The 115,343-nt window shown below is 63.8% G+C and carries 94 protein-coding genes, 1 tRNA gene and 1 pseudogene (1 of these 96 cut by a window edge); 44 read left to right on the top strand and 52 right to left on the bottom strand.

The window, feature by feature from the left end; genetic code table 11:
* Positions 1 to 314 precede the first annotated feature (314 nt).
* Positions 315 to 1,637 carry a CitMHS family transporter gene (locus tag CTP10_RS31060; RefSeq protein ID WP_116318539.1) on the top strand — a complete coding sequence of 441 codons (1,323 nt, stop codon included), beginning with the start codon at positions 315 to 317 and terminating at the stop codon, positions 1,635 to 1,637.
* 146 nt (positions 1,638 to 1,783) lie between these two features.
* Here the strand turns inward: CTP10_RS31060 and CTP10_RS31055 are convergent, their stop codons facing one another.
* From CTP10_RS31055 to CTP10_RS31040, 4 genes are all read right to left on the bottom strand, one after another.
* Positions 1,784 to 2,860, bottom strand: a complete 1,077-nt coding sequence (locus tag CTP10_RS31055) for an alpha-hydroxy acid oxidase (protein WP_271816094.1) — start codon at positions 2,858 to 2,860, stop codon at positions 1,784 to 1,786.
* Between the two features lie 119 nt (positions 2,861 to 2,979).
* Positions 2,980 to 3,978 (bottom strand): tripartite tricarboxylate transporter substrate binding protein, encoded by a 999-nt coding sequence (locus tag CTP10_RS31050; protein ID WP_233528021.1) that lies wholly within the window; start codon positions 3,976 to 3,978, stop codon positions 2,980 to 2,982.
* 58 nt (positions 3,979 to 4,036) lie between these two features.
* Positions 4,037 to 5,275 carry a CaiB/BaiF CoA transferase family protein gene (locus CTP10_RS31045; RefSeq protein WP_116318538.1) on the bottom strand — a complete coding sequence of 413 codons (1,239 nt, stop codon included), beginning with the start codon at positions 5,273 to 5,275 and terminating at the stop codon, positions 4,037 to 4,039.
* A gap of 6 nt (positions 5,276 to 5,281) precedes the next feature.
* Positions 5,282 to 6,061, bottom strand: coding sequence for an enoyl-CoA hydratase/isomerase family protein (locus CTP10_RS31040; RefSeq protein ID WP_116318537.1), 780 nt, complete (start codon positions 6,059 to 6,061; stop codon positions 5,282 to 5,284).
* 139 nt (positions 6,062 to 6,200) lie between these two features.
* Here CTP10_RS31040 and CTP10_RS31035 point away from each other — a divergent pair, with 139 nt between their 5' ends.
* On the top strand, positions 6,201 to 7,151 hold the full coding sequence (locus CTP10_RS31035) for a LysR family transcriptional regulator (protein ID WP_199414542.1): 951 nt from the start codon (positions 6,201 to 6,203) through the stop codon (positions 7,149 to 7,151).
* Positions 7,152 to 7,177: 26 nt separating this feature from the next.
* Here the strand turns inward: CTP10_RS31035 and CTP10_RS31030 are convergent, their stop codons facing one another.
* The 5 genes from CTP10_RS31030 to CTP10_RS31010 form a co-directional block, all read right to left on the bottom strand.
* Complete coding sequence (locus CTP10_RS31030) at positions 7,178 to 7,960, bottom strand: hypothetical protein (RefSeq protein WP_116318535.1); 783 nt, start codon at positions 7,958 to 7,960, stop codon at positions 7,178 to 7,180.
* Positions 7,961 to 8,093: 133 nt separating this feature from the next.
* Positions 8,094 to 8,618 (bottom strand): gamma carbonic anhydrase family protein, encoded by a 525-nt coding sequence (locus CTP10_RS31025; RefSeq protein WP_116318534.1) that lies wholly within the window; start codon positions 8,616 to 8,618, stop codon positions 8,094 to 8,096.
* Between the two features lie 128 nt (positions 8,619 to 8,746).
* Positions 8,747 to 9,670 (bottom strand): tripartite tricarboxylate transporter substrate binding protein, encoded by a 924-nt coding sequence (locus CTP10_RS31020; RefSeq protein ID WP_233528036.1) that lies wholly within the window; start codon positions 9,668 to 9,670, stop codon positions 8,747 to 8,749.
* Between the two features lie 123 nt (positions 9,671 to 9,793).
* On the bottom strand, positions 9,794 to 10,999 hold the full coding sequence (locus tag CTP10_RS31015; protein ID WP_116318628.1) for a CaiB/BaiF CoA transferase family protein: 1,206 nt from the start codon (positions 10,997 to 10,999) through the stop codon (positions 9,794 to 9,796).
* Between the two features lie 29 nt (positions 11,000 to 11,028).
* The gene (locus CTP10_RS31010; protein ID WP_116318532.1) at positions 11,029 to 11,976 is read right to left on the bottom strand and encodes a hydroxymethylglutaryl-CoA lyase; all 948 of its coding nucleotides are present in this window, start codon (positions 11,974 to 11,976) and stop codon (positions 11,029 to 11,031) included.
* A 204-nt stretch (positions 11,977 to 12,180) separates the two neighbouring features.
* Between CTP10_RS31010 and CTP10_RS31005 the strand changes: the two genes are divergently transcribed.
* The 12 genes from CTP10_RS31005 (at position 12,181) to CTP10_RS30950 (ending at position 25,259) form a co-directional block, all read left to right on the top strand.
* The gene (locus CTP10_RS31005) at positions 12,181 to 13,158 is read left to right on the top strand and encodes a LysR family transcriptional regulator (protein ID WP_116318531.1); all 978 of its coding nucleotides are present in this window, start codon (positions 12,181 to 12,183) and stop codon (positions 13,156 to 13,158) included.
* Between the two features lie 112 nt (positions 13,159 to 13,270).
* On the top strand, positions 13,271 to 13,729 hold the full coding sequence (locus tag CTP10_RS31000; RefSeq protein ID WP_116318530.1) for an antitoxin Xre/MbcA/ParS toxin-binding domain-containing protein: 459 nt from the start codon (positions 13,271 to 13,273) through the stop codon (positions 13,727 to 13,729).
* Positions 13,726 to 14,202, top strand: a complete 477-nt coding sequence (locus CTP10_RS30995; RefSeq protein WP_116318529.1) for an RES family NAD+ phosphorylase — start codon at positions 13,726 to 13,728, stop codon at positions 14,200 to 14,202. The genes CTP10_RS31000 and CTP10_RS30995 overlap by 4 nt, the downstream gene beginning before the upstream one ends.
* A 161-nt stretch (positions 14,203 to 14,363) precedes the next feature.
* Positions 14,364 to 15,326 carry a histone deacetylase family protein gene (locus CTP10_RS30990; RefSeq protein ID WP_116318528.1) on the top strand — a complete coding sequence of 321 codons (963 nt, stop codon included), beginning with the start codon at positions 14,364 to 14,366 and terminating at the stop codon, positions 15,324 to 15,326.
* A 771-nt stretch (positions 15,327 to 16,097) separates the two neighbouring features.
* Positions 16,098 to 17,282, top strand: a complete 1,185-nt coding sequence (wecB, locus tag CTP10_RS30985; protein ID WP_116318527.1) for a non-hydrolyzing UDP-N-acetylglucosamine 2-epimerase — start codon at positions 16,098 to 16,100, stop codon at positions 17,280 to 17,282.
* Positions 17,283 to 17,401: 119 nt separating this feature from the next.
* Complete coding sequence (locus CTP10_RS30980) at positions 17,402 to 17,722, top strand: hypothetical protein (RefSeq protein ID WP_233528020.1); 321 nt, start codon at positions 17,402 to 17,404, stop codon at positions 17,720 to 17,722.
* A 130-nt stretch (positions 17,723 to 17,852) separates the two neighbouring features.
* Positions 17,853 to 19,631, top strand: coding sequence for a hypothetical protein (locus tag CTP10_RS30975; RefSeq protein WP_442875261.1), 1,779 nt, complete (start codon positions 17,853 to 17,855; stop codon positions 19,629 to 19,631).
* A 297-nt stretch (positions 19,632 to 19,928) separates the two neighbouring features.
* The gene (locus CTP10_RS30970; protein ID WP_233528019.1) at positions 19,929 to 21,302 is read left to right on the top strand and encodes a glycosyltransferase; all 1,374 of its coding nucleotides are present in this window, start codon (positions 19,929 to 19,931) and stop codon (positions 21,300 to 21,302) included.
* A gap of 3 nt (positions 21,303 to 21,305) precedes the next feature.
* Positions 21,306 to 22,385: a polymer-forming cytoskeletal protein gene (locus tag CTP10_RS30965; protein WP_116318524.1), complete on the top strand. Its 1,080-nt coding sequence runs from the start codon at positions 21,306 to 21,308 to the stop codon at positions 22,383 to 22,385.
* 17 nt (positions 22,386 to 22,402) lie between these two features.
* Positions 22,403 to 23,407: a hypothetical protein gene (locus tag CTP10_RS30960; protein ID WP_233528018.1), complete on the top strand. Its 1,005-nt coding sequence runs from the start codon at positions 22,403 to 22,405 to the stop codon at positions 23,405 to 23,407.
* Positions 23,408 to 23,570: 163 nt separating this feature from the next.
* Positions 23,571 to 24,410, top strand: coding sequence for a YaiO family outer membrane beta-barrel protein (locus CTP10_RS30955; protein WP_116318523.1), 840 nt, complete (start codon positions 23,571 to 23,573; stop codon positions 24,408 to 24,410).
* A gap of 15 nt (positions 24,411 to 24,425) precedes the next feature.
* Entirely contained in the window at positions 24,426 to 25,259 is an 834-nt protein-coding gene (locus CTP10_RS30950) for a hypothetical protein (RefSeq protein WP_116318522.1), read from the top strand.
* A gap of 648 nt (positions 25,260 to 25,907) precedes the next feature.
* On the opposite strand, the gene CTP10_RS30945 is transcribed toward CTP10_RS30950, so the two are convergent.
* On the bottom strand, positions 25,908 to 27,935 hold the full coding sequence (locus CTP10_RS30945; RefSeq protein WP_116318521.1) for a kelch motif-containing protein: 2,028 nt from the start codon (positions 27,933 to 27,935) through the stop codon (positions 25,908 to 25,910).
* Between the two features lie 577 nt (positions 27,936 to 28,512).
* Positions 28,513 to 28,833, bottom strand: a complete 321-nt coding sequence (locus CTP10_RS30940; RefSeq protein WP_271816090.1) for a hypothetical protein — start codon at positions 28,831 to 28,833, stop codon at positions 28,513 to 28,515.
* Between the two features lie 222 nt (positions 28,834 to 29,055).
* On the opposite strand from CTP10_RS30940, the gene CTP10_RS30935 reads away from it, so the two are divergent.
* Positions 29,056 to 29,454: a hypothetical protein gene (locus CTP10_RS30935; RefSeq protein WP_317921520.1), complete on the top strand. Its 399-nt coding sequence runs from the start codon at positions 29,056 to 29,058 to the stop codon at positions 29,452 to 29,454.
* On the opposite strand, the gene CTP10_RS30930 is transcribed toward CTP10_RS30935, so the two are convergent.
* From CTP10_RS30930 to CTP10_RS30915, 4 genes are all read right to left on the bottom strand, one after another.
* Positions 29,433 to 30,413: a tripartite tricarboxylate transporter substrate binding protein gene (locus tag CTP10_RS30930; protein ID WP_116318520.1), complete on the bottom strand. Its 981-nt coding sequence runs from the start codon at positions 30,411 to 30,413 to the stop codon at positions 29,433 to 29,435. The two genes, CTP10_RS30935 and CTP10_RS30930, sit on opposite strands and share 22 nt — an antisense overlap.
* A 129-nt stretch (positions 30,414 to 30,542) precedes the next feature.
* A complete protein-coding gene (locus tag CTP10_RS30925; protein ID WP_116318519.1) occupies positions 30,543 to 31,514 on the bottom strand; it encodes a quinone oxidoreductase family protein in 972 nt (323 codons plus the stop codon).
* Between the two features lie 76 nt (positions 31,515 to 31,590).
* Positions 31,591 to 32,337, bottom strand: coding sequence for an SDR family NAD(P)-dependent oxidoreductase (locus tag CTP10_RS30920; protein WP_116318518.1), 747 nt, complete (start codon positions 32,335 to 32,337; stop codon positions 31,591 to 31,593).
* A gap of 107 nt (positions 32,338 to 32,444) precedes the next feature.
* The gene (locus tag CTP10_RS30915) at positions 32,445 to 33,503 is read right to left on the bottom strand and encodes a 3-keto-5-aminohexanoate cleavage protein (protein WP_116318517.1); all 1,059 of its coding nucleotides are present in this window, start codon (positions 33,501 to 33,503) and stop codon (positions 32,445 to 32,447) included.
* A 298-nt stretch (positions 33,504 to 33,801) separates the two neighbouring features.
* Here CTP10_RS30915 and CTP10_RS30910 point away from each other — a divergent pair, with 298 nt between their 5' ends.
* The gene (locus CTP10_RS30910) at positions 33,802 to 34,812 is read left to right on the top strand and encodes an AraC family transcriptional regulator (protein WP_116318516.1); all 1,011 of its coding nucleotides are present in this window, start codon (positions 33,802 to 33,804) and stop codon (positions 34,810 to 34,812) included.
* A gap of 175 nt (positions 34,813 to 34,987) precedes the next feature.
* On the opposite strand, the gene CTP10_RS30905 is transcribed toward CTP10_RS30910, so the two are convergent.
* On the bottom strand, positions 34,988 to 35,881 hold the full coding sequence (locus CTP10_RS30905) for a LysR substrate-binding domain-containing protein (protein ID WP_116318515.1): 894 nt from the start codon (positions 35,879 to 35,881) through the stop codon (positions 34,988 to 34,990).
* 207 nt (positions 35,882 to 36,088) lie between these two features.
* On the opposite strand from CTP10_RS30905, the gene ycaC reads away from it, so the two are divergent.
* Positions 36,089 to 36,715, top strand: a complete 627-nt coding sequence (ycaC, locus tag CTP10_RS30900) for an isochorismate family cysteine hydrolase YcaC (protein ID WP_116318514.1) — start codon at positions 36,089 to 36,091, stop codon at positions 36,713 to 36,715.
* A gap of 121 nt (positions 36,716 to 36,836) precedes the next feature.
* Here the strand turns inward: ycaC and CTP10_RS30895 are convergent, their stop codons facing one another.
* The 5 genes from CTP10_RS30895 to CTP10_RS30875 all read right to left on the bottom strand — a co-directional run bounded on the left by CTP10_RS30895 (position 36,837) and on the right by CTP10_RS30875 (position 41,212).
* Positions 36,837 to 37,793 carry a 2-hydroxyacid dehydrogenase gene (locus CTP10_RS30895; protein WP_116318513.1) on the bottom strand — a complete coding sequence of 319 codons (957 nt, stop codon included), beginning with the start codon at positions 37,791 to 37,793 and terminating at the stop codon, positions 36,837 to 36,839.
* Positions 37,794 to 37,872: 79 nt separating this feature from the next.
* Positions 37,873 to 38,334, bottom strand: a complete 462-nt coding sequence (locus tag CTP10_RS30890; RefSeq protein WP_116318512.1) for a type II 3-dehydroquinate dehydratase — start codon at positions 38,332 to 38,334, stop codon at positions 37,873 to 37,875.
* A gap of 17 nt (positions 38,335 to 38,351) precedes the next feature.
* Positions 38,352 to 38,972: a glutathione S-transferase gene (locus tag CTP10_RS30885; RefSeq protein ID WP_116318511.1), complete on the bottom strand. Its 621-nt coding sequence runs from the start codon at positions 38,970 to 38,972 to the stop codon at positions 38,352 to 38,354.
* Between the two features lie 20 nt (positions 38,973 to 38,992).
* Positions 38,993 to 39,970 carry an NAD(P)H-quinone oxidoreductase gene (locus CTP10_RS30880; RefSeq protein WP_116318625.1) on the bottom strand — a complete coding sequence of 326 codons (978 nt, stop codon included), beginning with the start codon at positions 39,968 to 39,970 and terminating at the stop codon, positions 38,993 to 38,995.
* A gap of 93 nt (positions 39,971 to 40,063) precedes the next feature.
* Positions 40,064 to 41,212: an ABC transporter ATP-binding protein gene (locus CTP10_RS30875; RefSeq protein ID WP_116318510.1), complete on the bottom strand. Its 1,149-nt coding sequence runs from the start codon at positions 41,210 to 41,212 to the stop codon at positions 40,064 to 40,066.
* A 423-nt stretch (positions 41,213 to 41,635) separates the two neighbouring features.
* Here CTP10_RS30875 and CTP10_RS30870 point away from each other — a divergent pair, with 423 nt between their 5' ends.
* Positions 41,636 to 42,889, top strand: coding sequence for a flavin-containing monooxygenase (locus CTP10_RS30870; RefSeq protein WP_116318509.1), 1,254 nt, complete (start codon positions 41,636 to 41,638; stop codon positions 42,887 to 42,889).
* A 95-nt stretch (positions 42,890 to 42,984) separates the two neighbouring features.
* Positions 42,985 to 44,127, top strand: a complete 1,143-nt coding sequence (locus CTP10_RS30865) for an alpha-hydroxy acid oxidase (RefSeq protein WP_116318508.1) — start codon at positions 42,985 to 42,987, stop codon at positions 44,125 to 44,127.
* A 105-nt stretch (positions 44,128 to 44,232) separates the two neighbouring features.
* On the opposite strand, the gene argE is transcribed toward CTP10_RS30865, so the two are convergent.
* The 4 genes from argE to CTP10_RS30845 form a co-directional block, all read right to left on the bottom strand.
* Complete coding sequence (argE, locus tag CTP10_RS30860) at positions 44,233 to 45,405, bottom strand: acetylornithine deacetylase (protein ID WP_116318507.1); 1,173 nt, start codon at positions 45,403 to 45,405, stop codon at positions 44,233 to 44,235.
* A gap of 69 nt (positions 45,406 to 45,474) precedes the next feature.
* Entirely contained in the window at positions 45,475 to 46,434 is a 960-nt protein-coding gene (locus tag CTP10_RS30855) for a LysR family transcriptional regulator (protein WP_116318506.1), read from the bottom strand.
* 110 nt (positions 46,435 to 46,544) lie between these two features.
* Positions 46,545 to 47,216, bottom strand: coding sequence for a DUF1028 domain-containing protein (locus tag CTP10_RS30850; protein ID WP_116318505.1), 672 nt, complete (start codon positions 47,214 to 47,216; stop codon positions 46,545 to 46,547).
* Positions 47,217 to 47,222: 6 nt separating this feature from the next.
* Positions 47,223 to 47,636 (bottom strand): RidA family protein, encoded by a 414-nt coding sequence (locus tag CTP10_RS30845; protein ID WP_116318504.1) that lies wholly within the window; start codon positions 47,634 to 47,636, stop codon positions 47,223 to 47,225.
* A gap of 375 nt (positions 47,637 to 48,011) precedes the next feature.
* Here CTP10_RS30845 and CTP10_RS30840 point away from each other — a divergent pair, with 375 nt between their 5' ends.
* The 3 genes from CTP10_RS30840 (at position 48,012) to CTP10_RS30830 (ending at position 50,802) form a co-directional block, all read left to right on the top strand.
* Positions 48,012 to 49,037 (top strand): ABC transporter substrate-binding protein, encoded by a 1,026-nt coding sequence (locus tag CTP10_RS30840; protein WP_116318503.1) that lies wholly within the window; start codon positions 48,012 to 48,014, stop codon positions 49,035 to 49,037.
* A 93-nt stretch (positions 49,038 to 49,130) separates the two neighbouring features.
* Entirely contained in the window at positions 49,131 to 49,979 is an 849-nt protein-coding gene (locus CTP10_RS30835; protein ID WP_116318502.1) for an ABC transporter permease, read from the top strand.
* Between the two features lies 1 nt (position 49,980).
* Complete coding sequence (locus tag CTP10_RS30830; protein WP_116318501.1) at positions 49,981 to 50,802, top strand: ABC transporter permease; 822 nt, start codon at positions 49,981 to 49,983, stop codon at positions 50,800 to 50,802.
* Positions 50,803 to 50,910: 108 nt separating this feature from the next.
* On the opposite strand, the gene CTP10_RS30825 is transcribed toward CTP10_RS30830, so the two are convergent.
* Positions 50,911 to 51,534 carry a CGNR zinc finger domain-containing protein gene (locus tag CTP10_RS30825; RefSeq protein WP_116318500.1) on the bottom strand — a complete coding sequence of 208 codons (624 nt, stop codon included), beginning with the start codon at positions 51,532 to 51,534 and terminating at the stop codon, positions 50,911 to 50,913.
* Between the two features lie 176 nt (positions 51,535 to 51,710).
* Between CTP10_RS30825 and CTP10_RS30820 the strand changes: the two genes are divergently transcribed.
* From CTP10_RS30820 to CTP10_RS30775, 10 genes are all read left to right on the top strand, one after another.
* Positions 51,711 to 52,565 (top strand): alpha/beta fold hydrolase, encoded by an 855-nt coding sequence (locus CTP10_RS30820; protein ID WP_116318499.1) that lies wholly within the window; start codon positions 51,711 to 51,713, stop codon positions 52,563 to 52,565.
* Positions 52,566 to 52,612: 47 nt separating this feature from the next.
* Entirely contained in the window at positions 52,613 to 53,842 is a 1,230-nt protein-coding gene (locus tag CTP10_RS30815) for an efflux RND transporter periplasmic adaptor subunit (protein WP_116318498.1), read from the top strand.
* Between the two features lie 4 nt (positions 53,843 to 53,846).
* The gene (locus CTP10_RS30810) at positions 53,847 to 57,020 is read left to right on the top strand and encodes an efflux RND transporter permease subunit (RefSeq protein WP_116318497.1); all 3,174 of its coding nucleotides are present in this window, start codon (positions 53,847 to 53,849) and stop codon (positions 57,018 to 57,020) included.
* The gene (locus CTP10_RS30805) at positions 57,017 to 58,480 is read left to right on the top strand and encodes an efflux transporter outer membrane subunit (protein WP_116318496.1); all 1,464 of its coding nucleotides are present in this window, start codon (positions 57,017 to 57,019) and stop codon (positions 58,478 to 58,480) included. Before CTP10_RS30810 ends, CTP10_RS30805 begins: the two co-directional genes overlap by 4 nt.
* A gap of 638 nt (positions 58,481 to 59,118) precedes the next feature.
* A complete protein-coding gene (locus CTP10_RS30800) occupies positions 59,119 to 59,439 on the top strand; it encodes a hypothetical protein (protein ID WP_116318495.1) in 321 nt (106 codons plus the stop codon).
* A gap of 282 nt (positions 59,440 to 59,721) precedes the next feature.
* Positions 59,722 to 59,988 (top strand): GreA/GreB family elongation factor, encoded by a 267-nt coding sequence (locus tag CTP10_RS30795; protein WP_158577644.1) that lies wholly within the window; start codon positions 59,722 to 59,724, stop codon positions 59,986 to 59,988.
* Between the two features lie 873 nt (positions 59,989 to 60,861).
* The gene (locus CTP10_RS30790; protein WP_116318493.1) at positions 60,862 to 61,803 is read left to right on the top strand and encodes a TauD/TfdA dioxygenase family protein; all 942 of its coding nucleotides are present in this window, start codon (positions 60,862 to 60,864) and stop codon (positions 61,801 to 61,803) included.
* Between the two features lie 24 nt (positions 61,804 to 61,827).
* A complete protein-coding gene (locus CTP10_RS30785; protein WP_116318492.1) occupies positions 61,828 to 62,889 on the top strand; it encodes a 3-keto-5-aminohexanoate cleavage protein in 1,062 nt (353 codons plus the stop codon).
* 175 nt (positions 62,890 to 63,064) lie between these two features.
* A complete protein-coding gene (locus tag CTP10_RS30780) occupies positions 63,065 to 64,342 on the top strand; it encodes a multidrug effflux MFS transporter (protein WP_116318624.1) in 1,278 nt (425 codons plus the stop codon).
* A 199-nt stretch (positions 64,343 to 64,541) separates the two neighbouring features.
* A complete protein-coding gene (locus tag CTP10_RS30775; protein WP_116318491.1) occupies positions 64,542 to 64,736 on the top strand; it encodes a hypothetical protein in 195 nt (64 codons plus the stop codon).
* A gap of 253 nt (positions 64,737 to 64,989) precedes the next feature.
* On the opposite strand, the gene pdxR is transcribed toward CTP10_RS30775, so the two are convergent.
* Positions 64,990 to 66,519, bottom strand: a complete 1,530-nt coding sequence (pdxR, locus tag CTP10_RS30770) for a MocR-like pyridoxine biosynthesis transcription factor PdxR (RefSeq protein WP_116318490.1) — start codon at positions 66,517 to 66,519, stop codon at positions 64,990 to 64,992.
* Positions 66,520 to 66,709: 190 nt separating this feature from the next.
* Here pdxR and CTP10_RS30765 point away from each other — a divergent pair, with 190 nt between their 5' ends.
* Together CTP10_RS30765 and CTP10_RS30760 are read left to right on the top strand one after the other, a co-directional pair.
* The gene (locus CTP10_RS30765) at positions 66,710 to 67,462 is read left to right on the top strand and encodes an SDR family oxidoreductase (protein ID WP_116318489.1); all 753 of its coding nucleotides are present in this window, start codon (positions 66,710 to 66,712) and stop codon (positions 67,460 to 67,462) included.
* Between the two features lie 80 nt (positions 67,463 to 67,542).
* Complete coding sequence (locus tag CTP10_RS30760; RefSeq protein WP_116318488.1) at positions 67,543 to 68,001, top strand: cupin domain-containing protein; 459 nt, start codon at positions 67,543 to 67,545, stop codon at positions 67,999 to 68,001.
* On the opposite strand, the gene CTP10_RS30755 is transcribed toward CTP10_RS30760, so the two are convergent.
* From CTP10_RS30755 to CTP10_RS41325, 6 genes and pseudogenes are all read right to left on the bottom strand, one after another.
* On the bottom strand, positions 67,978 to 68,925 hold the full coding sequence (locus CTP10_RS30755; protein WP_158577643.1) for a hypothetical protein: 948 nt from the start codon (positions 68,923 to 68,925) through the stop codon (positions 67,978 to 67,980). The two genes, CTP10_RS30760 and CTP10_RS30755, sit on opposite strands and share 24 nt — an antisense overlap.
* A gap of 117 nt (positions 68,926 to 69,042) precedes the next feature.
* A pseudogene (locus CTP10_RS30750) lies at positions 69,043 to 69,246 on the bottom strand (methyltransferase family protein); the annotation flags it as partial.
* 266 nt (positions 69,247 to 69,512) lie between these two features.
* Positions 69,513 to 69,866, bottom strand: a complete 354-nt coding sequence (locus tag CTP10_RS30745) for a hypothetical protein (RefSeq protein WP_116318487.1) — start codon at positions 69,864 to 69,866, stop codon at positions 69,513 to 69,515.
* Positions 69,867 to 70,091: 225 nt separating this feature from the next.
* Positions 70,092 to 71,477: an FAD-binding oxidoreductase gene (locus CTP10_RS30740; protein ID WP_116318486.1), complete on the bottom strand. Its 1,386-nt coding sequence runs from the start codon at positions 71,475 to 71,477 to the stop codon at positions 70,092 to 70,094.
* A 120-nt stretch (positions 71,478 to 71,597) separates the two neighbouring features.
* Entirely contained in the window at positions 71,598 to 74,861 is a 3,264-nt protein-coding gene (locus tag CTP10_RS30735; protein WP_116318623.1) for an AAA family ATPase, read from the bottom strand.
* A 288-nt stretch (positions 74,862 to 75,149) separates the two neighbouring features.
* A complete protein-coding gene (locus tag CTP10_RS41325; RefSeq protein ID WP_116318485.1) occupies positions 75,150 to 75,650 on the bottom strand; it encodes an IS1096 element passenger TnpR family protein in 501 nt (166 codons plus the stop codon).
* A gap of 215 nt (positions 75,651 to 75,865) precedes the next feature.
* On the opposite strand from CTP10_RS41325, the gene rpoD reads away from it, so the two are divergent.
* On the top strand, positions 75,866 to 77,854 hold the full coding sequence (gene rpoD, locus CTP10_RS30730) for an RNA polymerase sigma factor RpoD (RefSeq protein WP_199414541.1): 1,989 nt from the start codon (positions 75,866 to 75,868) through the stop codon (positions 77,852 to 77,854).
* Between the two features lie 221 nt (positions 77,855 to 78,075).
* Here rpoD and CTP10_RS30725 read toward each other — a convergent pair whose 3' ends face one another.
* Positions 78,076 to 78,288, bottom strand: coding sequence for a hypothetical protein (locus tag CTP10_RS30725; protein WP_116318484.1), 213 nt, complete (start codon positions 78,286 to 78,288; stop codon positions 78,076 to 78,078).
* 301 nt (positions 78,289 to 78,589) lie between these two features.
* On the opposite strand from CTP10_RS30725, the gene gstA reads away from it, so the two are divergent.
* Complete coding sequence (gene gstA, locus CTP10_RS30720) at positions 78,590 to 79,198, top strand: glutathione transferase GstA (protein ID WP_116318621.1); 609 nt, start codon at positions 78,590 to 78,592, stop codon at positions 79,196 to 79,198.
* Positions 79,199 to 79,273: 75 nt separating this feature from the next.
* Here the strand turns inward: gstA and CTP10_RS30715 are convergent, their stop codons facing one another.
* The 4 genes from CTP10_RS30715 to CTP10_RS30700 form a co-directional block, all read right to left on the bottom strand.
* Entirely contained in the window at positions 79,274 to 79,882 is a 609-nt protein-coding gene (locus tag CTP10_RS30715) for a 3'-5' exonuclease (protein ID WP_116318483.1), read from the bottom strand.
* A gap of 17 nt (positions 79,883 to 79,899) precedes the next feature.
* Positions 79,900 to 79,984 (bottom strand) — tRNA-Leu (locus CTP10_RS30710).
* Positions 79,985 to 80,330: 346 nt separating this feature from the next.
* Entirely contained in the window at positions 80,331 to 80,642 is a 312-nt protein-coding gene (locus CTP10_RS30705; protein WP_116318482.1) for an H-NS histone family protein, read from the bottom strand.
* Positions 80,643 to 80,857: 215 nt separating this feature from the next.
* A complete protein-coding gene (locus tag CTP10_RS30700) occupies positions 80,858 to 81,280 on the bottom strand; it encodes an NUDIX domain-containing protein (protein WP_116318481.1) in 423 nt (140 codons plus the stop codon).
* 342 nt (positions 81,281 to 81,622) lie between these two features.
* Here CTP10_RS30700 and CTP10_RS30695 point away from each other — a divergent pair, with 342 nt between their 5' ends.
* From CTP10_RS30695 to CTP10_RS30685, 3 genes are read left to right on the top strand one after another with little or no spacing between them, the layout of a single operon-like run.
* Complete coding sequence (locus CTP10_RS30695) at positions 81,623 to 82,180, top strand: (2Fe-2S)-binding protein (protein WP_116318620.1); 558 nt, start codon at positions 81,623 to 81,625, stop codon at positions 82,178 to 82,180.
* Positions 82,177 to 83,265 (top strand): FAD binding domain-containing protein, encoded by a 1,089-nt coding sequence (locus CTP10_RS30690; protein WP_116318480.1) that lies wholly within the window; start codon positions 82,177 to 82,179, stop codon positions 83,263 to 83,265. The genes CTP10_RS30695 and CTP10_RS30690 overlap by 4 nt, the downstream gene beginning before the upstream one ends.
* Positions 83,262 to 85,541, top strand: coding sequence for a xanthine dehydrogenase family protein molybdopterin-binding subunit (locus tag CTP10_RS30685; RefSeq protein ID WP_116318479.1), 2,280 nt, complete (start codon positions 83,262 to 83,264; stop codon positions 85,539 to 85,541). Before CTP10_RS30690 ends, CTP10_RS30685 begins: the two co-directional genes overlap by 4 nt.
* Before the next feature lie 111 nt (positions 85,542 to 85,652).
* Here the strand turns inward: CTP10_RS30685 and CTP10_RS30680 are convergent, their stop codons facing one another.
* Complete coding sequence (locus tag CTP10_RS30680; RefSeq protein WP_116318478.1) at positions 85,653 to 86,147, bottom strand: DUF883 family protein; 495 nt, start codon at positions 86,145 to 86,147, stop codon at positions 85,653 to 85,655.
* Between the two features lie 688 nt (positions 86,148 to 86,835).
* Between CTP10_RS30680 and CTP10_RS30675 the strand changes: the two genes are divergently transcribed.
* From CTP10_RS30675 to CTP10_RS30655, 5 genes are all read left to right on the top strand, one after another.
* Positions 86,836 to 87,780, top strand: a complete 945-nt coding sequence (locus CTP10_RS30675) for a DUF808 domain-containing protein (protein ID WP_116318477.1) — start codon at positions 86,836 to 86,838, stop codon at positions 87,778 to 87,780.
* Between the two features lie 357 nt (positions 87,781 to 88,137).
* A complete protein-coding gene (locus tag CTP10_RS30670; RefSeq protein WP_199414540.1) occupies positions 88,138 to 88,515 on the top strand; it encodes a hypothetical protein in 378 nt (125 codons plus the stop codon).
* A gap of 411 nt (positions 88,516 to 88,926) precedes the next feature.
* Positions 88,927 to 89,124 carry a hypothetical protein gene (locus CTP10_RS30665; RefSeq protein WP_116318476.1) on the top strand — a complete coding sequence of 66 codons (198 nt, stop codon included), beginning with the start codon at positions 88,927 to 88,929 and terminating at the stop codon, positions 89,122 to 89,124.
* 198 nt (positions 89,125 to 89,322) lie between these two features.
* Positions 89,323 to 90,552: a polyhydroxyalkanoate depolymerase gene (gene phaZ, locus CTP10_RS30660; RefSeq protein WP_116318475.1), complete on the top strand. Its 1,230-nt coding sequence runs from the start codon at positions 89,323 to 89,325 to the stop codon at positions 90,550 to 90,552.
* 810 nt (positions 90,553 to 91,362) lie between these two features.
* Complete coding sequence (locus CTP10_RS30655; RefSeq protein ID WP_116318473.1) at positions 91,363 to 92,301, top strand: FG-GAP repeat domain-containing protein; 939 nt, start codon at positions 91,363 to 91,365, stop codon at positions 92,299 to 92,301.
* 272 nt (positions 92,302 to 92,573) lie between these two features.
* On the opposite strand, the gene CTP10_RS30650 is transcribed toward CTP10_RS30655, so the two are convergent.
* From CTP10_RS30650 to CTP10_RS30590, 13 genes are all read right to left on the bottom strand, one after another.
* The gene (locus tag CTP10_RS30650; RefSeq protein ID WP_116318471.1) at positions 92,574 to 93,377 is read right to left on the bottom strand and encodes a carboxypeptidase regulatory-like domain-containing protein; all 804 of its coding nucleotides are present in this window, start codon (positions 93,375 to 93,377) and stop codon (positions 92,574 to 92,576) included.
* 23 nt (positions 93,378 to 93,400) lie between these two features.
* Positions 93,401 to 96,820, bottom strand: coding sequence for a DUF6519 domain-containing protein (locus tag CTP10_RS30645; RefSeq protein WP_116318470.1), 3,420 nt, complete (start codon positions 96,818 to 96,820; stop codon positions 93,401 to 93,403).
* Between the two features lie 2 nt (positions 96,821 to 96,822).
* On the bottom strand, positions 96,823 to 99,096 hold the full coding sequence (locus tag CTP10_RS30640) for a hypothetical protein (RefSeq protein WP_116318469.1): 2,274 nt from the start codon (positions 99,094 to 99,096) through the stop codon (positions 96,823 to 96,825).
* Between the two features lie 22 nt (positions 99,097 to 99,118).
* Positions 99,119 to 101,455: a baseplate J/gp47 family protein gene (locus tag CTP10_RS30635; RefSeq protein ID WP_116318468.1), complete on the bottom strand. Its 2,337-nt coding sequence runs from the start codon at positions 101,453 to 101,455 to the stop codon at positions 99,119 to 99,121.
* 61 nt (positions 101,456 to 101,516) lie between these two features.
* A complete protein-coding gene (locus CTP10_RS30630) occupies positions 101,517 to 103,985 on the bottom strand; it encodes a hypothetical protein (RefSeq protein WP_116318467.1) in 2,469 nt (822 codons plus the stop codon).
* Between the two features lie 15 nt (positions 103,986 to 104,000).
* Positions 104,001 to 104,381, bottom strand: coding sequence for a GPW/gp25 family protein (locus CTP10_RS30625; RefSeq protein ID WP_116318466.1), 381 nt, complete (start codon positions 104,379 to 104,381; stop codon positions 104,001 to 104,003).
* Between the two features lie 22 nt (positions 104,382 to 104,403).
* Entirely contained in the window at positions 104,404 to 104,745 is a 342-nt protein-coding gene (locus CTP10_RS30620; protein ID WP_116318465.1) for a hypothetical protein, read from the bottom strand.
* Between the two features lie 9 nt (positions 104,746 to 104,754).
* Positions 104,755 to 105,312 carry a phage baseplate assembly protein V gene (locus CTP10_RS30615; protein ID WP_116318464.1) on the bottom strand — a complete coding sequence of 186 codons (558 nt, stop codon included), beginning with the start codon at positions 105,310 to 105,312 and terminating at the stop codon, positions 104,755 to 104,757.
* Between the two features lie 2 nt (positions 105,313 to 105,314).
* Positions 105,315 to 106,376 (bottom strand): hypothetical protein, encoded by a 1,062-nt coding sequence (locus tag CTP10_RS30610; RefSeq protein WP_116318463.1) that lies wholly within the window; start codon positions 106,374 to 106,376, stop codon positions 105,315 to 105,317.
* 6 nt (positions 106,377 to 106,382) lie between these two features.
* Positions 106,383 to 106,661 (bottom strand): hypothetical protein, encoded by a 279-nt coding sequence (locus CTP10_RS30605; RefSeq protein ID WP_116318462.1) that lies wholly within the window; start codon positions 106,659 to 106,661, stop codon positions 106,383 to 106,385.
* 13 nt (positions 106,662 to 106,674) lie between these two features.
* Entirely contained in the window at positions 106,675 to 107,487 is an 813-nt protein-coding gene (locus tag CTP10_RS30600; RefSeq protein ID WP_116318461.1) for a hypothetical protein, read from the bottom strand.
* Between the two features lie 9 nt (positions 107,488 to 107,496).
* Positions 107,497 to 114,174, bottom strand: a complete 6,678-nt coding sequence (locus CTP10_RS30595; protein ID WP_116318460.1) for an eCIS core domain-containing protein — start codon at positions 114,172 to 114,174, stop codon at positions 107,497 to 107,499.
* A protein-coding gene (locus tag CTP10_RS30590; RefSeq protein ID WP_116318459.1) for an ATP-binding protein crosses the window boundary here: on the bottom strand, positions 114,171 to 115,343 show its 3' portion. Its footprint extends 732 nt past the window's final position; the window shows 1,173 of its 1,905 coding nt (coding positions 733–1,905); the start codon falls outside the window, past its right edge; it ends in the stop codon at positions 114,171 to 114,173. The genes CTP10_RS30595 and CTP10_RS30590 overlap by 4 nt, the downstream gene beginning before the upstream one ends.

Below are 115,343 nucleotides of genomic sequence, written 5' to 3'. Positions count from 1 at the left end.
GAATTGGCGTCGCAGCGTTTCCATGCAGATCCCTCCCCCGCGTAAACCCCAATGACCCAGCAGGCACATTGACAGTTTGCTGACAGCCTTCCCCGCCTAGAATCTGCCCCCTTGCCAGCGCGATTGGCGGCAAGTCTTGCCGGCGCGGCCCGCACGGGCCAGCGCACGAGACTGTCCCTTCCGCGGTCATTCCACTCCGGCACATCTGCCGTGCCGGCGGGATCGGCCTCGCCTTAACCTCGTGCGCCAGACGAACGCACCCACACCGCCCCAAGCTGCCCACGCGGCAGGGCGACAGAGAGATTCAGAAGAAGATGTTGACCCTGCTCGCCTATTCGATGGTGATCGTGTTCATGGCACTGATCATGACCAAGCGACTCTCCGCCATGGTGGCGCTGATCCTCGTTCCCATTGCGTTCGGCGCGATCGGCGGCTTCGGCCCGGAACTCGGCCCGATGATGCTGGACGGCGTCAAGAAACTGGCGCCGACCGGCGTGATGCTGATGTTCGCCATCCTGTATTTCGGCGTGATGATTGATGCCGGCCTGTTCGATCCGGTGGTGCGCGCGATTCTGAAGGTGGTGGGCGGCGATCCGGTCAAGATCGTCATGGGTACCTTCGGGCTGGCCGCACTGGTGTCGCTCGACGGCGACGGGTCGACCACCTATATGATCACCTGCGCAGCGATGCTTCCGCTCTACAAGCGGCTGGGCATCAGCCGGCTTGTGCTGGCCTGCGTGATCATGATGGCGGGCGGGCTCATGAACATCCTGCCCTGGGGCGGTCCGACCGCGCGCGCCGCCAGCGCGCTGGGCGTGGACGCGGGCTCGCTGTTCGTGCCGATGATCCTGCCGATGGTTGTCACCGGCATGTGGGGCCTGTTCGTGGCATTCCTGCTTCGCCGCCGCGAACGCAACCGGCTCGGCAGCATCGCCCTGATGACGGCCGGCTCCGGTCATGACGGCCATGCCGCGCTGGATGTCGCCGCTGGCGATCCACAGATCGCCAGGCCGAAGCTGCTGTGGTTCAACTTCCTGCTGACCATCGGCCTGATGGTGCTACTGATTCTCGGCACCTTCCCGCTGCCTGCGCTGTTCATCGTTGCATCCGCCATCGCGCTGATGGTCAACTACCCGAGCCTGCACGAACAGAAGGAGCGAATCGGCGCGCATGCCGCCAACGTCGTGCCGGTCGTCTCGCTGATCTTCGCCGCCGGCATCTTCGTGGGCATCCTGTCGGGCACCAAGATGGTCGACGCCATCGCAAACAGCGTTATCAGCGCCGTGCCGGACTGGATGGGCCCCTACATGGCCCTCGTGACCGGGGTGCTGAGCATTCCATTCACATTCTTCGTCTCGAACGACGCGTTCTATTTTGGCATCCTGCCGATCCTGGCCAAGGCTGCCGCTGTCTATGGCATCGGGGCGGCGGAGATCGGGCGCGCGTCGCTGATCGGGCAGCAGGTTCACCTGCTGAGCCCCCTGGTCGCGTCGACCTATTTGCTGGTTGGCCTGGCCGAGGTCGAGTTTGGCGATCACCAGCGCTATACCCTGCTCTGGGCGCTGTCGGCGGCGGTGGTCATGATGCTGGCTACCGTTGCCTTCGGGGTGATTCCGGTGGTTGGCCGGATTGCCTGACAGCGTTCGTTGTCTGGCGCTGACGGACCAACTCCTTCGGCCGGCGCCTGCGCTGCGCGGTCGTCCGTCCGGGAGACATAGCCCAAGGTTTTGACTTGGCCGAAGGGTCCGAAGTAACGCAGATGGAGGTCCACTCCACCAATTTCCTAACAGGCCTCAATACGGCCGCGCAGTGCCTGGATCGAGGTCGCTCCTGTCAATGCCATCGCGCGGTCGAATTCATCCGCAAGTATGGCGATTGCCTGACAGACGCCGGCTTCTCCGCCGGCGGCCAGGCCGAAGAGCGCTGCGCGGCCCACCTGAACTGCGCTGGCCCCCAGCGCGATGGCCTTGACGATGTCTGCACCGGTGCGAAAGCCGCTGTCAGCCAGCACCTCCACCCGGCCGGCGGCGGCATCGACCACCCCAGGCAGGCATTCGATGGCAGAGCGCGCGCCGTCCTGCTGCCGCCCGCCATGGTTGGACACCACCACGCCGTCCGCGCCTGCATCGATGGCGCGACAGGTCTGCGCAGCGGTCATCACACCCTTCAGTACCAGCTTGCCCGGCCATTGCGCGCGCAACCAGGCGAGGTCGTCCCACGTGAACGCATTGCTGATCTGCTGCTGCATGACTTCGGCAATGGTCGAGCCGGTGGGAAGACGCCCCACGGTTTCCGCAAACAGCCGCAGCGTGGGTGAGCCCGACCGCAGCATCTGCAGGGCCCAGCGAGGCCGTCGGGATACATCCAGCAGCTTTTGCGCATTCCATTGGAACGGCAGCGTGAAGCCATTGCGGATATCGCGGGCGCGGCGCCCGGTCACCGCGGTATCGACGGTCAGCTCCAGCACGGCAAAGCCGGCGGCATGCACGCGGGCCAGCAGCGCGGCGGCAAGCCCGCGGTCGCGCAGCATATAGAGCTGGAACCACCGCAACGGACCCGCTGCCTCACGCAAGGCGTCCAGGCCAACCGTGCAGGCCGTGCTCATGACGAACGGAATGCCCATCCTTGCGGCCGCCCGCGCCAGGCACAGGTCGCCATCCGGCCAGTATGCGCCATTCATGCCGGTCGGAGCGATGATGATCGGCGCTTCGATCCGGCTGCCGAACACGGTGGTGCCCGTGTCGCGGCTGGACAGGTCGACCAGCACTTCCTGGGGCAGCAGGTAGTGCTCGAACGCCGAGCGGTTGCGGCGCGCGGTGGCTTCATCACCGGCAGCGCCGTCGATGTAGTCGAAGACCATGCGTGGCAGGCGCCTCCGCGCCAAAGCTCTCAGATCATCGATGCTGGCGGCGGTCGGGAATGCCGGGCGCATCGGCTTCGACGGTGCAGGCACTGTGCAGGTATCCACGTTCATCCCACCTATTCCGCCTTGAGGTTCGCGGCCTGCACCAACGTGCGGGAAGCGGCCGCTTCGGTATCGATGACCTTCTGGAAAGCCACCGCCGATCCGCCAACTGCGTTGGTTCCAAGGGCTTCGAGCCTGGCCTTGAGATCCGGCGACTGGATGATGCCATCGAGCTGCTGGTTGAGCCGGGCGACAACGTTCGCCGGCGTGCCCTTCGGCGCCAGGATCCCAAGCCACGTCATGTGCTGGAAGCGGGTGCCGGTGATTTCAGCGACGGTCGGGACCTCCGGCAGCGACGGCCAGCGCGTGGCCGAGGTCACAGCGAGCGCCCGCAGTTTGCCGGCCTTGACGTGCGGCATCGCCGCGGCCAGCGTCGACGACACCAGCGGCACCTGCCCTCCCATGGCATCCGCCAGCGACGGGCCCGATCCCTTGTACGGCACGTGGACCAGCCTGACGCCCGCGTCGCGCTCGAACATCTCGAACGCGATATGGCTGGGCAGGCCGATGCCGGGGCTGCCGAAGGCAATGCTGTCCGGCGCAGCCTTTGCCTGCCGGATCAGGTCGCCCAGGCTGGCGAATGGCGTGGTTGGCCCCGACACGAACACGGACGGCCCCCGCGTCAGTTCGATCACCGCTGTGAAATCGTCCAGCTTGTAGGGCGCCCTGGCAAACAGCGAGACATTCAGCGCATGGTTGTTGCCAGTCAGCAGCAGCGTGTAGCCATCCGCAGCGGAGCGTGCCACGGCTTCGGTGGCGATATTGCCCCCGCCCCCGCCCTTGTTGTCGATCACGACCGGCTGGCCAAGCGCGCGTGACAGGCGCTCGCCGACCAGGCGGGCGATCGCATCGGCGCTGCCGCCGGGCGCGGACGGCACCACGATGCGGATGGGCTTGTCGGGCCACGCAGCCTGTGCGGCTATCGGACTGGCAAGCAGTGCCGCAGCGGCGACGGCACGAAATAGCGAGGTCAGGCATTGCCTGCGCGCCGTGTGGGGGCGTTTGATCAGCATAGTGTCTCCATCGTTATGTCGGGCGGCTGCCGTGCAATGCGGCAGCCGGAATTCCGGATCAGGCCGGCACAGGCGCGGGCTGCGCGACATGGACAATGCCGCCCTGCACCAGCGCTTCGATCTCAGCCGCCGAGTAGCCGAGTTCACCCATGACCTCTGCGGTGTGCTGGCCATACAAAGGGGCACCCCGCCGGGTCACGCCGTTCCCGTGCGAGAACTTGATCGGGCAGCCCAGCGCGTCGATTTCGCCCGCGACAGGGTGCTCCACCCGGATCACCATGTCGCGCGCCCGTGTCTGGGGGTCTTCCAGTACCTGCACCATGTTCTTGACCGGACCCGCCGGAACGCCCGCCTGCTCGAAGGCGAGCACCCATTCCTCCGTGGTGCGGCTGGCCAATACCTGGCTCATCTGTGCCACCAGGGCCTCGCGGTTGGCCATGCGGGCGCCGTTGGTGGCAAAGCGCTCGTCAGTCAGCATCCAGGCCATGCCGAGCACCTCGCAGGCACCGGCCCAGGTGCCCTGGCTCATCGCCCCGATATTCAGCCAGCCGTCGGCGGTCGGAAAGGCCTGGTAAGGCGCGGCTACCGGGTGCGCCGACCCCATCGGTCCGGCGGACTGTCCGGTGGCGAACGCGAGCGCCACCGGCCAATAGGTATGCACCAGCGATGCTTCCAGCAGCGAGGTATCGACGTATTGCCCCTGGCCGGTCCGCAAGCGCTCGATATAGGCGGCCAGGACGCCGGTTGCCGCCAGGATGCCGGCAGTCACGTCGCCGACCGGCACCCCGACCTTGACCGGCGGCCGGCCCGGGCCCTCTCCGGACAGCCCCATCAGGCCGGACATGCCCTGCGAGATCAGGTCATAGCCGGCACGCTGCGCATACGGCCCGGTCAGGCCAAACCCGGTGATCTTGCAATAGACCAGTCCGGGATTGAGCCGGGACAGCACGTCATAGCCGAGGCCCAGCTTCTCCATGGTGCCGGGGCGGTAGTTCTCGACCACGATGTCGGCCTGCGCGACCAGCCGTGTGACCAGCTCGAGGCCTCGCGCGCTTTTCAGGTCGACGGCAATGCCGCGCTTGTTGCGGTTCAGGATCATGAACGATGCCGACTCGCCTTCGATCTCCGGCGGCGTGGTACGGCGCGTGTCGTCGCCGCCGGGCAGCTTCTCTACCTTGACCACGTCCGCGCCCATGTCGGCGAGCAGCAGGCCCCCGACGGGGCCAGCCATGACGTGCGCGAGTTCAACGACGCGCAGGCCGGCCAGCGGGCCGCGCGCAGCTTGTGATGGATGCATGTTGCTCTACCTTCCTTGGAATCGTGGGGCGGTACGGGACAGGAAGGTGCGATAGCCTTCCACGTAGTCTTCGGTGTCGAAGCAGGCGTAGCCTTCGGCGAGTTCTTCGTCGCTCAGCGGCGTGCCCTGGCGCAGCCGTGCAACGAAGCGCTTGTGCCACCGCGCCGCCAGCGGCGCGCCCGCCACGACGCGCGCCACAGTCTTGCCCAGCTCGGCCTCGAACTGCCCGGCGGGCACAACGCGTTGCACCAGGCCCTTGGCACAAGCTTCGGCGGCCGGCATCAGCCGGCCCTCGAGCAGCATTTCAAGCGCGACATCGAAGCCGGCGACGCGTACCAGGCCTTGCAGCTCCGGATAGGCCAGCGTGGCGCCCAGGCGTGCGATCGGCACCGCGAAACGGGCATCGTCGCTGGCCATGCGGATATCGCAGCCCGCAGCCAGCTCCAGCCCGCCGCCGACGCAGGCGCCGCGAATGGCGGCAATGGTCGGAACCGGGCAGTCCCGCACTGCGCCCATGGCGCGATGGCCGTCGCGGGCAAAGGCAATGGCCTGCGCCTTGCTGGCGCGGATCGATTCGAATTCGTCGATATCCGCGCCGCTGCCGAAGGCTTCGGTGCCGGCGCCGCGCAGCACGATGCAGCGCAGGCCCGGTTCGTTGCCCAGCGTTTCCATGGCATCGCCCATGGCGATCCACATGGCCTGCGACAGCGCGTTGCGCTTGGCCTCGTTATCGATGGTCACGGTAGCTACCGGTCCCTCGCGCGCTATGGTGATTTGTCCGCTCACATCGTCTCCTGGTCTGGAACAGCCAGTGTATGGATTCCTGCTTGCCTGGAAAAATACGGATTGCCGTTATCCCCATATCGATTCGCTATGGTTTTCGGCGCGATAATGCTTGCGGTTCGATCGCCCCGAGGAGCAGCGCTTGGAACTGCGTCAATTGAAATACCTGGTCGGGATCGTGGAGGCAGGCAGCGTGTCGCGCGCGGCACAGTCGCTGCACGTCGCCCAACCTGCCCTGAGCGCCCAGATCGCAAAGCTGGAGGAAGAGCTTGGCGTGCGCCTGCTGATCCGCAGCGTACGCGGCGTCATGCCGACCGAGGCCGGCATGACAGTCCTGCGGCAGGCCCAGCTCATCCTGAAGCAGGTCGACGCGATCCCTGAGCTTGCACAGCAGGCGGACGCGGGGCCCACCGGGCCGGTCTCGCTCGGGCTGCCCTGGACGGTACGCTCGGTGCTCGGCCTGGACTTGCTGCAACAGGTACGCGAGCGTCTGCCGCAAGTCCGGCTGCAAGTCGTCGAAGGGCACAGTTCGGCACTGGCGATACAGGTGGCGCAAGGCGGGCTCGACCTTGCCGTGGTGTTCGACAACACGCCGGACAACAGCCTCGCGCTGAAGCCGCTGGCCACCGAATCCCTTCGGCTCGTGGGCCCGCGCGGCGCGTTGGCCGGCCGCGAGAACATCGCGCTTGAAGAACTGGCCGCCCTGCCGCTGCTGATGCTGAGCCCTCCCAACGGCATTCGGGAAGCCGTGGAGCAGCAGTGCCTGATGCGCGGCATCCGGCTCGACGTGGTAGCCGAGATCAATGCGCCGGCGCTGCTGATCGATGCGGTCAGGAACGGGCTGGGGTTTTCGGTGCTGCCCGCCTGCGGCATCGAGCAGGCGTGCCGCGACGGCCTGCTCGATTCCGTGACGCTGGCGGATGGCTCCCTGCAGCGCACGGCCTGCCTTGGAACATCAAAGCTGTTTGCGCTGTCGCGTGCCGCTGAACACACTGCCGCCTTGCTGGAGGAACTGGTGGAGCAGGCCATCGGCGATGGTCGCTGGCATGCCGCTCGTCCGCGGTGTGCCGAACAGCCAGCGCCGCAGCCATAGGCCGTCTTGCAGGCCTGCCCTGCTGTTCACCACTGCCCGCGCAAGCGATCCGCATGGATGCCGGTGGGGCATTCCATTGCGCTCAGCACCCGCAACAGCGCGGCATGTCCGAGATGCCCTGCGCTGTCACGCTGCGCAACGGGGAAACGAAACTGGTCGATTCCCGCAGCCATCGCCGCGATGATGTTTGCCGATGCCATGCCGTAGGTGTCGCTCAACTCCAGCACGACATGCTTGCCCTGCCATCGTTCCCGGAGTCCGTCGCAGCCCTGTTCGACCAGCAGCGGACCGGCTTGTCCGCCGGTGTCGCTCAGAATGAGTTCCTGCGCACCATTGGAGGCAAAGAGGTCGCAGATGTCAATGGCAGCTTCGTTTTCCGCACGGCTTCCGGCCTTGCCAAAGGCCGCTTCGATCCACACGGAAACCGCAATGTCGGGCGGGATTGCCTCCATGACCTCAAGCATTTCGTCCAGTGACTTCTGGCGATCGTCGGCACGGATGCGAAGGGCGATGACGTCCGGCCTCGCCGCGATCGCGTCCCTCCCTGCGGCGATCGAATCGACGGGCGTGGAGATCCTTGCAGGATCCGGGCTTGACTCCCACGCCCGCCATGTGAATCCCTTCGTCACGTGCGAAGGCAACGGCGCAACCGAGACTCGACGCAGGCCACACTGATGCAGCCGCCCGACAGCCGCAAGCAATTGCCCGAGGTCCATGCCATCAGGAATCCGACAGCCTTCAAGGCTGATGTCCTCAATGGTCACCGCTTGACCGGATAAGCGCTGGATGGGCATGGGAGGAAACAACATTGCCGTAGCTCCTGCTGTCGGGTCGGGGCTTGCGCGGGCTGACCGCTTCCCGGCATGCAGCAATGCCAGGCAGCGGTGCGCTCAGGGAAGCGTCCTCAGAGGTTGTGGATTCTCTTGTGTGGCGACCGCCGGCTCAGCCGATCTTCTCGAGCAGCGTCCGGTAGCGCGCGGACCGGCGTACGTAGTCCTCGGCGTTGGCGCGCAGGTTCTTCACTTCTTCTTCGCTCAGCTCACGTACCGCCTTGGCAGGCGAACCAAGGATCAGGGAGCGCGGCGGGAACTGCTTGCCTTCGGTCACCAGCGCGCCGGCGGCCACCAACGACTCCGCGCCGATCGACGCGTTGTTCAGGATCACCGCCTGAATGCCGATCAGCGCACCGTCGCCAACGGTGCAGCCGTGCAACATGGCCTGGTGGCCAACGGTCACGCCGGCGCCCAGCGTCAGCGGGCAACCCGGGTCGGTGTGCAGCACGGCGCCTTCCTGCACATTGCTGCCGGCGCCAATGGTCACCGGTTCGTTGTCGGCGCGGATCACGGCGCCGGGCCAGACCGAAACATCGTCGGCGAGCTCGGCGCGGCCGATGATGGTGGCTTCGGCTGCCACAAAGGCGCCGCTGGCGATGGCGGGGACGAACTCGCCAAGCTTGTAGATGGTCATGATGATGGAATCGAAGACAAAGGGCTGCCACCGCGGCCCGCCCGGATAGGACGCCGGCTGCGTTGACAGCGGAAAAATGTGACGGCCCGCCGGGCCGCGGCCGCTTACTCGACCGCTTACTCGACCGCTTACTCGACCTTCACGTTGGCTTTCTTCACCAGCGCGGCATAGCGGCTGGCTTCACTGCGGAAGAAGCTGGCGGCTGCCTCCGGCGTGCCCGGTTCGATCTGGGTGCCTTGCTTCTTCATTGCCTCCAGGACTTCAGGCGAGGTGAAAGCCCTGGCGAACGCATCATGGACGCGCTTCACTTCTGCGGCCGGCATGCCGGCGGGCCCGACCACCGCGAACCAGCCAGCAACGTTGTACTTGGGCAAGCCTTGTTCGGCGATGGTGGGGAGTTCAGGCGCGGCGGCTGAGCGCTTGTCGCCGCACAGGCCAATCGCACGCAGCGTGCCGGCCTTCAGATGCGCCGCCACCGCGTTGAGCGCGACGACTCCCATCTCCACTTGCCCCGCGAGCAGATCGTTCAGCATCGGGCCGGTGCCCTTGTACGGCACGTGGCGCGCGGTGACGCCCGCTTCATCGAGGAACATCTCGCCCGCCAGATGGATGATGGTGCCGTTGCCGGACGAGGCCAGGTTGTAGCTATCCGGCTTTGCCTTGAGCAGCGCCACCAGCTCCTTGACGTTCTTCGCGGGCACCTTGGGATTGACCACCAGTACCAGCGGTGTCGTGCCGATGACGCTGATCGGCGTGATGTCCTTGATCGCGTCGAACGGCATGCTCTTGAACACGCTGGGGTTGATCACGTGGTTGTTCGACACCAGCCCGAGCGTGCTGCCGTCAGGCTGGGCCTTGACTACCGCGGCAGCGCCGGTGATACCGCCCGCGCCGGGGATGTTCTCGACCACCACCGGCTGGCCCATGGTCCTGGCAAGCGACGGCACGGCGGCACGTGCGATGGTGTCGACGCCGGAGCCCGCGCTGATGGGCAGGATGAGACGGACCGGCTTGCCGCCCTGCGCGATGGCAGGCGCGGCGGCGATGCTCATCGACGCCGCCACGGCGGTGGCAAGCCTGAACAGACGGCGTCGGGCCGGGTTGGATACTCTCTGGTCGGGGGTCATGGTTTGTCTCCTGGTCTTTGTTTTGTCCTGCTGTCGGGGCATGCCGCCTCAGGCCTGGCCTGGCGTTCCGGATGATTGCGGAAAGAACTCGGCGTTGTGCTCGCCCGCCTTCGGCAGCGGACGGCGCACGCCGGGACGGCGGCCGCCCATCAGCAGGGGCAGCAGCACGGTTGGCGCCGTCGAGCCGTCATCCACCTGCATGGGCACCAGTCCGCCGCTGGCCTGCAGATGCGGATCGTCGAGCAACTGGTCGGGGCGCATGATGGGTGCATACGGAATGCCGGCCGCTTCCAGCTTCGGCGCGAGTTCCGCCGGATCATGGCCCTTCAGGATGACGCCCAGCTCCTCCAGCAACCTGGGCCGCACGGCCACGCGCGACGCGTTGTCGGCATACTCCGGCCGCTGCGTCAGCTCCGGGTGCTCCAGGACCTTGCACAACGTGACGAACTGCTTGTCGCTGACCGCGCCGATGAAAAGCTGCTCGCCGCCGGCCAGCGTGAAGACGTCGTACACGCTCCATGCCGAAACGCGCGACGGCATCGGTGGCGGCACTTCGCCGGTCATGGCGAACTGCTGCATGTGCTGCGACGCGAGGAACACGCAGTTCTCGAACAGCGCACTCTGGATTTCCTGGCCGCGGCCGGTGCTGTCGCGCTCGCGCAGCGCAGCCAGCACGCCGATCGCGCCGAACATGCCCCCCATGATGTCGTTGACCGATGTCCCGGCGCGCAGCGGGCGGCCCTTGGGGCCGGTCATATACGACAGCCCGCCCATCATCTGCACCACTTCGTCAAGCGCCAGGCGGTTCTCGTACGGCCCGGGCAGGAAGCCCTTGTGCGAGACGTAGATGAGGCGGGGATGCTTTGCCGACAGCGTCTCATAATCGAGCCCCAGCTTCTGCATCAGGCCCGGACGGAAGTTCTCGAGCAGCACGTCGCACTGGCTTACCAGTTCCACCGCGGCGGCGCGTCCTTCGTCCGTGGTGATGTCGAGCACCACGCTCTTCTTGTTCCGGTTGAAGGCGCGGAAGAAGCCGATGCCCAGCCCCGGCAGGTTGCGCGTCTTGTCGCCGCCGGGCGGCTCGACCTTGATGACTTCAGCGCCGAGGTCCGCGAGGATCATGCCGCAGGTCGGGCCCATCACCATGTGCGTGAATTCGACCACGCGGATGCCGGCCAGCGGCAGGCGCTCGCTGTCGTGCTCGCTGTCGTGCTCGGTGTCGTGCTCGGTGTCGTATTGAAGAGCAGTGTTCATGTCGTCTCGCATTCCGTTCGATTCGTTGATCAGGCAGCGGCGCGGGTCGGCGCGCCGGCGAAGGTCTTCGGCAAACCCGCCCGCCACAGCGTGCCGTGCAGCGTTTCGCCGGCCAGCCAGCCGGCCACCTCTTCACGCAGCGCCAGCAGCCGGTCGATGTCGATGCCGGTATCGATGCCCATGCTGGCCAGCATGTAGGCCAGGTCTTCGCTGGCCACGTTGCCGCTGGCGCCAGGCGCGTGCGGGCAACCGCCGATGCCAGCCAGGCAGGCGTCAAAGCGGGTGACACCGGCCTCCAGCGCGGCAAACACATTGGCCAGGCCCAGGCCGCGCGTGTCATGGAAATGCCCGCACCAGAAGCGGTCACCGGCGATGGCAATGGCGCGCTCGAAGAGGCCGCGAACCATGGCGGGGTCGGCATAGCCAACGGTATCGGCCAGGCTGACCCGGTCGGCGCCGGCGTCAAGCAAGGCCTGCATCAGGCGCAAGACTTCATCCGGTTCGACCCGGCCCTGGATCGTGCAGCCGAAGGCCGTGCCTACCCCGCCCTCGATCAGGGTTTTCGAGCCGGCCGCGTCGCGCGCCGCGCGGATGCGCGCCACCTCCGCCACCACCTCGTCGGGTGTCTTGCGAAGATTGGCCACGCTGTGCGCATGGCTCGCAGACAGCGGCACGATCATCAGGTCCGCGCCGCTCTCGATGGCGTTCTCCGCGCCGCGCAGGTTCGGTACCAGCACCGAGGCGAACAGCCCCGGCAAGGTGCGCGCAAACGCGACCAGTTCGGCCGTGTCAGCCAGTTGCGGCAAAAGGCGCGCAGGCACGAACGAGCCGACTTCGATCTCACGCTGGCCCGCGGCATGCGCCTGGCGAATCCAGGCTTTCTTCTGCTCGGTGGGCAGGATGGTCTGGATACTTTGCAGGCCGTCCCGGAGACCGACTTCGCGGATGACGGCGTGGGTGGGGTAGATGGCTGGCATGACAGGGACCTGAATGAAAGGGTGAGTCGATGGCCTACGCGGGAGGCAACGACACAACTGTAAGACCTTCCGTTATCCCGGAACAGCGATGATTAGTGCACGATAGCGTTCCAAATTGGAAAGTCTAAAGACATTCCCGAAATCTGCTTCTCAGGCGTGAAGTCCGCATTAAGATTCCTGTCAGGAAACCCAAAAAATTCATCCATGCGAGATCTCGACCTGACCACTCTGCGCCTCTTTGTCGCTGTTTGCGAAACGCAGAACATGGCACGCGCCGGCGAACAGGAACACATCGTCGCGTCGGCCATCAGCAAACGGCTGGCTCAACTCGAGGAAACTGTCGGCACCACCCTGCTGGAGCGCCGCCGTCGCGGCGTGATTCCCACCCCGGCAGGGGAAATTGTGCTGGCCCATGCGCGCGCCATGCTTTCCGCCGCGGACCGCGTGGCCCGCGACATGGCTGACTTCGGGTCTGGCATCCGCGGCCAGGTGCGCCTCCTTGCCACCGTATCCTCCATGGCGGAGTCGCTGCCGGACGACATTGCGGCGTTCCTGCAAATGCCGGAGCACCGCGATGTCAGTGTCAGCATCGAAGAAAGCCTGAGCACGGAAATCGTGCGCTCATTGCGCGAGGGCTCGGCACCCCTTGGCATCTGCTGGGATGCTGCCGACCTGGAAGGTTTTGAGATCCGGCACTATCGAAGCGATCAACTTGCGGCCGTGGTTCCGGCGTCGCATCCGCTCGCCAGGGCCGATTCGTGCGATTTCGAGGAGACACTCGGATTCGACCATGTCGCCATGCCGGCACAAACCGCTGTCCAGACCATGCTGGTTCGTCATGCCGCCATTCTCGGCCGCCGAATTGTGTACCGCGCCGTCGTCTCGACCTTCGACGCCGCGCTGCGTTGCGTGCGCGCGAACCTGGGTATCGCCATCTTGCCGGCGGAAATTGCCCAGACCATCGCGCCGGCCTTCAATGTTCACGTAGTGCCGCTGCGCAATGATTGGGCGCGAAGGCGCTTTGCCATCTGCTGCCGTAACTTCTCGCTGTTGTCGCCAGTTGCACAACTGCTCGTGGCCCATCTGGAACAGCGCGCCGCCAACGATATTCCCGCAGCAGACATCGGGCGCTTGTCGAGGGAAAAGACGTCACCGAGCCGCAAGCGGAGTTCGCGCGCTTAGCGAGCGCCGACGCATTGGACGGGCTAACCCCGGTCGGCCCCGCCCTGCTCCTCATGGCAGATGTTTGGCAGAATGCCTATAATGATATGGCATTCTGCCATGGAGTTCGAATATGCAGACTATCGCCTTCCAGCCAACAGGGGGAAATCCGCTCTCGCGCGGCCGCTATCTGGATCTATTAAGTGATTCATTGGGCACTAAAATTCACTCGGATGCCGACCTGGTGTCTCTCGCTGTCGAACGTCTGCCGACGGAGATCATAGAAAGCCTTCACCATGCGGGGCTTGCCTGGGACGAGATCAGCTTCATCATTCCGCGCCGCACGCTGACTCACCGTCGCGAAAGAGCCGAGTCCCTCACGGTTGACGAATCCGATAAAGCAATCCGGCTTGCCCGGATCCTTGCCCATGCGATCAGCACGTTTGGAGAGGCTGATCGGGCATTGCGGTGGCTGCGAGCGAGCCAGCAACGATTTGGCGCCAAGTCGCCGCTGGAGCTGACCAGTACTGAACAAGGCGCACGTTTGGTCGAGGAAGCGATTATCCAGATTGACGAAGGATACTTCGCCTGATGATTCTCTGGCGGATTAGCAATTTTGCGGATCTCAAGGGAATCGGGGGGCTGCGTGCCGGCGGACGCTGGCACTTCGCAGGACAGCCTGTTGTGTACCTGGCAGAGCATCCTGCCCTGGCCTTCCTCGAGGTGCTCGTACACCAAGATATCAGGCGGATGGAGGATCTCCCTACGCACTACCAACTCCTCCAGATCGAGGTAGAAGACGCCATCGCTGTCGCGGAAATTCCGGACTTGCCCGCGGACTGGAAAAGCGACAATAGTTGGTCCGGAAGCGCCGGCACAGAATGGCTCGCATCGCGCTCGACCTTGCTGCTGAAAGTGCCCAGCGTGCTGGTGCCATATGCAGCTAACTACGTCTTCAATCCCGCGCATCCAGATGCGGAAACGGTACGTATCGTAGAAGCTCGGCGGGTAGACCACGATCCACGCATCCTGTCACTGCTCAGCGAGCAAAAGCCGCGCACTTGAGACCATCGTCGCGGGGTTCTTTTCGAATCCCGGCCACCCCTCAGTTGGCTTTCCTGCTCCTCTGATATATTACATATCTGATTGGATTGCCGTGACGATCGACGTAGGCCCCGGAGTGCGATTCAGGGAACGTCGCCGGTTGAAACCGAGGACAGCCGAACATGACAACTACGATTATTTATACCCACACCGCGTGTCTCGAACACCGCCCCGGGCCGCAACATCCGGAGTCGCCCGAACGCCTGAGAGCCGTCGTGCAGGCGTTGCGAGCGCCGGAGTTCGCTTCGCTGGAATGGCGCGATGCGCCAATGGGCACCGTCGAGCAGTTGCAATTGATCCACGATTCGTACTACATCGACGAGATCGCGCAAAGCGCCCCCACCCACGGATACGTGCCGCTGGACGCGGGCGATACGGTCATGTCGCCGGGCTCGTGGGAAGCCGTCATGCGCTGCGTGGGGGCTGCTTGCGCGGGTGTCGATGCGGTCATGGACGGCCAGGCGCGTAACGTGTTTTGCGCGACGCGGCCGTGCGGCCATCACGCTGAACCGGCGAAGGCGATGGGCTTTTGCATTTTCAACCAGGCGGCGATCGCGGCAGCCTACGCCTATGAGGTCCACAAACTCGAGCGCGTCGCTGTGGTGGATTTCGATGTGCATCACGGCAATGGCACCCAGGCAGCATTCTTCGACCGCCCGGAGCTGTTCTATGCATCCAGCCACCAGTCGCCTTTCTTTCCCGGTACCGGAGCCCGGTCCGAGACAGGGGTGAACCACAATATCGTCAACGTTCCGTTGCCTCGCGGCTGTGAGCCGGCACAGTTCCGTGCCGCGATTTCCGCCCTCGTGCTTCCCGCGCTAAGGGCGTTCGCCCCCGAAATCCTCATTGTCTCCGCGGGATTCGACGCGCACCGCCTGGATCCCCTCGCTGGCATGAACCTGGAGGACAGCGACTTCCATTGGATCACCAAGGAACTGATGCAGATTGCCGACGAGACGTGCGACGGCCGCATCGTATCCATCCTGGAAGGGGGTTACAGCCTCGACGCATTGGCCACGAGTGCGAAGGCGCATGTCAGCGCTCTGATGAAACTCGATGCCTCGGGGGCATCAGATGTCGCCTAAGACACGTTAGACGCTAAGGAGGGAGGCATGACGGTCAAGCGTATGGATATGAGGTAAACCAACAAGCCCATGCGCGCGCACTTAGTTATTAATTATCATTAACACTGATATTAATTTCGTTTCATTCTCGCAACCGATCCGTCTGCTCCAGTCCGTCCACCCTTCCCACCGTTGAACGAGCCGAAAAGCAGAATTGCGGACACCCCTGCACATTGACCTGGCAATATCTATCCAAATTTAGCCTTAGCAAAATGACCTGATCCGGTACATTCGCAGCGGTTATCCAACCATTACGGCGCCGTTGCCGCTGTCGCCATCCGTAAATCGAGCAACAAGTCTGATGCATTCCAGGCTGCGGCGCCGGGTACCCGACATCACATGATACGTATGGCGTGAGAGGCAAGGCAGCGCCTGCAAGGCCACCTTTCATGGCGAGGCCCTCCGTTGCAGTGCGGCATTGCGCACGCTTCGATATTGACATCGCGATTTCCCCCGAACTTTATGTAACACCGCTGCAACCACCCGAGCGGCGGCGGCAGGCGCGCTGCCATGTCGCAAAGAGCGAATTCGCAATGAATTCAACGGAATAGAAGGCACTGGCACAACCATCGCTCTGTTATGTCGCAGCAGGCATATCCCGACATAACAAAAAGGAGATTCTGGTCGGGATGCACCGCGGCCTCTCCTGCGGCTAGCGCAGGATGGGGCGATCTGACAGACAGATCGTCCGCCAACCCACCGGCGAGGCTCCCTTTGACAAGAGAGACCCACATGCCGAAGAAAGTCCTCGCTGTATTTGGAACCCGCCCAGAAGCCATCAAGATGGCGCCGCTGATTCACCGGCTCCGGGCATCCAGCAATTTCGAGCTGCGGGTCTGCGTCACCGGACAGCACCGGCTGATGCTGGACCAGGTACTCAGGCTCTTCGAAATCGTGCCGGACTTCGACCTTAACGTAATCAGCCAAGGGCAAAGCCTGTCCGACATCACGACGCGCGTGCTGTCAGGCGTACACACGGTGCTGGACCGCTTCCTGCCGGAGGCCATGCTGGTCCACGGCGACACCACCACCACGCTTGCCGCCACGCTTGCGGCCTTCTATCGAAACGTGGCGATCGGCCACGTCGAAGCGGGACTGCGCACCGGCAATCTCAGCGCCCCGTGGCCGGAAGAAATGAACCGGCGCGTGACCGACGTGATGGCGTCATGGCATTTCGCGCCAACGCAACAGGCACAGGAAGCCTTGCTGCGCGAAGGCGTCGACCCGATGCGGATCAGCCTGACCGGCAACACCGGCATCGACGCGTTGTTGCAGGTCAAGGCCCGGCTGGACGCCGATGCCGAAATGCGCGGCCGGCTGGCAAGCCAGTACCCCTTCCTGGACGAGTCGCGGCGGATGGTGCTGGTGACCGGACACCGGCGCGAGAACTTCGGTACACCGTTCGAGCGCCTGTTCACCGCGCTGCGCACGCTGGCGGACCGCAATGCGGATGTCCAGATCGTCTATCCGGTGCATCTGAACCCGTGCGTGCAGGGCCCCGTGCAGGCGATCCTGAGCGGGCACCCGAACATCCACCTGATCGATCCCCAGGACTACCTGCCGTTCGTGTTCCTGATGTCGCGCGCCTATTTGATCGTCACCGACTCCGGCGGCATCCAGGAGGAGGCGCCGGCCCTGGGCAAGCCGGTGCTGGTGACACGGGAAACCACCGAGCGGCCGGAAGCCGTGGCCGCCGGTACCGCACGGCTGGTGGGTACCGACCCCGCTCGCCTCATCGCCGCCGCGGAGCAGTTGCTGAACGACCCGGAGGAATACGCGTGCATGGCGCGCGCGCACAACCCGTTCGGCGACGGCCGCGCCAGCGAACGCATCGTCTTTGCGCTGCAGGCGGCGTCGCCCGAGGCGTATCGGGAAGGTGGCGATGAGTCGGTCGACGCCAGCGTCGTCAGTTTGTAGCGAGGACAAGCACTAGCGAAATCAGCGGCACAGCGCCACGGCCCCACGGCCCGCTGGCCGCCTCAAGCAGGAGGAGCAAGGCAATGAAGCGCTTATGTATCGCAACGGATGCTGCAAGGATGGCCAAGGCGGCAACAGCAATGGTTGTGGTCGCTGCCCTGGCAGCGGCGCCCGCCCATGCCGCGCTGACCGAAGAAGCAGCGGCGACCGCTGCCAAGGCCCCGCTCTACCTGCCGGCGAGCCCGGCGGATCCGGGCGGGTTGAAGGGCTACAACCATGGCTTCCAGATCGACTTTGCCTACGAATCGCACGCGAAGGGCAAGAACAAGGAGCAAAAGGACAAGCTAAAGGCGATCAAGCCAAAGAAAGCCGTGTCCGGGCCGAAGGTGAAGTCGGGCACGTACACGCTTGCGCCGGCGCCGGGGGCCGAGCCGGATTGATGCGCGCCGCGCAATGACCGCTATGCACGGCGAGGCAAACCGATATTCATCGCGCTGGGAGAAGACCGTGTTCAACAAATCCAATTCGCTCCTGCGGCGAAGCAGCAGCCTGGTGCTCCGGGCGCTCCTGATGTTCTTCGCGCTGGCCGTGACCGTGCCGGCCCTGACCCACGCCGCGACCAACCAGATTGCGCTGCTGGTGCCGGATGGCCTGGCCCTTCCCGATGCGCGCGTGTCGGCGTGGCTCGACGCGGCGCAGGAAGAAGGCCTGAAGATCACGGTCATCAACGACACTCAGTTCCAGCAGGGCACGACCCCGGCGCAGTTCTCCGGCGTGATCCTGCCTGACCAGGTGCACGTCAACGCCAGCGATGCGCTGATCGCGGCGCTCGAAACCTATACCAGCCAGGGCGGGCAGCTGATGCTGGTGTACGACTTCGGCGCGCTGACCACCACGGGCTTCTATGCCGTCCCGAAAAGCAGGCTGAGCAATCTCGCCGGGGTTGACTACGTCCTCTATGACCAGTTGCTCGGCAACATGATCGGCGTAGGGCCGATCACCGCCCTGGGAACCACGCTGCGGACCCTGCAGGTGCCGCCGGGCAAGTCGATGGTGTGGGACGCAGGCGCGACCGATCCGGTGGAAGGCATCTCGGGTTATGTCTACGGCTTCCTGATTTATCCGAGCTTCGTGACGCAGGGCACCTACACGGGTTCTGCCCTGATCACGTCACCGAACTTCGGCCTGGTGGCGGGGGTGCGCAGTTTCGGCTCCGGCCAGGTGCTGTTCGTCAATACGCCGCTCTCTTACCTGAAGGGCCAGACCGACGGCATGCTGATGCACGGCTTCCTGCGCTACTTCGGCACCAACCTGATGAAGATGCCGCGGCTCTCTGCGCAACCCAAGGCGCGCGGCGGGCTGGTGCTGAACTGGCACCTCTGCGCCGGCGACCAGATCGCGCCCGCGGTGGAAATGAATACCTGGGGCACCTTCGACAGCAGCAATAGCCCGTTCTCCATTTCCGTGACTGCCGGCCCTGACCAGATCAGTTTCGGCGACGGCAAGGGCGTCAACCTGTCGCAGAACACTTCGGCAAAGACTCTGTTGCTGTCCCTGCAATCGAAGGGGCACAAGATCGGCAGCCATGGCGGATGGATCCACGACTACTGGGGTGCCAATGCCAGCGAGGCCAACCAGTCCTCCTTCGAGCAGTATGTATCGCTGAACAAGCAGAGCGTGGAAGGCGTGACCGGACGCACCGCGGTCGAGTACTCCGCGCCGCAAGGCAATACGCCGCAGTGGTCGGTCAACTGGCTCGAAGCCAACGGCAACACCGGCTACTACTTCCTGGGCCATACCGGGATGGCGCCGACGCGCAGCTATCGCGATGGCGTGCTGTCGAACAACACCATCCGCGCCTTTCCGGTGATGCCGTTCGGGCCGCACGCGACATTCGAGGAGTTCGAGGAATTCAACGTGCCCGTGGCCGACATCAACACCTGGTACCGCCAGCTCATCGATTTCGTGGCGAAGAACCGCACCAGCCGGCTGATCTACATGCACCCGGCGGGCGCTATCGCGTATCCGAAGACGCTCAACGTCATCTTCAACAAGGCGGACAACGTGAAGGCAAACGGACGGTTCAGCTGGTACACGATGGATACGCTTGCGCAGTTCGCCCAGCGGCGCCAGCAGACCGTCTGGCAGGCCACCGACAACGGCAACTCATGGGCCTTCCAGGCGACCCACCCGACGGACATGACCGACATCGCCTGGGTACTGCCGCGTTCGGCATACACACAGCCGGTGGTGACACAGGGGCTCGCCCAGGTGACGTGGGACACCAACAGCTGGATTGTCACTTCTCTGGGAGGCACCTCGCTGGCCTTCGTCGCCGGCAAGCAGTAAAGGCGCAGGGATTCACCGCGCCCGCCTTTGGGCGGGCGCGCGGCAAAAAACACCCCTGCGATGAGAGAACAATGGAGGAGGAACGTCGACATGCGTGCGACGTATCGCGTAGTACTTTCACTGAGCGGGCTGCTCTTTTTCACCACACCCGCCGCGGAAACTGAAGCCTCGGAAATTCCCGTGCGGGGGGAGGCCCTCGCCCGGGGAGCCGGAACCCCGGCGGCTGCCCCTGGACCGGTGCCCAAGCTCGTAGCCCACGCTACGGTCACACCGCCCGGCGCAGCGGTGGAACTGGCAATGACGTCGCCGGACACGCTGGAAGAGCGCGCGCGCGCGGAGCCGGCACTGCGCCCGCCAGCCTGGACCAAGCCAGCGGCGATCGAGCCGCCGCCGGAGCGGGTGGCCGCGCAGGCCATCGTGCCGCCACTGACGGTCATGCTGTTGATGATCGTCGGCCTGGTGATCTTCTATGCCGTGCGCCACTACATGTTCACGCTGAACCGGCTGTTCGGCAGGCAGCGCCATCCTTACCTGGACATCGACGTCGCGGACTGGCCAAGCCTGACTGTGCTGGTCGCCGCGCACAACGAGGAGGCCGTGATCGCCGGCTCGCTGATATGCCTGCTGCACGCGGACTATCCGGTCGACCGGCTCACCATCATGCCCGTCAACGACCGCTCCAGCGACGGCACGCGCGGGATCATCGACGACCTCGTGCAGCAGTACCCGGGACGCATCACGCCGTTCCACCGCACCGACGGCAAGCCCGGCAAGGCGGCCGCGCTCAAGGATGCAAGCGAAGTCGTGGCCAGCGACATCATCGTCGTGTTCGACGCCGACTACCTCCCGCCGGTGGGCATGCTCAAGCAACTGGTCGCGCCGTTCTTCGACCCCGAGGTGGGCGCGACCATGGGCCGGGTGGTGCCGATGAACCTGGACAGCAACCTGCTGACGCGGCTGCTCGACCTGGAGCGCTCGGGGGGCTATCAGGTCGACCAGCAGGCCCGCATGAACCTGAACCTCGTACCGCAGTACGGTGGCACCGTCGGCGGCGTCAGGATGCGGGCGTTGCGCAGCATCGGCGGCTGGCACGACGATGTGCTGGCCGAAGACACTGACTTGACCTACAGGCTGCTGCTGGCCAACTGGAAGACGATCTACCAGAACTGGTCGGAGTGCTATGAAGAGGTGCCCGAGACCTGGCCCGTGCGTGTGCGCCAGATCATGCGCTGGACCAAGGGCCACAACCAGGCGCTCTATCGGCACGGCTGGAAGATGGCGGCGTGCCGCAACCATGGGCTGTTCGAGAAAATCGACGGCGTGGCGCTGCTTGGCATCTACATGATGGCGCCGCTGATGCTGTTCGGCTGGCTGCTGGCGATCCTGCTGTTCTATGCCGGCGGCCTGCCGCTGTTCGGTGAAGCGGTGATCCTGTTCGCGCTGATGTCATATGGGACGTTGGGCAACTTTGCCGCCTTCTTCGAGATCGCCGCCGCCGTGTACCTGGACGGCAGCCGCGAACGCATCCGCCTGCTGCCGCTGAACTATTTCGGCTTCCTGGTCAGCATGCTGACTGTGTCCCGCGCCATCCTCAGCCAGCTCGCCTTCGATTACGTCCTCCGCCGCGAACTGCGGTGGGACAAGACCGCGCGTTATCGCCAGAGGAGCTGAAACATGTGGCCCGTGCTGCTTGGCCTCCTCACCATGCTGGTCTTCGGGTTGCCGCTGGTGCCCGCTGTGCTTGAATGGCGGCGCCGGAGCGATGTCCGGCCGCTGGCGATCGACAGCGAACACACGCTGGATGTCGCGGCCGCGGCCGCGGTCTTTCGTGCCATGGTCGCCCGGCGGGACGAGAAGTCCGGCCTGCATGGCCTGGCGCACCGGGTCAACGCGTTGCGGCCTGTGGTCCAGGTCACAGGCACCTTCATGCCGACGGCGGCGGAGGCGTGCAACGGCGTCTGTTCGCGCACCATCGTCACCAGTGGCTCGCTGGTGCTTCCGGACAGCTATACGTTTTCAAGAGACATCTACGGCCGGCGCGGCATCTCCACGGGCCGCAGGAATCGCGTGCAGGTGCTGCTGTCCGAAGGCGAGATCCTGATGCGCAGCGGCAGCGAGCTGCAGCGCTGGGCACACGCCCGCAGTGTCCATGTCGAGCCACGGTGCCGCTTGCGCGGACCGCTCTCCGCCCTCTACGCGATTCGTCTCGAAGAGGACTGCGAATTCACCTCGGTCAGCGCGGCGGTAGTCGGTTTCGGGGCGCGTCACCTCGCCGCCCCGCCCGACATGGACGCCACCGCCCCGGCCGGGGGAGACTGGGCGCATGAAGTGCTGATCCCCCCCGAAGCCTCGAACGGCCGCTGGCTGGTAACGCACGATCTGACGTTTCCCGCCAGCACCCTGTATCGCGGTGACCTTGTTGTGCATGGCGACTTGTGGATCGGCTCCGGCGCGCGCATTATCGGCAGCGTCAAGGCAAGCGGCTGCATCTGGTCAGGCTCGCGCGTGCGCATCGACGGCGCGCTGATTGCAGGGGGCACCATTTCCGTGGGGCGCGAGTGCGCCATCGCCGGGCCGATCGCTTCCGAGCGCGAGATCGATGTGGGCGCGCGCAGCATTATCGGTGCGGCGAACAAGCGCACCACCCTGGTGGCGCCGGTGCTCCACGTACGGGTTGGTACGGTGGTCTATGGCGCGGCTTGCGCCCCGGAGGAAGGCAAGGTCGTATCCGATGGCAACGTGGCCACCCCATGACGTGCGCTCCACCCACCATGAAAATACTGCTCGCGCTGCTCCTGATCCTTGCCGCATACGTCCACCAGCCGGCGGGCGCGGCCGAGCTCACGCTGACCGACTACCAGCGTCCCGACGGGGCGATCACGACCTATTTCGCTGGCGACTCGATCGATCCTTACTTCGCGGCCAAGGCATTGCTGGCCGCGCAAGACGCGGGCATGACCACCAGAACCGCCGCAACCCGCTGGATCGCATGGGCGCTGCCGCGCCAGCACGCCGACGGCCGCTTCGACCGCTATTGCATGAAGGGCCAGCGCTTCGTCTCCTGCCAGGAGGCTGACGCCGACGACGCGCTGATGGCCGCCTGGATGGAACTGCTGGTCCGCAACGCGCCGCCCAAGGGCATGCCGCCAGCGTGGCAGGCCAGCTTCGACAAGGCCAGCCGGTACCTGGACAAACTGCGCGACCCGGCCTCCGGCGTCTACTACATCTCGGCCAAGCTCCCGGTGGCCCTTCTGATGGACAACGTGGAAGTCTCAAGCGCCTTCAAGGCGGCCAGCCACTATCGCCAGCGCCACGGAGACGCCGCAGGCGCCGCTGGCTGGAGGCGGAAGGCCGAACAACTCGACAGGGACATCCTGCGCGTGTTCTGGCGCGCCAACCAGGGCTATCTGGTCAGCACCCAGCGGCGTGAGCAGTTCGAGTTCTATCCCGACGCCGTGGCGCAGATCTTCCCCATCCTGGGCGATATCCAACCCGACGGTCGACCCCATGCCGTCACCTACCAGTCATGGATGAAGGAAAACCGCTGGGCCTGGCTGCAGATGTCCGAAGTCGATTTCCCCTGGGGGCTGGTGGCCCTGGTGGCCGACAAGATGGGAGACAAGGACGCCATCGCGTGCTGGCGCCTGCGTTCCATACAGTTCCGGCATGGCAAGCACTGGAATGTCCTGGAGGAGGCACTGTACCTGGCGTTCGAGTCGCGGCTGAGCTCTGAGCAGGCAATCGCACCGCCTGCGCCAGGCTTGCGGTGTCGCTGATTTGCACAACCCCGGACCAAGACATGCAATACGCGTCACTCCGAACGAACCATGATCGACTGATCGCCGCAAAGCAGTGTATGGTTTGCCGGCAGCTTGCGGGCCGGAGGGCCCTGCCGGGCCCCTCCGGGCAACGTCGACCAGAAGAACCTACAGGACACGCATGGCGAAGCTCTCGGATACCAGAACTCATGGCGCTGGCGCACTGCCCTTGCTGGGCATGCTGGCACTGCTTGCCACCACCGATGTTCGAGCGCAGGCGGAAGCCACGCCGCCAAGGACGTTCGTGCCCTTGCTCACAGGGTTCATCGAAGGCGGTCTCGGCCACGCCAACCTCACTGGCGACAATGCCAGCTGGAACGACCAGTACCTGCGAGGCGGGGTCAACTTCACCCCGAAGGATTACGTGACCGGCGAAATCAGCCACCAGAGCCACTTCGGCGACCAGGGCACGTTCTTCGGGCTGGGCTACACCCGAACCTTCGACGAGAACTGGTACGGCTTCCTGAGCGCCGGCACCAGCGCGGGCGGCTTCTTCCTGCCCGAGGTCCGGGTCGACGGCCTGCTGTTCCGCAAGCTGCTCGAGAAGAAGAACCTGGTCGTGAGCGCCGGCTTTACTTACTACCGCGCCAAGGAAGTTTATACCGACAAGACCTTGCTGCTGGGCCTGACATACTATTTCGACGCCCCCTGGATCATCCAGCTCGGCGCGCGGCTCAACCGCAGCGATCCGGGCAATGTCCGCTCCAATCGCGGCATAGCCGCCGTGACCTACGGCCGCGACAAAGATCAGTTCATTACCCTGAAATACGATGGCGGTAGCGAAGCCTACCAGCTCACCGGCGAGCAGGCCCTGCTGAGCGACTTCAATAGCCATGAAGTCTCGCTGACGTGGCGCAAATGGTTCACCAAGCGCTATGGCATCAACCTGCGCGCCATCTACTACGACAACCCGTCCTACACGCGCAAGCAAGCGGAGATCGGGGTGTTCGCGGAGTTCTAGCCCGGAGTTCCAGTCATGAGGCATCCTACCGGACACACTGCTGCCACACGCGACCAGAGCGACGCCCTTGGCCTGACCGTCCTGAGCCTGGCCAGGCATCGTTCGCTGGACCACCTGACCCTGTCCATTCCCGCGCTTGCGGCGATCCTGCTCGTGCCGGTGGCGTTCAACCTAGGCGAATGGTTGCTGCGCGACCGGATCAGCGGACTGTGGGCGGGTGTGCTGCGCTTCTGGATCGACAGGATCGGCATCGACGGTAGCGTCAGCGAACAATTGACGCGGGTGGCGTGGTTCGACTTCAACCTGCCCTACACCGATGTCATTGCCCCGGCGCCAGACGTGCTGACCTGGTGTGTAGCGCTGATCGGCACCGTTGTCGTCTGCCTGATGGCGTTCCGGATACGGGACCAGTACCTGCCGCTGCGGTATTTCCTGCTGTTCGCCGTGTTCATCCAGGCCACGGCACTGCTGTTCTTCGCGGTGGCGCCGCAGAGCTTTCCGTACACGGCCAGCAGGTATGTGGACAACGGCGTGAAGACCTGTGCCAGTTTCCTGTTCCTGGTGCCGTGGGGGCATGCGCTGGTCTACTACATCTTTGACTTCTCGTGGCCGAAGAAGCTATTCCTCACGCTGCTCACGCTTGTGTTTGTGGTGATCGCGGTGCCGATGCAACTGGCTTTGCACGTCTATCTGATGGTGTCCTGTTCGTTGTTGATGATGCCGTTGCTGTCGTTTGTATTCGGCCCGACGATGCTTGTCTTCGGGTGTATTGCGTTATATGGGTGGGCGATGAGTTGGAAGAGGGTTGAGCGAGCCGCATTGGCCGAGGCAGTCGACTCGGGACGTTGAATTACCTCGCGCGTCGCCCCCGGATAGCCCACGCGGATAGGTGGCTTGCCGTGCTCACAGCGTAGTTGCTCGCTTTCCGCTTTTGGACGCAGGAGAGTACATCCGTGACCGTACGCTTCTTGTTCGCCTCGCGGCTTAACAAAGATCGGTAAATTTGCGTGTCGGGATCGACTCAACGCTCTCGATACTTTGTAGAAAATGCATCAGCGATTTCTTTCCCATCACGTCATACGCTGGCACGACGGTTGCGTGTAGTCAGTAGGGACTACGTCTCAAACGGAGGCACATTATGAGTACCCCGACACCGCGCCATCGAGATGGGGGCAAACCACGGGTTCCACCGGCCGACCAACCCCGCCAAAGAGAGGAACACGCGACGCCCTTTCCTGACGAAGGGCCGGGGAAACCACCCCGTCAGCCGGGACAGATCGATACGCGACGGTTGCCAGAGTCGTCCATGCAGCAGTAGCCCTTAGAAGCGGGAACAGCGTTGTCCTGACGGCTCCTTGGCACAAGCGCGTCGCTGCCACGGACAGATCTGAGAGCGCCAATCCTGCAGGATCGATCGTGGGTGCCAAAGGCCGACCCGTTCGGTGCCGCTTCGTGAGCGAAAGGTCCGAACGAGTTCGGCGGTAATATCCGGCAAGTTTAGTCGTTCGCAGGGTCCCCCTTTGACTTCAGCAGCACATGCCGACCTTCGCTGACGGTCCCGTTCTTGCCAACGGCGTAGAGCACGTAGTCGCCGGCAATCGCAAGCCCTGGCAGCGGCGGCGCGGTGACATCCAGTTTGCCGTCGTTCTGAACCCGGACCGGCAGCTTCACGTAGCGATTACCCCAAGTCCAGTTGTGGGTGATCGGGCCAGTACGAACCAGCGTCACCGATTCGACTTCAGTACCCGAGACGTCAAGCTTGAAGCTGTTGCCATAGTGGATGCTGTTTGGGCTCTTGGTGATGACCGGCTTCGCGCCCTTGAAGAAATACGGCGGCTTGTAGAACTCGATGACTGGTACCGCGGCGTCACGCTGCGCCTGCGTTTGGGGCGATCCCGGTATCAGGTTGACCCGGTTGCCTCCCATAACCCAAACGCCACCATTTGGCATAAGCAGCGCAGTGGAATGGTCATGCCGGGGTACCGGCGAAGTGGCCACGTCGGTCCTGCTGCCGTCGGCCGGATTGTACATCTGGTAGACCAGACTGTTGACGCCGTCATCGGCCCCACCAACGACCAGCAGCTTCCCGTCCGGCAGCGCGACGACATTGTTCTGCGAGACCGGCTGGACCAGGTTGGTAAGGGGCTTCCATTTTGGCGTCGCACTGGAGAAGTTGATGGTTTCCGCAACCGCCGATCCCGGTGTGTTGCCGCCATTGGATCCGCCGAACAGGAACACGTCCTGCAACCATGTGCCATCCGCGTTGATCGTTACCATGATGGCCCCGGCGCCACTGTCGTGGGCATTCTGCGCCGTATCAACATATTGCCAATGGTTTTGCGCCGGCGTGGCGATCAGGGGATCGGCCAGCGCGGCCTGGACATCGAACAGGTAGGTCTTGCCGCTGTAGAAGAACGGGTCATATCCGGTGATACTGAGCCCGCCCGTTTCCCCGGGCAAGGGCGGCACGACTTCGGATGTCACCGCGACCTTCCAGTCCTTCTCGCCAGGACCGGTCTGGACCACAAAGGCGCGCGGATACATTGGCAGCAGCTTGCGCGCACTCTCCAGCGCAACCGTGGTGTCCGTCTTGGGGTCATACACCTCCGGCACGGCCTGCCGTACCTTGGTGGCGCTCGCACCGGCCGGCCCGACGCTGGTATCCTGGTCCGAGCCGGACAGCACCAGGATCTTCCCATCGGGCAGGGTCACGGCGGTCGGGTACCACCGCTGGTACTTCAGGTCAGACGGAAGCCTTGGATCGGTGTTGTCCTCATTGAGCGGATTGCAATGTGACAGCATGCCGGTCGGGTCCGATTCAAAGCCTGACCTGACGCAGGGCGTAGGCCTGAATACCCATTGCTCGCTCTGGGGGTCGAATATGTTGACTTTCCTGCCGCCATTGTTGCCGCCCTTGTCATGCAGCCCGACTACGTAGATGCGGCCATCGATGCCGGCCACGTGGCCATTGCAGAACAGGTTGTATCCCAGTCCCCTGGAAAAGCCGGCGTCCGAAAAGAACGGTTCGGTATAGCTGATGTCCGCGCTGGTCAGGTCGGCGATAGCCGTCTTGGTGAATCTACCGGTATCGATCAGGGACTGCAGCCCACAGACATCGACGATCTGGGTGTTTTCCCGCTCGAGGTCAGCGCTGTAGCGCGACCACCCGCTTTCGTCGAGCTGCCCGAGCCCGAAGCCGCCCTGTACCAGGGTGATGTACTTCGGGTTGAATCCCGGGAAGCCACCGCCCTGCACCGGCGGATTGAGATAGTGCTTCGGCTTGTACTCCGATGGCCGCATCCAGATCAGCATCTTCGGACATTCCGCGTACTTTTTGTTCCATATCAGCGAGGTGTGGATGAAATCCTTGTGAACCGGAACCAGCCCGCTGTTTACCCCACATACTGCCGCACCCGCGGCAGGGCATGCCGCCGCCGCCGAAGCAGTACCGGCCGGCGCTGCGATAAGCCAGAACGAGCATGTGCCTGTCATCGCCAGTGACAGGGCCTTACGATGATTTGCCATACGACCTCCTTTGAGGTCATTACTTCAGGAATACGGTGAGAAGGCCTGCAGCTAGCTGCGTCCCCCGACCGAGAAAAAGCTGTTTCAACCAAGGTACTCGTGGCGCTCTCCTTAAATGAATCCTGTGGCGCGTTTGGCTATGCCCTGCACGGACGGAACATCCCGCCAGTCGTCGCAAGACAGAGGCGCGGGGAACGCCATCCTTGATTTCGGGCGAGCCGCTCCGATACTTCCTTCGGGCGGTAGCGTCACTGCCAACTTGAGCGGGCACCAGTGTCGCTGGCGCACGCCGGGCCTCTCCCCGGAATAGCAAATTGATCCAACAGGCGAAGCGAGATCGGTGCCAACCCGGCTAGCTGCTTGATTCTGTTGGAAATATCGCGGCAGAAGGATTGCCGGTCAGCGTGAATCGGAACCTTTGTTTCAGAAGGGAGACAAGCAAGTTGACGCTTGCATACGCGCCAGAGGTGACAATGCGCTGTCAGATACGTGCCGCCACCCACAACTCGAAGTCGCGCCAACCTACTCGTCGGCTACCGTGCAATAGTTACACGTGACAGCGCAAGCATTACAGGCATCAACCCAGGGAAACGATGCCAGACGAAGCTCCTTCGGCAGGATTTGCTGGCGTATTGAGAAGCATCATTCCAATCGCGACATCAACTGCCTGCGAGATTCCCGGGTGCCCGATGGCTCGTTGCGCGAGACGTCGTATGGCCACTGCCAGCGCGACCAGAGGCCAACTCCGATGATTCTTCGAAATTCGCTCGCTTCTCAACTCCAGTCGTGTTCCGGTCAGGTTTTCTCCTTTGAAACCAGCTGGTGTGCTCGATCGCACGGTCGCGGGCGGATGGACAACCGAAAGTGTTCTTGCGTCGAGCAGTGCAGCCGGACTCATTGAGGGGCCTCCTACACAGAATGCCGATGAAGTGCATTCCCGTCCCGCTCATGCCAGAAATCGCTACTGCCGGCATAGTTCCGCGCTAGATCAAGGCAACGGAAGGTGTGCTGAGTCCTCGGTGAGAACTACCAGCAAAGCTGGCCGACTCGACCGCGAGCGGTAGGATCAAGCTGTCACGCCAGCGAGTGTTCACCCTATAAGAGGGAACGAGTCATGCGGATGAAGATCGCCCGCAATGTGCTTTGGCTTGTTTTTGAGCGCGGGCTTCAAGTGGCATTCGGCATCGTCACGACTGGACTGATTGCACGCGCAGTCGGTCTGGAAGGCTTTGCCGAATTTCAGTACGCACAGTCCCTGGTGTTGATGGCTGCATCGATCGCACTAATCTGTGGCGGTGAAGTCGTTGTTCCGCGCCTTGTTGCACAGCCCACCCCGGACGCTCAACACAGGTTGCTCGCCCACGTGTTCGTCTTGCGAGAAACGGCGGCTGTGGTGGGCCGCGGCAAGCCTGTTGCGACTTTCTCGGCCAGGCTGACCCCAATGAGTTCTGCGCCGATCGCGCAGGTAAGCTGTTCAACTCGCATGGTCGATCGATGTCATTGCGGCTGGATGTTGTAGGTCTTCACCATGCGGGCGTTGCGATCGAAATCGGCGCGCAGATTCTGGCTGAGCTGGCCAAGGCTCTGCGGCTGCAGCGGCTCGAAGCCGAGCGCGGCAATCCGCTCCTGCACGCCGGGCCGGGAGCCTGCCTTGTAGACCGCGGCCTGGATCTTCTCGGTCAGATCGGCCGGCACCCTGGATGACACGAACACGCCGGTCCAGTTGCTGAAGTCAACATCCGGATAGCCCAGTTCGGCGAAGGTTGGCACCTGCGGGAGCATCGGCAAGCGCTGCCTGGCGGCCACGGCATAGGCCTTGAGCTTGCCCGCCTTGAGGTAGGGCAGCGACGTCACCATGCCGTCATACATCACGGCGATCTGCCCGCCCATCACCTGCGTCAGGGCTGGCGGCGATCCAGGGAACGGGATGTTCTGCAGATCCATCCCCGCCTTCTGGTTCATGATCATGCCGGCGTACTGCGAGGCCGTGCCCGGGCCGTAGGTGGCGAAGCTCAGGTTGCCCGGATGCGCCTTCACGTAGCTGATCAGCCCCGGCAGGTCTTTGGCCGGCAGGCTGGGCGCGCTGACGAGCAGCAGGGTCGACCTGGCCGCGGCGGCGACCGGCTTCACGTCCTTCATCGGATCGTAGGGCACCTTCATCACGTGGGGGATTTCCGCAAACACGTTGGTCGCCGACACCAGGATGGTCTGGCCATCGGGCGGCGCCGCCAGCAGTGCGCCGACCGCGATGGCGCCGCCGGCACCCGGCTTGTTGTCGACGACCACGGGCTGGCCCAGGTCCGCCGTCAGTTGTTCGGACAGCATGCGGGCCATCACGTCAATCGTGCCGCCGGCAGGTGCTGGCACCAGTACGCGCACTGGCTTGTTGGTCCACGCCATGGCGGCGGGCATGGCAAGTGCAAGGGCCGTCGCGGCGACGACGCGGCGCACGCGCAGAACGGCAGGTCGGTCTGACATCTTTGTCTCCATCTCGGTATATCCAGCAATGTGAGCTTGCTTTCGAGAGCGCAGGCGCCCCCCCACCCTCGCCTTGGAGAGGGTGGAAATGCGGCTGCGGCACGCATCGGAGGGGACTACTGAACCGCTTTAAGGCACCAGCACCGTGGCGCCGCTCGTCTGCCGGTTTTCCAGGGCGCGATGGGCCTGTGCGGCCTCTTCCAGCGCAAACTGCTGCTTCGGCTCGCTGGTGATCTTTCCGGCCATCACCATGTCGAATACCTCGTTGGCCATGGCAAGCATGTGCGAGCGCGGCGTGGCGTAATGCACCATGGCCGGACGCGTGACCCAGAGCGAGCCCTTTGCCGCGAGCGTGCGGCTGTCGATCTCGACCGGTCCTGAAGTCGTGCCGTTGCTGACCAGCGTGCCGCGTACCTGCAGGCAGGACAGCGAGGCGTCCAGCGTCGACTTGCCGACCGAATCGAACACCACCGGGACCTTCTTGCCGTCGGTGATTTCCATCACGCGATCGACGATGTTCTCGCGCGAGGTGACGATGACGTGCGCGCAGCCGTTGGCCCTGGCAAGCTCGGCCTTCTCGTCGGTGCTGACCGTCCCGATCATGTTTACGCCAAGCGCGCGTGCCCACTGGGAGGCGATCAGGCCCACGCCGCCGGCCGCGGCGTGATAGAGGATGGTTTCGCCGCCCTTGAGCGGATAAACCTGGCGGAACAGGTATTGCGCCGTCATCCCCTTCATGATGAGCGTCGAGGCGACGCGGTCGGAGACGCCGTCCGGCAGCGGGATCAGCCACTCGGCAGGCATGACCCGCACATCCGAGTAGGCGCCCTGCGGGCCGAGCAGGTAGCCCACGCGGTCGCCCGCGCGGATGTCGGTGACACCGGGGCCCACGGCCTCGACCACACCCACGGCGTCAGAGCCGAGGCCGTTGGGCAGGTCCAGCGGATAGTGGCCGGTGCGGAAATAGATATCGATGAAATTGACGGCGATGTAGCTGTGCCGCACACGCGCCTGACCGGGGCCCGGATCGCCGACTTCCACGGTCTCGAGCTTGAGGACATCAGCGCTGCCCGTCTCGTGAAACCGGATTGCCTTTGCCATGACTTGTCTCCTGAAATAATTGATTCATTGCGTCCGAGCGCGCCTGGGGCAATCCCACTACCCAGCGCGCCGGGGATTACATCGCTGTCTTGCCGCCATTGACTCCGAGAATCTGGCCCGTTATGTACCTGGACCGTGCAGACGCCAGGAACACGATGGCGTCGGCGACCTCCTCCGGGGTCCCGATGCGTCCTGCCGGGATCGTCGCGGCAACTGCCGCAACGTTGCCGGCGCCTCCCGCAATGCGATCCAGCATCCCGGTCTCGATCGGGCCAGGGGCAACCGCATTCACTCTCACATTCGATCTGGCCGCCTCGAGTGCGGCAGCCTTGGTCAAGCCCTCGATCGCATGCTTGCTGGCCACATACATCGGATTCTGTGCGTTGCCGCGGCTTCCCATGGTGGAGGAGAGGTTGATCACAACGCCCTCCTTCTGCTCCAGCATGACGCGCAGCTCGTACTTCATGCTCAGGAATGTTCCAAGCACATTCGCATCGAAGGTCGCGGCATAGGATTCAACCGTCTGGTCGACGATCGACCCTGGCGTGCCTTCGGTCCCTGCACTGTTCACAGCGACATCGAGCCGTCCGAAGCGGGTGACGGCATGCTCGACGAGTTGGCGGACCTGCGCCTCATTACCTACGTCAGCAGGCACGAACTCGGCCTCGGCACCGAGCTCCCGGAGTTGAGACACAAGTGCGGCGCCTGCAGTGGCATTGCGGCCGGAGCAAACCAGTTGCGCCCCATCGCGGCCAAATGCAAGCGCCGTTGCGCGGCCGATTCCAGACGTGGCTCCCGTAACGAGAACGACGGTACGAGTCATGGCATTCCCTCATTGAATCAAGTCAAAACAGATCGATCCAGTTGCAGCAATTCAGGCTGGCGTGCCCACATCAACCGGATCGATTCTTTGTCTGCGCCGTTGCAGGCTCAGGCTGCGCTGCGCAGCGGCACGTTCCTGACACCGGGCTTGCGGTTCGGGGTCATGCCGTTGGCGGCCAGGGTTTCATCGACATCGTTGTACCAGGTGCCGATGCGGTAGATTTCCCGCGCTTCCTTGCCATTGGCGATCTCGCGGCCCAGTTCCCTGGCGATACGCACGGTCTGCTGGATCTGCTGCACCGAGGTGAAGCGATTGCCGTGCTGATCGATGAGGGTATCCTCAATGCCGCAGCGCACGTGCATGCCCATTGCCAGCGCCATCGTGTTCCACGGCAGTACGTTCTTGAACAACGACTCGGAGGTGATGGTGCAGCCATCCGGCGCACGCTGGATGAAATCGAACAGGTTGTACGGGTGCGGTCCATGGTGGCCGCCACCGATGCCGATGCAGGTCAGGTTCAGCGGCCCCTTGTAGATGCCCCTGCGCACCATGCGGTCCAGCGTTTCGAGCGCATGCATGCCAACCAGCTGGAAGTGCGGCTGGATGCCGGCTTCCTGCAGGCGGCGCAGGTGCTCTTCCGCCCAGGCTGGGCCGGCCGGGACAACCATTTCACGGTACGCGTCGTAGACGGCCGGGTTGGCCATGTGCGTGTTCTCGTAGAACTCCGGGTAGATCAACTCCATGATGTTCATCTGGATGGTGTTGAGCGCTACCGTCACCTGGTCCGGCTTGGGGTCGAGGTCAGCCAGCGCGTGACGCGTGTCATCATCCAGCCACTTCGCGGCCTGGCCTTCATCTTCCGGCGCGAACGAGATCGAGCCGCCGACCTGGATGATCATGTCCGGCACCGCCTTGCGCACGCCGGCGATCAGTTCGTTGAACATGGACAGGCGCTTGGAGCCCTTGCCATCCGGCTCCCGCACGTGCAGGTGCAGCACGCTGGCGCCGGCTTCATAGCAATCCACCGCCTTCTGGATCTGCTCTTCCATGGTCACCGGGATGTCTTCCGGGAAATCTTCCGGCATCCACTCCGGGCCGTACGGGGCCACGGTGATGACCACCTTGTCCATGTTCTCCGGGTGCAGCGAATCATCCAGAAATTGCATTTCTATCTCCTTGTGCAGAATTTTGGTTATCGGCGCCGCCACGATTTGGGACGCCGGATCGGGCATCAATCAACGTAAATGACTTGTCGCAACTGGACTGCTCAGAATGATGACCTTGTTCCGAGGGGTTGCCATGGGGTTTCGTCTGTCGTCGATTTACGGGATTAGTCTAGTAATCCCGGGTTGGGCGTTGTCTCTCATTTCACGACATTCATGTCTCATTTCGTGACACAATGTCGGGGCATTCGGGTTTCTCCCGAGCGCACGGATCCGCGCTGCATCGGGTGAAGGAGAAGCAATGACTACATTGATTCGCACTGGCGTGCTGACCCACTATTTCAAGGTTGCGAAGCAATTGGGCCTTGAACCGCGGCCGTTGCTGCGCAAGCTGGGGTTGAGCGGCGAGATGCTTGCCGACCCGGAACACTGGATTTCCGGGAGTGCCGCCGTAACCTTGCTGGAAGCGTCAGCGCGACTCACGCAATGCCCGACGTTCGGGCTGCGTATGGCCGACCTGTGGCAGTTGTCCGACCTCGGCGTCGTCAGCGTATTGCTCACGCATCAAAGAACGCTGCGCGAAGCTCTTGGAACCATGATTCAGTATCGCCACCTGATGAATGAATTCCTGGTCATACGTATTGAGGAGACCGGCAGGAAGGTCATCGTGCGGGAGGACGTCGTCGCGGATGAAGCCGGGCCGACCATGCAGTCAGTCGAGCTGGCACTGGGCACACTGTCACGCATGTGCAGCACACTGATCGGCACGTCCTGGCATCCCCTGAGCGTCCATTTCACTCATGACGCTCCCGATGATCTGCGGCTGCACCGCCGCATCTTCGGGGGGAAGCTGGAGTTTGCAAGCGCTTTCAATGGCTTGATCTGCCGCGCTGCCGATCTGGACATGCCCAACCCGATTGCCGACCCCGTCATGGCACGCCACGCGCAACGCCTGCTTGCGGGCCTGCCGGGAGCCAACGAGCCGTCGATTGTGCTCGAGGTGCGCAAGGCTATCTACCTGATGCTTCCGGCAGGGCGCGCGACGATCGAGCAGGTTGCTCAGGGCCTGGGGATGAACGTGCGGACTCTGCAGCGCCAACTCGAAGGCGCTGGAAAGGTCTTCTCAGACATGGTCAATGGCGTACGGCGCGATCTCGTTACCCACTACATGGAGAACAGAAGTTACTCGCTTGGACGCATTGCCGAATCGCTTGGCTACTCTGCTTATGGCTCGTTCGTCCGTTGGTTCACGGCGCAGTTCGGCATGACGCCGACGCAGTGGCGCACTACCACGCTCCGAAATATAAGGTGAGCCGCGTGCCTATACGGTTTCATCCGCAGACATGGGCGAAGTCGTCGAGACGATCCAGCCGGTCTTACCGGAAGCGCACGGACCGATCACTTTCGCCGGGCCATCGCTCGAGCTTTTGGAAGACTACGACGCGACCGCGCTGGAGAAGGGGAGCCTGCGATGGCTGCCGGGACGACTACTCCTTCTCGATGCGCGTAGCGAGATAATCGATCAGCAGGCGCACATTCGGCAGCAAGCCTCGCCGAGAGGGGAAAACCGCATGAATGATGCCCCCTTTAGGCACCCAGCCGGGCAGGATGTCGATGAGCGTTCCATTATGCAGATCCTCTTCGACAACCATGCTTGGCAATTGAACGATACCGACGCCGTACTGCGCCGCCCGCCGCAGCGCGCTCATATCATCGGTGATGTACCGCGGTTGATGCCGTACATCCGCGCACATCCCTTCCGGCCCGACCAGTTGCCAAACGTGATTGCGAGGCGGTCCCCAGTCAAGACTCGGGATGCCGGCCAGATCGTCTGGATGCTTCGGTAACTCGTGTCCCTCGAGGAGGGCTGGACACGCGACAAGCCGCTGCCGACTCTCGGAGAGGACTCGCATAACCAGATCGCTGTTCTCCAATGGCGGGAAACGCACCCGCAGTGCCAGATCTAGTCGCTCCCCCATGACGTCGACACGGCGATTCGTCGCTTCGAGATGAACCTGGACCTTCGGATACTCAGCCATGAACTGCGCCACCAAACCAGCGACGCGGTACTCCAGCAATGCCGTCGGGCAGCTCATGCGTACGATGCCCTGCGGCTCGGAACGTTCTCGTTCCATGACCTCTCGTGCCGCTTCCGCCTCTACAAGGACCCCAATGCAGCGCTCATAGAACTCTCGGCCTGTTTCGGTCACGGAAAAGTGCCTCGTCGAGCGCTGCAGTAACCGGATCCCGTACTGCGCTTCCAGCGCCGCAATGCGCCGACTGAGCTTGGATTTTGGCATGCCTAGCGCGAGACCTGCCTGCGTGAACCCTCCGTGTTCCACCACTTTGGCGAAGTAGTAGAGGTCGTTCAGGTCGTCCATGACTGTTCCTTCAATAGAACACAGACGGCATGATACGAGACTACTTGGATGGCTCTTGCGAACATAAGATGCCTCCACGCTCGGAGATGACCAACAAATCCGCCCCTGAATACCCTGCCGGGGCAGCGTGGATATGACCTCTCCAAGGTAACTTTCCCACATGCGCTTCCGACGAAGCGCATTTCCAACCCATGCAAGGAGACCGCCATGACAACGCCCTATAAGCGCCTGGACAAGAACGATGCCGCCGTTTTGCTGGTAGACCATCAAACCGGGCTCCTGTCACTGGTGCGCGATATCGCCCCGGACAAGTTCAAGAACAACGTGCTAGCGTTGAGCGACCTCGCCAAATACTTCAACTTGCCGACCATCCTTACCACGAGCTTCGAGACCGGTCCCAATGGCCCGCTCGTGCCCGAACTCAAGACACAGTTCCCGGACGCGCCTTACATTCCTCGTCCTGGCCAGATCAACGCCTGGGACAATGAAGAATTTGTTAAAGCCGTCAAGGCAACAGGGAAGAAGCAACTCATCATCGCGGGCGTCGTCACGGAGGTTTGCGTCGCCTTTCCTGCGCTGTCGGCAATTGCCGAGGGTTACGACGTCTTCGTCGTCTCGGATGCCTCCGGCACCTTCGACGAGATCACGCGCAACGCCGCCTGGGAGCGCATGACAAAGGCCGGAGCTCAGTTGATGACGTGGTTCGGGGTCGCGTGCGAATTGCATCGCGACTGGCGCAATGACATCGAAGGACTCGGCGCGCTGTTCTCGAACCATATTCCTGACTATCGCAATCTCATGACCAGCTACTCGGTGCTGACGGCACAGAAATAAGGACGTCGATATTGTGAGCAGGCCGAAGCGCCGCCCTGGCCAGAACCGTGTCGCGCCATTTTGATCTGGCCTTTCGTCCGCTCCACACGTCCGGCGCGTTACGCCGGACGTAGTCCATACCTCAATATCCGCGTGCTGGATCGATGATGTTGTTCGCGGATTCGCCGGCGGAAACACGAAGAATATTTTCCGCAATCTGTCTTGCCGCGGATGAGGGAATCGCCACCGAAGCCAGGTGGGGTGTGATCAGCACATTGGGCATGCTCCACAGCGGATCCCCGGCCGGCAAAGGTTCGCGCTCGAAAACGTCCAGGGTTGCCCCGCCGATATGGCCGCTTTGAAGCAGGTCCGTCAGCGCCGCCTGATCGACCAGCGCGCCCCGCGCAACGTTGATGAAGGACGCGCCTCGCGGCAGCCGCTCGAGTCGCGCCCGATCCAGGATGCCGGCCGTCTGCGGCGTGAGCGGCAGCATCACGACGACAATGTCCGCCTGTCCGAGCACGGTGTCGAGCGTTTCCAGTCCGGCAAAGCATTCCACGCCTTCGATCTGCGCCGGGCTGCGCGACCAGCCGATCAACTTGAATCCCTGGCGCTGCAGTTCGTGGGCCGCTTTCGCGCCCAGCTGACCGAGTCCCAGAACCGCCACGCGGATATCTCCCGGGGAACGGGGATGACGGTAGGCCCACTCACCCCGCCGCTGTGCCTGCTCGAAGTACGGGATGTCCCGGGCGTGCCGCAGCACGGAGAACAGCACGTACCCCGCCATCATGCGCGCCATCTGCGGGTCCGTGAGCCGTGTGATCGGAATGCCCGGGGGAAGATCCTGCCGCTGAACCAGTGAATCAACCCCTGCCCCCAGATTGACGATCAGGCGCAGGTTCGTCATCCCGGAAAAAAATTGCTCCGGCGGTTTCCAGGCGAGCGCGTAGTGGATGTCGGCCGGCCGGGTGATTTCGCTGGAGTGAATAACCTTCAGATTCGGGAGCTGGGCCTGGAGCGCGCGCTTCCACGTGTCGAAATCGTCGAATGCACTGTAGAAGGCCAGCGCGCCCGAAGGGGTGACTTCAGAAATTGGCATCTTGAGGACCGCATTGAGAGAATTGGCAAGAACCGGCAGCGAAAGGACACCTTGCTGCCTGTCCGCGTGCGCATGGAAATCAGGCCGTTGCCCTGCCTTTCTGCACCAGCCGCGTGACGGCCTCGATGGCAAATTCGTAGCCGTCGCCGCCCAGCCCGGCGATCACGCCATGCGCGACCTTGGAGATGTAGGAATGGTGGCGGAACGACTCGCGCTTCCAGATGTTGCTCATATGGGTTTCGATGATCGGGCCGGGGAAAGCCAGCAAGGCATCGAGGATCGGAATCGACGAGTAGGTCAGGCCGGCCGCATTGATGATGATGCCGTCCGCCACGCCGCGCGCTTCCTGGATCCAGTCGACCAGCTGCCCCTCGTAGTTCGACTGCAAGAAGCGCAGGCCGGCATTCAGTGACTCGGCCTTTTGCTCGCATCGTGACTGCAGCACCGGAAAGCTGTCGCTGCCGTACGTCTTGTTGGCATCCAGGCCATAAAGATTGGCATTGGGCCCGTTCAGGAACCAGATGGTAATCCGTTCGCTCATGTTCTGACCTCGGTATCTCAACCTTCGGGGGGGCGCGTGGCCTGCATGGCGGGCAGGCTTTGGAAAGCCTCATTCCAGCGTGCCGCGTTGCCGTATTGGGCGCGCCAATCGAGTTCGGGAAACCGGAAGTCCAGGTACCCCAGCCCGCAGCCGATGGTGATTTCGCCGATGGTTGGCTGCGCTACCGCCAGGTCCGGTGCGATGGCGTCGATTGACTCGAGGCAGGCGCTGACTTTCGTCAGCAGCGCTTCGCGCCACGTGGGCCACTGGACTTCCTCGGGGCGCGCGGTCCGTTCGTAGCGCGCGAGCAGCGCGGCGTCGAGCAGGCCATCGCCCAGTGCCTGACGGGTCAGGGCCGTCCACCGCGCGGGACCGGAGACGGGAAAGATGTGCGCGGCGTCTGCGCGGCTAGCCAGGTACTCGCAGATCACCCGGCTGTCATAGATGGACTGGCCATTTTCCAGGATCAGCGTCGGGACTTTTGCGAGCGGGTTGTGGGCCGCGATACGCGGGTCGCGCCGCACCGGATGGGCGGCGCTGTCCAGCAGTTCGATGGACTCGACCTGCCCCGTCAGGTGTGCGCAGACCATGACCTTGCGCACGAATGGCGAAGTCGGAGCGAAAAGAAGTTTCAGCATGCTTGATTGGATGACAGGCTCTAGGGAATCAGGACCAGTTTGCCGAAGACCTTGCCGCTTTCCAGCATCTGGTGGGACGCGACCGCCTCCGCGAGCGGGAAGGTGGCGTGGACGCGGGGCCTGACCCGTCCGTTATTCAGCAGCGGGATCACATGGCGCGCAATGCTCTGGGCCATCCGGGTCTTTTCGTAATGGCTCTGGGGGCGCATGGTGGACGAATGCAGGCTCGCCTGGCGCTGCATCAGCGTCAGCAGTTCAACATTGACCGCCGAACCCTGCATGAAGGACAGGCTGACATGGCGGCCGCCGAAGGCCATGGCGGCAAGATTGCGGCGGATATAGTCGCCGCCTACGATATCGATGACGACGTCGACCCCTCGCCCATCGGTGTACGCCAGGCACGCCTCGGTGAAATCGGTGGTGGGCCAGCAGATCGTCGCATCGGCGCCCATCGCGCGCAGTTCCGGAAAACGGCTTTCGTCGTTGTCGGTGGCGATGACGGTTGCGCCGGCGGCATGCGCCATCCGGATCGCGAGCGTGCCGATACCGCCGGCTGCACCGTGAATCAGGACGGTCTCGCCCATGGCCAGGCGGCCCAACTCGAACAGGTTGTGCCACACGGTGAACAGCCCCTCGGGCAAGGCCGCTGCCTCGACATCGGAAAGCGTGCCGGGAACGATGAAGGACTGATCGACCGGCGCCGTACACCACTGTGCATAACCGCCGCCGGGCACCAGGCTCATCAGCCGCTGACCCATCAGCTGGCTGTCCACACCGGGACCGCAGGCGACCACTTCGCCGCACACTTCCAGGCCGAGCACGTCGGTGATGCCGGGCGCCGGCTTCGCGATACCGTGACGCTGCATGATGTCGGGCCGGTTGACGCCGGCGGCGAGCACGCGCAGCAGGACTTCGCCAGCACCGGGCTCGGGCAGGGGGCGGTCGGCCAGCGTCAATACACTGGCGTCGCCGGGTTCACGGGCGATGATGGCTTGCATGAAGCGCGGGAGACTGGTCATGGGTGTGTTTTCTCAGGCTGCGTTGTCTGACGCGTTGCGTGATGCCTTCGCGTTGCGATCTTGCCTCTGTTCCTACGTCCGCTTCTGCGGACTGAAAATGCTGACGCCATCATCAGGCAGCGCAAGTCCCGCAACGGAACCAATGGGCCATTGCTGCATGGCGCTCAGGCCCGCACTGCGCACCGTCACGACCTGACGCGCCGCCATGGGAATGTCCACGTCAATGAACGTATTGATGTGATCGCCCTGGTAGACGTGATTGATCACCGTGCCGCTCAACACCGATTCGGAATGCAGATTCTCTAGCTTGATGTGCTCCGGGCGCACGTACACGTCCAGCCTTTCCCCGTCGTGCGATGCGTCGGCCAGGCGGGCATGCGGGACGCTGATGAGCCCCGAGCCCAGACGCAATTGCACTGCCGTTGCCGTCTGGCCGTGATAGTGCCCCGGCAGGATGTTCACGTCGCCCAGGAAGGACGCCACGAACGGGTCTTGCGGGTTCTGATACAGGTCGGCCGGCGACGCGATCTGCCGAATGACGCCGTTCGACATCACCGCGATCCGGTCGGACATGGCCAGCGCCTCGCCCTGGTCGTGGGTGACGAAAACTGTAGTCAGGCCCAGGCGGCGCTGGATTTCCCGGATCTCCGCCTGCATGGAGCCGCGCAGGTTCTTGTCCAGGGCCGAGAAGGGCTCGTCCAGCAGCAGTACCTTGGGCTGGATCACCAGCGCCCGCGCCAGCGCGACGCGCTGCTGCTGGCCGCCCGAGAGCTCGCGGGGCTTGCGGTGCCCAAGGCCGCCGAGCTTTACCAGGTCCATTGACTGCTTCACGCGCTGCGCGATTTCGTCCTTGCTTACGCCGCGCATGCGCAGGCCATAGCCGATATTGCGCTCGACGGTCATGTGGGGAAAGAGCGCGTAGTTCTGGAAGACGATGCCGATCTGCCGCCTGTGCGGCGGTTCGCAGGTCACCGGCTGGCCATCGATGAAAATCTCGCCGGTGTCGGCCTCCGCAAAGCCGGCGATGAGGTTGAGGAGCGTCGTCTTGCCGCAGCCGGACGGTCCCAGCAAGGTGAGAAATTCACCGCGTCGTATCTTCAGCGAGAGCTCGTGCAGCACGATGTGGTCGTGATATTTCTTGACCACCCGTTCCAGGCTGACGGCGGTATCGGGCTGTGCGTGGCGTTGCTGTGCGGCAGGCTCGGAGTTGGCTACGTTCATAGTGGTACGGAGAGTGAGGACTATGCCGTGCTCCAGGCTTGGGCCCGATGACATCGAGGCCTAGCTGGTACTGGAAGGCAGCATAAGGCAAAGCGCCAGCATGGTGACTTTGCCGAAACTGATGCGGTCCCTCGGAAAAAACGAAATAGCCGCCTTCAGGCGCAGGCGACGCGGATGCGATGGCCCGGCACGCCTTGTGGTGCGCGGGTGCCCGGGTGGCGACGGCCGGCAATGCGGCACCCTTCGGCCGGCGCTTTACTTTTTCCTAAGCCATGAGTTTGAAAAACGTGATTTTCAAACGATGAGGGCTTCATCAAACTGGCCACTGTCGATGAGCGATGTCTCCAGGGCGCCAGTACGCCTTGCTGTCGATGCTTCCGTGCCGGGGCGACTGACCGGGGCGTCTAATCTTAGGAAACTCAAATGTCAGTGGAAAAAATCAACACCGTGGTGGTCGGTGCTGGCCAGGCGGGCATCGCCATGAGTGAGCACCTCGCGCATATGGATGTGCAGCATGTCGTGCTGGAACGCAGCCGAATCGCAGAGCGCTGGCGCTCCGAGCGTTGGGATTCTCTGGTTGCGAACGGACCGGCCTGGCATGACCGTTTTCCCGGGATGAGATTCGAAGGCATTTCGCCGGAGGCTTTTCCGCCGAAAGAGCGCATGGCCCAGTATTTCGAGAGCTACGCCGCCATGCTGAAAGCGCCGGTCCGTACCGGCGTGGAAGTCAAGCTGGTGGAGCGGCATCAAGGGCGTCCCGGCTTCAGGGTGACGACTTCCGAGGGCATCATCGAGGCAGACAACGTCGTTGCCGCAACTGGCCCGTTCCAGACGCCGGCCTATCCGAGGATCGTCCCTGAGAGCGAGAAAATCCAGCAGCTGCATTCCTCGACTTACAAGAATCCGCGCCAATTGGCGGAAGGCGCGGTGCTCGTGGTGGGCGCGGGCGCTTCCGGCTCGCAGATCGCCGAAGAACTGCGCCAGGCCGGGAAGACGGTTTATCTCTCGGTCGGCGAGCATTACCGCCCGCCGCGCGCGTACCGGGGCCGTGACTACTGCTGGTGGCTGGGCGCCCTCGGCCTGTGGGATGAAGTGAGGATCCGGCCCAAGAAGGCGCACGTCGCTTTCGCCGTGAGCGGCTATGAAGGCGGCAAGACCGTGGATTTCCGGCGACTGGCGCACGCGGGCATCAACCTGGTCGGCCTGACCCAAGCCTGCAAGGATGGCGTCATGACCTTCGAGCCAGGCCTGCCCGAAAACATCGCCGAAGGCGACCGCGCCTACTTCGACGTGCTGCGCGAAGCGGATGCCTATATCGAAGAGAATGGCCTGCCATTTCCGCCGGAACCTGACGCCTGGGAGCTGCTACCGGACCCGGAGTGCCTCAAGAACCCGATCCTCAGCCTCGATCTGGCTGAAGCCGGCATCACCACGATTCTCTGGGCGACCGGTTTCAAGTTCGATTTCAACTGGCTGAACGTGAAGAATGCCTTCGACGAGAAAGGCGATCCGTTCCACAAGCGCGGCATCTCCGCGGAGGGCGGCATCTATTTCCTTGGCCTGCCGAATCTGGTCAACCGGGCGTCGTCCTTCATCTATGGCGTCTGGCACGATGCGAAATACATCGCTGACCATATCGTGCTCCAGAACGGCTATATGACGTATCGGCGGTCTTGAGGCTGCACGGTGACCAGTCATTGGTAACTAGGTTGCACGGACGAGCTGCCGGATCGGGTGATCCGGCAGCTTTTTGTTTTTTCAAGGGAGACCCCATGGCCGAGATGACGTGCATCGAAGATCTGCGCAAGCTGGCAAGAAAGCGCGTGCCGCGCATGTTCTATGACTATGTCGACGGCGGTTCGTGGACCGAATATACCTACCGTGCCAACGAGGCGGATTTTCAGCGTATCGAATTCCGCCAGCGCGTGGCGGTCGACATTACCGAGCGCAGTACCACCAGCACCATGGTGGGCCAGCCGGTCAGCATGCCGGTGGCGATCGCGCCCACCGGATTGACCGGCATGCAGCACGCCGATGGAGAAATCCTGGCCGCTCGCGCGGCGAAGCAGCACGGCATCCCATTCACGTTGTCCACCATGAGCATTTGCTCGATCGAGGCGGTGGCCGAAGCGACCGGGCGCCATCCGTTCTGGTTTCAGCTGTATGTGCTGCGCGACCGGACATTTGTCGAAAGCCTGATCGGCCGTGCCAGGAATGCCAATTGCTCGGCGCTCGTGGTCACGATGGACCTGCAGGTCTTCGGCCAGCGGCACAAGGACAAGAAAAACGGTCTGTCGACGCCGCCCAGGCCGACCCTGCGCAATCTTGTGGACATGGCGAGCAAGCCGCGCTGGTGCATCGGCATGCTGGGTACCAGACATCGTCAGTTCGGCAATATCGTCGGGCATGCCAGGGGCGTCGACAATATCGGGTCGCTGGTGGAGTGGACGCAGGAGCAGTTCGATCCGTGCCTATCCTGGCAGGATATCGAATGGATCAAGCAGCGGTGGCATGGGAAGCTGATCGTCAAGGGCATCCAGGACCCCGAGGATGCGCGGCTGGCGGTGGAAAGCGGCGCCGATGCCATCATCGTGTCGAACCATGGCGGGCGCCAGCTGGATGGCGCCGCGTCATCGATCTCCACCTTACCGCGCATCGTCGAAGCCGTCGGGGATCGCGTGGAAGTCCACATGGATGGCGGCATCCGCTCGGGCCAGGATGTGCTCAAGGCTGTCGCGCTCGGGGCGCGTGGCACGTATATCGGTCGCGCCATGATGTATGGACTGGGCGCCCTCGGCGAGCAAGGCGTGACCATGGCCCTGAACATCATTCAGAACGAGCTCGATCTCTCCATGGCGTTTTGCGGCAAGACGGATATCCAGTCGGTCGACCGCAGCATCCTGCTGACGAAGTAAGACGCTTTCAGGAAAATCCTGGCGTCCGGTCCTCAGAACCGCTTCGCTGCATTTGGATAGCGTCTCCGAGGCGTCTGGGCCGAAGCTGGCCTGGACGCCAGCTCATTAACAGAGAAACTCGACGAGCCCGGCCAGCATGCGGTCGCAGGCTTCGATCTGCGCCAGCTCCACATACTCGTCGGCCTTGTGAGCAACTTCAATGCTGCCGGGCCCGCAGATCAGCACTGGCGTTTCGTTCCAGCTCCGCTGGAATAATCCACCCTCGCTGCCATAGTCCACCTTGGCGCACGGGGTGCCCGGGGGGAGCAGCGAGGCGAGCAGGCCGACCGCGGGCGAATCCTCGCGGGTGTTCAGGCTGGGATAGCTGTTCGTCATCTGGATGTCCGGCAAGGGCGCCGCGGGATCTAGCGCCTCATTCCTGACGCGCTCGGCCAGGCGTTCCAGGACGCGCTTCAGGATCTTCTCGGGCTTATCTTCCGAGACGTTGCGAATCTCGAAGCTGACTTCGCATTCGCTGGGCACGATGTTCAAGGCGCGGCCGCCGTGAATGACGCCGGCGTGGACCGTGCTGTAGGGCACGCCGTAGCCCTCGTCGCGCGGGCCGCTTTCCGCCAGTTCACGCTGCACGTCCCGCAGGGATGCGACGAGGTCGCTGGCCATGTGGATGGCGTTGAAGAACCTGGGCGCCAGGCCCGAGTGGCCGGCCTGCCCGCAGCAGACCGCCCGGTAGGCAGCCTTGCCCTTGTGACCGGTGCCGATCCGCATCAGGGTCGGCTCGCCGACAAGGCACAGGTAGGGTGCGGGGAGGCTGTTCTCCAGGCGGCGCAGCAGGTGGCGCACGCCAACGCAGCCGATTTCCTCATCGAAGGACAGCGCCAGTTGCAAGGGGCGCTGGAGCGGCCGCCGGGCGGCTGCCACCATGGCCGTGACGGCGCAGGCCACGAAACCTTTCATGTCGGCTGTGCCGCGTCCGTAGATGCGGCCATCCCGGTGCGTTGCCACAAAAGGGGGCGAAGTCCAGGGCTGGCCTTCCACCGGCACCACATCGGTATGGCCGGAGAGCAGAACGCCCGGAACGCCCACCGGACCAACCGACGCAAACAGATTGGATCGGCTGGGGTCTTGCGGGTCGGGCACGAGCATCGATGCGACGCCGGCCTCCGCCAGGATGTCCTGGACCTTGTGGATGAGCGCGATGTTTGGCTTCAGGGAAACCGATGAGAAAGAAACGAGCGTCTCCAGGAGCGAGACGCTTGCGGAAGAGGTTTGATGTTCCATCTCTGGCGTTTTCATGGGGTATTCCCGAATGCGGCATGACCGATGAAGATGGCGCTTCACGACGCCGATTCAGGGCGCTGCCAAATGGGGGTCGAAGAAACTTGGAGCGCTCATTCCGGGAATGTATTGGTCGGAGATATAAGCCCGGCAGCGCTCCATGAAGATTCTCGTCAATCTCGACTGCTTCATCGGCTTGTAAGTCGCCAGGCCGAGCAGCATGGGCCGATGGGTACCGGCAAGGCGGACTCGCACCATGCGCTTTCCATCGAGCGACTGATTGGATTTGGGGCGCACATTGAAGAGCGCGTAGCCAATTCCGTTGGCAACCAGGGCCCGCACTGCTTCCGTGGACTGCGAACGCGCCGCGATGTTCGGTGTCACGCCGGCCTTTTCAAACAGGGAGGCGAAATAGTCCCGGCTCATCGGCATATCGAGCAGGACGTAGGGTTCGGGCGCCAGCTCTTCGAAGGAGACGACTTTCTGCTGCGCCAGCGGGTGGACCTCGCTCACCAGGACATAGGGCGGCATCGTCGCCAGGGTCTCGAACTGGATGTCATCGCCCAGGTGCAGGTCGTAGGTGATGGCCAGGTCGATCTCGAGCGCATGGAGCTTGTTCATCAAGACCTCCTGGTCGCCTTCGACCATCTGCAGATCGACTTTCTTGAAGGCGCGCGAAAAGCCGAAGATGACCTCGGGCGCAATCATGGGCGTGAGGGACTGGAAGCTTCCCACCCGCAAGGTACCCTGAATAACGTCGCTCGAATCAGAGGCGATTTCATAGAGTCGGGACGACCGTCCGAGCATATCTTCGCAGTGCTGCAGAACCAGCGTGCCGACGGGGGTCAGGCCGATGCCCTTGGAAGGATGGCGTACAAACAGCTGCGCGCCCAGTTCGGTCTCGATATGAGCGATCGCTGCGGAGATCGAGGGCGAGGAGATATGGATTTGCGACGACGCGGCGGAGATGCTGCCGTGCTTCGCCGTTGCGACGAAATACTCCATCTGGCGCAGGGAAATGCGATTGAGCATGTCGAGATCAAGAAAAGGTGAACGCTCCAGTGTACTGGAGAGGGTTTGCCCTTTCGAGCGCCGGCCGCCTGACCGGCGCTGGCACGCTGTCATTCGATGCGGCGGTCAGGTCACAGGTTTCCGGGAACGCCGAAGCTGGGCGCCGCCCGGGGATCGAGCGCCCGCTGGATATAGTCCTTCAGCTGCGGCGCGTAAACCTGCCAGGCGGCATAGAGCGCCCCGACCGGATCGTTCTCCACCCAGTCCAGGCGCAGGTCCACGACAGGCCAGTTCTGCGCGTCGTACACCAACAGGCCTGCCGAGTGCACCGGACCCTCCTCGCCTCCGGCAACCTGGCCGGCGAGCATGGCCTGCATCAGACGTTCCGCCAGCACGCCCCCGGTCTGTTCGAACGCCGACAGCATGGCCTGGGGCACGTCACGCGTCGCCAGCATGTTGCCCGCGCATGCGGCATGGGTGCCGACCACGCTTGCCAGGTTGCCCAGCGCCCTGGCACCCGTGAATACCACCGGCGGGTTGTGCGCGTCGATGGCCATGAGCTGGCGATACTCGATGTGGGGGCGCGTCTGCAGTTCGGCGAGCGCGCGTTCAGGCGTGAGGCCGCTCGCCATCAGGTCCAGGGCGAGCGGACCCAGATCCGGATCGGTAATATTCTGGCTCGCGGCTGCGCCGACCCCTTTGCGGCCGCGGATGCAGCGCGCGGCAACCGCCGGCGAGGAGGATGCCACGGCTGCGCCGAACTGGCCGGTGGCGGGGCACCGTGCGATGATGGAGAAGGTCATGGCAGTTCAGTCAGGGATGACAGCGGTGGCGTCGATCTCGACCAGCCACTCGGGGCGGGCCAGCGCCGATACGACGATGCCGGTCGAGACCGGGAAGACACCCTTCAGCCAGCGGCCCACGACACGATAGACCGCTTCACGGTAGCGCGGGTCGATGATGTAGATCGTGATCTTGCAGATGTCCTCGAGCTCGCCGCCGGCTTCCTCGAGCAGCATTGCGATGTTGGCCATGGCCTGCTCCGCCTGTCCGGCGGCGTCCCCGATGCACACGCTCTCCGAGGTGTCGAGGTTCTGGCCGATCTGCCCTCGCAGAAAAACTGTGCTGCCTCGCGCGACAACGGCCTGGCAAAGGTCGTTGTCCAGATTCTGTTCCGGGTAGGTAACTCTCGTGTTGAAGGTGCGGATGCGGGTGTGCTTCATGGTCGATTCAGGTCAATTCAGCAGGTGGCGGGAGTTTGGGAGTGTTGCTCCCCGACTGCATGGTCATGCGCAGCGGCCGGCGGCGCCATTTATATTTTCCTGCTGGCCGTTAAGGAATTTCCGAATACCACCGAACCTCAGACGGCCGCTAATCTGTTCCAGACGGCGGAACAATCCACAACCCCATCGGGAAATGTGAGGCACCCCTACGAAAAAACTGACTTGGCGCTTGCGGGGTGCGCCTGCGCTGATCAAGCATGCCCTCTCTGCCCTGACCAGCGACGTTTCTCCGCATTGTGATTGCGTTTCCCGGTGGCACGTTCCAGCGTATTTCCAGTTCTATTAGATGCTTATCTTTTCGATTGGGGGTTATAAATGACGATTCGCAAGCTCTTGACACTTTGCACGCTCTGCGCCGCGTTTGGCAGTACGGTGGCATCCGCCCAGGAGGCCCTGGTGGTAAGCACCTGGGGCGGTAGTTTCCGCGACCTCATCGATGAAAGCATCGGCAAAGAATTCACGCGGCAAACCGGCGTGCCGGTCAAGTACATCACGGGCGGCACCATTGACCGCCTGAACAAGGCGAAGCTTGCTTCCAAGCCCGAGAGCGACGTTACCTTCACGACTTCCCATGTCGGCTGGCTCTACGCCAACGGCAATCTCTTTGAAAAGCTGGACACGAGCAAGATCCCGAATTACAAGCATCTTGTCGATCGCGCCAGGATCAGCCCTTATCACATCGGCAGCTGGGCCTATGTCTATACCATCGGCTATCGCGCGGACCTGGTGCCGCCCAGCATCAAGTTCGAGAGCTGGAACGACCTGTGGAGCCCGGCCCTGAAAGGCAAGATTGGCGTGCCTGACTTCGATCCGAGCCATGTGGTCGCGGTTTCGGCCATGCTGTCGGGCGGCGAAGCGACAAGCTGGGAGAAAGGCCAGGAAAAGCTCAAGGCGCTCAAGCCCAACTTCAAGGCGTTCTACACCAATGACGCGAATGCCCAGCAGTTGATCGCCACCGGCGAAACACCTGTGCAGGTCATCCTGTCGATCAACGCCTATCACATGATCAGCCAGGGCGTGCCCATCAAGTTGGTCACGCCGAAGGAAGGCGCTGTGCTCGGCATCGATACCATGGCCATCACCAAGGGCTCCACCAAGGCCGATCTGGCTTACAAGTTCATGAATATCGCCTTGTCGCCGGAGGTCCAGTCGAAGATCGTGGCCTTGAAGAAGGCAAGTCCCGTCATCGACGACGCCAGGGTTTCCCCTGAAGACGCCAAGCTGCCCGGCGTGTTCACGACGAAAGAGCAGTGGGAAAAGGCCATCCTCGTGGACCACAAGCTGCGCGCCGAGAAGACTGCGGAATGGCGGAAGTGGTTCACTGAAAACGTCATGAACTGAACCCGATAGTAAGCGTATCGAGGGAGGGTCGCGGCGGCCATGCGCCACAGCGATCCTCCCTCGCCGATTGTGCGTCTGGAATAAGGTTCAAGAATGCGCCCCGATCTACGAGCCTGGCTGGTCTCCCCAGCAGTACTTGTCGCGCTGTGCATCGCAATATCGTTGATTGCGGTCCTGCAGTTCAGCTTCCGGGCGTATGTGCCCGGCTCCCTGGATGTCGGCGGATTCACGTTCGCCAACTTCGGCGGTTTGACCAAGTCGATTTATCTCGACGCGTTCTCTAACACCTGGTGGCTGAGCGTGGAGACGACCGTCTTTTCGCTGCTGGTTGCGTACCCGCTGGCCTATGCCCTGGTGCGCGTCAGGAGCCGTGCGCTCAAGTCGTTCATCCTCGTGGTGTCCATCACGCCCCTGTTCCTGGGGGAAATCGTCCGGACTTACTCCTGGATCGCAGTCCTGGGCAGCAATGGCTTCATCAATGGCATGCTGCGAAAGCTTGGCCTGATCGACTGGCCATTGGAACTTATGTTCACACACCTGGGCGTGCTGGTCGCGCTGGTGCACGTGACGATTCCCGTCGTGGTCCTGATGCTTGCCACGGCAATTTCGCATATCGACCGGGACTATGAAAAAGCCGCCCAGAGCCTGGGTGCCGGCCCGGTCAGGACCTTCCTCACGGTCACGCTTCCGCTTTCGATACCAGGCATTCTGGCTGGCATCACAACTGCGTTCGCCTGGACCTTCAGCGCCTTCGCGACGCCTCAGATGATTGGCGGAGGTCGCGTGCCAACGGTCTCGACGCTGGTGTACCAGCTTGGCTTCGCTTCCATGAACTTCCCGCTGGCGGCCAGCCTGAGTGTCATGGGCTTGCTGCTGACGGCAGCAGCGCTCTTTTCCCTGGGGCTGTTCACCAAGCGCCTGAAAGCCGTTGGAGAACACTAAAATGCGAATCAAAAGCGCCTTGCCTTTGCCGCTGCGTGTCGCGGGCCCGCTGCTCGTCGCCATCCTGCTTGCATTCGTGCTGCTGCCGGTCGTGGTGGTCACGATCGCCGCCTTCAATGAAAAGGCGATCATCGCTTTCCCGCCTGAATCCTATTCGCTGACATGGTTTGCACGCGTCTTCAGTTATCCGGATTTTCGGGATGGATTCCGCGCCAGCCTTGTCATCACCGCATGGTCCTCGTTCATTGCGCTGGTGATCGGGACCTGCCTGTCGATTGCGGTCAAACGGCTGGAATTCCGCGGCAAGCAGACGCTGCTGGCCATCCTGCATTCCCCTCTCGTGGTGCCGCACTTCACGCTGGGGCTGGGCCTGCTGATCCTGGTGTCACAGGCCTCCATACACCGCTCATATGGCGTCGTTATCCTGTGCCACGTGATGCTGGTGCTGCCGTTTGTGCTGAAGAGCGTCTATGTTTCCATGGAAAACCTGGACGCAAGGCTGGAACAGGCGGCAGCAAGCCTTGGTGCGTCGCCGCTGAAGGTGCTTTTCACGATTACGATTCCGCTGCTCGCGCCGGGGCTGTTTGGCGGCTGGTTGTTTGCGGCGATCATGTCGTTCAGTGAATTCACCGCATCGCTTTTCGTCACGACGCAGGACACGCAGACACTGCCGGTTTCCATGTACAACTATGTCCGGGAGTTTGCCGATCCGACGCTGGCTGCACTGTCGGTCGTCTATATTGCCGTGACAGCTAGCGTGCTTGCCTTCGCGAACTATTTTCTGGGCTTGGGGAAAATCCTCAATATCGAGGAAGGGCATTGACCGGCATGCGCTGCTGAAAACCGGGAAGCGGCAGGACGAATTCGCGCAAATCCTTGCTAGGCGAGTGCCTACCGCTCCAGACCAGATCGAGGGCTGGCTGGGGAAACGTCAGCCGGCATTCCCGTCCTTGAGGCGCTTGCGGTGCGCCGCGACCTTGGCGCGATTGCCGCAAATCGCCATGCTGCACCACCTGCGGGCGTGGCCTCGCGTGTGATCGGCAAATAACAACGTGCACCGTTGGCCTTCACAAGCCTTCACATGGGTAAAGTCCTCCTCGCACACGAGTCTGGCGAGAGACTCCGCGATTGGCATCAGCAATGACTCCGGCGATTCCCAGCGCCGCCTGGCACGGAAAACCAACCCGGAGTCCGCGCTGCCAACGATCTCGCCGTACTGTGCGTCACGCCCGAGCCAACGGTTCAAAGGCCCGAGTTCGGCCAGATCCCGTGCAAGTAGCGGTTGACCCATCCTCTCCAGCACAAATCCCCTGAACCACTCCCGCAGGCCACGCGCCTTGGCGGCGATGTCATCCAGGACCTCTGGCGTGTGTTTCGCCCGTAGCAGCGCGAGTGCCTCAGCCGGCACCAGTCCAGCCTGTTCCAGCCAGGCCATCAACCCTTCTCCATTGCTGATCCAGTCGACCTGCTCATCCACTGGTGTCGCGACCGAGTTCAGGAAATCGAGCCCTGGCGCATCGGCGACGAACATCGCCGGAATCTGGCGGTAGTCCATATCGAAAGACTGCTGCTGTTCACGATGCCTCCCATAGTAACCGTCAAAAGTCATCTTGACAAGTTACGCTATTGGTTTGTAACCTGTAAAAAGACAATGGATAGGTTACTGATAGCGGTGCTGTCTCAGGCCTGTCCGGTTCGAGAGGAACCCCCATCACTCATGAAGGAAAGGCCATGTCCACGATCGCTTATCGCCATGCTGACGTCGACGGATTCAACGTGTTCTATCGGGAAGCCGGCCACGCGGGCGCGCCCAAACTGCTGCTTCTGCATGGATTTCCGAGTTCGAGCCACATGTTCCGGGACCTGATCCCCCGGCTGGCCGATCGTTTCCATATCGTCGCGCCGGATCTGCCGGGATTTGGTCTCTCAGACATGCCGAGCCGCGATACCTTCGCCTACACGTTTGACAACCTCGCGAACGTGATCGACCGCTTTACGGAAGTGATCGGGTTCGACCGCTTCGCGGTGTATGTCTTCGACTACGGCGCGCCAACGGGATTTCGGCTTGCGGTCAGGCATCCGGAGCGGATCACCGCGATCATTTCGCAGAACGGAAACGCCTATGAAGAGGGATTGAGTGGTGGCTGGAACCCGATCCGGGCCTATTGGCACGATCCCACGCTCGAGAACCGGGAGGCGCTTCGCACGCTGCTGGCGAAGCAGACCACCATATGGCAGTACACCCACGGCGTCAGCGATGCGGCGGCGGTATCCCCGGACGGATACTCGCTCGACGACTACTATCTGAGCCGCCCCGGCGCGGACGAAATCCAGCTTGACCTGTTCGGCGACTACCAGAGCAACGTCGCGCTGTATCCCGCCTTCCAGCAGTATTTCCGCCACCACAAGCCTCCCTTTCTTGCTGTCTGGGGCAAGAACGATCCGTTCTTCCTGCCCGCAGGAGCCGAGGCCTTCAAGCGCGACATCCCCACCGCGAAGGTCCGCTTCTTCGATACTGGCCACTTCGCGCTGGAGACGCATGCCGCGGATATCGCAGCGGCAATTTCCGATTTCCTGGTCGGATGATCGCGGACTCCCCGAGCCGCTTCTACAAGATCAAATGAGGAACGAAGATGAATGACGACATCACTCGGCTCGACGCCGGATTCAGCGCGGGCCGGGCTTCCTGCAAGAAGGGAAAATCTGTATGGGTTGGCTCCATCGCCGTGGTTTCGGTTGTCATGGCAGGCAGCGCGTTGACGCTTTACGTGGGAGGTCCAACCAAGGTCCAGGCCGCTCCGGCCAAGGCACCTGTTGTGTCGGTCAGTGCTCCACTTCAACGAGACATCGAGACACGCATCGGCTTTCTCGGCCAATTCTCGCCAGTCAAAACCGTGGAGCTACGCGCACAAGTTGGCGGCGCCTTGAAGCAAATAAATTTCAAGGACGGCGATATCGTCCGTGAGGGCGACCTTTTGTTCGTGATCGACCCGGAGCCGTATGAAATCGCACTTAGCAAAGCACAAGCTCGACTCGAAAGTGCGACGGCTCGGCTCGAACTGGCCGGCCGGGAACTGACGCGCGCCGAAACGCTGAAGAACGCCGACGCAGGTACGCAGCAAAACGTTGAGCAGCGTCTGGCTGAACAGCGTGCTGCCCAGGCGGCCGTGAACGACGCGAAGGCACAGATCCGGGACGCACGTTTCGACCTCGAGCGCACGCGTGTCAAGGCGCCGTTCACTGGCCGGATTGGTACGCACCAGGTTTCTGCAGGCAACATCATCGCCGGCAGCCGCGCAGCCAACGGTCCGACCACTTTGCTCGCCACCATCGTGTCGACAGACCCGATCTACCTGAATTTCGACATGAGCGAGGCTGACTACATCAAGTTCCAGCAGCAGCGCGCCAAGGAAAAGGGACCACTTGCCAACAAGATTGAGATCTCTCTCAACGGCGACTCGACGTACGACCGGCACGGCACACTGGATTTCATCGACAACACCCTTGATCGCTCCAGCGGCACGATCCACGCGCGTGCCACGATCCGCAATCCTGATCTGAATCTGACCCCGGGCGGGTTCGCACGCATTCGGCTGGCTGTATCCATCCCCGAACCGGCTCTGCTGGTGCCGGATGCTTCCGTCCTCGCGGATCAATCGGAACACATCGTCCTCACGGTGGGCAAGGACAACATCGTGACCCCGAAGAAAGTTGAGATCGGAGACATTCGCGGCGGGCTGCGCGTGGTGCGCTCAGGCCTGGCTACCACCCACCAGGTCGTCCTCGACGGTGTACCGCTTGCGACGCCGGGTTCGAAGATCGCGCCACAGCCGGGCTCCATCAAGCTCGCCGAACAGGACTGATGCCGTGAAGCTCGCTCACTTCTTTATTGACCACCCACGATTCGCCGCGGTGCTCAATATCTTCGTTGTCCTGTTCGGGCTGGCAGCAATGACCACGCTGCCCGTGGCCCAATATCCGGACATCGTTCCTCCAACCATTCAGATTACGACTGCCTATCCAGGCGCGTCTGGCGAGACCATCGCTCGCACGGTAGCCACGCCGCTCGAGCAGGCCATCAACGGCGTGGAAAACATGTCGTACATCAGTAGCCAGTCGACAGGGAACGGATTACTCACCATCACTGTCATTTTCAAGCTCGGCACGGATCCAAATACCGCGCTGATGCTCACCCGCAACCGGGTGCAGGACACGTTGTCCCGGCTGCCACAAGAAGTTCAGCTTCAGGGCGTCCAGGTAAAGAAGACCATTCAAGCCCTGTTGCTTGGTGTGCTCGTCTATTCACCGGACGGTTCGCGCAGCGCAGAGTATCTTTCCAACTACATGCTCCGTGTAAGGGACGAAATCGCACGCGTCCCTGGTGTCGCTGACTTCTGGGTACTCGGCGAGCGCCGCTATGCCATGCGTATCTGGATCGATCCGGATAAGGCAGCCGCATACAACATCAGCGCAAGCGAAATCATGGCAGCACTTCGCGCCCAGAATGCCCAGGTGTCGGCCGGCGCGCTGAATGCACCACCCGTCGCGAACAGCGCGGCATATCAAGTGAACGTCGAAGCGTTGGGACGTCTGACCAAGCCCGAAGAGTTCGGTGACGTCATCATCAAGGCCGACAACAAGGGCCGTGTCACCCGCATCCGCGATGTCGGCCGCGTGGAACTGGGCTCGGTGGACTATGGTTCCAAGGCCTACACCGACCGCCATGTGTCGGCGCCCTGGTGGGTCATCGCCACGCCGGATGCAAACGTGGTTGAAGTGCAGCGTGCGGTCTGGGACAAGATGACGGAGCTCAAGAAGGATTTCCCGCCGGGCGTCGATTACATGAGGACTTACGATCCCACCAACTTCGTAACGTACTCGATTGAGGAAGTCATTCTGACCATCTTTATCGCCATCGTTCTGGTGGTGGGTGTGGTCTACGTGTTCCTCCAGAGCTGGAGAGCCACGATTATCCCGGTGATTGCCATCCCGATTTCGCTGCTCGGCACCTTTACGGTCCTGGCGGCCTTCGGAATGTCGGTGAATAACCTATCACTGTTCGGCTTCGTCCTGGCAGTGGGGATCGTGGTGGACGATGCCATCGTGGTGGTCGAGAATGTCGAGCGCAACATGAGTCTTGGCATGACGCCACGCGAGGCTGCTCGCCGGACGATGACAGAAGTCTCGACGGCTTTGCTTGCCATCGCGTTAACACTGTGTGCCGTGTTCGTCCCGACGGCCTTCCTCTCGGGGATTTCTGGCCTCTTCTTCAAGCAGTTTGCCATCACAATTGCTGCTTCGACGGCTATATCTTGTTTCGTCTCGCTGACGCTGAGCCCGGCTCTGTGCGCAGTCATGCTTAAGCCGCACGAGCACACGCACGCAAAGGCTCATGGCATTGGTGCCTTCATCCGTCAGGGCTTTGGCAAGTTCAACGCCGGTTTCGAATGGCTGTCGGATCGCTACGGCAGGATGACTGCTCGTCTGGCTCGTGCCGGCATGATCGTCGCGTTGGCGTACGTCAGTCTGATCGGCCTTACCGGTCTGCAGATGTCCCGCATGAGCACTGGCTTCATTCCTGACCAGGATATTGGCTATCTCGCAGTGATTGTCAATTTGCCACCAGGGTCAAGCCTCGAGCGTACCCACAAGGTCGTGCGCGAAGTCAATGAAATTGCCCTCAAGACGCCTGGTGTCTCGCACACGTCGGCAACGGCAGGCTTCGATGTCACCACGTCGACCGTGGCGCCAAATGTTGGGACGGTTTTCACTTCCCTGCCTTCGCTCTATGGTGAGCACATAAAGGGTGTCACGGCTGCGTCGATGGTTCAAAGACTGCAGGAGCGGCTGTCTGTCATCAAGGACGCCTATGTCATCGTCGTGCAACCGCCAGCAGTTCAAGGCCTCGGTGCCGCCGGCGGCTTCAAGTTGATGCTGCAGGATCGTGATGGGCTTGGACCGCAGGCCCTGGCCAAGGCAGCAAATACGCTGGTCGCCGCAGCGAACAAGGACAAGTCGTTTGGTGGTGTCTTTACGCTGTACAACGCCGGATCGCCGTCGATCTATGCCGATATTGACCGTCTGAAGGCCGAGAAAATTGGTCTGACGACTACCGATATCTCCTCTACTCTGCAGCTGTATCTTGGCTCGCAATACGTCAATGACTTCAACTATCTCGGCCGCACCTATCAAGTGCTCGCCCAAGGCGACGAAGCGTTCCGCAAGACGCCTGGGGATATTGCGCGGCTGAAGGTGCGCAATGCAAACGGGGAGATGGTTCCTATCGGTTCCGTGGCCACGTTCAGGGATATGACTTCGCCGTATCGCGTGCCACGGCACAACCTGTTCCCGGCAGCTGAAGTGATGGGTGTCGCAGCGCCGGGGGTGGCTTCCGGTACAGCGATAAAGCGCATGGAGGAGCTTGCCAGGGAAGTGTTGCCGCCAGGCATCGGCTTCGAGTGGACCGACCTTGCATATCAGCAGCAGCAGCACGGTACCCCGACGATTGCCATTTTCGCTGCTGCGGCCCTGTTCGTATTCCTCGTGCTGGCCGCGCAATACGAAAGCTGGAAGACGCCGTTGGCCATTGTCCTGATTGTTCCGATGTGCTTGCTTGCATCGTCCTCGGGGCTGCAGCTGCGCAATATGCCGATCGACATCCTGGCCCAGATTGGATTCGTGGTGCTCCTTGGACTAGCGGCGAAGAACGCGATTCTCATCGTCGAATTCGCCAAGCAACGGCAGGATGAGGATGGTGCAAACGCAGAAGATGCGGCAGTGCAATCGGCTCGGAATCGCCTGCGCCCGATTCTGATGACATCGTTCGCCTTCATCGCCGGTGTGGCACCGCTGGTCGTAGCCACCGGCGCCGGTTCTGAGATGCGGCAATCTCTCGGTACCGCGGTGTTCTTCGGAATGCTCGGTGTGACGATCTTCGGTCTGCTGTTCACGCCTGCCTTCTACAGCATGATCCACCGAGTCCGTAACAAACCGGCTGTGTCGGGCGTCATGAGCCGACTCGGCATTGGGAGGTCAGCATGACCCGCATTCCGTCGAAGCTGTCCAAGACAGCCGTAGGCACCCTGTTGTTGAACGCACTGCTGGCAGGCTGCGCCGTCGGCCCCGACTACACATCGCCGCCAACAAACGATATGACGCCGTTCCACAGCACGGCCGCCGCAGCGAATAAAGCAGCGCCGGCGCCATCGCTGGAGAAATGGTGGCACGGGTTTAACGACCCGATGCTTGTCAATATCGTCCAGCGTGCACTTGGCCAGAATCTGGATCTGGCGGCATCGATAGCTCGTGTACAGCAGGCTCGTGCAGTAGCGAGTAGCGCAGACGCGCAGGTTCTTCCGACCGTGGATTTCGACGCCGCGGCAGGCTATACCCATCAAAGCCTGCGTGGCCCACTCGGCTCTGTCGCGTCGGGAAGTCCGGGTTTCAGGCGGAACACACCTTTCTACACGGTTGGTCCTGCTGCAAGCTGGGAAATTGATCTGTTCGGTGGGCTGCGGCGTGGCGCGGCAGCCGCCGAATATGAAGCAATCGCAGCGGAAGCTGATCATGCGGGCACTCGTGTGATGGTCGCGGCCGACGTAGCTGACGCCTACTTCCAGATCCGTGGCTACCAGGCGAGACTGGCAATCGCCGGAAAGCAGATTGAGACGGATGAACGTCTGCTACGTCTGGTACGCGACCGCTACGATGCTGGCGCGGCACAGGGACGGGAGGTTGCGCAGGCTGATGCGCTGCTGAAGCATGCGTTGGCCTCTGTTCCTCCGTTGCGCATCGGCTTGGAGCAGCAACTCAATCGACTCGATGTCCTGATGGGGGTACAGCCTGGCACATATGCACAAGAGCTTGGTGCGGTAAGCGATATTCCGGCAGTCCCTGGAGTGCCTGCGGATGCTGTGCCACAGGAGGTGTTGCGCCGTCGTCCCGACATCATTGCTGCGGAGCGCCGTCTGGCTGCATCGAGCGAGCGCATCGGCGTGGCGATCTCCGACTACTACCCCAAGATTTCGCTGTCTGGCGCTCTTGGATTCGACAGTCTTAACGCTGGGCAGCTTTTCACTTCCACCGCCTTCACTGCCACCGGTGGCGGCGCGTTGCGCTGGAGACTGTTCGATTTCGGCAAGGTGGACGCAGAGGTAGCTCAGGCACGCGGCGCCAATGCCGAGGCGCTGGCGCTCTATCGCAAGGCTGTACTTCGCGCTGCCGAGGATGTGGAGAACGCATTCACCACCCTGACTCAGACCGGGATTCATGTGGCCCAGCTTAGGGATGAGGTTCAAGCGCTTGTCAAGTCCCGTGACCTGTCGGAGCAAGCGTATCGCGCCGGTTCCATCACGTTGACAGATGTTCTGGTCGCCGATCGCCAACTATTGACCGCACGCGATGAGGTTGATGCAAATCGCGCCAATGCTGCGAGAGCCGCCGTCGGCGTGTTTCGTGCACTCGGTGGTGGATGGGAGCCCGCGCCGACGAATGGAACGTAACGGCAAGCGTCGTAACGGGACCACCAGCCGTAGCATCGATTTCAACTTGACCCTCCCTGCGCATATTGTTTGAGCGCGATGCTTGGTTTGCCCTTTTCATCTGAAGTGGATATGATGACCTGAACCTCGTTCCCAATCTTGCTCAAAGGTCCTGGACGATGAACATCACGGCGCGCGCTTTCGAAAAATCGTACTCATGCAGCCTGAGTGCGCAGCCGTTCCTCCGCGTTGCGGCCGCACCATCAAAATCCGGTCACGCAACGACAATTTCACGCCGTCTTGCCAACAAGCGGCCAATCGATGGCGTAGGTCTCGCCTGCCTCTATTAGTCCGGAGCCGGTCCGGACGCACTACGCGTCTGACCGGTTCCGGAACTTCCCCCTTCGCATAGCCGACCTGTCCCTGCTTTTTTCTGCTCGGGATTGCCCACCCATTTGAGCAAGCCATCGCGATTTTTTGGTCGCCGGTGCTTTCTCCATCAGGCGGGACATCAGGTCGCACATCGGACGGACACGCGCCACAAGGCGTGCTGGACTCGTACTTTTCGTGCACGACGCTCGGCAACTGCCTGAGCGTCGTCGGTCGAAGCGCCGCACCGCGACTCAGCGGCCCGTGGCGCATGGCTACAGGAGCGGATTATGCATCCATTACCGTTTGCCCAGGTCTCGGCGGCCCGGCAAGCCAATCTTGAAGTCCTCAGAGGCGTATCAGACGTGCTCCGCCTGACGGAGACGGCATTCGCACAATATCAAACGCTGCTGCAATGGAATCTTCAATGGGTGCACTGCGCCTTTCCAGGGTCCTATGAATGCGCGAAGCAATTGCTGGCAATGCACAGGCCCCGAGAGATCCTCGCGTTGCAAACACTCATGATGCAGATGGCCAGTGTTGAATCTCATCACTTCGCGCACGCGCCGATGCTCCGCAACCTCTCGCCCGCGGCCCGCACACCAACGTAGTGGAAGTGAACGCTGACGGAAAGCCAACCTTCGCTCTGCCGAGCGAGACCGTGCGGCTGGAGGCAGCGAGCAACCGATCGTCCATCGATTTACCCACTTCTGATGCAGATTCTGGAGAGTCTAATGATTACGAAGCCACTCATTACGGAACTCGATGCTAGCCGGCTCAAGGCACGTGCGAGGATGGCAATCGCGAGGCCTCAATATGGCGCCGCGTTGGCGCACTTTCTATCGGCAGCAGACGTTGTACCAGCCGACAGGTTCCCGGCGGATACCATCAGCATGTTCACGACCTTTTCCTGCGTGGATCTGGCGAGACACCAGCGGATGGTCTGGACCATCAGCTATCCGGAAGAGGCAGATTTTTCCCTCGGCCGGATCTGCGTGTTCTCCCCGCTCGGCATCGCCTTCCTTGGCACACGACGAGGTGGCGTTTCCGAGTGCAAGCCCGCGCTGGAAATCTCCTTGCGGTTCGTTGTTCAAGAAATCCTTTTCCAGCCGGAAGCAGCGGGGGTACCCGAGTTAAACAAATGCCGCTCCTGCCACTAACGGTGTCGTGGGTCCTCTGCTGTCTGCCTCGTCTTTGTGAATGCTAGGTGCCTATACCGCTGCCCATTCTCGGCCAATCCCCTATTGCAAAGGGTGATCCGGAATCAAAGGCTGTTCGCCGAACTGGGCGATCTCGGTGACGGTGGCGGGCATCTTCCCTTCGTCCTGCACACAACTTGCAGAGTGATCCCCATGGCCGCCCTCCTCCCGTGAACATCTTGGGGCGACCAGCCTATGCCTGCAGCTGTCGCGGCGCAGAGCGAATGCACCCCGCGTCAGCGCGGTTGCCGCCGTGGAAATTGCAGAGCGCCTTCGCGGGCTTCCCCAATATCGCCTGACGAATGACGAGCAGGTGCAGGTGATCGTCCGTCCAGCCCATGGCTGCCTGGATGACTGCGGGAGCCGAGCCGGCTGATGCTCTCAGAAATGAAAACACCCCGCCAGACCGGTGGGCTCAAGCCGCGCAGAGCAATGCGAAGGTGCTGGACGACGGCGCCGGCTGAGGATCGGATGCCGGCCCCGGACGAAGCCTCTGCACCTTGCCCCCCTCTTTTGCCGTGCAAAAAGAGATTGGCGCTGGACCACCCCAGAAATCCTGATTGACCGCCTAACGACTCGGATTTGACCTCGGTCAAGTCCGAGTAACCCGGCGCCGTTCCCTGGCGCCGAACGCAAAGCTCTTGGCATGGAAAGCAAAGGCCGGACGTACCCCCAGCGCTTACCTTGAAGGCGACGCGATATGCGTTGGACCTATATCAAGAGGAGACACAAAATGGTTACATCCAGTTATTGCATTGCGCATCTTGTTGCCGAAGTCTGCCTTGCTGAATCCGCACGTTCCGATTCAGTCATGGTGCGTTCGGAGGCTGAATTATGCGCGTAGAACAACTGACCGCCAGCATCGGCGCCGAACTCGTTGGCGTGAAACTCTCCGATGCCATTCATGACGACGGCTTGTTCAATGAGATCCGCGACGCATTGCTGCGGCACAAGGTCCTGTTCCTGCGAGACCAGGATATGTCCCGCGCCGAGCATGTCGCGTTTGCCGAGTGCTTTGGCAAGCTCGAAGATCATCCCGTTGCTGGCAGCCATCCGGAGCATCCGGGTCTGGTCCAGATCTACAAGCAGCCGGACCAGCCGATGGACCGCTACGAGAACGCCTGGCATACCGATGCCACGTGGCGCGAGGCACCTCCGATGGGTTGTGTCCTTCGCTGTGTGGAGACGCCTCCGGTCGGCGGCGACACGATGTGGGCGAACATGGTTCTCGCCTACGAGAACCTGCCGGGGCACGTCAAGGCGCAAATTGCCGGCCTGAAAGCACGGCACAGCATCGAGGCAAGTTTCGGCGCGGCCATGCAAATCGAGAAGCGCCTGACGCTGAAGGCGCAGTATCCGGATCCCGAGCATCCGGTGGTACGAATTCATCCGGAAACCGGCGAGCGGATCCTCTTCGTCAATGCCTTTACCACGCACTTCACCAACTTCCATACGCCTGCATACGTGCGCTATGGCCTGGATTACAACCCGGGTGCGGCCGACCTGCTGCGTTACCTGGTGAGCCAGGCCTTCATTCCCGAATACCAGGTGCGCTGGCGCTGGAAGGCCAACAGCATGGCAATCTGGGACAACCGAAGCACCCAGCACTACGCGGTAATGGACTACGCGCCATGCCATCGCAAGATGGAGCGCGCCGGCATTATCGGCGACAAGCCATTCGGCATCGGAGACAAGCCGTTCGGTATCGGCGACAAGCCGTTCGGCATCGGCGAAGGCGATGTCAAGCGACATACCGCACAGCCGGCCCAGGCCTGAACTATTTATCCCAAGGAGAGAGACATGGATTTCATCGACGGTTCACTGTTCCCGGAGAACCAGCAGAAGCTGGTCATCACAGCAGCCCCTTACGGCCCGGAATGGATGCCCTCGGATTTTCCGCAGGATATTCCGGTGACGATGGAGGAGCAGATCCAGAAGGCGGTGGACTGCTACAACGCCGGCGCTACCGTGCTGCATGTTCACGTACGCGAAGCCGATGGGAAAGGCTCGAAGCGCCTGTCCAAGTTCAATGAGTTGCTTGCCGGCATCCGGGCACGCGTGCCGGACATGATCCTGCAAGTGGGTGGATCGATCTCGTTTGCGCCGGAGGGCGAAGGGGATGTGGCCAGGTGGCTGTCGGACGATACCCGCCACATGCTGGCGGAACTGAAGCCGACGCCGGACCAGGTGACGATCGCGATCAACACCAACCAGATGAACGTGGTCGAGCAGATGTGCGCGGCAGATGTGGCCGGAACATCCCTGGCCGAGCCGGCAAATTATCGCGCCTATCGCGAGATGACCATCCCCGCCGGACCGGAATGGGTGGAAGAGCATATCCGCCGGCTCAGCAGCAACGGTATCCAGACCCACTTCCAGCTTGCCAACATCGCGCAACTGGAAACGGTGGAGCGGATGATGCGACGGGGCACCTGCAACGTGCCATTGATCCTGACCTGGGTAGCGATCGGCGGCGGCTTCGAAGCGCCCAACCTCTACAACCTGGCGAACTTCGTGCGAGCTTGCCCCAATGGTTCGGTGCTGACCCTGGAAACCTCGATGCTCAACGTGCTTCCGCTCAACATGATGGCGATCGCCATGGGGCTGCACGTGCGTTGCGGTATCGAGGACAACATCTGGACGCAGCGGCGGGACCGCAAGATGGGCACGGTCGAACAGATCGAGCAACTCGTGCGCATCTCGCGAGAATTCGGCCGGGATGTTGCCAGTGCGAAGGAAGCGCGTGAGATCTACAAGATCGGCACGTTCTACGACGGCGCCAATGAGACGCTGGCGGCTAATGGCTTCGCGCCAAACCGCAAGCCAGGCCAGGTCGGGTTCACGCAGCACGCCTGCCGCTGATCGACGCGGGTTGGCCGCGCAAAGGTACAGGGATCCTCCGTCCCTGTGCCTGCCTGAGCCCGTCTAACACGTGAAGCGCCGCTACCCGGCGCGCTCCACCTGCATGGGGACAGTCGGCTCGTTATATCCAGCCGGGTATTCATGTATGGATAGCACGATGTCACGGGAAGATTCCATGAGCCTGAAGCATCCGGAGGGACGAGCGCAGGTGTCGGCCACAACCAGAACCGGGCCTCGCTTTACGATACTCGTGGGCGGCCTTGTGATGCTGGGCCAATTCGCCATCGGGACCTATCTACCGGCCTTCGGCTCGCTCAGCACGGCATTGTCGGCCAGTCCGGCACAAGTACAGCAGTCTCTGACGGCATACATGCTTCCCTTCGGGCTGATGATGCTGTGGCACGGAGCAATCTCCGACGCAATCGGCCGTCGCAGATCCGTCCTCGCCGGACTCGCCCTGTTCGCCCTGGGGTCGCTGGTCTGTTCAGCGGCTTCGCAGATAGAGACCCTGTACGCCGGCCGCATCATGCAGGGGCTGAGTGCGGGTGTAGGGGCCGTCGTTGGCCGAGCTATGGTCCGGGACGTTGCCAGTGGGGCAACCGCTCAAAGACAACTGGCACTGGTCGGCATGCTGTTCGCGCTGGCCCCCGCCCTGGCACCGGTCTGCGGTGGCTGGCTGCTGGCCTGGGCGGATTGGCGCAGCATCTTTCTCTTTCTTGCTCTGCTGTCCGCAGGCTTGCTCTGGGCTTGCTGGCGGTGGCTGCCTGAAACCCTGCCGCCACCTGAACGGCATGTGCTGCACCCCATCCGGCTTGCTCAGGCGTATGGCAACGTTCTTTCCCACCGCAGCTTTGTCTTGTTGGCGCTGGCCAATGCTGGCGTCAACATGGCCATCTACGTCTATGTACTCGGTGCTCCCAATTTCGTTACGCAGCACCTCGGATTGAATGCGCAATCCTTCGCATGGCTGTTCGTGCCGATTGTCGTGGGATTGCTGTCAGGCTCGCTCGCGCTGTTTCGTCTAGCTGGCAGGGTGAGTCCATGGAAGACCATCGCGCTTGGGCACATCGTCATGTTCGGCGCGGCATCGGTCAATCTTTCCCTCGGCGTGTTCCATGCACCCGCGCTGCCGTGGACCGTGATCGCTCTGCCATGGTTCGCCTTCGGCATGATGCTGACCCAGCCGAGCCTGCAATTGCTGGCTCTGGATTGCGCCCCGGCGCGTCGGGGCCTGGCGGCCAGTTGCTACCTGACGTTTCAGCAGGTCGGGAATGCGTTGTTGTCCGCGGTGGTCATGCCGCTCCTTGCTGTCTCCCTCACGCGAATGGCACTCGGCATGCTGTCGATCCAATGCATTGGCGCGCTCCTGGCATACTTGGCGCTACGTTCGATGGACCGATCGCAACCGCTCAGTGGCGATCCACCGTCGTATCAGTCCGACGACCTGAGATGAGCAAGTCTGTTTGCGGGTGCCGTGCCCACATCGAAGGCTGGTGGTTCGCGGTGTGCGGCAAAGGCAGCAAGCCTTCCGCGGAAAGCTTCGCATGCCGAAAGCCTGGACATGCTGTTAGCGACTGAAACGAGCGCTTCCGCACACAGATTTTGCGCCGTTCAACACATACTATTCAAACATTAACCGCTTCGACAACTAAATGGCAGACAGCGTGCTCGTCAAAGGGGTGGTACGTGCGGCAGGCGTTGTTTCGCTCGTGCCACTGGGAGAATGGGGGCTGGCGCTTTTCATCCTGGAGGCCCCAAGGCACACTGTCGAGGCATTCCTCACCTCGGCTGCCGGGCTCGTGCTTTGGGTTTCGAGCGAGATCGATTGGCGCTACAAAAAACAGTGAGCCTAACCTGGCCAGCTTCCCGCTGATGCTGGCCAGGCGCGGCGTAATACCGGCTCCGCATGCTGGCGCGCACGGGCGACCCGGCGCTACTCCTGCGCGGCGGCATGTCAGCAGCTGGTTCCAACGATCCCTGGCGGCCCTGCCCGCCGACTGTGCGAGCGTACGCCTAGGGCGTGGTCCTCAACGACATCGGACGGGTATGTGCGAGGCCTCCGTGCGGGGATGTACCCCGAGCAGCTACATGGCGCGCAAGTCAGCCATCAAGGCATGCCCGTAACGTACGCGCGAGACGGCCCGCTTCGTTCGCATCGGTGATGTTCGCGAAACCCATCACCAGGCCTCGCGGCGTGTCCCGCATACGGCCGTGCGCATACCAGATCGAAAGCGGCAGCACTGCAAGGCCCGCCTGGCGGGCACGCGAGGCGACAGCGACATCATCGACCGGACCATGGGCAGCCTCGGCGAATTGCACCGAGAACTGGATTCCGCCGGGCGGCAATTCAACGGTCAGCAGTTCGCCAAACGTCTGCCTCAAGGCCTGCGCGATCAACAGGCGCCGCTGTCCATACAACGTGCGCATCCGCTTCACATGCCGCGCAAAATGGCCCTGTTCAATGAAATCTGCCAACGCAGCCTGAAACAGCGTCGGCGCGCCGGCATTCATGCTGCACGCCACCCGTCCAACACGCTCGACCGCGCGCCCCGGCACCACCGTGTACGCGAGCCGCAGACCGGGGAACATCACCTTGCTGAACGTGCCGCAATAGAGCACGCGGTCATGCCGGTCGAGGCTCTTCAAGGCCGGCAAGGGTCGGCCCAGGTAGCGGAACTCGCTGTCGTAGTCGTCTTCGATAATCCAGCGAGACGCTGTCTCTGCCCAAGTCAGCAACGCCATTCGCCTTGCGAGCGACAGCGTGTTACCCAGGGGGCTCTGGTGCGATGGCGTGACGAGCGCGAAGCGTGCTTCCGGGTCCCGTTCGACGCCGCACTCGACATCGATGCCTTCTTCATCGATGGGCACCGGGACGAGCTGCACGCCGGTCTCGGCCAGGAAGCCGCGCGCAAGCAGATAACCGGGGTCCTCGAACCACATGCGGTCGCCGGGGCTCGCAAGACTGCGCAATACCAGTTCGAGCGTCGCGCGGTAGCCACTGGTAATGAAGACCTGATCGGGCAGACATGTGACACCCCGCGACAGGCCAAGATAGGTGGCGATATGTTTGCGCAGCGGCAGATAACCCACCGGATCCGGGTAGGCAAGCAAAGTGCGTTCGCCGCTGCGCGCACGCCGCGAAACGAGCCGGCTCCATATCTTGCGCGGAAATGCGTCAAGCGCCGGCAGCCCTGGCTGCAAGGGTCGCGGCTCGCCGCTCAGGGCGACGGCGATCGCCGACTGGCGTGCCATCGGCTGGCCGTTGGGTGATGCGGCTGGCGTCTTCGCTGCGCCCGCGCCTTCAGTGGTCGGCGCGTCAGGGGCATCCTGGCGTCCGCGTGCAGGTGCGGCTTGCATCAGGGATTCCGATAGCGAAGGCGATACAAACGTGCCGGCAGCGCCACGCATCTGCAAGTAGCCCTCGTCGACAAGGATCGTATAGGCCAGTTCGACGGTGCCGCGCGCCGTGTTCAACTGCGTGGCGAGGCCGCGCAACGCCGGCACCCGATCTCCCGGGCGAAGATGTCCCGCCGCGATCGCCGTTCGGAAACGCTCGCAAATCTGCAGATAGATCGGCAACGGCTTCTGGCGGTCGATCTCAATGGCCAACGTGGGGTTTCGTACCGTCATGACAGTCTCGCGGGCAAAAGGGTGCAGAAAGAACTTGGACTAGTCGAATGGTTAATTCTTGGCCCTTATCCCTAGGGCATGATTGTTCCACAATGGCTCCATGCGATGCGACGGTGACAGGCACTTTCTGTGACGCCACCACACACCAGGTGCGCAGCGCGTTCCTCTACCCTCATATGGAGAATCTGCCATGAAGATCGTTGTAATCGGTGGTTCTGGACTAATCGGCTCACGTCTTGTCACGCTGCTCAATAAGGCAGGCCATACGGCAGTCGCTGCATCGCCGCGTACCGGTGTCAACACGGTGACGGGCGAAGGCCTAAGCCAAGCACTGGTGAATGCGGATGTCGTCGTCGATGTGGCGAATGCGCCGTCTTGGGAGCCGCAGGCGGTGCTGGACTTCTTCCGCACCTCGGCACGCAATCTCGGCAAGGCCGAGGTGGCCGCGGGCGTGCGCCACCACGTCGCGCTGTCGATCGTCGGTACCGACCGCATGCCGGACAACGCGTATTTCACGGCCAAGGTTGCACAGGAAGCGGTGATCGACGCGGCCGGTGTGCCATACACGATCGTGCGTGCCACGCAGTTCATGGAATTCATCGGCGGCATCGCGGATTACGGCACGGATGGTGGCACTGTGCGCATTGGTGACGGGATGTTCCAGCCGATCGCTGCGGATGATGTCGCGGCCGCGCTTGCGCAGGTCGCGCTCGCGGCGCCGCTAAACGGCACCATCGACATCGCCGGACCGGACCGCGCGTCCTTCGCGGAGATCGTTTCGCGCTATCTGAAGTCAGTGGGCGACGCGCGCACCGTCGTGACAGATCGCGACGCGCGATATTACGGCGGCCAAGTCGAAGAACTGTCGCTCGTGCCGCTGGGCGACGCGCGGATAGGCAGCACCAGTCTCGATCAGTGGCTGGCGCGCGCTCATGTGGAGTAAGCCATAAATTCGGGAAGGCCAACAACCCGTCTGATGATATCGACTGTGAGCGATATACCTACATCCACCGGAGACACAAAATGAGGCTCCTTATCGCGTCGATGATCCTGGCCGCCCTGCCCTTGCAGGCAGCCCTCGCCCAGGAACATTCCGGCCATCAGGCAACTGTGCCGGTGCAAGGATTGGCAACCACCTCCACGGGTGTGAAAGTCACGATCGTGTACCAGCAGGAAATCCCTAACTTGCCGGGCAAGAGTGTTAAGGGCGTACTGGTGGAGTATGAGCCGGGCGGCGTTAACGCCGCGCATACCCACGCCAAGTCGGCAATGATTTACGCAACAGTGCTGGAAGGCGCCGTGCTGAACCAACTCAACGGCGGACCACTTCGCACGTTCACGAAGGGACAGAACTTCACCGAAATGCCTGGCGACCGGCACGACGTCAGCGCCAATGCGAGCAAGACCGAGCCCGCCAAGCTGCTTGCGGTGTTCGTCGTGGACACGAATGAGACCGTGCTAACCACGCCATTGAAGCGTTAAGGCAGCCCGCGTAGCCAAGCCAGCTATAGAGGTTGTCACCGCACCTTTGCTCAGGGCACATGAGCAGTTTGATGCGGCTTCTCCAACGAGGTTTGCTACCCACCGGTCCAGCTCCGGGTAGTCCTTGCCATCGATCACGAACTCTTGCCCTTTTGCCGCCGTCTTCAGCGTCACCCTATCGCCATCAAGCTCCCAACGGGTGGCGCTGGGGTGATAGGTCAGCGCCGCCCTCCCCTTAGGCTCGAACCATGACGGCAAAGACCAGACGCTACGCGTTCGCCCTGCTCGTGTAAGTTGCAACTGCGGGAGCATGGACGGAAATCGACCTCCGCCGATACCATTCACAAAGATGGAGCGCTTGCGCGCAACATAGAGGGTATTCCGGGGATCCGTGTATCTCCCCGGGGTGGCCACGTGAGGATGCGTCGCGATCCAGGGATGTCGCTTGAGCGAACCAGCCCGGTCAGTCACGACCGACAACACCTCATCGATCTCCAGCCAACCGAACATGACATGGATATCTGGCGCGCTCGGCACAAAGCGCCACCGTCCAGAGAGCGTCTCCACCTGCCGATACCATCCAAAAAACAAAAAGACGTCGCCAGGCCCCACACCATTGTTGGACAAGTGACCTTGGGCGGCACCCGACTGTCCAAAGGCTGGTCGCCAGCCCGGGATGCTCGCCGTATGGCTGCCGCCGAGGTCCGGATCATAATGTACAGTCGACTTAGCACTGTACTTCCCGCCGGACAGGTCCCTAAGCATGGCGTCCAGGTCGAGATCGTCGAACCCCACGTTGTCGATCAGGGTTCGGTCGTGATCGCTTGGAATTGGGAGCGGAACTAACCTGCCGTCCGGCAAGATCGGGCTGGGCATGCCGCCATACCCCTGGTCGAACCCCTTTCGTGAGAAGACAGCTTTCATCCGGATACGGCAGCCCTATGGGTGTTGTGGAGCCTTAGCGACTGCCTACCCTAAGAATCTTGCAGAGATAGGGAATATCTGCCGCGACCGGAAGGTCTACTTGGTGCCGATCACCGCGGTGTCGGGAGCGTTGCGATATTTCCCGTCGTCTCGCTCCAGCACTTGCAGGGCGACCAGCGCGTCGAGGAAATCGAGCGCGCTGCGCGGATGCAGGCCGAGCGCTTCGGTCAGTGTGGGGGCATCAAGCGGACCGTCCGCCAGCCGCGTGAATACGCCAAGTTCGACGGCCGAAAGCAGCGTCTTCGCCGGCCAGAAACCCATCCCGAGTTGGAGCAGGCGCTCCGGCGTGAGTACGGGCCGGGCCGGATCTTCGCCGCGGCCACCCGGCCCCGGCGTCGTCGCATCTGGCGTGTCTGGCATCATCCCTGCTCCCCATCTGCGGAAAAGGAAGCGCCGGTCGCCGCAACGGCGGAGTGGCGGACTGGCGTTCCCAAGCAGGGTAGTTGCCACGGCGATAGAAGTCCAGACGACAAGGCCTGAGCCCTGCGGCCAATAACGGCAAGACGCGCACGATGTTGCTGGCCCGGTCAGGACAGGCATTCGCCGCGGTCGCTCGCATCGCTGCGCGCGCCGTCGGTGAAGCCATCGCGCGAGCTCGTGCGGGCGCCATCGGTGTAAGGATCAGGCTTGCGCATGCCGTCCAGGTACGGATCAAAGCCACGGACCGCGCATACTGACCTGCCCTGATACGCGACCACGGGCAGCATGGTGGCCTCGGTGGCCGGACTGCGCGCGCCCTCGGTAAAGACGTCGCGCTGGCCGTTGTGTTCCGGCACGGCAACGATCAATGCATCAGCATATGCACCGGCGTGGGCGGTCTGGCTGAGCCCGGCGGCGAGTGCGGCAGCGGCAAGCAGGGTCTTGGCAAGTATCTTATGCATTGCTATCTCCAACTGGGGTGTCGGCGGCGTTGCCGCGACGGCACTCCTCGTGCAGGCGATCAGAAGGAACGGCACGGGCCGCACGGGATCGCCTCTGCCGTGCAAGCCGTTGCCTGGCGCGGACCGACTGCCATCTTGTGGCAGCGGCGTCGCGCCGGACTCGTGGAAAAGCTGGTGCGGATGCGGGGAACGCAGCGCCCTTCCTCGGGGCGCAAGGTTGTTGCGTCAGGCGGGCCGGATGTTCTGATTCACGCGGAACAGGTTGGCCGGGTCGTATTTGCGCTTGATCTGCGCCAGGCGCGCATAGTTGCCGCGATAGGACGCCTTCACGTTGTCATCGCCCTCGTCCATCATCATGTTGATGTAGCCCCCGCCAGCAGAGTGCGGATGCAGCGCCAGCCAGTAGTCCTTCGCCCACTGCACGATGCGATCGTTGTTGGACGGGTCGGGATCCACGCCGACAATCACGCTGGCAAAGTTGGCATCGCGGTAGCTGAAGGCCGTGTCGTCGCAACCGGCACGATGCGCTGCACCATTGATCGGATACAGGTGCATGGTCGAGTGCATCGACGGCAACTGCTGCGCGTACTTGATGTGCAGGTCGATGGCCTTGTCGCTCAGGTCGCTGACGAAGTCGGCTTTCCAGTACCACTGCAAGCCCGCCGGATACAGCCCGTCGAACAGGCTCTGCAGAACAGGCCAGGGGATTGGCCCGGCAAAGTCCACCGCTGGCGGCATGGCCTGGCGAATCCGGCTGAAATGCGTTTCGGCCTGATCGAGCGGCCCGGTGTAGCACCACACCACGGCACACATCTTCTGCAGGTGAACTTCCTCTGGAAAAGGCGCTGCGGGCGGGACCGTGACGAAGCCGAACCAGCCATTGATGTCCTGCGGCGCGCTCAGGATGAAGTCGCGCCACCATGTCATCAGCTCGCGTGCCTGCTCCATCGGCCACAGCATCGGGCCGCCATAGACCGTGGCAACGGAATGGGCCTTGAACTCGAAAGACGTCACCACGCCGAAGTTGCCACCGCCGCCGCGCAACGCCCAGAACAGGTCGGCGTTTTCCGCTTCGCTTGCGGTGACGACGCGCCCGTCGGCCAGAACCACCTCGGCGCTGAGCAGATTGTCGATCGTCAGGCCGTAGGCGCGGCTGAGGTAGCCGATGCCGCCGCCAAGCGTCAGTCCGCCCACGCCAGTGGTCGAGATGAAGCCACTCGGCGTCGCCAGCCCATAGGCACTGGCGGCGTGATCCACATCGCCCCAGGTGCAGCCACCGCCAACCCTCAGCGTCTTGCGTCCGGCATCGACAAACACGCCCTTCATTGGCGACAGGTCGATCACCAGTCCACCATCACATGTGCCGAGCCCCGCGCCATTGTGCGCGCCACCACGCACGGCCAGCAGCATCTTGCCGTCGCGCGCGGCGTTCACCGCCGCGATGACGTCCGCAACATCAACGCAGCGCGCGATGATCGCTGGACGCTTGTCGATCATGCCGTTGTACACGGCACGCGCCTGGTCGTAAGCCGCGTCGCCCGGCTGAATCAGCTGTCCCCGAAAATTCGCCTTGAGTGCGGTTGCGACGGGTTCGCTCAACGAAGCTTCCATGGTTGCCTCCTGTCCGGCTGGTATGCAGGAGTTTTAACAACCTCGGCGTTTCGAAAGCGTTAGCTGAGCCGTTACATGATGGATTCCGCCTCCCGACGACGCGCTGTGGTCGAGTCGGAACTAACGCGCGAGTAACGCCCGCGCCCTGGCGATGTCGGGCTGATCAAAGCCCTCGGTGAATCGCGCAAGCGGCGTCCCGACCACCTCATGCGGATCGATGACGTGCCCCTGGAAAGCTCGCAACGTTGTCCATGACAAGGTGGCACGCAGTTCAAGCGGGAGCGCGCGTTGAACTTTGGCGATCTCGATCGCCTTGAGCAACGATGACTCGGCTTCGGCAAGGTTGGCACTGCTGCGTAGCAGCAATTCACCCCGCAGCCGGTACAGCTCCGCGTCCACCCAGTGCTCGCCAGTGCGCCCGGCGCATTCGAATGCCCGGTCCAAAGCCGCCAGCGCAGCCTCGGTCTCGCCTGCGTCGCCCAGGCATTCAGCCAGCATGCCCAGGTAGAGCGGCAGACGCAGGCGCGCGCCCGTCGCGTGAAAGCCCTCGATCGCCGCCTGCATCGCCGGCACGGCGTCGGCGCCGGGCGACTGTTTCGCGTTCGCCCAGGCGAGCAGCATGCCTGACCAGGCGACGTAGTAGCCTACGTGATACTGTTCGGCGATCTCGTGTGCCTGGCGGGCATGGTACAGCGTGAGACCGTGCTCACGTCGCAGCGCATGCTGCGTCGCGAGATATGACAGCGCGAGCGCCTGGGAGAACGGGTGTGCGACCCGGTTCGCCATCTCCAGCGCTTCGTGTCCACGCTGGAGAGCCTGATCGGCAAGCCCCCCGAACCACAATGCGTGCGCCGACCACGCCGCGGCCAGCACACCGAAGTTACCGCCCATCAGGGACACATGCTCGGCGTGCTGGGCTTCGTCATAAGCGAGGTGCGCACGTTGATACGCAGGCTCGGCAGCCATCCAGTCGCCTTGCTGGACCAGACTACCCATGACGCTGGTCCATGCCATCACCGAGTAAGTATCGGAGCCCAGCGGCCCCAATCCCGCAATCAGTTCCTCGCTCAGGCTGCGTGCCTGTGCAAGTTCCGCCCTCACTACCAGGAAAAATGAAAGGCTGACCTGGGCGCGGGCCTGCTGACTGGCGTCACCCGCCCGCCGGCTCAGTTCCACCGCGCGTCGCAGCGGCGCCTCCAGTTCGGGGGCTGCCCAGCCTCGGGCGATGCGAATCGGTGGCGCAAGGTCGAGTTGCAGGGCCAGCGATTGACTGGCGCGCTCCTGCGGGTCGGCAATCCTGTCCGCTTGCACCAGCCCGCGCATCAGTAATGCCATGGCATCGTCATAGGCATACACACTCTGCGCAACGCCGGCCGCGCGCCGATAGAATGCCGCCGCCTGGGCGGGCAGGCCCGCCGCCTCATAGTGCGAGGCGATCTGCGCGCTTGCCGCGTCGGGCGCATCGCCTGACGCCTGCTCGAGCGCTCGCGCCACGCGCAAATGCAGGCGGCGGCGCTGCAGTGGACTCACTTCGGCGTATGCCACGTCGCGGATCTTGTCATGGCTGAAGTCAAAGGCCAGGCCACTACCGTCGGTCTGGCGCACGATGCGTCGCTGCCACAGCTCGTCCAGCGCGCCTGCCAGGGCATCCTCGCCGAGGTCGCTTGCCTGCGCGAGGATGTCGGTCGTGAACGCCCGTCCAATGATTGCAGCAACCCCAACGATATCGCGGGCGCCCGGAGCAAGCTGTGCGAGCCGGTTCGAGATGACGGTGTAAACCTTGGGCGGCAACTTCGACGCCATGCCGCCCTGCGCTTCCCCGACCGGCATGTTGTCGGAGCGAGCCCGCATCATTTCGACCGCAAACAGCGGGTTACCCTCGCTCTCTTCGAACAGCCGGGTTGCCTCCGTGTCGGCCAGCGGCCGGTCCAGGATCTGGGCCGCTATCTTTGCCGTTTCGGCGGCATCGAGTGTCCCCAATGAGATCTCGATGAACTGGTCGTCGCGGCGTAGTGCGTCAAGCAGCCGGTTCGCCGCATGCCGCGGCATGATTTCCTCGGGGCGCGCCGTTGCGACCACCATCAGCCTTGCCGTCACGTCGAAACGCATCAGGAAGCGCAGCCATTCGAGCGTCTCGCCGTCGCACCATTGCAGGTCGTCGAGCAGCAACAGCAGCGGACCGCCTGGTGCGAGCACCGCTCGCGCAAGCGCCTCGAAGAATCGCTGGCGTTGCCAGTACTCGGTAAGCGGCGACGGCGGCGACAGGCCGGATTGCTGCGTGAGGAGTTCCGGCAACAGGCGCGTGACTTCGGTCAGCCACAGTCTGTCGAGCTTGCCGATCGCGCCACTCAGGGCCGGGCTGCGCAGCCAGCCGGTCACCGGCGCAAACGCGAGCTGTCCCTCGGCCGCATAGGCGCGCGAATGCGCCACGGTGATGCCTTGCTCGGCCAGATGGACGAGCAGTTCCTCCGCCAGGCGCGATTTTCCGATGCCGGCTTCGCCGAGGATCAGCACGAACTGCTTGTCGCCCAGCTGGGTACGCTGCCAGACTTCAAGCAGCCGGCGCCATTCGCCATGCCGGCCAATCATTGGCAGCATTGCATCGCGCGGGCGCTGGCGTTGCATTGACGCAGCCTGCGCAGCCAGCCGCGCAAAGGCCTCGCGCATGGGTTCGCCGGGCAGGACGCCCAATTCGCGAGCGAGCGTTTCCACACAGCTACGATAGGCGCGCATGGCCGATGCGTGATCGTGGTTCAGCGCATGCAGGCGCATCAGCGCCAGGCAGGTGGGTTCGCGGCACGGCTCGAGCCGCTGCAACTGCTGTGTGTACTTCAACGCCTTGGCATAGTCGCGCCGGTCCTCACTCAGTTGACCGAGGCGCGCGAGCGCAGCGATGCACTGTTCGCGCAACCGTTCGCGCTCGGGGTGGATCCACTCGTCATAGCAGTTGGCCAGCAGGTCACCGCGATAGAGATCCGCGGCATGCGTCAGCAGCGCTTCTTCAGCGCATGCGTCGGCGTGCCTCGAGGCCCTGGCCGCAGCCGCAAGCGCGGACCGGAACTGCGCGACATCGAGATCGAGCGCCGAATCGGGCAGCCATCGCACCGATTGCGCATCGGCCTGGACAAACTGATCAGCCTCCGGCCAGGCCTTGCGCAGCTGAAACAGCAGTTGACGCAGCGCATTGCGCGCCTGCGCCTGCGAGGAATCAGGCCAGAACAGTACGGCGAGCTGCTGCCGCGTCTGCGGTGCATCGCGATGCAGGACAAGGCAGGCGAGCAGCGCCTGCAAGCGGGGGGCGTTTGCGTTAAACCGGGGCGCGTCAGCGCCGTCGAGCTGGAACTCGCCAAACAATCGGACGGAGAAGCGGGCCTGGGAAGTCATGCTGAAGCGCAATGCGGCACAAAGCGATGGGGAGCTCCTGTAGGCGGCACGCGGTGCGCATTGCGGTAGCGCTCATGCGGGAACTCTCCAACTCCCAAACCCGCGCGAGCGCCATGCGTCGATGGGTGCGCTCCGAACTCATTCACGAGTAACCTGGACTCGTCCCGCCTTCACCACTGCTTTCAGCAGCCATCCAGTCTGCCTCATTCTGTTCTGCATAAGCGAGCGCGAATCGTCAATAGCGAACCCAATGCCAGATCGATACCCTCGTCCTATTTGCGCAAGTAGTCAATAGCCCCGAGCGCCGGCGGGTCGCTTCTTCCGGCGGACAACCCCGGCCCTCGCCACGCAGGGTGGCAACAGTTCGATATGCTGCGTCAGTACGCGCCGCTCGACACGTATAACGTCGCCACCATGCATTGCGTCAGCGCGGTTTGCCTTCGCGGAAAATTGCGGAGCGCCCTCGCGGGCTTCACCATATCGCCTGCCACGAATGCTGAACTGGTGTAGATGTTCGTCCGTCCAGCTCGTGATTACCTGGAAGACATCGTGCAATTGTGCGAGCGTCAAATGCTCGGGAGGAGGACGCGTCGCCAAACCGGCGGGCTCAGTCCACGCAGAGCAATTCGAAGTTGAAGGATGGAGGTCGCCCCCCCATGATCGGCACGCGCGGCTTGTAGGTGCCTTATTTGCCTCTCGGTGGTGGTCCGGTCGTTCCCCCGCCTTGGTGCGGTCCCTGACTTTCAGGTCACACCTGTATAAACATACAGTGCAATGGTGGCAGGACACCTGGTCTCAACCAAACCGTAGACCACCGCATATTGCACTGCACAACGTCAGCTGGTATTATTCACAATCCCCCATCCTGCGCACACCGGATTCCATGAGAGGCACTGAGGCCTCGACTGTCCGTGCGCCATTCCACGATTTTGTTCGCTCCCCGACAGGCTTGACCAGCCATCCTGTCCGCGACGATCGTCGGCCAACCTGTCGAGGAGAGTGTATTGGCAAATCCAGTTCGCGACTATTCAGCATCCCGCACGATCGCGGCCACGTCAAAGACCGGCCGACGCTCTCCAAAAGGAAAGATCCAGGTGGTCGCAACACCGCTGGACATCGCGTCCATGGCGCGCCAGGATGACGAGCGTCAACGTCAGATGCGCGCGCTGATCGCGCTTGGCCGTGAGCGCGGCTATCTCACCCACTCGGACATCAACGATCACCTGCCCGACAACTTCACGCAAACTGCTGCGATGGAGACGATCGTCAGCACGTTCAGCGACATGGGGGTGGCCGTGTACGAGCAGACGCCGGACGCGGAGACGCTCCTGTTAAGCGACGCCCCGCGTGCCGCAGCATCCGACGATCAGGCGGACGAGGAAGCGGAAGCTGCACTGTCGACCGTCGATTCCGAATTCGGCCGCACTACTGATCCGGTCCGGATGTACATGCGCGAAATGGGCGCCAGTGAACTGCTGACTCGCGCCGGCGAAATCGAGATCGCAAAACGCATCGAAGGCGGCCTGCAGGACATGATTCAGGCGATCGCCGCGTGTCCGTCAGTCGTGTCCACGATTCTTGCCGATGTGGACCGCATCGTTGCCGGCGAACTGCGTATCGACGAACTGGTCGATGGCATCAGCGACGACGTGAACGAAAGCGAAATGGCGCTAGAGTCCGATGACGTTCAAGTGGAAGCAGACGCCTCCGACGATGACCCGGACGGTGATGAGGCTGAAACGGACGCCGTGGATCCGGAGAAGGCGAACGCAGCCCGCCTCGAACAACTCACGATCGACAGTCTTGCGATTTTCGCGCGCGTGCGTGTACTGTTCGAGCAGTTGCCGGATGCACCCGTCACTGGGAAAGCCCGTTCCGCAGCCGTTGCGCAACTGCGCTCGGAGATCCAGCGCGAACTAGGACCGATTCGCTTTACGGCCAAGACTATCGACCGCCTGTGTGCCAGTGTGCACGAACAGGTTACCGAGGTTCGTGCGATCGAGCGCAGCATCCTGGAGATCGCCGTCGACCGTTGCGGCATGCCGCGCGAGGCGTTTGTCGAGTCGTTCCCGGGCCACGAGACCGACCTTGAATGGGCCAGCCACATGGCGGCGACTTCGCGGCAGTTTGGCGCGGCGCTCAAGCGACATCTGCCGGCCATTCAGGCCGGCCAGCAGAAACTCATCGACATCGAGGCCAGGGTCTCGCTGCCGCTCCAGCAGCTCAAGCGGATCAACCGCCAGATGAGTGCCGCGGAGTTGAAAATGCGGCAGGCCAAGCGAGAGCTGATCGAAGCGAATCTTCGTCTTGTCATTTCAATCGCCAAGAAATACATGAACCGCGGCATGCAGTTCCTGGATCTGATCCAGGAAGGCAATATCGGCCTGATGAAGGCGGTGGACAAGTTCGAATACCGGCGCGGCTGGAAGTTTTCGACGTACGCCACTTGGTGGGTCCGGCAGGCTGTCACGCGTGCGCTTGCCGATCAGGCGCGGACCATTCGTGTGCCGGTCCACATGATCGAGATGATCAACAAGCTGAATCGGATTTCGCGCGAAGTCTTGCAACAGACGGGACAGGAAGCTCATCCCTCCGTCCTCGCCGAGCGCATGGAGATGTCCGAGGAAAAAGTGCGCAGTATCCTCAGGAGTGCGAGACAACCTGTCTCGCTCGAGACCCCTGTGGGCGACGACGCCGACGCGACGCTCGGTGACATGATTGAGGATGTCTCTGCGAGTTCACCGGCTGAGGCCGCGATTCACGCGAACATGCGCGCCGCGATCGATGAGGCACTCGACGGATTATCGCCGCGCGAGGCCAAGGTCCTGCGGATGCGATTCGGGCTCGATACGACCTGTGATCGGACGCTTGAAGAAGTCGGCAAGCAGTTCGACGTGACCCGCGAGCGGATCCGTCAGATTGAGAGCAAGGCGATGCGCAAGCTGATGCACCCCAGTCGCGCTGACAAGTTGAGGCCCTTTCTCGAGCGCTGAGCAAAGGCGAGGAGTACGCGCCCCCTTTCCACGCGCCCTGCTCCAGGCCCACAGCGATCACGCATCGGCCCCTGCCCTGACAGGACGCGGCTGCGGCGCGGAAAACTTACAGCGGTTTGATGTTCGCTGCCTGTTTCCCAAATCTTGCGCGCCGGGATTTGCGGAGCGCTCTCGCACCCGCGTAATGATCAACTGCTCTGCTGGAAGGCAACCCGGCGGGGCTATTTCCCCTGTCCCTTGTCTTGCTTGCGGCCCCTATCGCCCTGGTGCTGTTGGCTCGGGTCTTCATTCTTGAAGCCACCATAGCTGCTTTGACCCGGATCGTCGCTGCGGCTCTTGATCTCGCCCGGATCCCGGTCGGTACGGACGCCGGGGTTCTTCTGACTGTCGTTCGACGGTTGTCGCTGCGGGTGTTGCTGAGGATGATTGGTCATTGCTCTCTCCAGTGGTGGATCGGAAACCAAAGGACTGCAACAACCGTGCCCTGATCGTTGCATGGCGGCTTGTCCCGCTTGCTGCCTTCCAGGCGGGACCGTAACGCACGTTCTTACAAGACCGGCTGGTTCTTACAAGTGCGATGTCACGCGCGACGTCACGCCAACCGCCGCCGGCGAGCGCCTCTTCATCGGGTAATGGTGGAACAGAAGTTGCGCTGGCGAACATGGTGAGCAATCCGTCCGACATGGAGAGACCATGAAACAAAGCAAATCCGATACGTCCGGCAATCTAAACATCATGAAGCTGTACTATGCCCCGGGCGCGTGCTCATTGTCACCGCACATTGCCCTGCTAGAGGCGGGGTTGCCGTTTTCCATCGAGCGCGTCGATTTACAGCGAGCGCCGCACACCATGGAGAGTGGCGATGACTACCGGAAGATCAATCCTAAAGACTATGTGCCCGCCCTTTCACTTGACAACGGCGATCGGCTGACTGAAGCCGCGGTAATCCTCCAGTACATTGCCGACTGCGCCCCCGGGCGCGATCTGGCGCCAGCCTTTGGCACGTTCGAGCGCTACCGACTGCAGGAATGGCTGAATTTCATCTCGGCCGAGTTGCACAAGGGCTTCGCGCCATTCTGGAAACCGGCGACGTCACAGGAGCACAAGGACGCGGCATGGACGCGCCTGTCGCAGCGGTTCGACTGGCTAGAGCAACAGCTGACAGACAAAGATTATTTGATGGGCCAGTTCAGCGTCGCCGATTCGTACTTGTTCACCATCCTCCGATGGACCGACCACTTCAAGCTGTCGCTCGCGCGTTGGCCGGCGCTGAAGAGGTATGTATCACGAGTCGCCGGGCGTCCGTCCGTGCAACAGGCGCTGAAGGATGAAGGGCTCACTTGACTGCGCAAATAGCGCTACGAAGGGCGGCGCACCGTCCCGACCGGGTATTCCCGCGCGACGCAAACAATTTCCGCCTTACTCGCCCAGCGAACGAAGGAACGTCGGTACTTTCGCCCGGCTGGTGGCTTGAACACGGGCGATGAGCGCGTAATCGACCTGCCTCACTCCGTACGTCCGAGCGATATCGTGTCGCAGTCGATGCCACAAATGACCGGTCATTTCAGCGTCGGCCATCGCTCTGTGCGCGCGCCCGCTTTTGGGCAATTTCAGCATATCGACGAGTGTGGATAGCCTGTGATTTTGAGCGTGTGGGTATATACGCCTGGAGGTGAGCATCGTACACGCGAAGTGCTGATTGGCTGCGATGTCCAGAAGCCCAAGCTCGGCTTGCCAAAACCTTCGGTCAAATCCGGCATTGTGGGCTACCACCGGATGCCTGCCGACAAACCGGGCCGCTTCACCCATGACCTTCGATGCGGCAGGCGCATCTGCAATCATGTCATTGGTGATTCCGGTGAGGCTTACTACCTGCGGGGGGATACGCCTTCCAGCGTTCATCAAGCTTTGATAACGGTCGACAATCTCGCCGTCACGCAGCAAAATGACAGCGATTTCCGTGGCTCGGTCACCGAGGCTTGGCGACAATCCCGTCGTTTCAAAATCCAGAACCGCGACCGTCTGCATTCTGCTTCTAAGTTGTCTGGTGCCGACGGCGAGACTCGAACTCGCACAGCTTTCGCCACTACCCCCTCAAGATAGCGTGTCTACCAATTTCACCACGTCGGCTGGGGAGAAACAATATTGCCTGGCGTCCGGGATTTCAGGGCTTCCAACGCTCTCGCAGAGACATTTGCCTTCGCTTAAACCCCATCGCTGGGAAACGTTTCAAGCTTCGCATTCTAACCTAAAATCCGCGCTCTGGTCCCGCCGCGGACGGGACCACGGTGCAGTGCAAGAGGAAATGACTCGCGAACGTAACGCCAATCCCAAGCACCAAATGGATTCGCCTAACGCCCATGCTCACGGATGATCTCTACTTGCTCATCGATGATGGCCAGGAGTTCAGCCATTGAACCGGAGAAACGCGGTAGGGGTCGAGATTCATTCGACTGAGTTTTGCGTCGTCTGAACTTCAAGCTTCTTCTGCAACCAGAAACCGGTTCGGGTTCTTACCCAGCCAGGCAGGCGCACGGCCCCTCCCCGACCAGGTTTTTCCGGTCTTGGGGTCACGATACTTCGGAGGCAGCTCGGACTTCGGCTTGCTTGCACCGTTGCCCGCCGGGCGTCCGCGCCTGCGCTTGGTAATGTCCTCGACGGTCAGGTCGTACTCTGCCATCAAAGTCTGGATCTTCTCGATGACACCTGCTACTTCCTGGGCACGCACTTCTTCCAGGTGAGCTTCGAGCGCCCGCTTCTGGGCCATCAACTCTTTGTATGTAGCCATACGATTCTTCCTTTCTAGTGGAGGTGTGAGAGAAGACAGTTTGAATTAAAACTATGCACAACAGGGCTCACCTTATCACAGGAGAGCATAGTCCGACCCCAAAGATTTCGTGTAAAACTATTTGTTCTCCTGCGTACTCGCAGCAGCAGCAATATGGGTCAACGCAGCCAGGGACTAGCAATTGGGCAGCGAGGGACGAAGGACCTCCGCCAACCTTAACCCGGTGCTCCGGCCATGCTCTGCGCCCATTCCAGTATCGGCTCGAACCGAGATGGCAGCAGTTGCTCGGCCTCCGCAAATGTCACCCAGCGAAACTCGTGGTGTTCTGGGCGCTTTAGTTCAGCGCTAATTGGTAAGCTCACCTCCCCCATGGGTGACACCGCAAGATAGAAGCGCGCAATCTTGCCGTTCGCATAAGGTTCCGTTTCGCGATAGTCCTCTCCCCAGCGAAGCTCAAGCGTTGACAAGCCAGTTTCCTCCCTGGCTTCCCGCATCGCGGCCGATAGCGGCTGCTCATCAGGCTCAGGCATGCCTTTGGGCATGTCCCAATTCCGGTATGCACGCAGGACCAGGCAGAGCCACTGACCAGCAGTAGGCCGGAGCACAACTAAACCAACAGAATGCCTAATGAGCCTCATTGTCTGTTTCTCTCGCCTCCGGCATAAATAGCGTACTCGACAACCTCAGCGACGTCATTCGAGCGACTCCAAATCAGACATCCACAGCCCGCTTCAAACTTGGATTTGGATTGGGCAGCAACCGACAAATATCTGTCGGAACCGAGAACGATTACTTACCGGACAAGGCGGCAGCGAAGAGGTAAGGCAGCAGCAATTTCTGCAGCGGCTACCGGCAGCGAAGATGAAGTTTTGACTCACGCGCTGCGCTGGCTGACGCTTTGGCGATGGCATATTCATTGCGCTGTGGTGTCCGATGCGGCTCGCGTACGCTGGCCCTCGCTCTCGCACAAGGGGCATGCCATGTCAGAATCCGATTCCTTGTCTCCGACGGAGGCGCCTTCTCCCTCACTCATCAGTGCTGTAGCGATCCAGCTGACGGTCAATGGGAACCGCTACGAGTTGTCTGTGGAGCCCTGGGTTTCGCTGCTCGACCTGCTGCGCGAGCGCCTCCGACTAAGCGGGACCAAGAAGGGCTGCGACCACGGCCAATGCGGCGCCTGCACCATCCTGGTCGACGGCCAGCGGATCAATGCCTGCCTGACACTAGCGGTGTCGTACGACAACGCCGACATCACCACGGTCGAGGGGCTCGCGGAGCAGGCGGGCAGCGCTGGCCTGCATCCGCTGCAGCAGGCCTTCATCGACCACGACGCCTTTCAGTGCGGCTATTGCACGCCCGGGCAGCTGTGCTCGGCCGCGGGGCTGATGAACGAGCATCCGCCGGCCAACGAAGCGGAGATCCGCGAGCGGCTGAGCGGCAACCTGTGCCGCTGTGGCGCCTATCCGCAAATCGTGCAGGCTGTCTCCGCGGTGCTGTGGCATCGGCGCGACAAGGGCACCGTACCGGAGCTGCCATGAACCCCTTCCGCTATGAGCGTTCCGCCAGCGTGGCCGACGCGATCGCCGCGATTGCCATTGCCAGCGACGACAGCGAGATCGACGCACGTCCGGCGCCGCGCTATCTTGCTGGCGGCACCAACCTGCTCGACCTGATGAAGGCAAATCTCGCCCGGCCGGTGGCGCTGGTGGACATCCGCCGCCTGCCGCTGGATGAGATCGAGGACGACGGCGACGGCGGCTTGCGGCTGGGAGCGCTTGCCACCAATGCGCGCACCGCCAACGATCCGCTGGTCCGCGAGCGCTTTCCGCTGCTGCACGCCGCAATCCTGGCCGGCGCCTCTCCGCAGATCCGCAATGTCGCGACCAATGGCGGCAACCTGCTGCAGCGCACCCGCTGCCACTACTTCTACGATGACGGCGTTCCATGCAACAAGCGCGAGCCAGGGAGCGGTTGCCCCGCCGCGAGCGGACTGGCGCGCCAGCATGCCATCCTTGGCGCGAGCGAGCACTGCGTCGCCACCCATCCGTCGGACATGTGCGTCGCGCTGGCGGCGCTGGATGCGACCGTCCATGTCGAATCGATACGCGGCAAGCGCGAGATTCCCTTCGCTGAATTCCATCGCCTGCCGGGCGACCGCCCCGATATCGACACCACCTTGCGCCGCGACGAACTCATCACTCACCTGAGCCTCCCCGCTGGCCCGTTCGCCCGCCACAGCACCTACCTGAAAATCCGCGAGCGCGCGTCATATGCGTTTGCGCTGGTGTCGGTGGCCGCGGCGCTGGACCTGGCCGAGGATGGCACGGTGCGCGAGGGGCGCATCGCGCTCGGCGGCGTGGCCCACAGACCCTGGCGCGATCCGCAGGCCGAAGCGATGCTGGCGGGCAAGCCGGCCAATGCCCAGCACTTTGGCGAGGCCGCGCGCTGGCTCCTGCGCGACGCCCGCTCCTGGGGCGGCCCGGCGCTGCCGGAAAGCTTGCCGGGGAACAGCTTCAAGATCCTGCTTGCCGAGCGCGCCATCGTGCGCGCGCTGGAGATGGCCACGGCAGGCATTCTCACCAACACCGGCGAAGATGCCTTCCGCCAGGGGCTCGACACATGACCGAAGCAAACCTGATGCAACCGCCGCTCACCCGGCCTGCCAATGGCCGAGTGGCGATCGGCACGCCGGTGTCCCGCGTCGACGGCGTGGCCAAGGTCACCGGGCAGGCCCGCTATGCCGCCGAGCACCCGGCGCAAGACCTGCTCTACGGTGTCGTGGTCAGCGGCACCATCGCCAGGGGACGCATTGCCGCGCTGGACGTCAGCCGGGCGCTCGAGGTGCCCGGTGTGGTCGAGGTACTATCGCACCTGAACCGCCCGCGGATGCGCACGCTGGACCTGTTCTACAAGGACATGACCGCCCCGGCCGGGTCTCCCTTCAAGCCCTTCCTCGACGACAGGATCTTCTACAGCGGGCAACCGGTGGCACTGGTGCTTGCCGCCAGTTTCGAACTCGCGCGCTATGCTGCCTCGCTGGTACACGTCAGTTACGAGGCGCAGGCCCACGAGACCAACCTGATGTCAAACCTGGAACGGGCGCACGAACCCGCCAAGTTCAAGGTCGGCTTCTCGGCGCCCCCAAAGCCAAAGGGCGATGCCGATGCGGCCTTCGCCGCGGCACCCGTGAAGATCGACGCCGAGTTCTACAGCGGCGTGGAGCACCATAACCCGATGGAACTGTTCGCCACCACAGTCCTGCACGCTGCCGACGGCCACCTGACCATCCATGACAAGACCCAGGGCTCGCAGAACTCGCGCTGGATGGTGTCGCGCGTATTCGGCCTGCCCAAGCGCAAGGTGACTGTCAGGAACCTGTTCGTCGGGGGCGCCTTCGGCTCGGGACTGCGGCCACAGTACCAGCTGCTGCTGGCGGTGATGGCCGCGCTGAAGCTCCGGCGTTCGGTGCGGGTGGTACTGACGCGCCAGCAGATGTTCACGTTCGGGCATCGCCCGGAGACATGGCAGCGCGTCAGGCTCGCGGCGCGGCAGGATGGCACCCTGGCCAGCATCGTTCATGAAGCTGTTGCCGAGACTTCGCGGCTGGAAGACTACGTCGAAGTGGTGGTCAACTGGTCGGCGCAACTCTACGCCTGCGAGAACCTGCGCTACAGCTACAAGCTGGTCGACCTCGACCAGTACAGCCCGATGGACATGCGCGCGCCCGGCGCGGCGCACGGTGTTCATGCGCTCGAGGTCGCGATGGACGAACTGTCCTACGCGCTGGGCATGGATCCGCTCGCGCTGCGGCTGAAGAACTACGCTGAGCGCGACTCCGCCAAAGGGCTGCCGTTCTCGACCAAGGAACTGCGGGCCTGCTACGAGCAGGGCGCCGAGCGCTTCGGCTGGGCCGCGCGGCCCCCCGCGCCGCGCTCCATGCGCGCAGGCCATGAACTGGTCGGCTGGGGCATGGCCACCGGCACTTGGGATGCGCTGCAGATGTTCAGCCGGGCGCGGGCGATCCTGCACCGCGACGGCACGCTAGACGTGTTCAGTGCGGCAAGCGATATCGGCACCGGCACTTATACCGTGATGGCCCAGATTGCCGCCGCAGCGATGGGCCTGCCGCTGGAGCAGGTCACGTTTCATCTCGGCGATTCGGATCTTCCGCTTGCGCCGATCGAGGGTGGCTCCGCGCATGTGGCAACCATAGGGTCCGCCGTCGACGGGGTCTGCGAGAAGCTGCAGCATCTGCTCTGGCATATGGCCCGGCGCGTCAAGGGCAGCGGCTTCGAAACCGCGCGTTTCGAAGACCTGGAATTCACCGGAGGCGAGATCCGGTTGCGTTCGGCACCCGACCGCGCCATGTCGCTTGCCGCGCTGATGGCCGCGAGTGGCAGGGAGAAACTGGAAGCCGCCTATCTCCAGCTGCCGAACATCGCCAGGCAGAAGAAGACGATCCGCGCCGTGCACTCCGCAGTATTCTGCGAAGTCCGCGTCGACGAGACCTTCGGCACGGTGCGGGTGACGCGCGTGGTCAGCGCGGTCGCCGCGGGCCGCATCATCAATCCCAAGACCGCGCGCAGCCAGATCGTGGGCGGCGTGGTGTGGGGTATCAGCCAGGCGCTGCACGAAGAGACCTTGTCGGACCACGCGCTGGGTCGCTTCATGAACCGGAATATCGCCGAATATCACGTTGCCACCAATGCCGACGTCCAGGATGTCGACGTGATCTTTGTCGAGGAAGACGACCGCATCGTGAGCCGGATCGGCGCGAAGGGCGTGGGCGAAATCGGGCTGGTCGGCGTTTCGGCCGCCGTCAGCAACGCGATCTATCACGCGACCGGCCGCCGCCTGCGCAGCACGCCGATGACGCCAGACAAGGTGATGTCAAGATAGTGCGCTTGCCACGGCTCATGTTCATCTGTATCTGTCCAACGACCGATGGGCCCGTTGCGCCATCTCGAGGGCGCTGCGTGTCGCGCCCTCGCTTAGCTTGACAGAATGCGCTTATAAAGGGCCACCTTGCCTAGACGATCCGAATAATCTCGCGCCCAGCATCACGCCAATGCCCAAGGCGATGCCAACCGCGCGCAGCGGATTGGCATGGACAAACGATTCCGCACGCTCGCGTCCGGTATCCCACTCCGACTTAACGCGTCCTGTGACCCGCTTGGCGACGTCAGCCGACTTGGCGACGAGTTCCGTGGCCGTACCTGCCGACTTTGCCGCGATCTCCAGAAACTCGGCCTTGGCCTTGTCGCGGTCTTCGCCGGCCAGTCCAGGAAGACGCTCAAGCAGCTTGTCCAGTTCGCGCGAAAGGTTCTGCGAGGCCTTTCCTTCCGCTGAAGCGGGTCCATCCTCCCCATGCCGGACGGAGGAGGACCCGGATGTGGGGTCCGAGGTCGAGGGGGAAGCAACTGCCCGTTCGCCGAATGTGGGCACCCTTAGCGTGCTCGTTCCGAGGGCGCCCCCTTGCGTGACTTTCGTCTCTGCCTGTTCCATGGTCATTCTCCGAGTTGAACAGATTGAACATGCCGGGGCGCAGGGTAGTCCTTTCGCACCGACGCTGACCTGTGCAGGTTTTGTGCCAGGCGTGGGGTGTTTCCGGACGGCTGGCTTGGAATCGCAGACCCTGCGTCAGGGAGGTCGCCTACGGGTAACGCGGGTCTCGCGACATGCGCGGCCAACGATGGATCGTTGCAGGAATAACAAGTAATTCTCACATCGCGGTCGCTCAATGTCTGACGTGGGCTGATTCTGTCAAAAAAACCGGTTGACGAAAGCGGAGGTCGAGCACCAAGTTGCGAAGGATCTGATCGCCGCGATCGAGGGCGACCCGGCGGGCGACATGCTGTATGGCGTTCAGGCCAAGAGCGCACAACGTGGCCGCTTTCCGGCGCCACCTTCGTTACAGTGTGAACACGAGCGCGAGTACGCGTGGTCCCATGAGCTTTCGGTCGCTGGTAAAGTACAGCAGCGGGATCGTCATTGGGAAGCTGCAGACGACCCGTCGGTTACGTCTGCAGGGGCAACAAAGTCTCTCTGGCGCATGCCCTGCGGAAGACGAGAGACGCCATCCGACCGGGGAACGGTACGGAACCTGCTTATCAGATAAACGATATCGAGGAGCATGACCGAATGACACAAAGCCTGCATGAGCGAGGCCCCTGCCGCGCGCGGAGGTCCTGACATGGCCGGTTCGAGTTTGTTGCTCCTGATCGACGACATCGCGACCATCCTGGACGATGTCGCCGCCATGAGCAAAGTGGCGGCAAAGAAGACCGCTGGCGTGCTGGGCGACGACCTGGCGCTGAATGCGCAGCAGGTCAGCGGCGTCAAGGCGGACCGCGAACTGCCGGTGGTATGGGCGGTCGCGCTGGGATCGCTTCGCAACAAAGTGATCCTTGTCCCGGCGGCACTGGCCATCAGCGCCTGGGCGCCCTGGGCCGTCGTGCCGCTGCTGATGGTGGGCGGCGCATTTCTTTGCTACGAAGGCTTTGAAAAACTGGCACACCGGTTCCTGCACAGCGATGCGGAGGACGCGGCACATCACGCCCGTGAAGTTCAGGCCATGTCGAACCCCGTCGTAGACGTGGTGGCATTCGAGAAAGAGAAGATCAAGGGTGCGGTCCGCACTGACTTCATACTTTCGGCTGAAATCATCGTCATCTCCCTTGGCACCGTCGCTAACGCGCCTTTTGGCCAGCGGCTCGCTGTCTTGTGCGCGATCGCCGCAATCATGACAGTCGGCGTCTATGGACTGGTGGCCGGCATCGTGAAGCTCGATGACGCGGGGCTGTACCTGAGCCGGCGGCCGTCGGCCGGTTTCCGCTTGCTGGGCCGCGGTCTGCTGCGGCTGGCACCCTGGTTGATGAAAGCCTTGTCGGTCGCCGGGACGGCGGCGATGTTCCTGGTGGGCGGCGGCATCCTTGTGCACGGCATCCCGGCGATGCACCACGTGCTGGACGCGGCGGCACAGGCTGCGGCAGGCGTGCCTGCGGTCGGCGCTGTACTGTCGGTGCTGGCCCCGTTGGCGCTCGACGGTATTGCCGGCATCGTTGCGGGGGCGCTGGTGCTGGCGGCGGTGACCGTGGTGAAGGTCGGGGTGCGAGCGCTGCGGCCGTCGGCACGCTAGGCGGGTAAGCCGATGTTGATGTTCAAAGGCGAACGATCTAGCGGTTAAGTGCAGCCAGCGCGTGAGAGGCAGTGCCTCTCTCGACTCCAATGCTTTTGCGTGTGGCGTCGGCGGTGCGCAGCAGTCGTCCCGCACGGGCTGCATCCAATGCGCTGGCTTGCCGAGCTTAGTTCACCGGCTTGCATCCTAGGCAATCAAGAATCGCAAAGGCCTAAAATGAATGCTTGGATGTTGGCCGCGAGTCTGATTTGCCTCACTGCGTGTGACCACCGGCCCGCTGATCCAGCGCGATCCAACGCACCAGCGTCTGCAGCATCAGCGGCGGCAGCTTCATCCGCCGTGGCGCCTTCGCCAACCGTGCTTGACTGGAAGAAATTCAAAGCCAAGGCTGGCTTTGATGATGCCACTCCAGAAGAACAAGTTCTTATGTGGGAAATCTACCGGGACCAGTTCTTGCCAGCCATTGCGGCCGACCAGGGCGTGACCGTCGATGAAATGAAACGCCATTTCGACACTCAGGTGCCCCGCCCGAGGCAGGGCGAGTCCGGTGGTGAAAGCTTCTTAGGTTCCCGCTGCACACAGGACTGCTCTGGGCATGAAGCGGGCTACTACTGGGCGGCGGACAACGATATCTCCGATCCCAACGACTGCACCGGCGACTCCCAAACCTTTGTTGAGGGCTGCCAAGAATATGCGGAGGGGCGCCGAGAATCCGGCAGTAAGGCCGAGAATTAAATCCCCGTATAGCGGCATCCCTTTGTCTAGCAATCCTCCACGATCTTGGCCAGGGTTCGCAGAAACGGGTACGCTGCAGCCTTCGGCTTGAGACAAACCTCACGAGCTCGGCAGCTTTCAGCACTATTTCTGGTGTCGCCCGACACGTGGCACGACGGCAGGCGACGACCTGCGAGCCAAACCAACGCAGTCGGCCGAAGGACGACTATCCCAGGCGATTTCACTCCTCCGCTGCCCCGCAGCATATTCCTCACTTGCTTCCCGCGACTGAAGGGTTTACCGTTAATACTCGGTGTAGCGCTCCCGGCGCGTCCTTACACCGACAACATCCATTGCAGTTCTCATCGCCTCCGTAGAGCACGGTACACAGATCAGCCGTCGCAGTTCCCTTTTTGACCCAAGGAGACCGACATGCTAAGTCCGCATGAAATTGCAGCTCTGCTTCTGCTTGGCGATGCGCCGGACATTCACGACCTCGATCCCGAGCAATTGGACGCGTTGTTGGAACACAAGCTGGTCACGATCGAACATGGTCATGACAGTGGCGTCCATCCGCGTCTGACAAGCCGGGGCCATTCCATGCGCGACGCCGTACGCCGCATTCGCTAGGCGTCAAGCGGAGCGGAGAGCCGCCGGATCCAACGGCCGATGCATCTACTGTCAGGGTGGAGCTGGTTCATTTCTCCATTCGCTGAAATCCGTCGCATAGGCGACTTCTGCACGGCTGGAATGCGATGGGGTGGCAATGGAGATGGGCACCTAATCGCGAAGCGTGGCGGCTAAACGCGCTGTTTGTCTGGAGTCCCCATGCTCTACCAGATTTTTGAATATCAGCGGACCATGATGAAAGCGTGGGCAGATGAATCTGCCCGAGCCTTGGTCAGCCCCCTTAGTCCACTTGCATACCTTCCGGCAGCGGGGAACTTTGCCGCATGCTGGGAAAACCTTCATCGTCTGAGCACGGCCTGCGAAGAACCCACGTTTGGCATTACAGCCATCTTTCGTAACGGCTGTGTTGTTCCCGTGGTCGAGCAAATCGTCTCGGAAAGCCCGTTCTGCCGCCTGCGGCGCTTTGAAGCTACCGCAGCCGTTGAGTATAACGACGGGCAGCAAACGATTCCGGCGGTCCTTGTCTGTGCGCCTCTTGCCGGCCATCATGCCGTCATGCTTCGCGATGTGGTGCAATCGCTGCTGCAGGAGCACATTGTCTATGTCACCGATTGGAGCAATGCGCGCAACGTTCCGGTGACCGATGGCTCATTTCATTTGGACGACTATGTCGTTCACGTTCAGCGCTTTATCAGTCAGATCGACGTGTCACCGCTGCATGTGCTTGCCATTTGCCAGGCCACGGTGCCCGCTCTGGGCGCCATCGCGCTGTTGGCAAGCCGCGATGAAAAGACGCCAAGCAGCCTGACTCTCATCGGCGGCCCGATTGACGCACGTCGCAGCCCCACCGCAATTGGACGCCTTGCCTCGAGCCAATCTATCCAGTGGTTTCGACGCAATCTGGTTCACCCAGTACCGCATCCCTATGCAGGAGCTGGACGTCAGGTCTGTCCGAGTTTCCTGCAACTCTCCGGCCTTGCCGCTGCGCAGGCCTCACCGCTGTGGGGTCTATGTGAGGGTTACTGGGCGAATCTTGCGCGTGGCGATGCCGAGCGTGCCAATGTACATTGGCAAGCATTGCTGGACTACAGCGCGGTGCTCGACCTGGCCGCCGAGTTCTATCTCGACACGGTTCGGACCGTGTTTCAGGAGTTTCAGATCGCCTTTGGCACCTGGCAAGTGCGAGGCCAGGCCGTCCGCCCCCAGGACATCCGTTCCACAGCGTTGCTTACCATCGAAGGCGAGCTCGACGACATATCCGGCCGCGGGCAGACCCACGCCGCGCATGACCTGTGCCAAGGCCTATCCTCGCGCGACAAGCGACTCGTCACGATTGACGACTGCACGCACTACGACTTGTTCCGTGGACCAACCTGGCGCACTGACGTTTTTCCCAGTGTTCGCGAGATGACACGAGACTACATGTAACCGCTGGCGTCTCGCCGAATCAGCGCCCAATTCCCCGATCAGTTCTGGCGCGCACAAAGGGCGCCGGCCTGGGTGGCGTGTCAGGCGACCGGTGTCGGCATGCGCAGTAGCGAGACCTTGGCAGGCGGCGTTGGTAACAGTGTTCTCCCACTCGTCGACACCGGCCTTGCCGCCACCGAGCCGACTACCAAGACAACGCCGCTGCGGAGCCTGTTCGCAAACGGCCGTAGCATGAGTACGTGCACGTTCTGGGTCACTTTACTCATGTGCCTGTTTATTGCCTACGCGCTGATTCCACGGCCATTCCGCTTCACCCGTCATTTGGCGAGCGTGGGACACAAGTCGATGTAGGGCATGCTCCCAACGTATCGCTCCCAGTTACCCTGCGAAATATTTTCCGGCAGTCGCGCACAGGCGTCCTCGATCAGGTCCCGAGGGCGAAGCAGCCATCGCCCCAGGTTCCCGTTCTCGAGAGCGGCAGCCAGGTACCGGCCGCCGGGACTGAAAGCGGCGGAACGCACGGCTGCGGAATCTAGAGAAATAGTCGGCTGACTGTCCTCTAGCGGTTTACGACACTGACTGTGCCGAACGGTACGCCGCCACCTTCCGGCTGAACTTCAACGCCGTCGAATTATCCTTGACCGTTACGGGATCGCCAAAATCAACGTTGATCTGAACCCCTGAATCGTTTCATTTAATGACGCGAAGTAAATTTCATACACAACTGGTGTGAGTGAAATTTATTTGATCCGGATCGATTGCTAGTTACATTGATATTGTGGACACGTGGCAGTAAGGAGGGGCGATGTCATGAAGATGTCATTTCATGCGGCAAGCACGGCCATGAAGCGTCGGTTTTTACGGAAAGCCTTTCGCCAGCATTGCTTCACCTTGAAGTTTCTAGGAGCTTCGGCCAAGAGTTTGTTCCAGAGTATTGCATTGCTGGCAGCGAGCCTATGCTTTGCCTATGCACAAAGCAGCAGTTACACATTCGTCGGTGTGGCCGATTGGGATCGCGACAGACACCAAGACATTCTTGCCAGGGATGGCAGTGGTGTTCTGTGGATTTACCCGGGAATGAGCGTCCGCGGCTATAGCACGGCCCAGCGTGTCGAGATCGGCAACGGCTGGAATGGCTACAGTTTTGCGGGTATTACAGACTGGGACCGCGATGGGCATCAGGACATCATTGCGAAGGACATCAACGGTGCCTTGTGGCTCTACCCTGGCGCAAGTAAGCGCGGCTACAGCGAAGCTGAACGTGTGGAAATAGGGAATGGTTGGGGCGGCTATACCTTCGTGGGTGTCGCGGATTGGGACCGCGACGGTCACAAGGATATTGTGGCAAGAGATTCCGGTGGAGTGCTGTGGCTATATCCGGGCATGAGTTCGCGTGGATACAGTTCGGTGCAGCGCGTGGAAATTGGAAATGGCTGGGCTGGCTATGTATTTGCTGGTATCACCGACTGGGATCGCGACGGTCATCAAGACATCATCGCTAGGGATAGCAGTGGTTCCCTTTGGCTTTATCCCGGTCTGAGTGTGCGCGGCTACAGCCAAACAGCTCGAATTCAGATCGGCAACGGCTGGAATGCATATGTTTTTTCAAGGCTGCTCGGAGATTGGGACCACGACGGGCACAAAGACATCTTGGCCAAGGACGGGAACGGCAAGCTCTGGCTTTATCCCGGCGCAAGCGCGCGAGGGTACAGTCAGGCACAGCGCGTAGAAATTGGCAATGGATGGTAGCGGCTACGTTGGCTGTGGGCGTCTCGTCCATAGCGGAAGAGCAGCAGGCCGCAGACCTCGCAGTGCAGCGCGGGTTCGGGGAAGCGGCTATGCAGATCGCCAGATGGCCTGCAGCGCGCCTTCGTGCAGTTCTGGCCCTCGACCAGGATAAGGTCGGAGGCGTTCAACGGTCGCAGGTCTGGCTTCGTTTCCGTGCCTTCCGCACGCGGCTGTCTCGGATACCAGATCAACACTCCGCCTGCACCCTCTTCGCGTGGGTGAGAGGCTGAGGGCTAACCGCCCCGCCGCACCCCGCGTCCTGTCCTGCTGGCCGTGGCCTTGGCATCGGCCAGCACGTAGTAGCGGAACTCCGAAGGCAGCGGCTCGAAGGTCGGCGGGCACGGGTCCTCGAACACAACGCGGCCGTTCGGTGCGACCACCTGGACCGAAGAGGCTGCGCTCGCCTGCGCTTCCGTGGCGCCTGCGGGGGCTGCGGGGGCTGCTTCGGCGGACGCAGCCTGTTTTTCCTGTTCCAGGTCTTCGGCCAGTGCCTGCAACCAGCGTGTCAGCGGAGCGGCATCCGCATGCGCTGCCTCGCGTCGAGCGCCGAGCTCGATGCGGAAGTAGCCGTCGGCGTCGGTCTTCGCGCTCCCGCGCTGGGCGCGCCCCGAGCCGCCGTCGCCATGCAGTTCCAGCCGGATTGTGTGGCCCGACATGGGCGTACCGTCGACGTCGGTCACATAGCCGTGGAAGACGCCTTCGTACTGGAAAGTCTGCGCGAGCCGGCCCGCCACTTCGCCACCGGCCGCCGCCGCGCCGGCCAACTCGCCGAAGCGGGCCGCGCGCTCTAGCGCGCTGTCGACCCGCTCGTCGTCCATGCCATGCCGCGCCGCCAGCCGTTCTGCCTCGCGCTGCTGCGACTGCGCCATCCCGGCCACCAGCGCTTGCTGCAACGCCAGCACCTGCGGCCCAAGGTCGAGGGCGCGGGCGAAGGCGCCTGCCATCCCGCCCACGTGGGCTGCTTCCTCCACCCGGGCCTGTTCGCTCGCGCGCGCCTCGCTGAACCGGCCGCTGCTTCGGGTGTCTCTGGTGGGCATGGCGCTCTCCTCGGGGATGGATCTCAGGGATGCTGCATCGAGCTCTGCACGCCGAGCGCGACCTGGCTCAACACGCGGGCGTGGTCGCCGCAAGCATTGTCGCAGAAGGCTTCGGCCAGTACCAAATTATGGGTCACCGCGCGCCGCAGCCCCATCGCCGTGATGCAATGCGTGGACTGGTTGTCGGCCGCGGTGTTAAGCAGAGCCAGGCTCATCAGCGAGCGCACCGCCCGGCCCCAGGTTTCGGCCAGCCGGTTGTCGCTGGTGCGCACGGTAGTGCCCCAGGCCAGCAGGTCGGCCATCACCAGTCGCTGCTGCGTGTGGTACTCGAACTGGTTGTCGCAGGCCGCCACGTCATCCAGGGAGATGAGCAGCGTGGACGACAGGTCCAGCCCGCGCGGCGCGTCGGCCATGAGGAAGGAGACCTGGTTGTCGTTAAACATCAGCTTGCCGGTCGGCAGCCGCGGCCACAGGCCGGGCATGAAGCGGGACTGCCGCGAGATGTTGCAGACCAGGGCGGCCGTCGCCGCATTTCCCTGCTTGGTAAGCGTCACGTAGAGCAGGATGACGAGCGCCATCAGCAGGCCGCGCGTCCACTCGCGGCTGACGCCGGCGTTGCCTACCAGCACGGTGCTTGCGACCGGATCGGTCGCCGGCTCGCCGGTGCCTTCGCTCACCAGCCGGTTGTCGGTGATCTCCATCGCTCCCGCGCCCAGCATGAACAGCGCGCGCCCCAGCGGCTGCTCGATGCGATTGGCATGCACGCGCAGCTGCAGCGTGTCGCGGCTCACGCGCGGCGCGGCAGCCGCCCGCGCGGTACTGTTCTTCGAAGGCGCCGCGGGCGGCTGCACGCCCAGCGCCAGCCAGACGTGCACCCCGGCGCGGATGCCGGGCTGGGCGCCGCCCACCGGCTCGTCGTTGCGCTCGCCGTTGGCGGTGATGTGGTTGTGTTCCACGCACAGGCCCGTGCAGGCGAGCACGAAGACGCCGCACACCGGGCTGAACCAGTCGCGCCCGTTGCCCGCGATCAGGTTGTGCTCGATCTCCAGCCCGGTCGCCAGCGCCAGCGAAATCCCGCCGTAGCCCATGAAGAGCTGGGTCTTCGACGGCGCCTGGGCCACGCCCCGGCGCAGGCAGCGCGTGATCGTGTTGTCCAGGATGCGCAGGCCGTGCACCGCCACCAGCACCAGGCCAGTGCTGGCCGACAGTCCGAAGAAGCGCACCACCGCGATGCCGTTGGCGCCGTGGCGCGTGATCACGTTGTCTTCGATCAGGATGTCGTACAGGTCCCCCGCCGACACGTAGCGCACAGGGCGTCCGTCGTCTGGCGGCGTGCCGCTGTCGGTGGGGTCGCAGGGTGCGCAGGGATCGTCCACGTCGATGTCGGGCACGTCGTCGCCTTCGGGGTGGTGTTCGTCGATGCGGCGGATGCTGCCCAGCGTGATGCCGTTGCCGGCGCCGCCCGCGATCACGTTGCCCGCCACGCGCACGTGTTCGCAACCGCCGGCGAGTTGCAAGCCGCCGCGCGCGGACATCGCGATCTGCACAGGCGCGGCCAGCTTGTGGAAGATGCGCTCCAGCACCTGCGGCGTCAGCTCGCGCACCGGCTCGATGATGTTGTCCTCGATCTCCACCATATCGGCCTCGACGAACACGGCTGGCCAGGGCGAGAATCCCTCGCGCCGGTCGCGCGCCTGGATCAGGCAGGAGGCCACGCGCACGACGGCGCTTCGGCGCACGTGTACCACGGCCTCGTTGCCACCCTCCAGCGCCAGCGTCTCGATGGCCACGTCGCTGCAGCCGTCGATCAGGACCGCCGTCGAACCCGGGCCGTCCTTGTCCGGGGCGACGATGCGCGACTGCGGGCCGCAGCCGTGCAGCGTGACGTTGTGCCGACCGCCGATGCGCACCGCCTCCACATAGCGGCCCGGCAGGATGCACACCGTCCCGCCGGAAGAAGGCAGCGCATCGACCGCGGCCTGCACCGACGTGTACAAGCCGAAGCTCTGCATGCCGTCGCCCACCGTCACGCTGCAGCAGCCGCGGATGCGGGTGAGCGGCTGGAACGGCGGGCGGCAGTCGTGGACCACTGTCGCAGTGGTCACGCCGCCAACGGTGGTCCATTCGAGCAGCGCGAGCGGTGCGCGAAAGCGCCGGATGCCGTGCGACGGCGCGCCCCCGGCCAGCGCCAGCATCCAGGGCACCACCACCTCGGGTGCGGCCGGCCGCGCGGCGATGATCCAGTGGTCGGCCGGACGCAGCGGGCCACCGCTGAACGTGACTTTGAGGCCGGTCTGGCCGAGGTCGCCGTTGGCGATGGGGATGGCCGCGGGCGACGCGAGGTCGTCGCCACGGTTCCATACGCGCAGGTAGAGGAAGTTCTGCTCGGCCATGCCGTTGAAGAACTCGGCCTTGTCGGCCCGGGCCTGCCACTGCGCGCCGAACGTCGGGGGCACCGGTGTGTCCAGTACCAGCGTGTGGTCGTCGGGGTTGTAGCTAACCGCGACCTTGCACAGATGCCCTGCCACCTCGGCCGCGCGTTCGCCGTTCGACAGCGCGGCCGACCATGGCAGCAGTTCCACCACCTGGCCCTTGATCGGCCAGTGCACCGCGTCGCGCGGCTGGTTCACCAGCGTGAGCCTGAGCAGCTGCCCGCCCTGGGCGCTCAGCTGCACACGGTACAGCGGCGCCGCGTTGTCGTAGCCCCAGGTGTAGTGCGTCGCGTCGACCAGTTGCACGCGGATGGCCTGGTTCTCGGCGCCCAGGTAGCCGCCGGCCTGCGGCGGCGAACACAGATCGCCGGTCACCGGCGGCGCGGTGAAGCTCACGCTCATGCGCGCATTGGTGACCAGCTCCATTTCGCCGTTGAGCGTGCCGAGGTTGGCGAAGGTTCCGGCCAGCGCCGTCCAGGCGCCCGCGCAGTCGCCCTGGGCCACGCCTTTTTCAAGGTAGATGCGGCGCATCGTGCGCCAGCGGGTCGAGGTGTCGGGCCCGCCCAGCGCCACCTCGAACAGTTCGCTGTCTTCCACCGCGGTCACCGGCTGCTGCCAGCACTCGATCCACACCAGGTCGCGGCGAGTGACGCCGTTGGCTGGGGCGGCTGGCGCATCGACCGCCGGGTCGAAGTTGAGCCAGTCCTTTTGCAGCAGGAATTGCTCGGCGGCACTCATCTCCACCCGCAGCCCGCCGATATAGAGATGCCCCGGCGTCAGCGTGAAGTTGACTTTGCCGCCGACGGCGCCGAAGTTGGCTGGCAGGAATCCGCTATCGGGGCTGCCGTAGGCGCCGATCGCATGCACGCGCGTTCGGCGCAACTCTTCCGCATCGAGCGCTGCCGCCTCGTTGAAGTCGTCGTCGGTCAGTACCCGCCCCTGCTGCATACGCACGCCGGCATAGTGCTTGCGAGGATCGGTCGCCTGGCGCGACAGGTCGATGGTGGACATGGCTAGTTCTCCCTGAGGTACGCCGGAAGCCGCCCAAAAGGCATGTACTCCTCGACTTTGGCGCGCAAGCTGTCGAACTTGATCGGCCCGCGCTCGGCGCAGAAGGCGCCGATCTCCGAGCCCTCCTCGGACCCGTTCAGCAAAGCCGCGGGCGCGCGCGGCGAGAGCGTGCTGTACGCCGGATCGCCGAAGCGGCGCGAGACGAACAGGCGCTCCAGTTCGTCCAGCACGTTCGACTCGTAGGGATGCGGCACCCGCGAGCCCGCGCCGCGCGCGCTGAAACGGAAGCATCCTGACTGCAGGTCGGTGACGTCGGCGCGGCCGGCCACCAGCGTGTCGCTGGCGTCGAGCTTTTCCACGTCCAGACACAGCGTGCCCAGGGTGGCGGCGATCAGCGTGCAGCGCGACATCGTCACTGCGCTGCGCGGCACGGCGACGCCCACGCTGCCCGGCTGCGTAGCGTCGACGATGGAGTCGGTGATCGTGATGTGGTCAATGCCCGCATTGGCGCCCTGTACCTGCAGGCCGGGCAGGATGCAGCGCTCGATCACCAGCTCGTCGATGGTTCCGGCGACCACGAGCGGGCAAGGCGGCAGCAGCGCGCCCATCGCATCGGGCCCGCCGGGGTCGAGCGTGCAGTACCGCAGCACCACCCGCGCGAAGTCGCCGGCGATGCGCAACGCGCCGGCCGGCAGCGCGCCGATCCAGAGGCCGTCGAGCACCAGCTCGCGGTTGCTGCCGGAGGCGGTGAAGGTCCAGTCGGCCAGAAGCCGCAGGTACGGACGCTTGCCTTCGGCCGCGCGCACGATCGTTTTCGTGACGGCGGCCTGGCCCGGCGGGTTGGCGAAGGTGCTGCTGTCGTCCACCTGCGCGATGCCTGCGGGCGGCGTGCCGGCGGCGGAGGAGCGCTGCTGCCAGACCACGGTGGCGGGCGTGGCATCGACCTCGCGCCCGAAAGCGCCGGCACCGATGCGCCCCGCCATGCCCACGCGATAGCGCACGCGCAGGTCGTTCGGGTCGCCCCCGCCCGTGTCGAAGATGAACCGGCCGCGCGCCGGGTCGACCAGCAAGTCGACGCCGGGCACGGCCGGTGTCGGCCAGACGCCGAGGTCGGCTCCACGCGTACGTTCACGCACTGCCGGCGCGGAGGCGAGGAAGCCCAACTGCAGCGCGGGCGGCCCGAAGGCGGCCTGGCCGGTTGCGTCGGGCAGCAGCGCCGCGCTGCCGCATTCCGCCACCAGCCCGCGGGCGATGAGGCCGGCCTGCACGCCTGCCGTGGTGAGCACGGCGGCGCTCGGCAGCCCGCCGAGCACGCGGCGCAAGGCATCGCGCCCGGTGAGGCGCTGGCCGACGAGGTGGCGCAGGTCGGCCGCCGCATTCTGGCGGTCGATTAGGTTCGCGATAGGCGCGCCGCCCGTGCCCGTGTCAAGGATCCAGCCGATCTCCTCGTCGCCGATCACGAATACCGCCTCGTTCAGCAGGCGGCAGTCGATGGCGCGCGGCAGCTGCCACTCGCCGGCGGTCCGCCAGCCCGCCCAATCCCGGGGCGGCGTGTTGGCCGCGAACAGCGGCACGTCGCGCCCGCTCGGGTCAAACGTGTAGCCGTCGCGTGTCCCCGCCAGGTTGTTGACCCGGCGCGGTTGCACGCCGTTGAACTCCACCGATTGCAGGCGGTACAGGTGGAAACCGAGCGTCTGGATGCCGCGCAGCCCGAGCCGGCCCTGCGGCCTGCGCATCTCGGGCGTGTAATGCAACTCGTCGAATGGATCGCCCGCCAGCCGCGCGCCGCGCACCGACCGCAGTTCGGCCCATCCGCCTTCCGGCGTGCCGGTGACCAGGCCGCGCCGCGGTGCGCCGTCGAGCCCGTGCCGCATGCGGGCGAGCCGCCTGAATTCCTCCACCACCTTGCCATCCCAGCCGCTCATGTCGGCCACCAGCTGCTCCAGCACGGCCAGCGTGCCCTTGCGGCGCCGGTAGTAGATCGTCTTGGCGACGTCGGCCCGGCGCGCCCGCGGGTTCAGGGCCGACACCAGCCGCGTGGCCACCAGGTCGGCGATGTAGGGCACGGCCCAGTCGTCCGCCAGTTCCACGAACATGTCGTCCCACAGCCGGTCCTGGCTGCGCTTGGCGAGCGCGGCCTGTGAGCCGATCGCCTTCAGCAGCGCGCGCAGGCTGTCGCCACCTTCGAGGGCGTCGAGCTCGCGGTAGATCGCAGGCACCCAATCCCACAGGCGGGCGGCGAAGTACTCACAGTAGCGGTCGCGTGCGGTGGGCATAGTGGGCTCCCGGTTCGTGCTTTCAGCCGATGCGCTTGCCGTCGATCCAGACACCACCGGCGGCGAAATCCAAATAGGCGCCAGCCGCGGGCTGGCGCCCCGTCTCGATGAACGGCGTGCCGTCGAAATCGAGCGCGCGCAGCCCGGTGACACCAGGCACGTCCATCACCGCCCGCACCAGCACACTCTGGAACACGACGCCGTCCGGGCCCAGGCGCTCCGGGCGCAACAGCCCGCCGGTGCCGGGCAGCGTCACGGCCGCGAACAGCGCATGCCCGACGGCGGCGATGACATCAGCCGGGACGTAGCGCGAATCGACCTCGATGTCCACGTCCAGCCGCGCGGACTGCGGCGGTGAGCTCAGTGCGCTGATCGGTGCGTCGTCCTCGGCCAGCGCGCGCAGCGCCGCCTGGATGGTGGGCGCCAATTGCGCGTCCCCGATGTAGCTGACCACCACGGCGGGCCGCAGCCCCTGTTCGTCCCAGCGCCATTGCGCGCGGGCAGCACGCACGCCGGGCTGCTGCGCCGCGGCGGTCTCGATGTCGACCAGCGAGATTGCACGCCCCAGCAGCAGCGCCGAACGCGGCCCGCGCGCGCCGAGCTCGGCCGGCCCTTCGGCATCGGAGCCGCCGAACGCGGGCAGCACGTTGTGGATTTTGCGCAGCCCGGCGACGGGCCGCGTCACCTGCTTGACCGAATCGGCCGGCGGCACCGCCGCGCCGGCGCCGAAGCGATAGTCCGCCACCACCGGCGCCCCGGTGGGCAGGCGCGCCCCGCCGCCGAAACGCAACTCGGCCTGCCCTTTGTCGTCGTGCTGCACCGTGTACACCATCGCGTCGGTGGCCGCGCCATAGAAGCTTTCCACCTCGCGCCACTGCACACCGCCGACGTGAACCACCAGCGTGCTCTTGCGCCCGGCGGCGTTGGGCGCGGGCAGGTAGGTGAGCGGCTTCTTCTTCAGGCGGAAGGTCTGCCAGGCCTGCGATGCGTCGCCGGCGCCGAGCAGTTCGCCTTGCACGGACTCGCCGCGCGTGGCGAGCGCCACGTTGCCGAACAGCTGCACCGGCGCCCACAACTCGCGGCCCCAGGGCGGCGCGCCGGCGGCAGTGGCGCTATGCGTGAGCGCATCTAGCGTTCCCGTGGTGAGGACCCCTTCGCCGTGCACGTCTTCCAGCAGCAACCCGGTGCGTTCGACTCGGGGCGGGTCGATCAGGGCGGGAACGGCGATCGCATCGCCCTGCGCCAGCGTATCCTTCAGCGGCGGCGCCAGCGTCGCCGCTTCCACCATGCCGTGATGGACCACCCACTGCGCGGCCGTCGACGTCAACGGCAAGGCGGAGTCCAGCGTGAGCCGCGTCACGCCGACCTTGACCGGCGGACTCAGCATCTTGGTCACCTTGTTGTTCGAATCGGTCATCGAGCTTTCCTGCGGCGCCAGCAGCGTGTATTGCGTCTCCGTCACCGCAGTCACGCGGCGCGCGGCCAATGCCGCGCCATCGCTCACCACCACGACGTCGCCAACGTGCAAAGCCAGCCGCGTGTCCAGGGACAGCTCGGCGCCGGTCGACACGGCAGGCTCGCCAGTGCCGGGCTCAAGCTTCCAGACGCCCGCCGTCAAGCCGGGCTTGAGCAGCCGCGTGCCGGCATAGGTGGCGCCGGCCGGCGGCGTCAGCGCCGCGGCGAATGATATCTGGGTGATTGGGTCCCGGGTGCGCAACTGCAGCAAGCCGGTGCCGGCGATGCGTGTGGCGAGCAGAGAGCCCCCGGTCTCCAGCACCGCGACGTCGCCGGGCCGCAGGCGCACACTGCCGCTGCGCGCCGTCAGCGAAGACAGCGGCGAAGGCAACAGCGTCGCGGCGACGCGATTCACCTCCATCAGGTTGACGCGCGGCTCCACGGCGGCGTCTTCGCCCAGCTCGAACACCTGCGGCGGATTGCCCTGGAATTCGCCGCTGCGGATCGCCGTGCCAGCGGGCAGCGTGACGACGCGCGTGCCATCGGCTTGCGCCGCGAGCCAGACGCTGGAGCCGATCGCCGGCCGCGCGCGGTAACCGAGCAGGCCGACGTGGCGGCGGCGCGCACCGCCGAGCCGCGCAGTGGCGATATAGCTTTCATTGGCCACGAGCTGGTCGTAGAAACTGCTCACGTCCAGCACATAGGCGCCCATCTCCACCAGCATCAGGCCGAGGTCGCCGGACTCGCGCGCGCGCCATTCGTCGAGCGCGGGCTCGCGCCCGACCGCGGCCAGCAGGCCGCTCCGCCAATCGGGGAACAGGCCCGGCGCGCGCGGCAGCAGGGCCAGGCCCGCGGCGATCGCGACCGGCGCCCGGCAATGGAATTTGTCACAGCGACAGCTCATTGGGTAACCTCCGCACGATGTGCTGCGGTGCCATGAGCCTTCGGCACGGCGGCCGGGCGGCTCATGCCCCTCCCTCCATCACCAGACGCACGGCGCCGCGCTCGGGCAGGTCGCGGTCGTTGGCGACGCGCACCAGCTCGTTGACGGCCACGGCCAGGTCGAATTCGTTGAAGTCGCGCCAGTCGAACCAGCCGCGGCGGCGCACCCGCATACCTTCGACGGCGCGCACACCGGGCACTGCCTGCAGCGTGGCGATGAGCGCGCCGCGCGACAGCGGCGTGCCGAAGCGGAAGTTGTCCGGGTCGAAGAAGCCTTCGCCGCCGTGCCGCCCGAACAAGGCCACCAGCGCGGCTTCCTTCACCTCGCCCCGATAGGCGTTGGGCGCCACGCACAGGTGGATCTCCAGGTCGATGTCCGCATAGCGCGGCTCCATCACCTTGGCTTCGCGGCCGGCCTGGCGCACCCGCTCGATCAGCTGCTCGAGCTCGGTGCGATGCGGCACGGACAGGCCGAACTCGTCGCGCACGTCCGGCGTCACGAACACCGTGGACCAGCTGCCCGTCCAGCGCACCGCCGCGCCGGCTTGCTGCACCCAGGACAGGCGCTGCGCGATCTGCTCGTAATCGGCTGGCTGCACCGCCCGATAGGTGAGAGCGCGAAATGCCTGTGGCGCATTGATGCGGATGTTCTCTGCCGATTCCGGATCGCGCCCGCCGATAGCCGGCAATGGATTGATGACGCCGGCAACGCCCGGCGGCGGGCCGCCGGGGAAATCGACCAGCGTGTCGGGCGCGACATTGGTGCGGCTGCCGTTGCCCAGTCGGTAATGCACGGTGAAGATCGAGCCTTCGGTGGGCGCCATGCCGAATTCGCCGTCGCCGAAGCGGAGCGTGCTGCCCTCGCCGCTGGCGTAATCCACCAGCTCGGTGAGGCGGGCCAGGTCCTCGAAGCCGGCGACGCGGCGGAACACGCCGTCCTCCAGCGTGAAACTTGTGGCCGTGGCGGCCGCGGTTTCCTCGCCCACCAGCGAAGGGAGCCAGTCCCAGTCGCCATCGCCGTCTCGTTCCAGCTTGATCTCGGGGCGCATGCGGATGCCCTCGGCAGTGGCGACCGGCAGCCAGGCCAGCGGCGTCAGCTCGGAGCCGGCCAGCGAGAACAGCACCTTCGTGTGCGCAGCCTTGTCCTCGTCGCTGTTGGGGTCGGGATAACACAGTGTGCTGGTGATGCCGATGCGCTCCACCGCCGCGGGCAGCAGCTTCTGCGGGTCCGCGGGGTCGATCGCCGGCTGCGGGCCGATGCAGAACCGCTCGCTGCAGGTCTCGCCGGCGGTGGCCGGCAGCAGGTTGGCGCGCAGCACCAGCGTTTCCATGTCGAGGTCGAACGGCGTGGCGGCGTCCCAGCGAATACGGGTGACGGGAACGCCCAGCAGCGGATCCACGTCGTCGCGGGCCTCGACGATGCGCACGGCGAGCCGGCGCTCCGGCACGTCCGGCTGCATCGGCCGGGTGCGCAGCAAGGCCCAGTGCCCGGCCGGATCGATCCCGCTGTCCGGCTGCAGGTCGACCGCGTGCGCCCCCTCCAGCGTGAGCGTGGTGCTGCCGTACGGCAGGCAGGTGTCGTTCTCGTTCCAGAGATGCACGTTGATTTCGTTGCGCGACGGCCGGATCGCATAGCTGACCAGCGGCACCGGCGCCAGCGGCGGCGCCGAGTAGGGCTGATCGCGCAGGCCCTTGCCGACCTCGAACACGACCTGCCCGCGTGCGTCGGCCACACGCGTGCCGGCATCGATGGCCACGGCCGCGGTGGCCTCGACATCGAGCCAGGCAAAGGCCGCCGCGCCGTCGTCCAGCGGATAGTCGACCAGCCGCGCCAGGTGGCGCATCGAGCGGCGCTGGGTCGCGGTCTCGAGCGTGCATTCGCGCGCCAGCCGGTCATGGCCATAGGCGAACTCGTCGCCGAGCGCGGCCAGCAGTTCCAGCACCATCATGCCCACGTCCGCCTCGACGCGGTCCTGCCAGTCGGGGTAGCGCTGCGAGGCGAAGTCCATCAGGGCCTGCCGATAGCTCCAGAAATCGCGCGCGCGGTAATCCACCGGAAAGTCGACCGGCTCGTCGTGCGGGCACTCCGGCTCGGGCTGCTTGCAGTCCAGATCGCTGTCGCAGGCGGCCTTGAAGGAGAAGCGCAGGTTGTTGTAGTAGGGATCGACCTGCGGCGCGTCGATGTGCAGCCGATAATGGCCGGAGCCCCCGGGCTGCTCGACCAGCAGGCGCATCACGGCGCGGCCATCCACCGGCGGCGGCAGCGGCGACACATTGGCCAGTACCTTGACGAACGGCGGCTCCACCTGCCCTTCGCCGGTGATGTGGATCTTGTCGGCCGTGATGGCGGCCAGCGCGGCCGCCAGCGCAGCGGGCAATGTGTCGTGCTGCAGGAACAGCAGCAGTTCCGTCTGCGTCGGGCCGACCTGGATGAAGTCGATGCCGGTCAGCGTGCTCGAGGCGCGCAGCAGGTCGGCGCGGTCAACGGCCATGGCAGGCTCCCGGTCTCATGGCGTCACCTGCAGGTTGAGGTAGCGCTTCTCTCCGCGCGCCTTGATCACGTAGCCCACGCGGATGTTCAGCACGGCCTCGTCGGCGCGCGCCGTCACCTCGGCCACCGAGATCGCATTGGGCAGCCACTTCGTGAGTGCCTGGTAGATGGTGGTCTGCGCCAAGGTGGCCACCACCTCTCCACCCGGGGCAAATACCAGCCGTTTGACGCCGCACCCGAAGTCGGGCCGGTTGATACGCTCCCCGGGCGCCGTCATGAGAACCTGCATCACCAGCTGCTCGATGTGGGCCGCGAAGTCCTGTTCCTGCGCCAGGCGGCCGCGCGCCACGTCCACCGAGACCGGGTAACGCAGGCTGGTGAATGGCAAGGCGGACATGATGGTCTCCTCGAAGTGATGTTCAGCCGCCGCTGATGAGCGGCTGCGTCAGCGCCACCACCACCTGCCCCTGCGGCACCTGGTCGGCCGCCAGGCACAGGCCCACGCTGTCCTGCGCGAGCGTGGGGATGCCGTGCACGGTGGTCAGCAGGTTGGCCTTGATCCACTGCACGCGCACGCAGGGGTGCGGCACCATGCCGACGCCCACCGGGATCTGGAACGGGCAGCCAACGATGTCGAAGCTGTCGCTTACCAGCGCCAGGGCGGCGGCCCCCTGCGCCGTCGTATTGGTGCTGGTAATGGTCACGCTGCCGAGGTGCGGGCACTGCAGCACGGATGCGGTGGTGATCAAGGGTGCGGCCATGGCTTGTCCTCAGGTCACCTTGAAGGCGCCGTTGTTCAGCGTAACGCCAGCTGAGCCGACCTCGACCTTGCCCGGCGCCGCCTCCGACACCACGCCGATGGCGCCCACCGTGTGTGTGGCGATACCGGCCTCGGTCTTCACGTCGTTGCTCCAGGTGGTGCTGGCACCGCTGGCGTTCTTGAGCACGACTTCGCCTGCGCCGTCGTCGATCTGGAGCGTGGCCGTGTCGGTGACGATTAGCTTGGTGTCGGGCGAGCCGGCCTGGGAGGGCAGCTGTCCCTTGGCCCAGTAGCAGCCGGTCCAGATCGGTCGCGACGGGTCGCCGCCCTCGAACTCCACCCAGACCCCGGCGTCTCTGGGTGGAATGAAATAGAAGCCCACGCCCGGCCCGGCATAAGGCACGCAGGGCATGGCCCACACGACCTCGCCGCCCAGCACCGCACTGCAGCGCACCTGCACACGGCCCATGTTCTGCGGGTCGGCGTTGTCGACCACGATGCCCGCGTACTTGCCCCACACCTTGTGGAGCTGGGCTTGCTGCAGGTCGAGCCAGGCATCGGAGATCATGGTCAGTTCCAGCCGTTTCGCACGAGGGTGACGTCCATCCAGTGGTCGTCGTCGTCGATGCTGTGCGCCACGCGCGCCACCAGGTACTTGCCCGAATGGCGCGAGCCGGCGCCTTGCAGCTCCACCACGCTCGGCGCTCGCACGACGCGCTTGAGCACGCGCGCGCGCGCCCTGAGCGTGGCGCGCACGAACCAGCCGTCCTCGATCAGCGCCGCCTCGCTGCGCACCAGCAGGTCGCCCGCGTCGTCGACCGCCACCGAGAGGCGGGCCTTGCGCGGCTTGGCGACGATGTCCGCCAAGGCCTTGCCGGCCAGTCCCGTCAGCGGCGAGCGCTCGACGGCGCCCTCCATGTCGGTGGCGCCGAACACGTCGCGGTTGTCGGCGTCAGCCGCCACCACCCGCTCGACATCCCACTCGATGGTGGCCTCGTCGATATTGCGCTCGGCGCCCGCCAGGTGGAACTTGACGGCGGCCGGCTGGCCCACGGGGGGCCGCTCGACGCGCGCCGTGGGCACGGCCGCGACCGGGTCGTATTCGAGCCAGAGCCAGCAGCCGTTGCGCCGCGCCAGGCGGCGGATCAGGTGCAGGTCGGGCTCGCGCTGCACCAGTGCGTTCCTGGCTTCCACGTGCACCACGGTGGAAGGCAGGTTGACCTTTGCCGCCAGCCCGGCTGCCGACAGCAATTCGGTGATGGCCGCGGCATCGGTGGTGGACGGCCACACGTGCACCTTGTGCTCGCGCGCCAGCGCCACGGTGGTGTCGGCGCCGATCACCTCCAGCACCGAGCCCTCGCCGCCAGTCAGCACCGAGATGCGCTGTCGCGTCACGGGCCCTCGCACCAGCACTGCCGGTTTGTCGCCATCGAGCACCTGTACCGCGATCTCCGCCTCGGGCCCGAGTCGGCTTTCCGTAAGCAGCGGGAAGTCCCCTTGCTCGATATGGAAGTCGTAGAACAGGTTGAAGGTGGTGCTGGCGCCCACCGACTCGATGACCTCGATACGCCCGGGCTGCGCCAGCGATGCATCGCGAGCGCCGTTGGGGAGGACCTGGCAGCCTTGGGCCATGGCGGTTCAGCGCTCGAACGGGATGTCGACTTCGCGCAACTCCGCCAGCACCTCGGCCGTCATGGCGTCGTTCATCTCGGCCAGCCGCCAGTAGCCGGCGGCGTCCGCGAGGTACAGCGCGGCCAGGTGATCGGGGCGCTCGCCCTGCCGGCGCAGGTGGCGACCGCGCAGGCCCTGCAGCGGAGCGGGCGCGGGCGGCACCACTTCCACGGTGCGGCCGCGTGCATCCACCATCAGCACCGTGGGCAAACTGGCGTAGCGGCTCTTGGGATCGAAGAGGGTCATTTTGGGTCTCTCATCACAACGGCAGCACCACGCCCGCAGCGGATTCAAGTCCGTTGAGCAGGTTGGCGGCGGCCAGGACTTTCTTTTGCGCGAGCGTGAACTTGTAGCAAGCGGCGGCAATGTCGCGGGCCGCGCCGGTTGCCGGGTCGCCCGCGACCGTGACCAGGTCATCCAGGTCGAGCACGCGGATGCCGATCGTGGCCTTGGCCCGGATCGGATAAAGCAGCGGCGAGTACTGCTGCTCCTCGATGGACAGCGACGTGATGCGCACTGGCACGATGCGTCCCGGCCCCCAGAAGAACAGCACGATGGGCGCATCCGTGCGCTTGAGGGGCTTGGTGGCCGCGGCTGCATCCAGGCTCATGCTCAGCCCGTCGGACGAAAACGATACCGAAGCGCTGACCGAGCCCAGCAACCCGCTGATCAAGGATTCGCCGGGCGGATACATCAGCATCTCGATGGCGGCGATCCGGTCAGCCACACCGGAGACCAGCGCAACGGGGTGCAGTAGCGGTTCGCTGAGCGCGTCGGTGGCGTCAAGCTCCAGCACCAGCGAAAAGGTTTCAGCCGGGTCGTACGGCTGCGACAGCGCCAGTGCGTCCTTGGCGCTCAGCCCCTTGCGCGTGGTCTTGATGCCCTGGACGTCGCCGACCTTGTGGAACTCGGCCTCCACCTCGCGCTCGGGCGGCTTCCACGGCGTGAGCGAGCGCGTCATGCTTTCAGGGTTGTACTGGAACACGATGATGTTCGGGATCGGGATCAGCATCGGCGCGCCGAAGTGGATCAGGGCGCCTTTGAGCAGGAGGGGGCTGTTGGGGTAGGTCATGGCGCTTCCCTACTTCATTTCCTTGAAACCGAAGTTCACCGAATGAAAGACAGCCGCCTGCCGTTTGAGCACCTCGTCGCGGATCGAGCTTCCAACCTTGTCGGGCATGTAGGCCGCCAGCGGCTTACCGCCGGGATTGATCGACGCGTCGGTGGCGGTTTCGACCAGTGCCTTGTAGTATTCGAGCTCGCGCGTATCGATGGCCGCGGCCAGCTTGTCGTTCATGTGGTCCCGCATCCAGGTGTAGGTCTTGTTGGTCGCGTTGTAGATGGCCGTGCTCAGCCCCTCTGGCGTGGCCTCCTGGGCGCCGACGCGGATCTTCGAAGCGTCGTAGGCCTTGCCCTTGCGCTTATTCGCGAGCGCCTGCATCCCCTCCTTGGAGAACACCAGCCCCTCATACTCCCCGAGCGCGCTCTTGTAGATGCCGTGGATCGCTGCACCCTGGCTGGGGCCGGCGTTGGGCAGGTCGTCCGGCTGCGGTGACACGTGCACGTCGCCCAACGTGTGCGCATGGACGGACAGCAGGATGGTGGGCATGGTGCCGCCCCGGTCGGTTTCGTTGGCCGCTATCCGGATGCCCGCCGTGCCGTCCGGGTCCGGGGAGATGAGTTCCACCCGCCCGCTGCTTGCCTTGATGTTCGGATAGAGCGACAGGTGGGGAAACGGCTTGTGGCGATCCTTGGAATTGACGAAATACTCCAGCAGCAGGTACTGCACCGTGTGGTGGGAAGCGCGGTCCATACCCTTCTGCTCGCCCGGGTTGTCACGGTCCTTGTAGAACCCCAGGCGCAGCCCGATCTGGCCGTGCTGGCCGACGGCCGCGCTGCCCTTCTTCGCAGGCAGGATGTAGTCCTGCCACGGCGGCGCGGCATCGCCGGGCAGCTTCTGCGACGGCGGCGGGTTCACGTAGACCTCGACCAGCTCGCGCGACCGCTTGGCCAGTACCAATTCCTGCGCGGCGCCCTTGGCCTTGGCGGCGAACAGGCCCGGCCCCGGCTGCAGTCCCGACAGCGCGAGTCGCGTCTTGATCTGGTAGAGCGCTTGCCGCTTTTGGTCTGTCACCTTGGGAAAGCTGTGCTGGATCAGGTGGTCCCAGATCTCGGCGCCGCCGCCGATCATCGGGAAATGGACGTAGTTGAACTGCAGCCTGGCAAACGGCTGGTCGGGGTCTATGGTGTCGCGCTGCTTGCCATCGGCCTGCGCCTGCTTGGAAGTCTTGAACTCAACGTCGACCGAGATCCCGGTCACGCCGAAGAAGAACTCCTCGATCGCGACCTCCAGCCGCCCCGGGATCAGAATCCAGGCGTCCTCCTTCTGCCCGTCCTTCTTGACGTCCACCTTGTGCAGCGCCGACATCAGCACATGCGGCAGCTTCGAGCGCAGGTCCTCGCGGCGGTTCTTCTGCAGGTAGGCCATCAGGTCCGCCGCGGCCGCATCGAAAGGCTTCGTGAAACCGACCACCGAACCCGGCTTGTTCCAGCCTTTCAGCGCCTCGTCCAACTTTTCGAATAAAGCCTTGTCCTTCAGCTTGGCGGCCGCCTGTTCGAGCGCTTTCGCAATCAGCGGCGTTTCTCCCAATTTCTGCGCATGCTCCTTGAGCGCCGTGGGGTCGCCCAGCTTGTTGAAGAACTTCACGACCAGGTCGGTGAATTTCGGCTGCACACCGCCGCCGCGGCCAACGTCGCGCGGCCGGTGCGCCGGCTCCCTGGCGGCAGCCGCCAAGCGGTCTGCCTGCGCCTCGGCAGCGGGATCGAAGTGCCAGCGGCCGGCGGCCGAGGAGCCGGCTGCCGGCGTGAGCGGCGCGGGCGAATGGGATTTCCCAAGCGGACGCGCGCCGCCCTGCTGAAGAACGTGAGCGAGTTCGTGGTTGATCACTTCGCGCCCGACGGCGCCGTCGGTACGCACCGCGCTGTCCACGTAGACGTGGCTGCCACTGGTAGCGGCCACGGCGCCCGCCTCGCGCAAGCGCGTGTCGACGGTGCCGCCGCGATGCAGCCGCACGTGGGAGAAGTCGTGTCCCCAGTGGCGCTGGGCCAGCGCCTGCTGGGCGCCGGGCATGCGCTCGCCGGGCCCCGCCGGCAGCGCCGATGCCGCGCGCGGCGAGGCCATGCCGCGGGCAAGCTTTGGCTGGGGCTCGCCGCCGAGGAACCGGACCCCCACCTCCGGCACTTCCAAGGCCGCCAGGTTCTTCAGGAAGGGCACGCGCGTAAGGACGCCATGCACCTCGTCGGAGACGGTCGTCGCGGCGCTCTTCAGGTAGGGATCGATGGCGTCGCGTGCGTATTTTCGCCACAGGATGTTGGGGTCGAGGCTCGCCTCGCGCAGCGCGTCGGCCAACTTGCCTAGCAGCCAGTTCAGCACCTTGTCCATGCCCACGCGCTGCGCTGCCTTCAGCGGCACCCGGTACTTGATGGGCAGCCGGTCGATGACCAGTTGGACCAGCATTTGCAGGATGTCCTCAAGCGCCACCAGTTCTTCCGGCAGCTCGTACTGTGACAGCGAATCGATCACCGTCTCGAAGCGGCGGTACATCTGCTGCACTTCGCCCAGCATTTCGGCGGACTGGTCGAGGCCGAATTCCTTCAGATTCATCCCCTCAACGCGGTGCAGGTTGCGCGCCAGCAGTCGAAGCAGGATGGCCAGCCACGGCGACCCCTGGACGAAAGTCTCCATCTTGCGCACCGGCAGGCTGACCTGCTCCTGCAGGTTGACAGCGCCGTCGACCACCTTCTCGCCAATTCCCTCTAGCCGGCCGAACACCCGGCGCGTGGCGCTCTTGGTCTTGTCGTCGCCCTTGTTGCGGAACATGCCGAGCCGCCCGACCAGCTGCGCCGCGGTGCGGATCTTGGCGAGCTCGGGCGGCAGCTGGTCGAACAGGAACCAGGTCCAGAGCGTCTCGAGCGAGAGCTCGGCCTTGAGCTTCTTCAGGTGAGCCCCGAAGGAACTGCCCGCGTCGGTGTCGAAAGCGGTCTTGAACTGCTGGTATTCGGCGCTGCCCAGGAACTGCAGCACCGTGCCGGCGATCTCGGCATAGGCGATCTCGGCTGCGAACTCCGGGAAAGCGAGCTGGATGGCCAGGGTGAGGAAGCCGGCGCCCTCGTTGAGCACGTCCGCGAGCGCTTCCAGGTTCTGCATCACGATGTGCATGTGCAGCGCGTAGGTGACCTCGCTTAGCAGCTTCACGTCGTCAGAGGTCACGGTGATCGTCACCGGGTCCGCCCCGGTCGCAGTGCGCATCACCGTGAAGAGCTCGATCGGCGGCGCGCCCGCCTTCACCGCTTCGCCGTCCACCCACAGCTGCCGGTTGCCGATGTTCTCCTCCGACCACTGGATCGCGCTGGGCGGGGCCATCAGTTCAGGCTGGTAGGAGAAGTTCCGGTGCACCTTGACCAGCTGGTAGACAACGCCCCCTACCAGCATCGTGTCGTCGACCTCGTCGGTCGGGTCGGTCTTGCCAATCAGCGGGTGGGCCCGCTCCGGCACGCGCAGCGCGTTGTCGCTGACCGAGCCCTGCAGCTGGGTCTGGGCCTGGTACTCCTCGGCGGTCGCCTTGAAGGCCGCGGCCAGCTTGGCCAGCATGCGCGCCCGCTGCGCCACCTCCGCCGCCTTGAAGTCCAGCTCCAGCGTGCCGAGTTCCGCCGCGTTCGCGCCGTCGGCCGCGAATTCGGCCGCGCCCTTCACGTTGAGGTACAGCGGCAGGACGATGTCCAGGCGCTGCGTGCCGGCAAAACTGAGTAGTTCGCCGAAGGCCGTCGCCTCGCCCAGCTTGCGCTCGAGCACGGGCGCCAGTTCCAGCATCAGCCCTGTCATCTGCAGCCGCTGCTCGCCAGGCGTCGCCGGGGCGATGTTGCCCGCGAAGACCAGCGTGAAACGAATGGCGGCGCGGGGCGCGTCGTAATACGCCTTCGGGTCCTTGAGGAAGGACTTCTGCACCCGCTCCCACTGGGCGCTGATCAGCGGGCCGACCACCCGGCGCTCGTTGTTGGTGGCGCGCCGCAGCGGCGCGTCCAGCGCCTTGAACGAGTCCGCCATCCAGCGCCGCACAACGTCGGCGATGGTCTTCTTCAAGGTCGCGTCGCTGCCTACCACGTCACTCAGGGCCTTGAGCCATTGCCACGGACGTTCGTATTCCTCCGGGCGGCCAATCGGCTTGCCCTTCTTGTCCGTCAGGCCGGCCAGCAGCGGCTCGGCGGCGAGCTGGCTGGCCATCTGGTCCATGCCCGGGACCGCCCAGACGGTGAAGCCCTCGGTGTGCGCCGCGTAGGCGTGCGGCACCGCATAGATCTCGTCCACGCCGATCTCGTTGGTCCGCAGGTCGACGAAGTAGGGATGGTTGTCATCGAGCAAGCTGGAAACGCGCGAACGGTCTTCGGGGCGCACGAACAACACGGTGGATTTCTGGGGAACCCGATACTTGCGCGGAACCTGGTAGGCGGCCTCGACGGCCTTGATGGCCGTGTTGATGATCGGCTCCTGGCCCGGCGTGTAGTCGAATTCGCGGGTGCCACTCGTGGCCTTTGCCTGCAGCGCGTCCGTGAGCTTAGCGAACAGCGAGCCGTAGTAGATCGCATACGCGGCCTCCACGAAGGACTGCCCGGCGAAGACGGTGCCGACGGCCTGTCCCTTGGGAAAGTCCTTCGAGAAATCCTTCAGCGTTGTCGACGGGACCTCGGCGAACGGGGCAAGCAGGCCCACGTAGCTGCGGGTCACGCCCTTCTGGCGCGCGTTGTACGCTGCCAGGGCGGCATCCACCAACTTCGGGTAGCCCAGGTAGGTGCCCAGATGGCGGAAATTGGCCGCCACCGCCTGGTATTCGGCCGCGGCCTCGTCGAGCTGCGCGAACAGCGCATCGCCCTTGGCCTTCGCAGGCGGCTTGTACTGCACCAGCTGGTGCTGAAGCGCGAACAGGACGACCAGCACGATACCGTACGCCATGTCATCGGTCAGCTCCGCAGCGGGGGACCCCGAGCCCGCGGCGCTCTCGTCGATCTCCGGCAGTGCCTTGACCTGGAGGTCCTTCTCCCGCGCGGCCAGCGCGCCGTCGATGCGGTAGGTGATCTGGGTCACCGCCGCCGCGCCCGCCTTCAGGTTCGCGGCCAGGGCGGTCGGTGACGGCATGCCCCCGCGCTCCAGCTGCGTGGCGAGGCCCAGCGCCGCGATCAGGCTCTTCTCCACGCCGGCGAGCTCCTTGATGGCGGGCAGGCGCTTGCGCAGCTGCTGCTGCAGCGCCGTGGCGCGTTCCAGCACCGCCCCACTGCCCTCGCGCGTGGCCGCGGCGTTCGCGGCCTGGAAGACCTGGTCCCAATACGCCAGCGCGCGGGTGGCGATCGGCGCCGTGCGCCGGCCGGCGTCGTCGGCGATCTGCAGTACCTCTGGTTCCAGGTTCGCATTGCGGCCGAGCCGGCTCAGGAAATCCGGATCCTTGAATTTCGCGATCAGGCCGGTCTTGAGCTGGAACCGCATCATCAGGGACTTCTCGCCCTTCAGCCGCTTCTGGAAGTCGGTGAAGGGGCTCAGGCGAAGCTGATTGAACACGCACAGCGCCTTTAGCGCCACCGCCGCGCGCTCCTCGGGCATCAGGGGCTGATAGAGCAGCGCCTCGACGATCGCATCGGCCATCTTCGAGCCGAACTTCATTTCGGGGTCGAGGTCCAGCCCGCCGCGGGCCATTCCGTAGAAGTCGATGCGGGCGACCGCCGTGATCGCGTTGACGTACTTCGACGCCACCGGGTGCTTGCGCAGCAGCGGCATCACCCAGGTTGCGTCACCGCGCCGGTGGGCGGCGTAGAAGGCCCAGCTGCCGAACGACGTAGTCGCGGGGAAAGCCTCGCCCGCCAGGTCCGCGGCGTCCTGTCCGGCGCCGAGAGCCTTGTAGCAATCGAAGAATAGCGCGGTCACGCGCTCCACGCGGTCCGCTTCCGGCACGGTGACCAGCAAGGCGTCGAGGCGGTTCGTCGCGTCCTCGGTCGTCCGGTTCTCGATCGCGGTCCTGACCTTCGGCGCCCAGCTCGCGGCCGCGGCATCGGCAGGCAGCACGAGGTGCCGTTCAATCACCTTCAGCGCCGCATCGACGCCGGACTCCGGCTCGAGCAGCCCCAGTTCGGAGAACCCCTCTTCGATCGCGTAGCCCGCGGCCAGCTTGTCACGCGCCTGGCGTACGAGCTCGTTCGGGTCGGGATCGCGCTGCACGCCGGGGCCGCCCTCCAGCCCCGGCTCCACCCGCAGGCGCCCGCCGCTGGCCGCACGGGCGCCTTGCTGCAGCGTATGTGCCACCTCGTGCGCGACCAGCAGCCTGCCGGCCACGCTGCCGGGCGCCCAGGCGCCGAAGCCGAAATAGATCGATGCGCCGGCCGTGAAGGCGCGGGCCTGCAGGCCGCGCGCAGCCGACTGAGCCTCGACACCCGTGTAGATGCGCACGGCCGAGAGGTCGGCGCCGAAAGCCTGCTCCAGGCTGAGCCGCAGTTCTCCCGGCAACCCGGCCGCACTGGCGTGCGGCAGTCGCAGGGCCGCCGCGGGCGCGGGCGTGAGCAGCCCGCCCAGGCCCGCTTCGCCGCGCGCGAATTGGTCCGCCGCCTGCGAAGCCTGCCGTTCGTGCGCATCCGCTTTCGGGCGCGCCGACAGGACCCGCTCGGGCCGCTGCACCGGCTTGCGCGCGAGGTTAGGCCGGGCGACGGCCTGGGCTTTCATGCCCCGCCCTCCAGCACCGCTTCGAGCTCGCGCGGCGACAGTCCCGCCCCATCCTTGGCCAGCTCGCGGGCCAGCATCTCGCCCAGCAGCTTCAACCCCGGGGCGGCGCCCGCATGGCGGGAGGCGAACAGCGCCGAGAGCGCGGCGTTCTTGATCACCGCGCCAGTGGCCTCGATGCGCGCGAGCCGGTTCAACTGCGCGTCGATCGTGCACAACTGCGCGGGGGCGAAAAGCGCGCTCAGCACCTGGCGCCAGATCCGCTCCCGATGTTCGCCGCCGGGCTTCTCGAATTCCACAACGTGGCGGATACGGCGCAGGAAAGCGCTGTCGATGTTTCCCTTCAGGTTGGTCGCGAGCAGCACGATCCCGGAATAGCCCTCCAGCGCCGTCATCAGGTGGCTCGTGTCCACGTTCGCGAAACGGTCCTGGGCGTCGCGAACTTCTTCGACTCGCTTCGCGTACAGCGCATCGGCTTCGTCAAAAAATAGCACCGAGCGCTGGGCGGCCCGAGAGGAAAGAAGTTGCTGCAGATGCTGGGCAGTCTCGCCCACCCATTTGCTCACGACGGCGGATAAGTCGACGGCGAGCAAGTCCAGTCCGAGATCGGCCGCGATCACCTGCGCTGCCATGGTCTTGCCGGTGCCGGGCGGCCCCGCGAACAGCGCCACCAAACCGCGGCCGTACGGGAACAGCCGCGCCGCCGCGGGGTCGGCCCAGACGCGCGCGCGCTCTCGCGCTTCGAAAGCGATGTCCCGCAGGCGCGCGTCCGTCGCGGCCGGCACGATCAGGTCAGTCCATGCAAACCGGGAGTCGATGCGGCGCGCCAAGGGACCGAGATCATGGCGCGTGCGCTCGCGCAGCGCGAGTGCCGCCTGCGCGGCGTTTTCCGGAGCAGACCCAGCCGCGGCGGCAATGTCCCTGGCACTCGCTTCGTGGCACAGCGCGAGGTCCGCCAGTTCCGCCGGCGCCCAGGCGGCGCTCTCGGGCCACAACCGTCGCCACAGGCGCTCGCGCTCGTCCGCCTCGGGTGGGGCTAGCTTCCATTCGATCTCCTGCACGGCGGCGACGTGCGGCAAACGGCCCTCGCCTTCAACAATCTGAACGGGATAAGCGCTCACGCCCATCGGATGCGACAGCACGGCTTCGTCGATGGAAACGCTCGGAACGCA

It is taken from the genome of Cupriavidus sp. P-10, from assembly GCF_003402535.2.
GTDB lineage: Bacteria > Pseudomonadota > Gammaproteobacteria > Burkholderiales > Burkholderiaceae > Cupriavidus.
The sequence above is the reverse complement of the archived record's forward strand: the minus strand, read 5'-3'. Positions and strand labels throughout refer to the sequence as shown.

Excerpts from the sequence above, each read along its gene's own strand:
- CTP10_RS30760 (WP_116318488.1), top strand. The coding sequence starts at position 67,543 with ATGAGGCTCCTTATCGCGTCGATGATCCTGGCCGCCCTGCCCTTGCAG.
- CTP10_RS30740 (WP_116318486.1), bottom strand. The coding sequence starts at position 71,477 with ATGGAAGCTTCGTTGAGCGAACCCGTCGCAACCGCACTCAAGGCGAAT.
- CTP10_RS30695 (WP_116318620.1), top strand. The coding sequence starts at position 81,623 with ATGTCAGAATCCGATTCCTTGTCTCCGACGGAGGCGCCTTCTCCCTCA.
- CTP10_RS30690 (WP_116318480.1), top strand. The coding sequence starts at position 82,177 with ATGAACCCCTTCCGCTATGAGCGTTCCGCCAGCGTGGCCGACGCGATC.
- argE (WP_116318507.1), bottom strand. The coding sequence starts at position 45,405 with ATGGAACATCAAACCTCTTCCGCAAGCGTCTCGCTCCTGGAGACGCTC.
- ycaC (WP_116318514.1), top strand. The coding sequence starts at position 36,089 with ATGACAACGCCCTATAAGCGCCTGGACAAGAACGATGCCGCCGTTTTG.
- CTP10_RS30745 (WP_116318487.1), bottom strand. The coding sequence starts at position 69,866 with ATGCATAAGATACTTGCCAAGACCCTGCTTGCCGCTGCCGCACTCGCC.
- CTP10_RS30875 (WP_116318510.1), bottom strand. The coding sequence starts at position 41,212 with ATGAACGTAGCCAACTCCGAGCCTGCCGCACAGCAACGCCACGCACAG.
- CTP10_RS30850 (WP_116318505.1), bottom strand. The coding sequence starts at position 47,216 with ATGACCTTCTCCATCATCGCACGGTGCCCCGCCACCGGCCAGTTCGGC.
- CTP10_RS31025 (WP_116318534.1), bottom strand. The coding sequence starts at position 8,618 with ATGACCATCTACAAGCTTGGCGAGTTCGTCCCCGCCATCGCCAGCGGC.
- CTP10_RS30925 (WP_116318519.1), bottom strand. The coding sequence starts at position 31,514 with ATGGCAAAGGCAATCCGGTTTCACGAGACGGGCAGCGCTGATGTCCTC.
- CTP10_RS30805 (WP_116318496.1), top strand. The coding sequence starts at position 57,017 with ATGACCCGCATTCCGTCGAAGCTGTCCAAGACAGCCGTAGGCACCCTG.
- CTP10_RS30800 (WP_116318495.1), top strand. The coding sequence starts at position 59,119 with ATGCATCCATTACCGTTTGCCCAGGTCTCGGCGGCCCGGCAAGCCAAT.
- CTP10_RS30890 (WP_116318512.1), bottom strand. The coding sequence starts at position 38,334 with ATGAGCGAACGGATTACCATCTGGTTCCTGAACGGGCCCAATGCCAAT.
- CTP10_RS31050 (WP_233528021.1), bottom strand. The coding sequence starts at position 3,978 with ATGCTGATCAAACGCCCCCACACGGCGCGCAGGCAATGCCTGACCTCG.
- CTP10_RS30830 (WP_116318501.1), top strand. The coding sequence starts at position 49,981 with ATGCGAATCAAAAGCGCCTTGCCTTTGCCGCTGCGTGTCGCGGGCCCG.
- CTP10_RS30665 (WP_116318476.1), top strand. The coding sequence starts at position 88,927 with ATGCTAAGTCCGCATGAAATTGCAGCTCTGCTTCTGCTTGGCGATGCG.
- CTP10_RS30945 (WP_116318521.1), bottom strand. The coding sequence starts at position 27,935 with ATGGCAAATCATCGTAAGGCCCTGTCACTGGCGATGACAGGCACATGC.
- CTP10_RS30645 (WP_116318470.1), bottom strand. The coding sequence starts at position 96,820 with ATGTCCACCATCGACCTGTCGCGCCAGGCGACCGATCCTCGCAAGCAC.
- CTP10_RS30615 (WP_116318464.1), bottom strand. The coding sequence starts at position 105,312 with ATGATCTCCGATGCCTGGCTCGACCTGCAGCAAGCCCAGCTCCACAAG.
- CTP10_RS30960 (WP_233528018.1), top strand. The coding sequence starts at position 22,403 with ATGAAAATACTGCTCGCGCTGCTCCTGATCCTTGCCGCATACGTCCAC.
- CTP10_RS30885 (WP_116318511.1), bottom strand. The coding sequence starts at position 38,972 with ATGCTGAAACTTCTTTTCGCTCCGACTTCGCCATTCGTGCGCAAGGTC.
- CTP10_RS30605 (WP_116318462.1), bottom strand. The coding sequence starts at position 106,661 with ATGACCCTCTTCGATCCCAAGAGCCGCTACGCCAGTTTGCCCACGGTG.
- CTP10_RS30790 (WP_116318493.1), top strand. The coding sequence starts at position 60,862 with ATGCGCGTAGAACAACTGACCGCCAGCATCGGCGCCGAACTCGTTGGC.
- CTP10_RS31005 (WP_116318531.1), top strand. The coding sequence starts at position 12,181 with ATGCGAGATCTCGACCTGACCACTCTGCGCCTCTTTGTCGCTGTTTGC.
- CTP10_RS30715 (WP_116318483.1), bottom strand. The coding sequence starts at position 79,882 with ATGCAGACGGTCGCGGTTCTGGATTTTGAAACGACGGGATTGTCGCCA.
- pdxR (WP_116318490.1), bottom strand. The coding sequence starts at position 66,519 with ATGACGGTACGAAACCCCACGTTGGCCATTGAGATCGACCGCCAGAAG.
- CTP10_RS31015 (WP_116318628.1), bottom strand. The coding sequence starts at position 10,999 with ATGAACACTGCTCTTCAATACGACACCGAGCACGACACCGAGCACGAC.
- CTP10_RS30620 (WP_116318465.1), bottom strand. The coding sequence starts at position 104,745 with ATGGCCGCACCCTTGATCACCACCGCATCCGTGCTGCAGTGCCCGCAC.
- CTP10_RS30950 (WP_116318522.1), top strand. The coding sequence starts at position 24,426 with ATGAGGCATCCTACCGGACACACTGCTGCCACACGCGACCAGAGCGAC.
- CTP10_RS30835 (WP_116318502.1), top strand. The coding sequence starts at position 49,131 with ATGCGCCCCGATCTACGAGCCTGGCTGGTCTCCCCAGCAGTACTTGTC.
- CTP10_RS30700 (WP_116318481.1), bottom strand. The coding sequence starts at position 81,280 with ATGAGGCTCATTAGGCATTCTGTTGGTTTAGTTGTGCTCCGGCCTACT.
- CTP10_RS30825 (WP_116318500.1), bottom strand. The coding sequence starts at position 51,534 with ATGGACTACCGCCAGATTCCGGCGATGTTCGTCGCCGATGCGCCAGGG.
- CTP10_RS30705 (WP_116318482.1), bottom strand. The coding sequence starts at position 80,642 with ATGGCTACATACAAAGAGTTGATGGCCCAGAAGCGGGCGCTCGAAGCT.
- CTP10_RS30755 (WP_158577643.1), bottom strand. The coding sequence starts at position 68,925 with ATGAAAGCTGTCTTCTCACGAAAGGGGTTCGACCAGGGGTATGGCGGC.
- CTP10_RS30785 (WP_116318492.1), top strand. The coding sequence starts at position 61,828 with ATGGATTTCATCGACGGTTCACTGTTCCCGGAGAACCAGCAGAAGCTG.
- gstA (WP_116318621.1), top strand. The coding sequence starts at position 78,590 with ATGAAGCTGTACTATGCCCCGGGCGCGTGCTCATTGTCACCGCACATT.
- CTP10_RS31045 (WP_116318538.1), bottom strand. The coding sequence starts at position 5,275 with ATGCATCCATCACAAGCTGCGCGCGGCCCGCTGGCCGGCCTGCGCGTC.
- CTP10_RS30915 (WP_116318517.1), bottom strand. The coding sequence starts at position 33,503 with ATGCAATTTCTGGATGATTCGCTGCACCCGGAGAACATGGACAAGGTG.
- CTP10_RS30980 (WP_233528020.1), top strand. The coding sequence starts at position 17,402 with ATGGCCAAGGCGGCAACAGCAATGGTTGTGGTCGCTGCCCTGGCAGCG.
- CTP10_RS30970 (WP_233528019.1), top strand. The coding sequence starts at position 19,929 with ATGACGTCGCCGGACACGCTGGAAGAGCGCGCGCGCGCGGAGCCGGCA.
- CTP10_RS30990 (WP_116318528.1), top strand. The coding sequence starts at position 14,364 with ATGACAACTACGATTATTTATACCCACACCGCGTGTCTCGAACACCGC.
- CTP10_RS30765 (WP_116318489.1), top strand. The coding sequence starts at position 66,710 with ATGAAGATCGTTGTAATCGGTGGTTCTGGACTAATCGGCTCACGTCTT.
- CTP10_RS30880 (WP_116318625.1), bottom strand. The coding sequence starts at position 39,970 with ATGCAAGCCATCATCGCCCGTGAACCCGGCGACGCCAGTGTATTGACG.
- CTP10_RS30600 (WP_116318461.1), bottom strand. The coding sequence starts at position 107,487 with ATGACCTACCCCAACAGCCCCCTCCTGCTCAAAGGCGCCCTGATCCAC.
- CTP10_RS31060 (WP_116318539.1), top strand. The coding sequence starts at position 315 with ATGTTGACCCTGCTCGCCTATTCGATGGTGATCGTGTTCATGGCACTG.
- phaZ (WP_116318475.1), top strand. The coding sequence starts at position 89,323 with ATGCTCTACCAGATTTTTGAATATCAGCGGACCATGATGAAAGCGTGG.
- CTP10_RS30795 (WP_158577644.1), top strand. The coding sequence starts at position 59,722 with ATGTTCACGACCTTTTCCTGCGTGGATCTGGCGAGACACCAGCGGATG.
- CTP10_RS31020 (WP_233528036.1), bottom strand. The coding sequence starts at position 9,670 with ATGAGCATCGCCGCCGCGCCTGCCATCGCGCAGGGCGGCAAGCCGGTC.
- CTP10_RS30935 (WP_317921520.1), top strand. The coding sequence starts at position 29,056 with ATGAAGATCGCCCGCAATGTGCTTTGGCTTGTTTTTGAGCGCGGGCTT.
- CTP10_RS30870 (WP_116318509.1), top strand. The coding sequence starts at position 41,636 with ATGTCAGTGGAAAAAATCAACACCGTGGTGGTCGGTGCTGGCCAGGCG.
- CTP10_RS30595 (WP_116318460.1), bottom strand. The coding sequence starts at position 114,174 with ATGAAAGCCCAGGCCGTCGCCCGGCCTAACCTCGCGCGCAAGCCGGTG.
- CTP10_RS30920 (WP_116318518.1), bottom strand. The coding sequence starts at position 32,337 with ATGACTCGTACCGTCGTTCTCGTTACGGGAGCCACGTCTGGAATCGGC.
- CTP10_RS30965 (WP_116318524.1), top strand. The coding sequence starts at position 21,306 with ATGTGGCCCGTGCTGCTTGGCCTCCTCACCATGCTGGTCTTCGGGTTG.
- CTP10_RS30840 (WP_116318503.1), top strand. The coding sequence starts at position 48,012 with ATGACGATTCGCAAGCTCTTGACACTTTGCACGCTCTGCGCCGCGTTT.
- wecB (WP_116318527.1), top strand. The coding sequence starts at position 16,098 with ATGCCGAAGAAAGTCCTCGCTGTATTTGGAACCCGCCCAGAAGCCATC.
- CTP10_RS30735 (WP_116318623.1), bottom strand. The coding sequence starts at position 74,861 with ATGACTTCCCAGGCCCGCTTCTCCGTCCGATTGTTTGGCGAGTTCCAG.
- CTP10_RS30845 (WP_116318504.1), bottom strand. The coding sequence starts at position 47,636 with ATGAAGCACACCCGCATCCGCACCTTCAACACGAGAGTTACCTACCCG.
- CTP10_RS30680 (WP_116318478.1), bottom strand. The coding sequence starts at position 86,147 with ATGGAACAGGCAGAGACGAAAGTCACGCAAGGGGGCGCCCTCGGAACG.
- CTP10_RS30865 (WP_116318508.1), top strand. The coding sequence starts at position 42,985 with ATGGCCGAGATGACGTGCATCGAAGATCTGCGCAAGCTGGCAAGAAAG.
- CTP10_RS30975 (WP_442875261.1), top strand. The coding sequence starts at position 17,853 with ATGTTCTTCGCGCTGGCCGTGACCGTGCCGGCCCTGACCCACGCCGCG.
- CTP10_RS30895 (WP_116318513.1), bottom strand. The coding sequence starts at position 37,793 with ATGCCAATTTCTGAAGTCACCCCTTCGGGCGCGCTGGCCTTCTACAGT.
- CTP10_RS31030 (WP_116318535.1), bottom strand. The coding sequence starts at position 7,960 with ATGTTGTTTCCTCCCATGCCCATCCAGCGCTTATCCGGTCAAGCGGTG.
- CTP10_RS30650 (WP_116318471.1), bottom strand. The coding sequence starts at position 93,377 with ATGCCCACCAGAGACACCCGAAGCAGCGGCCGGTTCAGCGAGGCGCGC.
- CTP10_RS30780 (WP_116318624.1), top strand. The coding sequence starts at position 63,065 with ATGAGCCTGAAGCATCCGGAGGGACGAGCGCAGGTGTCGGCCACAACC.
- CTP10_RS30775 (WP_116318491.1), top strand. The coding sequence starts at position 64,542 with ATGGCAGACAGCGTGCTCGTCAAAGGGGTGGTACGTGCGGCAGGCGTT.
- CTP10_RS30610 (WP_116318463.1), bottom strand. The coding sequence starts at position 106,376 with ATGGCCCAAGGCTGCCAGGTCCTCCCCAACGGCGCTCGCGATGCATCG.
- CTP10_RS30655 (WP_116318473.1), top strand. The coding sequence starts at position 91,363 with ATGAAGATGTCATTTCATGCGGCAAGCACGGCCATGAAGCGTCGGTTT.
- CTP10_RS30820 (WP_116318499.1), top strand. The coding sequence starts at position 51,711 with ATGTCCACGATCGCTTATCGCCATGCTGACGTCGACGGATTCAACGTG.
- CTP10_RS30940 (WP_271816090.1), bottom strand. The coding sequence starts at position 28,833 with ATGAGTCCGGCTGCACTGCTCGACGCAAGAACACTTTCGGTTGTCCAT.
- CTP10_RS30910 (WP_116318516.1), top strand. The coding sequence starts at position 33,802 with ATGACTACATTGATTCGCACTGGCGTGCTGACCCACTATTTCAAGGTT.
- CTP10_RS31010 (WP_116318532.1), bottom strand. The coding sequence starts at position 11,976 with ATGCCAGCCATCTACCCCACCCACGCCGTCATCCGCGAAGTCGGTCTC.
- CTP10_RS30675 (WP_116318477.1), top strand. The coding sequence starts at position 86,836 with ATGGCCGGTTCGAGTTTGTTGCTCCTGATCGACGACATCGCGACCATC.
- CTP10_RS30725 (WP_116318484.1), bottom strand. The coding sequence starts at position 78,288 with ATGACCAATCATCCTCAGCAACACCCGCAGCGACAACCGTCGAACGAC.
- CTP10_RS30815 (WP_116318498.1), top strand. The coding sequence starts at position 52,613 with ATGAATGACGACATCACTCGGCTCGACGCCGGATTCAGCGCGGGCCGG.
- CTP10_RS31055 (WP_271816094.1), bottom strand. The coding sequence starts at position 2,860 with ATGGTCTTCGACTACATCGACGGCGCTGCCGGTGATGAAGCCACCGCG.
- CTP10_RS30635 (WP_116318468.1), bottom strand. The coding sequence starts at position 101,455 with ATGAGCTGTCGCTGTGACAAATTCCATTGCCGGGCGCCGGTCGCGATC.
- CTP10_RS30640 (WP_116318469.1), bottom strand. The coding sequence starts at position 99,096 with ATGCCCACCGCACGCGACCGCTACTGTGAGTACTTCGCCGCCCGCCTG.
- CTP10_RS30905 (WP_116318515.1), bottom strand. The coding sequence starts at position 35,881 with ATGGACGACCTGAACGACCTCTACTACTTCGCCAAAGTGGTGGAACAC.
- CTP10_RS30855 (WP_116318506.1), bottom strand. The coding sequence starts at position 46,434 with ATGCTCAATCGCATTTCCCTGCGCCAGATGGAGTATTTCGTCGCAACG.
- CTP10_RS30955 (WP_116318523.1), top strand. The coding sequence starts at position 23,571 with ATGGCGAAGCTCTCGGATACCAGAACTCATGGCGCTGGCGCACTGCCC.
- CTP10_RS30625 (WP_116318466.1), bottom strand. The coding sequence starts at position 104,381 with ATGTCCGCCTTGCCATTCACCAGCCTGCGTTACCCGGTCTCGGTGGAC.
- CTP10_RS31000 (WP_116318530.1), top strand. The coding sequence starts at position 13,271 with ATGCAGACTATCGCCTTCCAGCCAACAGGGGGAAATCCGCTCTCGCGC.
- CTP10_RS30685 (WP_116318479.1), top strand. The coding sequence starts at position 83,262 with ATGACCGAAGCAAACCTGATGCAACCGCCGCTCACCCGGCCTGCCAAT.
- CTP10_RS30630 (WP_116318467.1), bottom strand. The coding sequence starts at position 103,985 with ATGGCCGTTGACCGCGCCGACCTGCTGCGCGCCTCGAGCACGCTGACC.
- CTP10_RS30930 (WP_116318520.1), bottom strand. The coding sequence starts at position 30,413 with ATGTCAGACCGACCTGCCGTTCTGCGCGTGCGCCGCGTCGTCGCCGCG.